This is a genomic window from Paracoccus shanxieyensis, from assembly GCF_009711265.1.
In the GTDB taxonomy this organism is placed as follows: domain Bacteria; phylum Pseudomonadota; class Alphaproteobacteria; order Rhodobacterales; family Rhodobacteraceae; genus Paracoccus; species Paracoccus shanxieyensis.
On record NZ_WMII01000001.1, the window covers coordinates 113,293 to 224,754 of the forward strand.

Consider the following 111,462-nt stretch of genomic DNA (forward strand, 5'->3'; position numbering starts at 1 on the left):
TGCCCCCCGGCAAAGCCCACCTCGGTCATCCAGACGCCGTCAAGCTGCCAGAACAGGCGTTCGACGCCCCAATAGCAGCCCATGCCAAAGATCACGGTTTCAAACCCCTTCGGCGCGGCCTCATCCATGGGCCGGTCGAAGATGCGATGCATGACAGTGCTCATGTTTCTGTCCTTTCAAAGCTGTTCCCCCAGATTTAGGGGCCGCATTCCGCTTGCGCAACGCCGCAGGGCGGGCGACGGTTCGCGCAGCCTGCAAAAGGAGCCGCGATGCGCCCCGGTCCGATGAACCTGATTACCGACATTCACGGGCTGCGCGTGGGCAATGCGCGCGATGACCTGCTGCGCTCGGGCGTCACGGTGCTGACGGGCGACGCGCCGCTGATCTGCGGGGTGAATGTCATGGGCGGCGCGCCGGGGACGCGGGAAACCGACCTGCTGGCGCCGGACAAGATGGTGCAGGGCGTCGATGCGCTGGTGCTGTCGGGCGGATCCGCGTTCGGGCTGGCGGCCTGCGACGGCGTGGCGGCCGGGCTGCGGGCGGCGGGGCGCGGCTTTCCGGTCGGGCTGGTGCAGGTGCCCATCGTGCCGGGCGCGATCGTCTTTGATCTGCTGAACGGCGGCGACAAGGACTGGGACGACAATCCCTATCCGGCGCTTGGCCGCAGCGCCTTTGACACGGCAGCACGCCGCTTCGCCATCGGCAGCGAGGGCGCGGGCACAGGCGCGATGACGCATCGCCTGAAAGGCGGGCTGGGCTCGGCCTCGGCGGTGCTGGATTGCGGCATCACCGTCGGCGCGCTGGTCGTCGTCAACGCGCTGGGATCGGCGACCGTGGGCGACAGCCGCCATTTCTGGGCCGCCCCGTGGGAAATGCAGGGCGAGTTTGGCAATCTTGGCCCCGCCCCCCGTCACGATCCGGGGCGCGAGCCGCTGCTGGCGAAACGTCTGGGCGAGGCCACGACCATCGCCATCGTCGCGACCGATGCCGCGCTGGACAAGGCGCAGGCGCACCGGATGGCCACAGCGGCGCAGGACGGCATGGCCCGCGCCATCGTTCCCAGCCACACGCCCTATGACGGCGATCTGGTCTTTGCGGCCTCGACCGGGGCAAAGCCCCTGCCCGATCCTGCGGTGACGCCATTTCTGCTGGGACATGCTGCAGCGGTGACGCTGGCCCGCGCCATCGCCCGCGGCGTTTATGCGGCGGCCCCGCGTCCGGGCGATCTGCAACCCTGCTGGCGCGCATAAAGAAAGGGGCAGCGGGAGAGAGATCCGCCACCCCTTAAGTCTGTCTACGCCAAGAGGGAAAAGCCTGACGTTTCTTCTCAACGCCGCGACCCGGCTTTGGGTTCATCACAATTTCCGTGATCGTCCTCTGCCTTGCGTTGGGCAAACAAAACGCGCAAGCCTGCTGGCATCCGGCAAAGAACAAGGACTCAGGCGATGAACACGCACGCGACCGACCTTAAGATGCTGCTGAAAGATCCCTCGCTTCTGGAAACCCGCGGCTATGTGGCAGGTGTCTGGATTCAGGCGGATGATGGCGCGACCTTCGATGTGGTGAACCCGGCGCGGGGCGACGTGATCGCCAAGGTGGCCGATCTGGGCGTTGCCGAAACCCGCCGCGCCATCGCCGCTGCGGATGACGCGATGAAGGGCTGGGCCGCGCGCACCGCCAAGGAACGCGCGCAGATCATGCGCAAATGGTTCGATCTGATGATGGAAAATCAGGACGATCTGGCCCGCATCCTGACCGCCGAGATGGGCAAGCCGCTGGCCGAAGCCAAGGGCGAAATCGCCTATGGCGCCAGCTTCATCGAATGGTTCGGCGAAGAGGCCAAGCGCATCTATGGCGAAACCATCCCCGGCCATCAGCCCGACAAGCGCCTGACGGTGCTGAAACAGCCCATTGGCGTCGTAGGCTCTATCACGCCGTGGAACTTCCCCAATGCGATGATCACCCGCAAATGCGCGCCGGCGCTGGCGGCGGGCTGCGGCTTCGTGGGGCGTCCCGCCTCGGAAACGCCGCTGTCGGCGCTGGCCATGGCGGTTCTGGCCGACCGCGCGGGAGTGCCCAAGGGGCTGTTCAGCATCGTGCCCTCCTCGAAAGCGTCCGAGATCGGCAAGGAGTTCTGCGAAAACCCGGTGGTGCGCAAGCTGACCTTTACCGGATCCACCAATGTCGGGCGCATCCTGCTGCGTCAGGCCGCCGATCAGGTGATGAAATGCAGCATGGAACTGGGCGGCAACGCGCCCTTCATCGTCTTTGACGATGCCGATCTGGATGCCGCCGTGGATGGGGCGATGGCGTCGAAATTCCGCAACAATGGCCAGACCTGCGTCTGCGCCAACCGCATCTATGTGCAGGCGGGCGTCTATGATGCCTTTGCCAAGAAGCTGGCGGCGGCAGTGGACAAATTGAAGGTCGGCGACGGCATGACCGAAGGCACGACCACCGGCCCGCTGATCAGCGAAAAAGCCGTGGAAAAGGTGCAGGACCACATTCAGGACGTGCTGGATGGCGGCGGCTCGGTCCTGACCGGCGGCAAGCCGATGGAGGGGCTGTTCTTTGAACCCACCATCGTCACCGGCGTCACCCAGGACATGAAGGTCGCAACCGAGGAAACCTTCGGCCCGCTGGCCCCGCTGTTCAAGTTCGACACCGAGGACGAGGTGGTCACCTGGGCCAATGACACGATCTTCGGGCTGGCCGCCTATTTCTATGCCCGCGATGTCGGCCGCATCACCCGCGTGCAAGAGGCGCTGGAATACGGCATCGTCGGCGTGAATACCGGCATCATCTCGACCGAGGTCGCGCCCTTCGGCGGCATCAAGCAATCCGGCCTTGGCCGCGAAGGTTCGCGCCACGGGATCGAGGATTACCTTGAAATGAAATATGTCTGCCTGTCGATCTAAGGCAGCGGGCAAAAAAAAACCCCGAAGCGGCGCTTCGGGGTTTTCGCATTCTCAGCGGCGGTTGTCGTCGTCTTCGTCGTCGTCATCCGCTTCGGGCAGGTTGAAGAAGCTGTCGGCGTCGTATTCCTTTTTCGGCGCCTCATCTTCTTCGTCCTTGGTCAGGCTGAAATTCTCAAGCCCGGCAATCGAGGACGGCATCCGCGGCTCATCCGACATCGAGAGCGAGGTCTCGGTGGACAGCAGCTTGCGGCGTTCGTCATCGGTCATCGACCCGCCTTCGGCGGCCTTGCGCTTGGCGGCCTTCTGCACGGCGGCGTCCAGTTCGGACTGACGGCACAGCCCCAGCGCAACCGGGTCGATCGGCAGGATGTTCTGGATGTTCCAATGCGTGCGCTCGCGGATCGAGGCGATGGTCGGCTTGGTCGTGCCGACCAGTTTCGCGATCTGCGCATCGGCCAGTTCCGGGTGGAACTTCACCAGCCACAGGATGGCGGCGGGGCGGTCCTGACGCTTGGACAGCGGCGTGTAACGCGGGCCACGGCGCTTTTCCTCGCCTTCGGCGGCGGGGTTGTGCTTCAGACGCAGCTTGTAGCGCGGATCCTTCTGACCCTTCTCGATCTCGGTCTGGTCCAGCTGGTTCGAGCCGACCGGGTCAAAGCCCTTGACGCCGGCTGCCACGTCGCCATCGGCAATGCCCTGCACTTCCAGTTCGTGCATACCGCAGAAATCACCGATCTGCTTGAAGCTCAGCGTCGTGTTATCGACCAGCCAGACGGCGGTGGCGCGGGCCATCAGCGGCTTGTTCATGACCTTCTCCTTAACAATATCTTCTTCGGCCGGGAAAACGGCTTTTGGCGGGCGCCATTCCATTTTCAGGGGGGATTGACCGCCTGTATAGGCGCTTGCGCGATGCAGATAAAGCCTGAATCTCGTGGCGCGGGGCGGACGGCCCGGCTAGGGTCCGGGCCATGCGATTCCTGTCTGCCCTTCTGGCGCTTGCCCTGCCCGCCTTTGCCCAGCCCGTCTTTGTCCAGCCCGTCTTGGCGCAGGATGTCGCCGGGCGCTTTGACTATTACCTGCTGTCGCTCAGCTGGTCGCCCAGTTGGTGCGATGCGCAGGGCCGCGCGCAGCGGTCCGAGCAATGCGAGCCCGCCCGCAAGCTGGGCTTCACCGTCCACGGGCTGTGGCCACAATACGAAAACGGCTGGCCCGAGGATTGCACCACCCGCGCGCGCGACCCCTCGCGCCGCGAAAGCCGCGACATGGCCGATATCATGGGCACATCCGGGCTGGCATGGTATCAGTGGAAAAAGCACGGGCGCTGTTCGGGCCTGTCAGCGCAGGATTATTTCGCCCTGACGCGGCAGGCGACGCAGGCTGTGGCTATTCCGGAAATCCTGACCCGCGTGGGCCGCGACGTGACGCTGCCCGCCAAGGTCATCGAGGATGCCTTTCTTGAGGCCAATCCCGACATGACACGCGATGGCATCACCGTCACCTGCCGCGACCGCGCCCTGCAAGAGGTCCGCATCTGCCTGACCCGCGATCTGCAGCCGCGTGCCTGCGCGCCCGATGCCGCCCGCGATTGCCGTGGCACGATGCTGCTGCCCGCGCCGGAATAACCCGCCCGGAGCGACATCCGGCGAAACCCTGCCACACACAGCGCCACACACGGCCATGTCATGTTGATCCGTCACGCGGCCCGGCTATCCTGCCCGCGAACCGCGACCCAACAGCACCCGAGGCAGCATGTCACAGACCCAAAGCGCCCTTCCGACCTATGCCATGGCCTTCCTTGCCTCGATCAGCCTGTTTGGCATGGTCGATGCGAACCACGGCGCCAGTGGCATCGCAGCCGCCGTGACGCAGGCCTATCTGCTGCCGGTGCTTGGCATTGCCGCCGCGATGTTTCTGGCGCTGACCGTCATGCTGCTGGCCCGCGCGCATCTGCGCCCGCAAAGCTGGACCTCGGAGGCAGCCGAGCGCCGGCTGCGCGACATCGGCCTTGCCGCCATCTGTTACTTCGGGCTGCTGGCGCTGCTGGGCTATGTCTGCGGCCTGATCGCGCCGGACTGGTTCGGCGGTGTCGCCAGCACGCTGACGCGATTCTGGCCGTGGCTGCTGGCCCTGCCCTGTCTGGCGCTTGGCGCGCAAGCCAGCCGCAACAAGCCCGGCTGGCTGACCGCCGGGGCGGTTTTCGTGACCATGGGGTTTTTCGCCGCCTGACCCACCAAGCGGCGGCATCTGCGCATCAAGCGTCTGAATTGTAAAAACAAAAACAGCCGAGCCGCACCACATCCCACCTACCCATTTGGACAGCTTCATATCGGCGGGTATTTGGCGCTAAAACACACCTGTAGCGAGTAACCGGGCAGGCAATGTGTCGCAGGCCCATGTTTTTCAAGATATGTTTTCAACGAGTACGCTGTTTTTTGATTACGTGGTAGGATGGTTATGAAAGACGATCTGGTGAAGCGTCTGGCCCGTGCAATGGCCGGACTTGACGGCAAGAATGCCGAATTCGAAGCAAGCGCCGCAAATCCTCAGCAAGACCTGCGCGACCAGACATTCTCGCGCTATATGTTCCGCGCGGAAGAAGTCATGCGCCGGTCGGGTCTTGTGCATGACCTGCATGAATTGCGGTTGCGTTCGGACGCGGCGGTTGCGGCCTGAACACCAGTGACATCGCATGCCCGCGCGTCATCGACGCGCGGGCATTCGCATTGCGGATCAGGGGTCAGTAACGCAGGTCCGATCCCAGACGGCGGCGGATGTCGTCCTTGTCCTCTTGGACCATACCGGGGATCAGGAACAGGTCGATGATGTTCCAGATGCCGACCAGCGCGACCAGCGGCCAGCCGATCAGGATGGGCGCGGTCAGCCAGCCCACACCCCACATCGCCAGCATCACGAAGCCGCTGATCCAGCGGCCCAGATACATCCGGTGCAGGCCGAACCCCCAAAGAAAGATCGCCAGCAGATAGGCGACCAGCGGCGATTTCGCGTCGTTGGCGACCCGTTGCTCGATCAGAAGTTCTCTTTGGTTGTCCATGGCCCCTTGCCCTTGTTTCACGTCCTTGAAGATAGGAACTTCCCGCGCCCGCACAAGATCGGCAGGCCGCCCGCTATTTGGTGCGGTGTGGTGTGGGACCCTACCAATTCACGCCGCCATGCGCTAAGTCAGCGCCAAAGCTTTCGGGAATGCGCGCATGAAATTCACCCTCTCCTGGCTCAAGGAGCATCTGGACACCCAAGCCTCGCTGGATCAGATCACCGAGGCGCTGACCGATCTTGGCCTTGAGGTCGAGGGCGTGACCGACCCGGCGGGCAAGCTGAAAGCCTTTCGCCTTGCCAAGGTGCTGGAGGCGACGCAGCATCCCGATGCCGACCGGCTGCGCGTCTGCCGCGTGCTGACCGATCAGGGCGAAACCCAGATCGTCTGCGGCGCGCCCAATGCCCGCGCGGGCATCACCGTGGTGCTGGCCAAGCCCGGCGATTACGTTCCCGGCCTTGATGTGACGCTGGGCGTCGGCAAGATCCGCGGCGTCGAAAGCTTTGGCATGATGGCCTCGGAACGGGAACTGGAGCTGTCGGACGAACATAACGGCATCATCGAACTACCCTCGGGCGAGGTCGGCGATCTGTTCGTGGACTGGCTGGCCGCGAACCGCCCCGAGGCGGTCGATCCGGTCATCGAGATCAAGATCACCCCCAACCGCCCCGACGCCCTTGGCGTGCGCGGCGTGGCGCGCGATCTGGCCGCGCGCGGCCTTGGCACGCTGAAAGCGGAAAAGACCGCGACCGTGCCCGGCAGCTTCTCCAGCCCCATCAAGGTGGTGATCGCCCCAGAGGTTGCGCAGGACGTGCCGTTCTTCTCGGGCCGGGTCATTCGCGGCGTGACGAACGGCCCTTCGCCCGCATGGCTGCAACAGCGGCTAACGGCGATCGGTCTGCGGCCGATCAACACGCTGGTCGACATCACCAATTTCTTCACCTTCGACCTGAACCGCCCGCTGCACGTCTTTGACGCGGCCAAGGTCAAGGGCGATCTGGTGGTGCGGCCTGCCGCTGCGGGCGAAAGCCTGCTGGCGCTGGACGGCAAGACCTATGCCTTCGCCCCCGGCATGATGGTGATTTCGGACGATAACGGCCCCGAAAGCATCGCCGGGATCATGGGCGGCGAGGCTTCGGGCTGCGACGAGGCGACGGTGGACGTGTTTCTGGAAAGCGCGTTCTGGAACCCCATCGCCATCGCCACGACCGGCCGCGCGCTGAAGATCAATTCCGATGCGCGTTACCGCTTTGAACGCGGTGTCGATCCGACCTTCACCCAAGCAGGGCTGGAACTGGCCACGCAGATGATCCTTGATCTGTGCGGCGGCGAGGCCTCCGAGGTGGTGACCGCCGGGGCCGTGCCCGACACCACCCGCAGCTATGCGCTGCAGCCCGCGCGGATCTCCAGCCTTGTCGGCATGGACATTCCCGAAGCGGACCAACGCGCGACGCTGGAGGCCCTTGGCTTCCGGTTGCAGGGCGATCAGGCCTTCGTGCCGCCGTGGCGGCCCGATGTGCAGGGCAGCGCCGATCTGGTCGAGGAAGTGGCGCGCATCGCCTCGCTCAGCCAGTTGCAGGGCCAGCCGCTGCCGCGTCCGCAGCCGGGCATCCCCGCCCCGGTCCTGACGCCGCTGCAACGCCGCGAAAGCGCGGCACGGCGGCTGGCGGCCTCGCTGGGATATAATGAATGCGTCACCTACAGCTTCATCGACGCGGCCTCGGCCACGCTGTTCGGCGGCGGACAAGAGGCGCTGCGCATCGAAAATCCGATCAGCAGCGAAATGACGCATATGCGCCCCGACCTGCTGCCCGGCCTGCTGGCGGCGGCGGCGCGCAATCAGGCGCGCGGCTTTGCCGATATGCAACTGTTTGAATGTGGCCCCGTTTTCAGCGGCGGTGAGCCGGGCGAACAGGATCTGCATCTGACCGGCATCCTTGTCGGCCAGACCGCGCCGCGCGACCCCTTCGCGTCGCGCCGCAAGGTGGACATTTACGACGCCAAGGCCGATGCCGAGGCGATCCTTGCCCAGATCGGCGCGCCCGCCAAGGCGCAGATCAACCGCAAGCTGGACGCATGGTGGCATCCGGGCCGCGCAGGCAATATCGCGCTGGGTCCGAACGCGCTGGCCAGTTTCGGCGAGGTGCATCCCAAGGTGCTGCGCCATTACGGCATCAAGGGCACGGTCGTGGCCTTTACCGTGCGCATCGCCGCCGTGCCGCTGCCGAAAACCCGCACGCCCTCGCGTCCCGCGCTGGCGCTGTCCGACTTGCAGGCAGTGGAACGCGACTTCGCCTTCGTGGTGGATGCCGGGACCGAGGCGCTGACGCTGGTCAATGCCGCCGCCGGGGCCGACAAGGCGCTGATCGAGCGTGTGACCGTCTTCGACCAGTTCACCGGGCTTGAAGGCGGCAGGAAATCCATCGCCATCACCGCCCGGCTGCAACCCAAGGACAAGACCCTGACCGATGCCGATATCGAGGCGGTCAGCGCCAAGATCGTCGAAAAGGTCGCCAAGGCCACGGGCGGCACGCTGCGCAGCTAAGCAAAAGGCCGGGCCGAAACGCCCGGCCTTTTTCATCGCCAGCCGCGACGCGGGCGCGTGGCGATCCCCAGCGGCATCACCACCGGACGCGGCCCGCAGGCAATCGCCAGACCGCGCGGCACCAGCGCCACAAGCGCCGGATCATCGCAGATCAGCCCGCCGGTATAGGCCCCGAAGGCCGGCAGGATCAGATGCTCCGCCCCCAGCAGAAATGCCCGCCGCCGCTCTCCGGCCAGCCGCACGGCGGGGTGATAATGCCCCGAGATGTCCGGCCCCTGCCCCGCCTCGTGCCGCAGGGCGACCGGGCCCAGATGCAGGCTGTCCAGCGCCCGCCCCGGCATCCCCAAGGGCGCGCCGGGATCATGGTTGCCGCCGATCCAGACCCAATCGCAGTGCCGCGCCAGCGCCACCAGACGCGCCGCCACCATGCCGTCCAGCGCCTGCACGGCGGCCAGATCGTCAAAGCCGTCGCCCAGACTGATGATGGTCGTCGGATGCAGCTCCGCGATCTCGGCCTCCAGCCGGTCCAGCGTCGCCTGCCCCTCATAGGGCGGCAGCAGCGACCCGCCCCGCCGGGCCATCCGCTCGGACTTGCCGAAATGCAGATCGGCCACGATCAGCCAGCGGCCTTCCGGCCACCACAACGCCCCCGAGCCGCGCGCCTCAAGCCGCAATCCATGGAAATCGAAGCCATAGCTCATGCCTCAAGCCCCGCCTCGCGCATCAGCGCATCGGCTTCGATCTGGGCCAGCCGCTCACGGCCCTCGCCACGGATCGGCACCCGGCCCACCTCCAGCAGCAGCGGCGCGGCCAAGGGCGACACACGCTCCAGCACCCGATGTTCGCGCTGGGGCGAGCGTGCCAGCATCTCCTCGATCCGGCCGAAATCGACCAGCCCGCGCGCGGCCTCATCGGCGGTGACGCGCATCATCAAATGGTCGGGGTCGTATTTGCGCAGGGTGTCATACAGGATGTCGCTGGAAAACGTCGCCTGCCTGCCCGATTTGCGCGCGCCGGGCATATTGCGCTGGATCAGCCCCGCCACCACGGCGACATTGCGAAAGGTGCGCTTCATCACGGCGTTTTCCCCCAGCCAGTCACCCAGACCCGCCCGCAGCCGCGCCGCGTCCAGCAGAGGCGCGGGATCCAGCACCGGATCCAGCGACCAGATCAGCAAGGCATAATCGGTGGACAGAAAGCCCAGAGGGCCCAGCCCCTCCTCTTCCATCTCGCGCGTCAGCAAAAGGCCAAGCGTCTGCAAGGCGTTCCGGCCGGCAAAGCCATACAGCGCGAAATGCCATTGCCCGGCATGGGGAAAGGTTTCCGATAGCAGCAACCCCGGTTCCGGCAGACGGCTGACGCGGGCCTGCAGCTCCAGCCAATCGCGGGTGTCCTTGGGCAGCGCCGCATGCTGCGCCGGATCGCCGATCATTGCCTGCACGCGATGGGCAAGCTGCGTCGTCATGGCCAGCTTGATCCCGGAAAACACCGCAATCTTGGGCGTCTGCGCGGGATCGGGCGTGACCTCGATCACCATGTCGCGCAAGCCGTCCATCCGCACGACGCGCCCGCCAATCAGGAAGCTGTCGCCCGGCGTCAGACTGGCAGCAAACGCCTCCTCGACCTCGCCCAGGGGCGCGCCGCCCCGGCCGCGCAGCCGCACCTTCAGCATCTCGGCCTCGACGATGGTGCCGACATTCATGCGCAACAGCCTCGCCGCGCGCGGGTCGCGCAGCAGCCACAGCCCGTCCCGCCGCATCAGCCGCTGCCAGCGGTCATAGGCCCGCAGCGCATAGCCGCCGGTCGCCGCGAAATCCAGACAGGCATCGAAATCCGCACGGCTCAGCCCGCGATAGGGGCCTGCCGTCACCACCTCGGCATAAAGCGCATCGGCATCAAAGGGCGCGGCGCAGGCCGTCAGCAGGATATGCTGGCACAGCACGTCCAACGGCCCCGGCCCGCGCGGATCGCCGTCCAGATCGCGGGCACGGACCGCCTGCAAGGCCGCCACGCATTCGATCTGCTCAAAGCGGTTCGCGGGCACGATCCGCGCGACCGAGGGCGCGTTATAGCGATGGTTCGCCCGCCCGATGCGCTGGACCAGCCGCTTGACGTTCTTCGGCGCACCGACCTGAATGACCAGATCGACCGCGCCCCAGTCGATGCCCAGATCCAGACTGCCGGTGGCGACCACGGCGCGCAATTCGCCCGCCGCCATCGCCGCCTCGACCCGCATGCGGCTCTCGCGCGCCAAGCTCCCATGATGCAGGCCGATGGGCAGGTTCTCGTCATTCGCCGCCCACAGCGCCTGAAAGAACAGCTCGGCCTGCGCGCGTGTGTTGATGAAGATGATCGTGGTGCGGGCGGCCTTCACGGCAGCCAGCACCTCGGGAATGGCATAATGCCCGCCCGCTCCGGCCCAAGGCGCGGGCTTTGCGGTCTGCAACATGGCGATGTCGGGATCGGGGCCGGGATCGGCCTCGACGATCTCGACCGCGGCGGCCCCCGCCATGAAGCCGGCCAGCGCCTGCGGATCCTCGACCGTGGCCGACAGACCCGTCACCTGCAGCCCCGCAGACAGCGCACGCAACCGCGCCAGCCCCAGCATCAGCTGATCGCCGCGCTTGCTTTCGGCCAGCGCATGCAACTCATCCAGCACCACGCGGCGCAGACCGCCGAAAATCGCGGGCGCCTCGGGATAGCTCAGCATCAAGGCCAGACTTTCCGGCGTCGTCAGCAAGATATCGGGCGGATCGACCCGCTGCCGCCGCCGCTGCGCGGATCCCGTATCGCCCGTCCTGTCCTCGATGCGCAGATTCAGCCCCAGCCCCGCCACGGGCCGCGCCAGATTGCGGGCAATATCCGCCGTCAGCGCCTTCAGCGGCGAGACATACAGCGTATGCAGACCGCGCTTGCCGGTTTCCTTGTTTTCCAAATACCCATCGGCACCGGCAAATTGCGAAAGCTCGACCAGCGAAGGCAAAAAACCCGCCAGTGTCTTGCCGCCCCCGGTCGGCGCGATCAGCAGGCTGTCGCCCGGTGCGTCCAGCAGCGCCAGCTGATGCGGATGCGGCTGCCAGCCCTGCTCTGCGAACCAGTCCTGAAACGCCTTGGGCAATCTCACAGCATCGCCTCAAGCGTTTCCAGCCGGTCGGCCTCGGCCGCGGGCTTGTCCCAACGGATGCGGCTGATCCGGGGAAACCTCATCGCCACCCCCGATTTGTGGCGCGAGGATCGGTTCAGCCCCTCGAACGCCACCTCGACCACCAGCTTCGGAGCCAAGGCCCGCACCGGGCCATAGCGGTCCACCGTATTGGCGCGCACGAACTTGTCCAGCTCGCGCAGCTCGGCATCGGTAAAGCCGAAATAGGCCTTGCCGACCGGCACCAGCTCATCCCCCGCCCACAGGCCGAAGGTGAAATCCGAATGAAACCCCGAACGTTTGCCATGGCCGCGCTGCGCATAGATCAGCACGGCATCCACCACCATCGGATCGCGCTTCCACTTGAACCACGGCCCGCGCGGTCGGCCCGCGACATAGGCGCTGTCGCGGCGCTTGATCATCACCCCCTCGATCACCGCAGCCGGAGGATCCGCACGCAGCGCCGCCAGATCGTCCCAGACCGCGAAATCCAGCACCGGCGACACGTCGATGCGCGCGCCGAATACCACCGCCTCAAGGACCGCCCGACGTTCGGCCAAGGGCAGCGCGCGCAGGTCGCGCCCCTCCCAGACCAGCAGATCGTAAAGCCGCAGCCCCGCCGGATGGCTGTCCAGCAGGCCCTTGCCGACGGTCTTGCGGTTCAGCCGCTTTTGCAGATCGCCAAAGGGCGCGACCTGCCCGCCGCGCCGCACGATCAATTCGCCATCCGCCGCGCCCTCGAAGGCCATGGCCTCGGTCACGTCGGGAAAGGCATGGGAAATATCCTCGCCCGTGCGGGAATACAGCCGCTTCACGCCGCCTTCGCTGACGGCCTGCACGCGGATGCCGTCCCATTTCCACTCGGCAAGGTAATCGGCGGGATTCAGCGCCTGCAATTCATCCAGATCGGTCGGCGTCGACAGCATCACCGGGCGGAACGGCGCCAAAGCCGCGCTTTCGGGACGCGCGCCGCCGCCGATCCAGTCGAACAAGGGCGCATAGGGCGGGACCAGCCCGTGCCAGATCTCTTCCAGATCGGCGACGGCGGGCTGGCCCATCCCGGCCAGCGCCATGCGGGCCATCCGCGCCGACAGACCCACGCGCAGATTGCCCGTCGCCAGCTTCAGGAAGGCCAGCCGCTCGGACGGGCCCAGCCGGTCCAGCATCGCGGCAATCGCGGCGGGCAGCGCGGCCTTGCCGGTGCCCTGCAGCAATTCCACCGCCTGCGACAGGGGCGGATCGTCCTGCGCCCCGTCCGGCCAGATCAGCGCGATGGTTTCGGCCAGATCGCCGACGAAATCATAGCTCAGCGCCAGCAACTGATCATCGATCCGCTCGGCCGCCAGCCCGCGCAGCAACGAGGGCGTGACGCGGCGCAGTTCCAGATCGCCGGTCAGGGCGGCCAGTGCCCAGCCCCGGTCCGGGTCGGGCGTGCGCTCCAGGTAATGCTGCAGGATCTGCAACTTGGCATTGCGCGCCGCGGTAAAGGCCAGACGCTCCAGCAGAAAGGCAAAGGCTTTCATTCCTCGGCCTCGTCTTCATAGCCGACCAGCCGCAGCGGCCGCGCGGCCATGCCCTGCAACTCGCACCAGCGGATCACGCCGTCTTCGGTGCCATGCGTGACCCAGACCTCGGACGGGGACAGTTCGGCCAGCGTGCCGGTCAGCATCGGCCAGTCCACATGGTCGCTGACGATCAGCGGCAGTTCGACGCCCCGCTGCCGCGCCCGCGCCCGGACGGCCATCCACCCCGAGGCAAAGCCCACCACCGGATCGCGGAACCGCTGCACCCACAGGCTGGCGAATGCCGAGGGCGGCGCGATGACAAGCTGCGCGGGAACCTCATCCGCCGTTGCCGGGATCAGCGGGCCAAGATCCACCCCCTGCGCGACATAGTAATCGCACAGCGTCTTCAGCGCGCCGTGAATGGCAATCGGCGCGTCATAGCCCGCCTGCCGCATCAGGCTGATGACATGCTGGGCCTTGCCAAGCGCATAGGCGCCGATCAGATGCGGACGGTCGGGAAATTCGGCCATGCTGGCCATCAGCTTTGCCGCCTGCGTCGCCGGATCGGGAAAGCGAAAGACCGGCAGACCGAAGGTGGCCTCGGTCACGAAGACATCGCAGGGGATCGGCTGGAACGGCAGGCAGGTCGGGTTGGCCGCGCGGGTATAATCCCCCGACACCACGATCCGGCAATCGCCCGATGTCACCGCGATCTGGGCCGAGCCCAGCACATGCCCCGCCGGGTGAAAGCTGACCGTAACGCCGCCGATGCGCATTGTGCCCTGCGCCGCCTGTTCGGCCCCGGCATGATCCGCGCCCATGCGCAGGCGCATGATGTCCAGCGTCTGCTGCGTGGCCATGACCGCGCCATGGCCGAACCGGGCATGGTCGGAATGGCCATGCGTGATCAGCGCACGATCGACCGGGCGCACCGGATCGATGTGGAAACCACCTTCGGGGCAATACAGGCCCGCATCGGTCGGGAACAGGATCTGATCGGCGCGCATGGACCCAAGATGTAGAACATTTCGTGAAAATCAACCGGGCGACAGCGGCCGGCCCTGAAATATCGTCTCCATCGAGAAAACGCCGGTCACGCGTTCCAGATCCATCCCGTCGATCAGCCGCTTGTACAGCGCGTCATAGCCCGACATGCCGGTGGTCACGGCCTTGGCCATGTAATCCCATTCGCCGCCGATGCGGTGGAACTCGGTGATCTGCGGCAGGGATTCCACGCGGGCGCGGAACCGGCGCGCCCATGCGTCGTCATGGTGGCGGGTGCGGATCATGATGATGACCGTCAGCCCCAGCCCCAGCGCCTCAGGGTCGATGACGGCGCGGCTGCCGCGCAGCACGCCCGCCTCGGACAGCCTGTTCAGCCGCCGCCAGCAGGCGTTCTGCGACAGACCCACACGCTCGGCCAGATCGCGCTGCGACAGGCTGCCATCGCGTTGCAGATGGGACAGGATCTGGTGGTCGATCTGGTCCAGCTCCAAGGGTTTGTCGTTCATATGACCACAATATCCGCGACATTCGCCAAATTTAGGTAAGATTTACCCGGATATTGCGGGTCAGAATGTGTCGAAACAAGGAATATCGCATGTTCGACAGCTATCTTTCCCGCCTTTCGCCGGAAATCCACGATCAAATGATCGGCAAAGACGCCGTGATCGACGGTCAGTTCGGGCCGCGCCGGATGATCTATGCGGATTACATCGCCTCGGGCCGGGCGCTGCGCCCGCTGGAGGAATGGGTGATGGAAAACGTGCTGCCGTGGTATGCCAACAGCCATACCGAGGCCAGCCATTGCGGCGCCACCATGACGCGGATGCGCCGCGCCGCGCGGGCGGCCATCGCGCAATGCACCGGCGCGGGGGCGGATCATGCGGTGGTCTTTACCGGCAGCGGGGCGACGGCGGGGATCAACCGGCTGGTGCATCTTTTCGGCGCGGCTCCGGGGACGACGGTGCTGATCGGGCCATATGAACACCATTCGAACATCCTGCCATGGCGCGAAAGCGGTGCGGATGTGATCGCGATCCCCGAGGCTGCGACCGGCGGGCCGGACCTTGCCGCGCTGAGCGACGCCCTGGCTGCGGCACCGGGGCCGGTCATCGCCAGCTTGTCTGCGGCATCCAATGTCACGGGCATCCTTGCCGACGTGGCGGGGCTGACCGCGCGGCTTAAGGCGGCGGGGGCCAAGGTCGTCTGGGATTACGCGGGCGGCGCGCCCTATCTGCCCATCGACATGGGGCTGGGCATGGATGCGGTCGTCCTGTCGCCGCACAAGTTCATCGGCGGGCCGGGGGCCTCGGGGGTGATGATCCTGCGCCGCGATGCGGTGATGGCACAGCGTCCCAGCCAGCCGGGCGGTGGCACGGTGCGCTTTGTTTCCCCGCACGGGCAGGATTATGCGGCCACGGTCGAAGCGCGCGAGGAAAGCGGCACCCCCAATGTCGTGGGCGACATCCGCGCCGCGCTGGTGATGCTGACGAAGCGTGCCTTTGCGGACCAGATCGCCGTCCGCAATGCCGATTGGCTGCGGCTGGGGATGGCGCACCTGCGCGCGCAACCGGGCCTGCAATTGCTGGGCAATCTGGATGCCCCGCGCCTGCCGTTCTTCAGCTTTCGCATCCGCGACGGGCGCGGAGGTTTCATCCATCAGCAACTGGCCACGCGGATGCTGTCGGATCTGCATGGCGTGCAGGCGCGTGGCGGCTGCGCCTGTGCCGGGCCCTATGTGCATCATCTGCTTGGGCTGAGTGACGCGGAATCGGACCGGCTGCGCGCCGCGATCCTTGCCGGTGAAGAAATCGAAAAGCCCGGCTTCGTGCGGCTGAACCTGTGCTGGGCCGCGCCGCAGGCCGAGATCCGGACGATCCTTGAGGCCGTCTGCGATCTGGCACGGCGCGCACCGGATTATCTGCCGCATTACCGCTGCGATCCGGCGACGGCGATTTTCAGCCCCCGGGCCGCGTGATGCAGCGGGCGGCGTAATCGCGCACCAGCGCCACGCGGCGGGGGCGAAAGCTTTCCGCGCCCGGCCGCAGGCTCTGGATGCGGGTGACGTGAAAGATGCGGTAATCCTGCCGCAACCGGCAATGCGCCAGCAGCATCACGTGGTCGTCGCCATAGGACAGGCCCAAGGGCCAGATCTCGCGCGTGGTGGCGCGGTCGTTCAGGTCCAGATAGTCGATGATAACGCTGCGTTCGTCCCACAGCGCCTCGCGCAGGATGGCCATGTCGATCTGCAAGCTGCGCTGGGGCACCTGCGGGCGGAACAGCCGCATCGTCGCGTGCAGCGCGTGCCGGCCCTGACTTTCGGGCAAGGTGGCGACGATCCGGGCCAAGGCATCCTCGCCCGCGCGGGTCAGTGCCCCATCGCCCAACGAACGCAGCGCCGAAACCGCCAGCAGCAGCGCCTCGATTTCCAGCCGCGAGAAACTTTGCGGCGGCAGGGCCGGGTCTTCGGTCAGGGTATATCCCAGCCCCGCTTCGCCATCGATCAGCGCCCCTCCCGCGCGCAGGGTGGCGATGTCGCGGTAAAGCTGGCGGGGCGAGACGCCGGTTTCCTCGGCCAGCCGCGCCGCCGTCACCGGGCCGGGCAGGCGGCGCAGCGTGTCCATCAGCCGCATCAGCCGGTCAGATCGCGCCATGCTGTCACCTTCTGTCAGCAGCTTCGGTGCAAGGTCCGGGTCACAAGCAAGGAGACCCGAACATGCTGACCCTTTATCATTCCCCGAAAAGCCGCTCGTCCAGCCTGATCGCGCTGCTTGACGAACTGGGCGCCACCGATCAGGTGCGGATCGAGCGGGTGGACATCATCCGTCAGGACGGCTCGGGCCGGATCGACCCGCGCAATCCCCATCCCGAGGGCAAGGTGCCCTATCTGGTCGATGGCGATGACTGGGTGCGCGAACGCGGCGCGATCATCCTGTATCTGACCGACCGTTTCCCCGAGGCCGGGCTTGGCCCCCTGCCTGGCGATCCCCGGCGCGGGCAATATCTCAGCTGGCTGTCATGGTATCAGGGCGTGCTCGAGCCGGTGGCGCTGCTGAATTATTGCAAGATCGAACATCCGGCGCTGCTGGACACGTTCCGCGATTACGACACCGCGATCCAGCGGCTGGACGAGGTGCTGACCAAGCAGGACTATCTGCTGGGCGACGCCTATTCGGCGGCGGATCTGCTGGTCGCCTCGCCCTTCATGTTCTTTCAGGACGGCATGCCGCGCACGCCCGCCGTGGACGCATGGGTCAGCCGGGTTCAGGACCGCCCGTCGATGCGCGCCGCTGCCGCGTCCGACGACTGAGGCACAGCGGCGGGGATCCGGGCCAGTTGCACCATCAGGATCCCTGCCGCCACGATCACCGCGCCGATCACATCCGACGCCCCGAAGCGTTCGCCCAACAGCGCGGCCGCGATGGCCACGCCAAAGATCGGCGACAGGAAGTGAAAGGTGGCGGCCCGCACGGCGCCGACGCGGTTCACCAGCAGGAACCACAGCCATGTCGCGCCGATGCCGGGGGCCAGCACGGTATACAGGAATGACCAGACCAGCGCCCAGCTCCACTGGACGCTGCGCCCGGCTTCCATGATCGCCGCAAAGGGCAAAAGCGCCGCCGCTCCGACCGCCATTTGCAGACCCACGATCATCATCATGTTGCGGCTGCCGCCCGCACCACGCGCGGCCAGCGTGGCAAAGGTCAGCGCGACGACGCCGATCAGGCACAGGATCAGACCCGGAACGTCCAGACCGTGCTGCAACCGCACGCCCATGATGATCGAGACGCCGATGACGCCCGCGATCAGCCCGGCCACGGCAATCGGCCGCAGCTTTTCGGAATACAGCGCCCAGCCCATGAACGCGACGATCAGCGGCATCAGCGAGGCGATGATCGAGGCGGCCGAGGCCTCGACATGCTGCATGGCGATCCAGTTCAGCCCCAGATACAGCGCGTTCTGGCACAGGCCGAAGATGATGACGGTGCGCCATTCCGCGCGGCTGAGCCGAAAGCTTTGCCCCAAGGCGCGGGCCAGCAGCACGGCAATGACCGCCGACAGCGCAAAGCGGATCACCAGCGCCGTCAGGGGCGGGGCCGCCAGCACGATGATGCGCGTGGTCGTGAAGGCCGAAGACCACATCAGCGCAAAACCGAAGCCCATCAGAATGGCCCTGAAATCCATGCGCTGCCCCTTTTCACGTTTCTGTTGCCTTTGGGCTAACAGATGACCCGGCGCGCGCAAGTCCAAAGCCCTGCTCTCCGCGCCGCGCGTATCGCCAGTGTTGGACTTTGCAATAAAAAAGGGGCCGCGCAATCGCTGCGCGGCCCCGGATTCGGACGCGATCGAAAGATCAGGCGTTCACGCTGTCTTTCAGCGCTTTCGCGATGGTGACCTTGACCACCTTGTCGGCGGGTTTCGTCATCATTTCCTGCGTCTGCGGATTGCGGACCTGACGCTCGGGGCGTGCACGGCAAGCAACTTTGCCGATCCCCGGCAGCGTGACCGCGCCGCCATCGGCCACGGTTTTCGAGACAACTGCCGAAAGCGCGTCCAGCGCCGCAGCTGCGGTTTTCTTGTCGCTGCCCATTTCTTCGGCCAGCGTGGTCACCAGCTGGGTCTTGGTCATCGGTTTCGAAGCGGCCTGAGCCATGTTCTGTCTCCTCTTGTTTTCCCGTTCGGGAAATTTTCGGACGCCACCTTGGCGGCACATATGCCGCTACACATGCTTTTTGCGCGCAATTCAAGATGTTTCGATGGTTTTCCCCAGCAAATGCTGATTATTCGACCTTGATGGCGCGATCTAAAGGAACGCCGTCTCGTTGAATGAGCGCAACTTGCGCGAGTGGATGCGTTCCAGCGGTGTCGCACGCAGCTTCTCCATCGCCCGGATGCCGATCAGCAGATGGTTCGCGACCTGCGTGCGATAGAAATCCGTGGCCATGCCGGGCAGCTTCAGCTCTCCGTGCAGGGGTTTGTCCGACACGCACAGCAACGTGCCATAGGGCACACGGAAGCGGAAACCGTTGGCGGCGATGGTGGCGCTTTCCATATCCAGCGCCACGGCGCGGCTTTGCGACAGCCGCTGCACCGGGCCGGATTGGTCGCGCAACTCCCAGTTGCGGTTGTCGATGGTGGCCACCGTTCCGGTGCGCATGATGCGCTTCAGCTCATAGCCCTCAAGCTGGGTGACCTCGGCCACGGCATCCTGCAGCGCCACCTGCACCTCGGCCAAAGGCGGGATCGGCACCCAGACCGGCAGATCGTCGTCCAGCACATGATCTTCGCGCAGATAGGCATGGGCCAGAACGAAATCGCCCAGACTTTGCGAATTGCGCAGGCCCGCGCAATGGCCGACCATCAGCCACGCATGCGGACGCAGCACGGCGATATGGTCGGTCGCGGTCTTGGCGTTCGACGGGCCGACGCCGATATTGACCAGCGTGATGCCGTCGCCATCGGCACGTTTCAGGTGATAGGCGGGCATCTGCGGGGTTTTCGCGCCGGTCGCCAGCACCTCCTCGGGGCGCTCCAGCATCTGATTGCCGGGGGCGACAAAGGCGGTATAGCCCGAGGCCGGATCGGCCAGCGCGCGGCGGGCAAAGGCCTCGAATTCGTCGACATAGAACTGATAGTTCGTGAACAGCACGAAGTTCTGGAAATGCTCGGGCAGGGTCGCGGTGTAATGCGACAGCCGCGCCAGCGAATAGTCCACGCGCTGCGCGGTAAAGGGCGCCATCGGCTGGCTGCCATCGGGGTTCGGCCCGGCGGTGCCGTTCACGATGTCGTCGTTCGTGGTGTTCAGATCCGGCACATCGAACACATCGCGCAATGAAAAATTCAGGACGCCTTCCTGCGGCACGTTCAGGTCGCTTTGCGTGGCGACCGCGAAATGCACCGGCATCGGCGTGTCGCTGTCGCCGACCGCCACCGGGATATTGTGATTCTTCATCACCAGCCCGATCTGTTCAGTCAGATAGCCGCGAAACAGGTCGGGCCGGGTGATGGAACTGGCATAGGTGCCGGGGATCGCCACATGCCCGAAGGACAGGCGCGAATCGGTCTTGGAATGGCTGGGCACGATCATCCGCACTTCCGGATAGAACGCCCGATATCTTGCGCGGGGCGTCACGCCCTCCAGCGTTTCGACAAAGCGGTCCAGCAGAAAGGACGAGGCCCGCTGGTAAAGCTGGATCAGCCGTTCGACCGCGGCGGCGGGATCGTCGAAATAGGCGCGCTCGGCCGGAATGGGGGTTTCGATGGGCAGCAGCCGGTTGTCGGGGATCATGCGCGTCTCCACTTTTTGGGGACTGTGCCAGCGGGCTTGCGGACTGGCAAGGCGGCGTCGGGCTTCCTATGTCACGCACAAAGGAGTCCGCAGATGCAGTTTTCCATTCTTGATCTGGCCGTTGTCGCCGAAGGCTCGGACGCCCGGCAGGCCATCGCCAATTCCGTCGCATTGGCCAAAGCCGCCGAGGGCTGGGGCTATCACCGGTTCTGGCTGGCCGAACATCACAATATGCCGGGCATCGCCAGCGCCGCGACCTCGGTGCTGATCGAACATATCGCCAGCCAGACCAGCACGATCCGCGTCGGCGCGGGCGGCGTCATGCTGCCCAATCACGCCCCCCTGGCGATTGCCGAACAGTTCGGGACGCTTGCCACCATCCATGGCGACCGCATCGACCTTGGGCTGGGCCGCGCGCCGGGCGGGGATGGCGCGGTCATGCAGGCGCTGCGGCGCGGGATGCGCAATGACGATTTCCCGAATGACGTGGTCGAGCTTCTGCGGTTCTTCGGCCCGCATCAGCCCGGCACGCCGGTCGCGGCGCATCCGGGGCAGGACACCAATGTCCCGGTCTGGATCCTTGGATCGTCGCTTTACGGCGCCAGCCTGGCGGCGGCCCTTGGCCTGCCCTATGCCTTTGCCAGCCATTTCGCGCCCGATGCGCTGGATCAGGCGGTGCAAACCTATCGCGAGCGGTTCCAGCCCACGGAATTCGGCGAACGCCCGCGCTTCATGCTGGCCGTCAACGTCATCGCCGCCGAGACCGACGAACAGGCCCAGCGCCTGCGCACCAGCCAGCAGATCAGCTTTGCCCGGCTGCGGCTGGGCTCGCCCGGGCTGCTGCCGCCGCCGGTCGATGACATTCTGCAAGCGGTGCCGGTGCGCATCCTGCCCACGGTGGAACATGCGCTGTCGGTCAGCGCCGTCGGCGCGCCGGACACCGTCGCCAGCCAGCTGGACCGGCTGATCGCGCGCTACAAGCCCGATGAGCTGATCCTTGTCGGCAATATCTATGACCAGCAGGCGCGGCACCGCTCGTTTGAACTGGCTGCCCGCATCCTGAAGGACCGCGCATGAAGGCGCTGGTGCTTGGGCATGGCTACAGCGCCGGTTTCCTGACACCGCGCCTTGTCGCGCAGGGCTGGCAAGTCACGGGCACCACCCGCGACGCGCCAGACCGCGTGGCGGCCAGCGGGGCCACGCCGCTGCTGTGGCCGGGCCAAGGCGATCAGGTCCGCGCCCAGATCGCCAAGGCAGATGCCATTCTGGTCTGCGCCGCGCCCGCCGCGCAGGGCGACCCGGTGCTGGCCGATTTTGCTGCCGATCTGGCCCGCGCCACGCCGCGCTGGCTGGGCTATCTGTCGACCACCGGCGTCTATGGCGATCATGCCGGGGCGTGGGTGGATGAAACGACGCCGCTGACGCCCTCGACCCGGCGCGGGCGCGAACGGGTGGCGGCGGAAACCGCGTGGCAGCGGCTGGCAGCGGATCACGATCTGCCGCTGCACATCTTTCGCCTTGCCGGGATCTATGGCCCCGGGCGCGGTCCTTTTGCCAAGGTGCGCGAGGGCACGGCGCGGCGGATCGTAAAACCCGGTCAGGTGTTTTCGCGCATCCATGCCGAGGATATCGCGCAGGTGCTGCTGGCCTCGATCAACGCGCCCGATCCCGGCGCGGTCTATAACGTCTGCGACGACGACCCGGCCCCGCCCGAGGATGTGATCGCGCTGGCCGCCGAATTGCTGGGCGCCCCCCTGCCCCCGGCCGAGGATTTCGCCACCGCGCAGATGACGCCGATGGCGCGGTCGTTTTATGCCGAAAGCAAGCGGGTGCGGAACGGGCGCATCAAGGAACGGCTGGGCGTGCGGCTGATCCATCCCGATTACCGCAGCGGCCTGCGGGCGATGATGGCCGAACAACCGCTGTAAGAAAATCGTCACCTCGGGCTGTTAGCACACACGCATCGAAGCCAGCATGGTGACCCCATGCAGCGTCTGTTCGCAACCCGAGGACTGCCCGTCACCATCATGGCCGTGCTTGTCGGCCTGCTGGTCCTGACCGGTCCCAAGGCCGAAAAGCTGGGCGACCGCTTTCAGGTGGCGCTGCCGCTGCTGGCATGGGGATGTCAGGCTGTGAACGGCCACGGCGCGGAATATGCGCTGCGTTATGCCGTCATGTTCATCGGCCTGCACGCGACGAAACAGGGCCTTGGCGATGCGCCGATCAACCAGCGCCCCAATGGCGGCGATGCCGGGATGCCCTCGGGTCATACGGCGACGGCGGCCTTTGGCGCGTCTGCGCTTTTGCAGGAATGCGCCATGACCAGCACCCCGGTCCGCATCGCGGTGATCATCGCCGCAGGCTTTACCGGTGCCAGCCGCATGGATGCCGGGGCCCATACCATCTGGCAGGTGCTGTTCGGCGTGTTCTGGGGGCTGGCCTGCGACAGGGCTTTGCGCCATCATGCGCCGACCCGCCAGCGCATCCGCATCGGGTTCAAACGCCTGCGTCGCCAAAGATCGCAACTTATCAGGAAAATCGCATGTCACATCGTCTTGCCACGGCGCTTGCGCTGGTCCTGACCGCCAGCGCCAGCCCCGGTTTCGCCGAGGACGTGATCCAGGGCTATACCGGCTGGCAGACGGCGCCCAACTCGGATGTCAAGATCCCCGGCCAAAGCTTCAGCGCAGAATGGGACGGAGAATCCTTCAAGATGCCGCCCTATTGGGGCCTGCGCTGGACACGCTGGCAGGGTGACTGGGGATGGGGCGCGGAATTCACCCATGCCAAGGTCAAGGCCAGCGATGCGACATTGGCCAAGGCGGGGCTGGACCGGCTGGAATTCACCGACGGGCTGAACATCCTGACCGTGAACCTGCAACGCCGCTGGCAGCCGCAACGGGGCGTCACGCCCTATCTTGGCGCGGGCATCGGCGCGGCCATCCCGCATGTCGAGCTTGAGCGCCCCGAGGGCCGCACCTTTGAATATCAACTGACCGGACCGGCGATCCGCTGGTTTGCCGGTGTCAGCCGCGATTTCAGCGACGCATGGCTGGGCTTTGTCGAATATCAGGGCACGTTTTCCAGCAATACCGCCGACCTGACGGGCGGCGGCAAGCTTGACACCGACATCACCACCCATGCGGTGAATATCGGTCTGGGGTATCGCTTCTGATCAGCGGGCGATCGAACAGCAGCCCATCAACATTCTGGACGGCATGTCCTGCCCGTCCAGAATGACCGAGACCGCCAGCCCATAGGCCCGATCCGACATGCCGTCCGAACATTGCTGCGGCCGCATGAATGCCGTGACGCGGCCCTTGTCGTCGCCGGCGATAAAGCCGCGCGTCGGCTCGGACGGGATGCCCCGGTCCATGACCTTGCGCAGGCCCATGTCGCGGTTGGGCTGGTCGGGTTCGGAAAACACCATGCCGGATTTGCTGACCGCAAGGCTCCAGAACGGCTCGGTCCCGCTGCATTTCAGGCTTTGCGGCAATGCGGCGGGTTGCCATGCGTCGCCCTGCTTTTTCAAAAAGCGCAGTGCGACCCAGCCGGTCTGTTCGCCCAGATTGATCTTGCCCCATTTGCCGGTGGCATCGCGCACCACCAGTTCGATCCCCTTGGCGTTCGAGGGCAGCGTGGCAATGACCTTGGCCTTGCCATCCGGCGATTGGCGGACGTTCAGCGTGTCCCATGTCTCGACGATGGTGACATCGTAAAGATTGGGCAGGTATTCGCGCGGCGGCTCGGGTGCGGGTGCTGCGGGCACGGGGGCAGGTGCGGATGCGGCTTCGGCGGGTGCGGCCTCAGCGGCGGGCGCGGTGTCTGCCGCAGGCGCGGCTGCGTCCTGCGACGGTGCAGCGGGCGCGTCGGGTGCGGGGCTTTGCGTTGCGGGTGTGTCCGTTGTGCCGTCCTGCGCCATGGCAGCAAGCGGCAGGGACAGCGCAAGTCCGGTCAGAAGGGTTCGCAGCATCTGGACCTCTCAGGCACGTTTGGCGATGGCCACGCCCAGGACCTCAAGCACCTTGGCCTTGATGTCCGGGGCGGACATGCGGGCTTCGCGATACATGGCATCGGGGCTGGCATGATCAATGAAGGTATCGGGAAGCACCATCTGACGGAAGCGCAAGCCGGTGTCAAAAACCCCTTCATCGGCAAGAAGTTGCGCGACAAGCGAGCCGAAGCCCCCCACCGAGCCCTCTTCGATGGTGATCAGCGCGTCATGCGTGCGGGCAAGCCGCAGGATCAGATCGCGGTCCAGAGGCTTTGCGAAACGCGCGTCCACCACGGTCGGGCTGATGCCTGCGGCCAGCAATTCCTCGCGCGCGCGCATGACCTCGGCCAGGCGGGTGCCAAAGGACAGGATGGCCACGCCCTTGCCCTCGCAGATGGTGCGGCCCTTGCCGATCTGCAGCGGCTGGCCGCGTTCGGGCATTTCCACGCCCATCCCCTCGCCACGCGGATAGCGGAAGGCGATGGGGCCGTCGTCATAGGCGGCGGCGGTGGCGACCATGTGGCACAGCTCGGCCTCATCCGCGGCGGCCATGACCACCATGCCCGGCAGGTTCGCCATGAAGGCCACGTCGAAGGCGCCTGCATGGGTCGCGCCATCCGCCCCGACCAGCCCGGCCCGGTCGATGGCGAAGCGCACGGGCAGGCGCTGGATCGCCACGTCATGCACCACCTGATCGTAGCCGCGCTGCAAAAACGTCGAATACAGCGCGCAGAAGGGTTTCATCCCCCCCGCCGCCAGACCGGCGCTGAAGGTCACCGCATGTTGTTCGGCAATGCCCACATCGAAACAGCGGCGGGGGAAACGCTCGGCGAACAGGTTCAGGCCGGTGCCATCGGGCATGGCCGCCGTCACCGCGACGATCTTGTCATCGCGCGACGCCTGATCGGTCAGGGCGCGGGCAAAGACGCTGGTATAGCTGGGCGCATTGGATTTCGCCTTGGCCTGCGTGCCGGTCGCCACGTCGAATTTCGCGGTGGCATGGCCCTTGTCGGCGGCGCGTTCGGCGGGGGCGTAGCCCTTGCCCTTTTTCGTCACCGCATGGATCAGCACCGGGCCTGTGGCGCGGGCTTTCAGCGTGCGCAGCAGCGGCAGCAACTGTTCCAGATCATGACCATCGACCGGCCCGATATAGGAAAAGCCCAGCTCCTCGAACAGGGTGCCGCCGACGGTCATACCCTTCAGCATTTCCTTGGCGCGGCGCGCGCCTTCCTGCATGGGCGGCGGCAGGAAGCCCACCGCGCCCTTGGCCACGGATTTCAGTTCCTGAAACGGACCTTCGGCATAAAGCCGGGTCAGATAGCGCGACAGCGCCCCGGTCGGCGGCGCGATGGACATTTCATTGTCGTTCAGCACGACAAAGACGCGCTTGCCCAGATCGCCCGCATTGTTCATCGCCTCGAACGCCATGCCGGCGGTCATGGCCCCGTCGCCGATCACCGCGATCGCATCGCCCGGATCGCCGCCCAGTTCGCGCGCCATGGCAAAGCCCACCGCCGCCGAGATCGAGGTCGAGCTGTGCCCCGCCCCGAACGGATCATAGGCGCTTTCCGAGCGCTTGGTGAACCCCGACAGCCCGCCTTCGGTCCGCAGCGTGCGGATGCGGTCGCGCCGGCCGGTCAGGATCTTGTGCGGATAGCACTGATGGCCCACGTCCCAGATGATCTTGTCGCGCGGCGTGTCAAAGACCGCGTGCAGCGCCACGGTCAGTTCCACGACCCCCAGACCCGCGCCCAGATGGCCGCCGGTGACGGACACCGCGCTGATGGTTTCGGCGCGCAGTTCATCGGCAAGCTGGCACAACTCGCGGTCCGTCAGGGCCTTCATGTCCGAAGGCAGGTTCACCCGATCCAGAACGGGCGTAGCGGGGCGGTCGGTCTGGCTCATGGCTGACCCTTTCTTCAGGGAATTACGAGGCGCGCTCGACGACATAACGCGCCAACTGGCGCAGGTTTCCGGCGGCCTCGCCATAGGGATCAAGGGCGGCTTCGGCGGAACGGACCAGTTTGCGGGCCTTGTCCTCGGCACCGTCAAGGCCCAGCAGCGACACGAAGGTCGCCTTGTTGGCGTCGCTGTCCTTGTGGATGCGCTTGCCGGTGTCTTCCTCGTTGCCGGTCACGTCCAGAATGTCGTCCTGAATCTGGAAGGCCAGCCCGACCGCGCGGGCATAATCGGTCATGGCGTCGGTATCCTCGCCCGACATGATCGCCCCCGACACCGCCGAGAACACGATCAGCGCGCCGGTCTTGGCGCTTTGCAGCCGCTTGACGGCCACGATGTCCAAAGGCTCGACGGCCTCTTCGGCGGCGATATCCAGGGCCTGCCCCCAGACCATGCCGCGCGCGCCGACAGAGTCCGCGAATGCCTGTATCAGCGCCAGACGGCGGTCGGGCGCGATGGCCGCAGCCCCGGCCAGCAGGCCGAATGCCAGCGTCTGCAGCGCGTCGCCCGCCAGAATCGCCGTGGCCTCGGACCATTGCACATGCACGGTGGGCAGGCCGCGGCGCAGATCGTCGTCATCCATTGCAGGCAGATCGTCATGGACCAGCGAATAGGCGTGCAGCGCCTCGACCGCGGCCGCCACGGGCAGCGCATCGGCATCGGCGATGCCATGCAGCCGGGCCGATTCCAGCACCAGAAACGCCCGCAGCCGCTTGCCGCCGATGCAGGCGTAACGCATCGCGTCGGTCAGCTCGCCTTCGGGCAGGTGCGCCATCGCCTCATCCAGCGCGGCCTGCACCTGCGCTTTCACATCCGCCAGACGGTCCTGCATCACAGCCCCTCGACCGGGACGGTTCCGTTGGGCTGGCCATTGGCCGCAAGGGTGATCTTTTCCACGCGCTCCTCGGCGGCGCGCAGCACCTTGTCGCAATGCGCCCGCAGCTTGGCGCCGCGTTCGTAAAGCGCGATGGATTCCTCAAGCGTGGCCTCGCCATGTTCCAGCTTGCCGACCGTCGCTTCAAGTTCGCGCATCGCCTCCTCAAAGGACATGTTCTCGATCTCGCTCATGCGGCCGTCTCCTTTAGCACCTCGACATGGGCACGCGCCGAGCGTCCCAAAGCGCCAAGATCATAGCCGCCTTCAAGCACCGATACCACCGGGGCCGAACACAAGGCCGCCGCATCGCAGATCATCCGGGAAATCGCCGTAAAATCAGCCTCGTCCCAGTCAAGCGCCGCCAGCGGGTCATGGGCATGGGCATCGAATCCCGCCGAGACCAGCACCAGTTGCGGCTGCCATTCGGTCACGCGGTCGCAGATCTGGCGCCACGCCGCGCGGGCCGGTTCGCCGTCCGAGCCGGCATGCAGCGGCATGTTCATCACATTGCCATCCACGCCGCGTTCATTGGCCGCGCCGGTGCTGGGATAAAGCGGATATTGATGCGTCGAGGCAAACAGCGACCGGGTTTCGTTCCACAGGATGTCTTGCGTGCCATTGCCGTGATGCACGTCGAAATCCAGCACCGCCACGCGGTCCAGCCCGTGATGCTGCAGCGCCCGCAGCGCGCCGATGGCAATCGAGTTCAAGATGCAGAACCCCATCGCCTTGGCGCGTTCGGCGTGATGGCCGGGCGGGCGCATGGCGACAAAGGCATTGCGGTCCTGCCCCGCCAGAACGGCATCGACCGCATCGCAGACGCCGCCGACCGCATGACGCGCCGCGACCAGACTGCCGGGCGACAGATAGGTATCGGCATCCAGCATCGCCCAGCCTTCATCGGGCAGCTTGCGGCGGATCATCGACAGATAGGTTTGCGGATGGGCACGCAGGATATCGTCATCGCGGGCATCCGATGCCTCGCGCCGGTCCAGATCCAGCCCCTCCAGCGCGGACATGACCGCTTCCAGCCGGGCCGCCTGTTCAGGGTGGCTGGGCGGCGTCACATGCTGAAAACCCGAGGGATGCGTGTAAAGCAATGTCATCGGCAAAGGATTATGCGGCAGTTTCATGACGGGCAAGCGATCAGTCAGTAACTTGCCTGAAATGTCAGGATCGGCTTGGGCATTTGCCCGCAAGCTGGGCAAAACAACTTATGCGGTCAGGCGTTGGCCATCATGCCCCTTGATCGCAACCTGAATCAATGAGCCCTCGGGCATGTCGCGATCAAACGAGACCTCGGTGAAATGTTCTGTCCGGGCAAGACGCGGACCTTCGGTCAGCACCAGCCGGGTTTCGCCCAGTTGCGCGCCCAGATGCAGGGCCAGCGCGGCATCGCCCTTGGCCCGCAGACGCGCGGCGCGGTCCTTGATCTGGGGGCCCTGCACCTTGGGCATCCGCGCGGCGGGCGTGCCCTTGCGCGCGGAATACGGAAAGACATGCAGGAAGGTCAGGCCGCAATCATCGACCAGCTTCAGGCTGTTTTCAAACATCGCCTCGGTCTCGGTCGGGAAACCGGCGATGATGTCGGCACCGAAGACGATGCCCGGACGCAGACGGCGGGCATCCTCGCAAAAGCGGATGGCATCGTCGCGCAGGTGGCGGCGCTTCATCCGCTTCAGGATCATGTCATCGCCCGCCTGCAGGGACAGGTGCAGATGCGGCATCAGGCGCGGTTCGGTGGCGATGGCCAGCATCAGGTTCTCATCCGCCTCGATGCTGTCGATGCTGCTGATGCGCAGGCGCGGCAGATCCGGCACCAGCCGCAGGATGCGCATGACCAGATCGCCCAGCTTCGGCTGGCCCGGCAGATCCGCGCCCCAACTGGTCAGATCGACGCCGGTCAGCACCACCTCGTTGAAGCCACGGTCGCGCAGGCGCTTGATCTGGTCGATCACCACCCCCGCCGGGACCGAGCGCGAATTGCCCCGGCCATAGGGGATGATGCAGAAGGTGCAGCGATGGTCGCAGCCGTTCTGGACCTGCACATAGGCGCGATGGCGGCCAAAGCCGTCGATCAGATGGCCCGCGGTTTCCTTGACCGACATGATGTCATCGACCTGCACCTTTTCGGTGTCGCCGATCAGATCGGGGGCCTGCATCCGCTGCCATGTTTCGGGCAGCATCTTTTCGTGGTTGCCGACAACGCGCGTGACCTCGGCCATGGCGGCGAATGTCTCGGGCTCAGTCTGTGCGGCGCAGCCGGTGACGATGACCGGCGCGCCGGGATTTTCCCGCGCCAGCCTGCGGATTTCCTGCCGCGCCTTGCGCACGGCCTCGGCCGTCACGGCGCAGGTGTTCACGATCACCGCGCCCTGCAGCCCGGCGGATTGCGCCATTTCGCGCATCGCCTCGGTCTCATAGGCATTCAGGCGGCAGCCCAGGGTGGCGAAAACCGGCGCGTTCGTCATCCCCGCCACACTCCGTCAAAGACATGCGCCGTGGGGCCGGTCATCCAGACCCCGTCGTCGCGCCAGTCGATCTGCAAAACGCCCCCCGGCACATTGACCTTGACCCGCCGCCCGGTCAGGCCACGGCGCGCGGCGGCGACCACGGCCGCGCAACTGCACGACCCCGAGGCCAGCGTGATCCCCGTCCCGCGTTCCCAGATGCGCAGGATGATTTCGCTGTCCGAGACGATCTGCACCAGTTCGACATTGGCGCGCTGCGGGTACAGCGGGTGATGTTCGTGCAGCGATCCGAAAGCGGGCAGGTCGATGGCCGCCACATCGGGCATGAAGAAGGTCATATGCGGATTGCCCATGCCCGTCGCGACCGGATCGCCCGCGATGGGCAGGTGCAGCGTGTCGATGTCCTGCGCCAGCGGGATCTTGTCCCAGTCCAGCACCGGCGCGCCCATGTTGACGCGGGTCAGCCCCTGCCCCGCATCCTCGGCCAGAAGCACGGCGTGATCGGTGGCCAGACGCAGACTGGCCGCGCCCGACTGATCCATCAGATAGCGCGCGACGCAGCGCGTGGCATTGCCGCACGCCCCGGACACCGAGCCATCCGCGTTAAAGAACACCAGCCGCGCATCGGCGTTTTCCCCCGGCAGCACCACGGCCAGCTGATCGAAGCCGACCCCGAAATGCCGGTCCGCCATGGCCGAGACCGTCGCAGCATCAGGCAGCCCGCCGGACTGGCGGGCATCGAGGACGACGAAATCATTGCCCAGCCCATGCATCTTCATGAAGGGCAAATGCGGGCGCTTACCCGGGTTTTGCTGCTGTTCCATGACGCCCACATAATCCCGTCGCAAAGATTCTGCCAGAGGCGGCGTTTTTTGCGCTTGACCCCATCCGCCACCGCCACTAGGAAGCCCCCCGTGATGTGGGCCCATAGCTCAGTTGGTAGAGCAACTGACTTTTAATCAGTGGGTCACAGGTTCGAATCCTGTTGGGCTCACCACTTTATCCAAGCGAAAGCAAAGCGCTGCGGAAAAGCCGGAAATGCGGTTTTCCCCTGCAGGCCGTAAGATCCTGCCATGATTTGACCTGCGCAGACACGCTGGCTGGCGCTGTTCTGGTCAGCGCCGCAGCAAGGACGGCAGCGACAGGGCGAACAAGATGCCCGCCAGCAGCAGAAACACCGCAAATCCCATGGCGTGAAAGCCCGCCGCCCCGGCAAGTCCGCCAATCAGAAACGCGCCGATCAGTGACGAGAGGATCCGCAGCTTCTGGTGATGCATCGAAATGCCGGATTGCGGGAACAGCATGCCGCACAGCGCGCGGCCGAACTCTATGCCGATATCCGTCACCATGCCCGTCGCGTGGGTCGTGCGCACCCGAGCATAGGATATCTTGGTGATGGTGGCATTCTGCATCCCCATGATGAAGCACAGACAGCCCAGCGAAAGCAGCCGCCCCGCAGGCCCGCCCAGCACCCCTGCAACGGCAAAGCAGACAAGAAACGCGCCCTGCACCGCAAGGGGGATCGCATAGCGCTGTCTGCTGTGCCGCAAGCGCGCCCAGTTGATCAGAAGGCTGCTGAGCGCAGCCCCGCCCGTGAACGACGACACCGCCCATGCCGCCACGCCCGCCACGGCAAACCCGCCCGAGGCCAAGCTGTCGGCAAATTGCGACAGATACCCCGTCATATGCGAGGTATATTGCCCCAAGGCAAAGAAGCCGCCCGCATTCGCGGCCCCGGCGATGAAGGCCAGCACCTTCGCCAAGGCGAAATCCGACCCCATCGAGCGGCGGTGCCCGACCAATGCCCGCGCCGAGGCGCCGGGACGCCTGACGAATCTATGCTGAAGCATTCCAACGGGCCATCAATCATCTTTTTCCGGGCTGCGGGCAGGCAAACTGATTCGCCCGCTTCTGAACTTAAAGCATCCGCAACCGGAAACGTACGCGTGCTCTGCGTCCGGGCGACGTGCCCTTCCGGCAAGGCCATGTGGCAGATCACGACAGCTTCATGACGGTGCCGCAACGCGGCATGATCTGACGCTTGCGTCCCGCTGCGCGCTATGGGCTGATTGGCGCAGCAAGCCGGGACCGCCCATGGTCGCGGCAGACGCGTTAACCAGAGGTCCAGCATGTCGAAAATCACCCGAGTTTCCGCCGCCCTGATCGCCACGATGGCGGTGACCCCCGCCTTGGCGAATGACCCCGAAAGCTGCGCGACCGTGCGGCTGTCCGATCCCGGCTGGACCGACATCACCGCCACGAACGGCGTGGCCAATGCGGTTCTGACCGGGCTTGGCTACAAGCCCGACATCAAGACCCTGTCCGTGCCGATCGGGTATGAGGCGCTGAAGAACGGCGAAACCGACGTATTCCTTGGCAACTGGATGCCGGCGCAGCAGAAATTCCGCGATGATCTGGAAGCCTCGGGCAAGACCGAGGAGCTGGTGCAGAACCTTGAGGGTGCGAAGTTCACGCTGGCCGTGACCGATGCCGCCAAGGATCTGAACATCAAGGATTTCGCCGATCTGGACGCCCATAAGGACGCCTTCGACGGCAAGATCTACGGGATCGAGCCGGGCGCGCCTGCCAACCAGTCCATCGCCACGATGATCGCCGATGACAAGTTCGGCCTTGGCGACTGGGAGCTGGTGGAATCGGGCGAACAGGCCATGCTGGCGCAGGTCGCGCGCAATGACGCGGCGGGCAAGCCCTCGGTGTTTCTGGCATGGGCGCCGCATCCGATGAACGTGAACCTTGCCATCACCTATCTGTCGGGCGGCGATGCGGAATTCGGCCCGGATTTCGGCGGCGCGACCGTGCATACCGTGGCGCGCAAGGCTTGGGCCGAAGAATGCCCGAACGCGGCCAAGCTGTTCAAGCAGATGGTGTTCAGCGTCGATCAGGAAAACACGCTGATGGGCAATATCCTGAACGAATCGACCGATCCCGCCGATGCCGCAAAGGCATGGATCGAAGCCAACCCCGAACCCGTCGCCAAATGGCTGGACGGTGTGACGACGCTTGACGGTCAACCCGGCGCCGAAGCAGTCATGGCCTCGGTGAAATAATTGACCCGTCCGAATATCCTTATCGTCATGGCCGATCAGCTGTCGGGGGTGCTTTTCCCCGACGGCCCGGCCGAATTCCTGCACGTTCCGAACCTGCGCAAGCTGGCCGCACGCTCGACCCGCTATGCGAATGCCTATACCGGCAGCCCGCTTTGCGCGCCGGGCCGCGCCAGCTTCATGTCGGGCCAGTTGCCGCGCCGCACGCGGGTCTATGACAATGCCGCCGAATTCGTCAGCGACATTCCGACCTATGCCCATCACCTGCGCCGCGCGGGCTATCAGACCTGCCTGTCGGGCAAGATGCATTTCGTCGGCCCCGACCAGCTGCACGGCTATGAAGAGCGCCTGACCACCGATATCTATCCCGCCGATTTCGGCTGGACGCCGGATTACCGCAAACCGGGCGAACGGATCGACTGGTGGTATCACAACCTGGGCAGCGTCACCGGCGCGGGTGTGGCCGAGATCAGCAACCAGTATGAATATGATGACGAGGTCGCCTATAACGCGACGCGCAAGCTTTACGATCTGGCGCGCGGCGGGGATGACCGGCCGTGGTGCCTGACCGTCAGCTTTACCCATCCGCATGACCCCTATGTCGCGCGGCGCAAATACTGGGATCTGTATGACGGCATCCCGGAAATCGAGCCGCCCGAAACCATGTCCTATGATGACATGGATCCGCATTCCCAGCGCCTGATGGATGCCTGCGACTGGCGCGGGCTGACGGTGACACCCGATCACATCCGCCGCGCGCGTCAGGGCTATTTCGCCAATATCAGCTATATCGACGACAAGCTGGGCGAGTTGATGGACGTGCTGGAACGGACGCGGCAAGAGGCCATCGTGGTGTTTCTGTCCGATCACGGCGACATGCTGGGCGAACGTGGCCTGTGGTTCAAGATGAACTTCTTCGAGGGCTCGGCGCGGGTGCCGCTGATGATCTCGGCGCCCGGCATGGCTGCGGGGCTGGTGGAGACGCCGGTCTCGACCATCGACGTGCTGCCGACGATCTGCGATCTGGCGGGCATCTCGATGGATGAGATCATGCCATGGACCGATGGCCGCTCGCTGGCGCAGGGCGCGGCGGAACGCGGGCCGGTGGCGATGGAATATGCCGCCGAAGGCTCGATCACGCCGCTGGTCTGCCTGCGCGATGGGGACTGGAAATACATCGCCTGCCCCGCCGATCCCGAGATGCTGTTCAACCTTGCAGACGACCCGGCCGAGCGGGTGAACCGCGCCACCGACCCGGCCGCCGCCGAACCGCTGGAGCGTCTGCGCGCCATGGCGGGCGCGCGCTGGGATCTGCAGGCCTATGACGCCGAGGTGCGCGAAAGTCAGGCGCGGCGCTGGATCGTCTATGAGGCGCTGCGCAATGGTGCCTATTTCCCGTGGGACCACCAGCCTCTGATGAAGGCGTCCGAGCGCTATATGCGCAACCACATGGACCTGAACATCCTTGAGGAATCCAAGCGCTTTCCGCGCGGCGAATAGCTCAGTCGAACAGGTCCAGCGTCCGGGCCAGATCGTCCCAGCCGAGGGTGAAGACCGTGTCATTGCCCTCGGCCACCACCAGTCCGAATCGCTGATCCAGCCGGTCGGACAATTGCTTCAGCGTCGCCGCCACCCGGTCCGGCGGCTGGATCGGCACGATGGCCGCCCCTGCGGGGGCCACGTTGATGCCGTGGACCAGATGGCTGCCCTCGACCCCGACGATGGCGCGGGCCGCGCCGCAAGCCTCGATCAGTTCGGCGGCTGTGGCTTTCAACGGGTCGATGACCAGAAAGCCGCGCTGGGTCGCCAGTTTCTCGGCCAGTTCGGTTTCGTTCTGCAAGAAGCGCATATCGCCCCCCATGCCGCGCAGCAGGAACACGCCCGGCACCGGCGTCGGGTCGCGCCCGGCCAGCAGCGACTGGCGCAAATCGCGCTGCCGCCGCCATTTGTCGGCATTGTTCGACAGATCGCCGAACAGGATCAGCTCATCGAAATGCAGATCACCCAAGGCACGCTTTGGCGCGATCCCCAGCATCGCCTCGTATTCGGCGGCATGGCTGCCGGGTTTCGGCACGGGGGCGGTGGTCATCGCCATCCCGGTTTTCTGCGCCAGCGGCCACGCGACCAGCGCATCCATCAGCCAGCTTCCGAACCAGCGATTGGTGGTCCATGTCTCATACAAGGCGCCGCTGACGGATTGCCGGGGGCGGAAGGCCAGCCCGAAGCGGCGGCGGCGGTTGCGCAGGTGCTGTTCGGCCCCGTTGCGATACAAGACCCCGTCCACAAGGTCGATGTCGCGAAAGCGCCAGCCCATGGTCGGGCCTTCCGCAGCCTCGCCATGGCGGGTCAGCGCCTCGACGGTTTCGGGCAGGTTCGCGAACACGCTGGCGCGGATGCGGTCGGGCTGACCGGGCAGATACAGCGCGGGACGGAATTCCAGCAGACCGCCCGGCGCCTCTTGCCAGGTCTCGACCGCGCCATCGGTGAATTCGGGCTGCGGTTGGCCAAGCAGCCGTCGCATCCGGGCGCTGTAGGGGCGAAGCGGGTTCAGCATCGTCAGGGTCGCTTGGGCTTAGGCGCGGTCTTCGACCAGCACGGGGGTGTAAAAGGTCTTGCTGCGGCGCGTTTCCATCATCGGATCGATCAGCGCGATGCAGCGGCGGAAATGGTCGGTCTGGCGGTGGGTATCCAGCGCAGCATCGTCGCGAAACACCTCATAGACGTGAAAGCTGTTCTCATCCTCGGGGTCGCACAGCAGATCAAAGCGGATATTGCCCGGCTCGCGCCGCGTGCCGTCGCAATTCAGGCGGAACGCCTTGATAAAGGCGTCGCGCTGTCCCGGCAGCACCTTGATGTGAACAAGCTGAACCAGCATGAGAAAAACACACTCCTGACGGGAAAACACCGAACCGTGATCGCTATTTGGCGCAGGAGTCCGGGGGCATGGCAAGACCGGAACCGCTTTGGCATGTGCGATTTTCTGCAACCCGATGCATAGGGATCGGCGTTCAGGTGCAGCATCTTTGGAACCAGCCCATGACGACGATTTTCTGGCTTTGCCGCGATTTCCGCCTTTCCGACAATCCCGCGCTGGCCGCTGCGGCCAAGGACGGGCCAATCGCCCCGGTCTTTGTGATCGACAGCGCGCTGATGGATCAAGGCGCGGCCAGCCGCTGGCGGCTGCAACGCGGGCTGGCCGCCTTTGACACGGCGCTGCGGGAAAAGACCGGGCACGGCGTCACCATCCTGCGCGGAGAGGCCAGTGACGTTCTGCCCAAGCTGGCCCGCCAGATCGGGGCCGGGGCCATCCATGCCAGCGACTGGCCCTGCGCGCCCATGCGCAAGGCGCAGGACGCGTTGCGCAAGGCGCTGGGGGATGTGACGCTGTGTCTGCATGCGGGTCATCTGCTGATCCATCCGCGCATGATCCGGACCAAGACCGGCGGCAGCTACAAGGTCTATACCCCCTTTGCGCGCGCCGTGCGCGAGGCGGGTCCGGACAAACCCGTCAACCGCCCCCGCGACATCGCGATTGCCGCCGATCTGCCCAAGGGCGAGGATCTGGCGAAGCTGAACCTTGCCCCCGACATGCGCTCGGGCGCGGCTGTGCTGGACCGCCACGCCCTGCCCGCCGGTGAGGATGCCGCAGCCACCCGGCTCGAGCGGTTTCTGGATCACGCCAAGGGCTATGGCGAAGGGCGCGACCGGCTGGATATGGACGTGACCTCGGGGCTGGCCGAGGCGCTGGCGCTGGGGGAAATCAGCCCGCGCACGGTCTGGGCCCGCAGCATGGCCCGCATCCAGGACGACCGCACCAGCGCCGATGACGCGCGCAAATTCCTGTCCGAAGTGCTGTGGCGGGAATTCGCATGGCATCTGCTGGTCGAATTCCCGCAGATGGACAGCCGCAACTGGCGCGAGGACTGGATGGAATTCCCCTGGAGGCCGCGCGGCGCCGGGCTGGAGGCATGGCAGCAGGCCCGCACCGGCATCCCCGCCGTCGATGCCGGCCTGCGCGAGATGCGGGTGACGGGAAGGATGCACAACCGCGTGCGCATGATCGTCGCAAGCTACCTGACCAAGCATCTGATGATCGACTGGCGTGCCGGGCTGCGGCACTTTGCCGACAGCCTGACCGACTGGGATCCGGCCAGCAATGCGATGAACTGGCAATGGGTGGCGGGGTCGGGGCCGGATGCCTCGCCCTTCTTCCGCATCTTCAACCCGGTGACGCAGGCCGAGAAATTCGACCCCAAAGGCGCATATCGTCGCCGCTGGCTGCTGGGATATGACGGCAGCACTGCCGACACGGCGCGCGATTATTTCGACGCCATTCCCAAAGGATGGGAGGTGCCGGATGCCTACAAGTCAGGCGATGCCCAGCGGAAGCTGGCCGAACGTCGCGTCGCGGCCCTTGATGCCTATGGCCAGATGCGCGAAAAGTTACAGTCCTTGTAATATTTCGTTACCTCAAGGGTGCTATCACACGACTTCAGTGCCCGCGTTTCCTGTTTCATGAAAGGAACCCGAGATGTCCGATCTTCTTGTCATCGCCTTTGACGATGAAACCACCGGCTTCGATCTGCGCAGCGAACTTGTGAAGATGCAGAAGGAATATCTGATCCAGCTTGAGGATGCGGTCGTCGTCACCCGCCCCACCGCCGAGGATATCCAGTTGCATCAGGCCGTGAACCTGACTGCGGCCGGCGCGATGGGCGGCGGCTTCTGGGGCACGCTGGTCGGCCTGATCTTTCTGAACCCGCTGGTCGGTGCGGCTGTCGGCGCGGCCTCGGGCGCGCTGGCCGGTCGTTTCACCGATATCGGCATCAATGACGATTTCATGCGCGATCTGGGCCATTCGATCCAGCCGGGCGGCTCGGCGGTGTTCATCCTTGTGCGCAAGATGACCGCCGACAAGGTGCTGGAACGGATCGAGGGCTTCCATGTCCGCGGCCGCGTGCTGCAGACCTCGTTGCCCAATGAACAGGAAGACAAGCTGCGCGAAGCCTTTGCCGGCGGCAAGCTGCGCAGCGCCGTCGGGATGCCGGAAGCCGAGGTCGAGGAAAAAGTGCCGGTCGCCGCGGCCTTCTCGTCGTCGTCGTAAAGCCTTGACCATAAGGGCATGGCCGTGACAGGACGCGGCCATGCCCCGACGCAGCCGGACCTCAGACCCCGCGGCGCTGGCCCATGACGCCAAGCCCGCCCCCGCCGCCCGCCGCTGGCGGCCCGTCCGGCGTGGGCTGATCTGGCTGTGGGGCTGGACGCGCTGGCTGGGTCTGCGCCTGCTGGCGCTGATGTTCGTGCTGGTCTTTCTGTTTTCCTTTATCAACCCGCCGACAAGCTGGACCATCATCACCGGCCAACGCGAATATCCCGGCACGCCCCGCGAATGGCTGGATATGGATGAGATGTCGCCCAATATCGTCCGCGCGGTGATTGCCGCCGAAGATGCGAATTTCTGCAACCACTGGGGTTTCGACATGTCCGAAATCCGCAAGGTCATCGCCTCGGGATCCAGCCGGGGGGCCTCGACCATCTCGCAGCAGACCGCGAAGAATGTCTTTTTGTGGCAGGGCCGAAGCTGGCCGCGCAAGGTGATGGAAACCACCTATACGCCGATGATCGAGCTGCTGTGGTCCAAGCGCCGCATCGCCGAGGTCTATCTGAACCTTGCGGAATTCGGGCGCGGCGTGTTCGGCGTGCAGGCGGCAGCGCAATATTACTTCAAGACCGATGCCGACAAGCTGACGCTGCGGCAGGCAGCGGCGCTGGCCTCGATCCTGCCCGCACCACGGTCGCGCAATCCGCAGACCGGATCGGCAAGGACGCGCCAGATCGTGTCCGGGGCGCAGACGATTCAGGCAGATGGCCGCGATTCCTGTCTGCGGCTGGTGCGTTAACCCTATCGCGGTTGAAACGAACCCGCGTGAGGCGTATCAAACGGGGCAGCCCTCGTCCGATCGCGGTTTTCCTTTATGAACAATTCTTCCTCGAATTCCACCATCCGCCTCTATCACGTCGCCCTGTCGCCGTTCTGCCGAAAGGTGCGGCTGGTGCTGGCCGAAAAGCGGATCGAGGTCGAACTGGTCGAGGACCGCTATTGGGAGCCGGGGACCGAGATCCTGCGCCGCAATCCGGCGGGTAAGCTGCCGGTCCTGCGCATGGACGGGCGGCTGATGGCCGAAAGTCAGGCGATCTGCGAATATCTGGACGAAACCTGGCCCAATCCGGCGCTGATGCCGAAATCCGCCATCGACCGCTTCGAGGTCCGCCGGCTGTGTTCGTGGTTCGATGACAAGTTCAATGCCGAATGCACCCGCCCCGTCATGATGGAACGGGTCTGGAAAAAGGTCATGCGGCAGGGCTATCCGGACAGCCGCACCGTCAAGGCGGGTCTGTCGGCGATCCGCTATCACATGGATTACATGAAATCGCTGCTGGAACATCGCCGCTGGCTGGCGGGCGATGTGATGACGCTGGCCGATTTCACCGCTGCGGCGCATATCTCGTGCCTGGATTACATCTCGGACGTGGACTGGACCCATTCGACCGAGGTGCAGGACTGGTATGCCAAGATCAAGTCGCGCCCGGCCTTCCGCAGCCTGCTGGCCGACCACCTGCCGGGCGTTCACCCGGCGCCGCATTATGCCCTGCTGGATTTCTGATCCGGTCCAGATCCGCGCCCGGCTGGAAGAACAGGCCCGCGCCGAAGGCTTTAACGCCCTTGGCATCTGCGCCCCCGATGCCAATCCGCATCTGCCCGAACGTCTGGCCGAGTTTCTGGCCAAGGAACGGCACGGCCAGATGGAATGGATGGCCCAGCGGACCGCATGGCGGGCCGCGCCCGACGCGCTGTGGCCCGAGGCGCGGTCGGTCATCATGCTGGCCGAGCTTTACACCCCCGATCACGACCCGCTGGCGGTGCTGGACCATCCCGACCGGGGCGGCGTCAGCGTCTATGCGCAGGGCAAGGATTACCACGATCTGGTCAAGAAGCGGCTGAAACGGTTGGGCGGCTGGCTGGTCGGTCAGACCGGAGCCGAGATCAAGGTCTTTGTCGACACCGCGCCGGTCATGGAAAAGCCGCTGGCCATGGCGGCGGGGCTGGGCTGGCAGGGCAAGCACACCAACCTGCTGTCGCGCGAGCTGGGAAGCTGGTTCTTTCTGGGCTCGATCTTCACCACGCTGGATCTGCCCAAGGACCGCCCCGAGCGTGAGCATTGCGGATCCTGCCGCGCCTGTCTGGATGCCTGCCCGACGAATGCGTTTCCCGCGCCCTTTCAACTGGATGCGCGGCGCTGCATTTCCTACCTGACGATCGAGCATAAGGGGCCGGTCGATCCCGAATTGCGACCGCTGATGGGCAACCGGATCTATGGCTGCGACGACTGCCTTGCCGCCTGCCCGTGGAACAAATTCGCCCAAGACGCGACCGAGATGCGCTATCACGGCCCGCATGGCGCGCCCGCGCTGGCCGAGCTTGCGGAACTGGACGACGCGGCGTTTCGCGCCCGTTTTTCGGGCAGTCCCATCAAGCGGATCGGGCGGGATCGCATGGTGCGCAATGTGCTTTACGCCATCGGCAATTCTGGCCTTGCGCATCTGCGACCGGTCGCGGCAAGGTTGTTGAACGACCCCGATCCGACTGTCGCCGACGCGGCCATGTGGGCGTATGAGCGATTGCCATGACACCGACCCCTCCCAGCCCGCTGCGCGGCATCTTGCTGAAATGCTCCAGCGTTTTCGTGTTCACGATGATGGCGGCGCTGGTCAAGGCCACCTCGCAGGGGGATGCGGGCATCCCGCCGGGCCAGCAGGCATTCTTCCGGTCGCTGTTCGCCATTCCTGTCATCCTGATCTGGCTGCTGATGCGGGGCGAACTGGCCGTCGGGCTGAAAACCCACCGGCCCATGGGGCATTTCTATCGCGGCATCGTCGGAACGGCGGCCATGGCCTTTGGCTTCTGGGCGCTGGCGTTGCTGCCTTTGCCCGAGGTGACGGCCATCGGCTATGCCGCGCCGCTGCTGACCGTGATCTTTGCCGCGATGTTTCTGGGCGAACAGGTGCGGCTGTTCCGGCTGAGCATGGTGGGCCTTGGGCTGGTGGGCGTGCTGATCGTGCTGTCGCCCCGCATCGGCCACGGGCGCGAAGCCCCGGATGTCACCCAGCAACTGGGCGCCATGGTCATGCTGACCGCAGCATCCTGCACTGCCTTGGCGCAGATCTTCGTGCGCAAGCTGGTGCAGCAGGAACGCACCTCGGCCATCGTGTTCTGGTTTTCGGTGACCTCGACGATTCTCAGCCTGCTGACGCTGCCTTTTGGCTGGATCATGCCGGACGGTAGGACGCTGGCGCTGCTGATCTGCATCGGCGTGCTGGGCGGGGTCGGGCAGATCCTGCTGACTTCGGCCTATCGCTATGCCGATGCCTCGCTGGTTGCGCCGTTCGAATATTCCTCGATGCTGCTGGCGCTGGCGCTTGGCTGGCTGGTCTTTGATGAAATACCCAGCATCGTCATGCTGATGGGCGCGGCGCTGGTCATCACCGCGGGCATCCTGATCATCTGGCGCGAACACAAGCTGGGGCTGGAACGCTCGCGCCAGCGCAAGGCGATGACGCCGCAGGGCTAGGGCTCAATCGGATCAGGGCTGGCCAGCAAACCCAAAGGCCACGTAATCCCGCAGATAGGCCTTTTTCGCTGCGCCGCGCAGGCTTTGTTCGGACAGGAACGCCGGAAAGTCGCGCAGCCCGGTCAGCGGCGCGGGCGCGCGGATCCCCGCCCCGTCGGCCAGCCAGCCCAGATCGCGGGCCAGATCCCCCTCACGCAGGACCAGATCCGGCGCCCCCATGCGCGAGAAACCGGCCAGAACCTCGGACTGGCTGGCCCAATGCGGATAGGTCGGCAGCGTCGTCTGGCCGTTCAGGTTGCGGCGCAGGAAATCCAGAAACGCGGCGAACAGCCCGGCCTGCTGCGCGTCGTCCATCGCGCCCAGTTCTTCGTCGCGCGGCAGGGCCACGCGATGCACGCTGCGCATGAGCTGGCGCAATTCGGCGTTATTGCCCCGCACCAGCGATTCAAACCCCGCCCATGCCCGCAGCAGCGGATGGCGCAGCACGGTAAAGCTGCGATGGCCGACATGATCGCGCTTCCATTGCCGCAGGGCGTTCTGGGTCAGATCCTCGGACAGATCCCCCATGGCACGCATCCAGCCCGCGACGGTTTCGGTCGGGCCGCCCTTGATGGGCATGAAGATCAGCCCCTTGCCCGCCGCCCCCACCATATAGGACGGCACGGCGGGACCCTTGCGCGGCTCGAAATTCGGGATGCGGCGCAGCATGAAGGGGTCCAGCCGCGACAGCGCGTCCTGCATCTCGTCGAAATTGGTGACCTTCTCGGCCAGTTCGCGCGGGTTCTGCGGCACCTGATCGCTGGCGGGCAGCACGCGGTCGACATCGCGGCGGCCCATCCAGTGCAACAGCCCGGTCATCACATCGGCATCGCGCAGATCCTCATAGCCCAGCCAGAAAGCGGTCTGGCCGGTGGCTTGCAGGCGGTGCTGGATGCGAAGCTGGAATTCCTCGATCCGGGCGGTGACCAGACGAAACTCGGCGGCATCGAAATGCGCGGCGGCGGGGATCGGGGTCTCGGTCTCGTTCAGCTTCCACTGGTTCGTCTGACGCGCCAGAGCGGTCGATACGAAACTGTCCACGGGATTGCGCGTCAGCACGATCTTGGCGCAGGCGCGGTCATCCATGATCGCATCGAAGACGCGCGGGTCGTGATCGTGGAAATAGCGAAACCCCGGCAGATGGTTCGGCTTGTCCCACAAAGCGGCCAGCAGCTTGTGGGGGTCTTCCTCGCGTTCGGCCTTGCTGATGCCCTTCAATTCGTCCTTGTCGGGCCAGCCCATCATATAGGGGTTGAACGCCTCGCCAAAGCAGGTGACGCGCTTGACGCCGTTCAGCGTCGCCTCAAGCAGGTTCGATCCGGTGCGCATTTCGGCAAAGATCACGAAACGCTGGAAGGTCTGGGTCATGAGGCAAGGCTTTCCTTCGGCGGGATGGGCACGGGTTCGGAAATGGGGAAATCCCCCATCAGTTGCGGGCGCAGGCCGGCATTGCGCAGCCGCTGCAGAAAGCGCCCCATCCCCGCCAGTTCGCGCATGTCGGGCAGGGCCGTGGCGGTTTCCGGATCGCCCCCCAATTGCCGCAGCACCGAGCGCAGCACATCCGCAGGGCGGGCGCTGAAATCGGCCAGATCCCAGATGCGGGTGCGCGCCTTCAGCCAGACCGAGTTCAGCACGTCGATCTGTTCAAGTTCGGTCCGTTGCAGGATGGCGGCCACCCGGCGGATATCGTCAAAGGGCATGCCGGAATGCAACAGCGGCACGGCCCATGCGCCTGTGATGACAAAGATCTGCGCATTGGGATCGGTGCCCATGAACCAGTTCAGCGACTGCTGATCGCGCGGCGAATACTGCATGATCTGCGGCCGGTGCGAGATGCGGATCATATTGGCCAGAAAGCCGCGCGGGTCCAGATCGCGCAGCGCCGCGCTGTCGGACAGACCGCCCGGCCCGATCTGGCTGCGGTCGGCATATTCGACGCCATATTGCGCCATCACATGACCATGCACCTCGGCATCGACACGCTGGGCCAGCCAGCTTTCAAAGCCGGGAAAGATGTCCGAAAACCCCTGCATGACCGCATAGCCCGCCGAGGTCTTGCCGTTTTCCTGATCCTTGCGGGGAAAGCGGCTTTGCATGTAAAGGCCGGGCCGCCCCAGCTTTCGCCGCGCCACCGCCTGCGAGATGATGCGGTCCAGACGCTCGGGCTGGGGTTCGGCCGAAGACGGCTCACCCTGCACCGGGCGCGGGAAATAGGTGTAAAGCCCGGTCGCATCCGGCCAGATCTTGCGCGCGACGAAGCTGCGCGATTCCTCAAGGATCTGGCGGTGGTCGTTGTAGAAGATATAGGGCTTGCCCTGCCCGTCGAACTTGGCCAGCGTCAGCGACCGGCTTTCGATCCGGGTCGAATGCTTGCGCGCCAGGGTCTGAAAGTAGCTTTCATCCGGGATCCAGACGCGGTTGAAATAGCGGTCCAGCGCGGGCCGGTCCGGGTCGGACAGGATCGCGCGCAGCGTCACGCGCGTCAGGCACCACCATTGCGATCCCAGATGCGGCACGATGCCGTCCGGAATGGCGCGCCGCAGCTTCCAGCGGCGCTGGAAATCGACATAGCGGTCGAACAGCTTGCGATGCCTGCGATAGGCAAAGGGAAAGCGCAGGGTAAAGCGTTCCTCGTTCAGCCCGCCCACGGTCCAGCCGACATCCTCGGCGGTGACGCTTTCGATGAAATCGCGATGCGGGTGCAGCGACAGGAACGCCACCAGATCCGCCACCGGGCGCAGCGGCAGGCATGATCCGGACACCACCATGACATGCGTGACATCCTCGAACCGGTCCAGCAGCAGGGCGGCGGCATCCTGCGTCGCCCGCACCAGACTGAACGTGCCCCATTCGCAGGGGTGACGGCGCGAAAAGACGATCTGCTCATGGCTGGCCAGATCGGTCTGCAAGGTCCTGACCGCATCCGAAGGTGCCTTGGCGTCGATATGGATCGCCACCATGGCGCCACCGTCGGCCCAGACCCGCGCCATGCGCGCCGCCGTGGGCAGCTGGTTGTGGCACAGCATGACGATGCCCAGCTTGACCTTGAACGGGCGCGGCGGCAGCGGGGTCACCGTCTGGTCGGTCATGCCCAGTTCCCCTTTGAAATCAGCCCAAGATCCTCAAGCTGGCGCCAATCCTCGAAGCGCCGCGATTCGCTGCACCACAGATCGGGATCGTCCAGCAACCCCGAGTGATAGGCCATGTATTCCTGACTGTCGGCGTAATGCTGACGCCGCGTCAGTTCCTCGGCGGATTTCTCGACGAAGGTGGACAGGAACTTGGCGTGCAGCAGACAACCCGAGGCACGCTCGCCGCCGTCCTCGTCATAGACGACATTCAGCGACCGCGGCAAAAGCATATGGGTCGAGCTGACATAGGCATAAGACCGTTCCCAGCGCACCAGCGGGATCTTGTTCAGCGCCGGCCCCGCCTCGGGGTTGTCGCGGAAAAACACGCGCCCGCGCGGCCCGCCCTGAATCCACAGATTGCCGTATTCGCCATTCTTGCGGATCGCGTAATTCGCCGGATCGAACCACCCGGCGATGCCAAAGGGGTCTGTCCCTTCGGCATAGGGCTGACTGTTCAGCGGCCCCTTGGGATACATGTCCAGCAGCATCGCCGAAAAGCTTTTCATCGCCGAGGCGTCCAGCCAGTCGGTCAGCGCCTTCAGCGGCCGCGAATCGTGATGCGGATAGATCAGGAATTCGTCGGGATCGACCGTCAGGCACCAATGCCCGCTGCCATAGCGGCGCAGCAGCCAGTTCATCCAATCCATGCCGAACCGCGAATCCTTATAGCTGGATTGCGTCAGCCAGATCGAGACATCGGGCTGGCTGGACAGATATTCGCGCCCGCCATCGCCCGAGCCATTGTCGACGACCAGAAAATGCTGCACGCCCATGCGGCGGTAATAGTCCAGAAAATACGGCAGCCGGATCTTTTCGTTCCGCATCGACATGAACAGCAGGATATCGCCCGCCTGAATGCGCCGCGTCCGGTTCTGGACCGGCTTAAGCCTGCGCCGACGCCGGATCGCACGCCCCAGCAGCCATTGACGGCGGGCGCGAAGTCGCAACTTGCGGCGAAAGATCCTGAGCAGTCGAGGCACTGTTCTTCATCGCTTTTTCTTCGGCATAACCTTCACATCTCAGACGTGCAATCGTTCCTGCAACATCAATTGCACATGCGCGAAATGAGCGTCCCATTGCGGCACGAAACGCACAGATTTGCGCTGCGGCGCGGCTTTTGCCAGATCAACGACCGCCTTGGCCCAAGCCGCGGGATCGTCGGGTGACAGATATTGCGCATAATCGCCCAACAGCTCGGTCGCGGCGGGTAAAGGCGCGCACAGAACCGGAATGCCGCGCCCCGCCGCCTCGGTCAGCGGCAGGCCGAAGCCCTCGGCCCGGCTGGGCAGCAAAAGACCATGGCTGCGGGTCAGCAATTCGGCCACGGCGCCATCGTCCAGCGTGCTGAGCACGCGGATCGGTCCATCCTGCGGCAGGCTGTCCAGCCGCGCGAAGGTCTGGTGGTTTTCCCAGCCCCGCCGCCCGATGATGAACAGCTGCGGTGCGTCCGGACCAAGCCTGTCCCACGCATCCAGCAGCAGCGCATGGTTCTTGCGCGGCTCGATCGTGCCCAGCGTCACGAAGAACGGCCGCGCCAGATCCAGCGCGGGCAGACCCGAGGCATCGGGCGCGGCCAGCCGGGTTCCGATGGGCGCCGCGACCACCGGCACATCCGGCAAGGCCAGCGCATCCCGCCAGCGCAGCGCGTCCTGCCGGGTCGCCTCGGACACGGTCAGGACCAGATCGGCATGGCTCAGCGCGGCGGCGAAGCGGGTCTTGAACTTCTGGGTCTGGCCCGCGCGGGTGAATTGCGGAAAGTCCAGCGGGATGGTGTCATGGATCAGCACCGCCCGCCGCAGATCGGCAAGCCCCGCCCAAAGATCGTCGGTCAGATTGCTGTGGCCGATGTTCAGATAGACCGGCGACGGCCCAAGACGCCTGACCGCTGCCTTGGCCACCCCCCGCCCGGCACGGTCCGCGCGATAAAGCGCCATGCGGCGCAGCGCAGCCTCGGCCCGGGCGCGGATGTCGCGGCGGCCCCGCAGCCGGTCGATCAGATCGGGACACGGCAGATCGGCATGCCGCCCCGCCCCCCAGCGCAGGATCGCGCGGCCAGCTTCGGGCGGCAGCACAAGCTGCGCCCGTCGCACCCGCGCCAACAGCAGATGCGGCGTGCCGCTGTCATTCAAATGTGCCAGCCACTCGGCCTCGACGCGGTCGATGCCCGTGGCTGGCCCCTGGTCCAATCTGGAAATCAGACGCGAGACATCCAGCAGGATGGCCTCAGGCGGCATACCCGCCGTTCTGATGCCATCTCCAGGCATCTGCGACCATCTGCTGCATGTTCGACCGGGCCGGATTCCAGCCCAGCACGGCGACGGCCTTTTCCGAACCCGAAACCAGCTTGACCGCATCGCCACCACGGCGCGGGCCTTCGGTCATCGGCACCGGGCGGTTCGTCACATGTTTCGACTGCTCGATCACCTCGCGCACGGAAAAACCGTTGCCGGTGCCAAGGCAGAAGATCTCATGCCCGCCATCGGCCACGCGGTCGGCCAGAAGATGCCGCAGGCCCAGCACATGCGCGTCGACCAGATCCATTACATGCACATAGTCGCGGATGCAGGTCCCGTCCGGCGTCGGATAATCCGTGCCGTGGATGGTCAGCGCCGCGCGCCGCCCGTCGATGGCATCAAGGATCAGCGGGATCAGATGGGTCTCGGGCTGGTGGAATTCGCCCACCTCGCCTTCGGGATCGGCGCCTGCCACGTTGAAATAGCGAAAGATCACCGAGCGCAGACCGTCCGAGACACCGAAATCCTTCAGCATATCCTCGATCGCGCGCTTGCTGGCCCCATAGGCGTTCAAGGGCGTCTGGGCGGTGTTTTCGTCCAGCACCACGCCGTCATGATCGCCATAGGTCGCGCAGGTCGAGGAAAAGACGAAGTTCTTGACGCCCGCCGCCAGCGCCGCCTCGATCAGGGACAGCGAGGCGCCGACATTGCCGCGCCAGTATTTGCCCGGCTCGCGCATTGCCTCGCCGACTTGGCTCAGCGCCGCGAAATGCATCACCGCAACCGGCTTGTGCGTGGCAAAGACCTGATCCAGACGGGCGCGGTCCATCAGATCGCCCTGCTCGAACGGGCCGAACTTCACCGCATCGCGCCAGCCTGTGCACAGATTGTCATAGGTGACGGGGGTAAACCCCGCCTCGCGCAATGCCTTGCAGGCGTGCGAGCCGATATAGCCCGCGCCGCCTGTCACCAGAACCGTTGTCATTTACTCGGCAGCCTTGCGCATCGACATCACATCGGCCAGGTAATCGCCGAATTCGTCCTTCAGCTCATCGCGGGCCAGACCGAAGGCCACGGTCGCCTGCAGGAAGCCCGCCTTGGACCCGCAATCGAAGCGCTGGCCGCGGAAGCGCAGGCCGAACACGTCGCGCCCGGCCTCGATCTCATCGGCGATGGCGTCGGTCAGCTGGATTTCCCCGCCCGCGCCCTGCTTGAGCTTGTTCAGGTTCTCCATCACCGTCGGCGCCAGAATGTAGCGGCCGATCACGGCAAGGTTCGAGGGCGGGTTTTCCTTGGGTTTTTCCACCATGCCACGGGCACGGACGATGGCGCCCATATCCTCGGCCACGTCCAGAACGCCATAAGATTTCGTCTTTTCCGTCGGCACTTCCATGGTCGCGACCATGGTGCCGCCGGTTTCCTGATAGGCCTCGATCATCTGCTGAAGGCAGGGCGGCTCACCCATGATCACGTCGTCGGTCAGCACCACGGCCACCGGCTCGTCCTGCAGCAGACGACGCGCGCACCAGACCGCGTGACCCAGACCCAGCGCCTTGTGCTGGCGCACATAGGCGATGGCGCCGCTGTCCATATTCGTCTCGCGCAGAATATCCAGCAGCTCGGTCTTGCCGGATTTCTTCAGGCTGGATTCCAGTTCATGCGCGTGATCGAAATAATCCTCGAGCGCGCCTTTGCCCCGAGAGGTCACGAAGATGAATTCCTCGATCCCCGCTGCCCGCGCCTCATCGATGGCGTATTGGATCAACGGCCGGTCCACCAGCGTCATGATCTCTTTCGGGATGCTTTTCGTGGCGGGCAGAAAGCGCGTGCCAAGACCTGCGACAGGGAAAATGGCCTTCGTGACGGTGCGACTCATAAATAAGGTCTCCTGATATCTGCGCCAGTGTGTCTAAGCTTGTTCTGCTTTTCCAGCGGTTAGGCAACAATAGCTTAACAAACCTGTCGGATCCGAAAATTTAGCGAACGGTTTGTAAATGCAAGGTGAATTGGGCAAAAACTTGCCCAAGCTTACCATTGAACAGCAAAATATCGGCGTTCTCGGTTCACTCTATCACGAATGCGGCACCGAAGCACAGGCGAATCTCCGGGCTGCGACTTGCCCCACAGACCGCCATGCTGTTCCCACCAGCCATGACGCGTCAGCACCAGCCGATGCGGCAGCACGGTCGGCGTCAGCAGCAGGACCATCACCTGATGCCCCTGCGCCTGCGCCTGCGCCGCCTGCCTGCGCAAGGCGCGGCGCTGCCAGTGCCAACCCGACAGGAACATCGGATCGCGGTGATCGGTGTGCAGCGGCAGGAACGCAGGCGGCGGCGGCATGTCCCAGACCGGCAATGGCGCGGACACCCCCGCGGCCTGCGCCATGCCGGCCCGCAAGGTCGCAAAGACCCGGCGCACCGCCGCAGGCTCGATCCGGCCAGAAACCATCAGCCGCAGCAGGCGCTGGCGCTGCGCCTGCAAAATCCACGCCGCATCCCCGCCATGACGCGCGGCAAACAGCACGGTTGACCTTCCGATGGCCGACAGATCATGCGGCACGCCCTTCGCGGCGCGTGTGGTGCCGGGGGCAAGGCCGTGAATGACTTCGGCGGCGGGCACCACGGCGGTCAGCCCGGCAGGAAAGCGCGCCGCCAGCCGCATGTTCACATCGCTTTCGTCCAGATGAAAGGCAAAGGCGGGATCGAAACCGCCGACCTCGATCAGCGAATCGCGCCGGAACGCGCAATTCGTGCCCACGGTGCTGATCGGGCAGCCCTGTTCCGGGCCAAGCAGCGCGGGCTGGTCCAGCGGCAGGGGCATGGCGCGGCCCGAAGGTGTCATGCGTTCCGCGCGCACCTGCCACGCCAGCCCATCCGGCCCGCGCGTGAACCCCGTCGCCGCAATGACCCGAGGGTCGGCGAACGGGGCCGACAGCCGCGCGACCCAGCCCGGCGCGGCCAGCGCATCGTCGTCGATAAAGGCCACGACCTGCCCCGCCGCCTGCGCCAGCCCCAGATTGCGCGCCTGCGAGATATTGGGCTGGTCAAACGTGACACGCTTCAGCGCCAGATCGGGACGGATCCCGGCCGAGGCGGGATCGGCGACCAGAACCACCTCGACATCGGGATGGGTCTGCCGGGTCAGCGCGGTCAGGCACAGCGCCAGTTCGCGGGGCCGGTGGCGCGAGACGACGACCACCGAGACCCGCGCCGCTTCGGCCATCAGGCGATGCCCATCCGCTGCATCATCGCTTCAAGCTTGGACACGTCCGAGGGGTTGTTCAGTTCCCAGAACTCGCGCCCCCGCGCCTCGACCTCGACGCACAGGATGCGGCGGCCGCGTTCCAGAAACCGCAACTGCTCCAGCCCCTCAAGCTGCTCAAGCCGCCCTTCGTCCCATGTCGGGTATTCGGCCAGCGCCGCCGGGCGATAGGCATAGACGCCGACATGGTGATAGACCGGCGTCGGATCGCTTTGGCCGTAATCCTGCGCCGAAAACGGCACGACTTCCTTCGAGAAATACAGCGCCCGCCGGTCATGGCCAAAGACCGCCGTGGTGCCGCCCACCCGGCCCGCCACGCGATCGGCGATCAGTTCGGATCGCATCGCCCCAGAACAGCGCAGCACCGGCGTTGCGACATCCGCGCCGGGATCGGTGCGCAGACCCGTCACCAGATCCTCGATGAACCAGGCCGGGGTCAGCGGCGCATCCCCTTGCAGGTTCACCACGATTTCGGGCGACAGGCCAAGCGCCGACACCGCCTCGGCGCAGCGTTCCGTGCCATTGCGCGCCGCGGTCGAGGTCATGGCGACCTCGGCGCCGAAGCCCTGCGCATGGTCGCGGATACGGTCGTCATCGGTCGCGACGATCACGCGCGCGATGCCCGAAACCTCTTGCGCGGCTTCCCAGCTGCGACGGATCAGCGACAAAGCCTCGCCGGTTGCGCCACGCAGTTCGACCAGCGGCTTGCCGGGATAGCGGGTCGAGGCATGACGCGCCGGAATGACGATGACGACCGACATGGGATCAGTCCTTGACCAGCAGAACGCCGGGCGCAAAGGCGATGAAGAACGGGTTTTCAAACCCCGGCTTGCCATAGGCCAGCGGGCTGTGATCGTCGAAACGCACCACCTCGCCGCCCGCGCCGCGCAGCACCGCGTCGCCCGCGGCCGTGTCCCATTCCATCGTCCGGCCCAGACGCGGGTAAAGATCGGCCTCTCCGGTCGCGACCAGACAGAATTTCAGCGACGAGCCCGCCGAGGTCATGTCGCGCACGCCGTAGCGCCCGATATAGTCATCCGTCGCCGCGTCGCGATGCGATTTCGAGGCCACCACCATCAGGCCGCGATTGTCTGGCGTGGTGTTGACGCCGATCGGGCTGACCTCGCCCGGCGTGGCGTTGAAGGGGGCCTTTTCCTCGACCGAGCCGCCTTCGGCATTGGTATAGAACAGCCGCCCCTTGGCGGGTGCATAGACCACGCCCAAACGCGGCACGCCGTTTTCGACATACGCGATATTGACGGTGAAATCGCCCCGGCGCTGGACGAATTCCTTGGTGCCGTCCAGCGGGTCGACGATCAGGAAGGTCGAAAGCGTCTGCCCATGGGTCGCGGCCTGTTCCTCGGTCACCAGCGCCACATCGGGAAACGCCGCCCGCAACCCGGCCGAAATCAGCGCATCGGCCTTTTCATCGGCCTCGGTCACCGGCGAGGCATCGGATTTCGAGCGCACGTCGAAATCCTCGGCACCATAGATCTTCATGATCTCGTCCCCTGCCTCAAGGGCGAGGCGGCGCATTTCGGCGATCAGTTTAACAAAATCCATGGAATTTCCTTTTTCGTCGCGGCCTGCCGGGCGTGTGGCGGCGATTGAATACGGCACTCAGCTTCCTTATGCTGCCGCAGAATGCGCAGGGCAAGCACCTGTCGTCACATAGGGATCGCGCCGCAAATGTTCACTCAGCATCGCAGCCGCAACATGGCCGAGGCCGCGTTCACGACGGGTGCGCTGATCTATCATGTGACGGTCAACAACCTGCGCAAGGGTCAGCGCAATGCGGTCGTCGGCCTGCTGATGACCGTGGCGCAGGCGATCAGCATGATCGCGGGCTTCTGGCTGATGTATGCGATCATGGGGCTGCGCAGCTCGCCCATCCGGGGCGATTTCATCGTCTATATCATGACCGGCATCTTCATGTTCATGACGCATACGCAAGCCATCGGCGCGGTGGCCAGCGCGGGCGGGCCCACGAACCAGATGATGAAGCACGGGCCGATGAACACCGCGATCATGATCGCGGCAGGGGCGCTGGCGACGCTGTACAAGCAGACCTTCTCGGCCATCGTGGTGCTGTCGGCCTATCACTACATCATCGAACCCGTGCATATCGACGAGCCGCTGAAATGCTATGGCATGTTGCTGATCGCGTGGTTTTCCGGCTGCTGCATCGGTCTGATCTTTCTGGCGTTCCGGCCCTGGTGGCCGCAGGGCGCGCAGGTGCTGACGCAGTTTTATCAGCGCATCAACATGATCTTTTCCGGCAAGATGTTCGTGGCCAACACCATGCCCGCCTTCCTGCTGCACGCCTTTTCGTGGAACCCGCTGTTTCACGTCATCGACCAGACGCGCGGCTTTGCCTTCATCAACTATGTGCCGCGCAATTCCTCGCTGAGCTATCCGGTCTATTGCATCGTCGCGCTGCTGATGATTGGCCTGATGGCCGAGTTCGTCACCCGCAAATCCATCTCGATCAGCACCATGGCCGGGCGCTAGGCCCGGGGGCCACGCCGCGCGAAAAAATCGCTGCAACTGCGTGACAATTCGGCTGCACGGCCAGCTTGCAGGCGGTTTCGGGCCTTCCTATATAGCCCCATGAGCTTCGGAGGGCCTGCCCTTCGTCAAACAATGGGATCGGGCTTCGGGGGCCTTCTTTTGGACCCGCAGCCCATGAAATCGCCGCAAGAAAGGGATTGCATGTCTAAAGTCATCGGCATCGACCTCGGGACCACCAACAGCTGCGTCGCCATCATGGACGGCAGCCAGCCCAAGGTCATCGAGAACTCGGAAGGCGCGCGCACGACGCCCTCGATCGTCGGCTTCACCGACAGCGAGCGGCTGGTCGGCCAGCCAGCAAAGCGTCAGGCCGTCACCAACCCCACCAACACCGTCTTCGCCGTCAAGCGCCTGATCGGCCGCCGCATCGGTGACGAGGCCGTGGAAAAAGACCGCAAGCTGGTGCCCTATGCCATCGTCGATGGCGGCAATGGCGATGCCTGGGTCGAAGTCCACGACGAAAAATATTCCCCCGCGCAAGTCAGCGCGATGATCCTTCAGAAGATGAAGGAAACCGCCGAATCCTATCTGGGCGAAACCGTCACGCAGGCCGTCATCACGGTTCCGGCCTATTTCAACGACGCCCAGCGTCAAGCCACCAAGGACGCAGGCAAGATCGCCGGTCTTGAGGTGCTGCGCATCATCAACGAACCGACCGCAGCCGCGCTGGCCTATGGTCTGGACAAGAAAGATTCGAAAACCATCGCGGTCTATGACCTTGGCGGCGGCACGTTCGACATCACCATTCTGGAAATCGACGACGGCCTGTTCGAGGTGAAATCGACCAACGGGGACACGTTCCTTGGCGGCGAAGACTTCGACATGCGCATCGTGCAGTATCTGGCCGATGAGTTCAAAAAGGAACACGGCGTCGATCTGACCAAGGACAAGATGGCCCTTCAGCGCCTGAAGGAAGCCGCTGAAAAGGCCAAGATCGAGCTGTCGTCCTCGTCCCAGACCGAGATCAACCAGCCGTTCATCTCGATGGACAAGAACACCGGCACGCCGCTGCACATGGTCATGAAGCTGACCCGCGCCAAGCTGGAAAGCCTTGTGGCCGACCTGATCAAGCGCACGATGAAGCCGGTTCAGGACGCGCTGAAGGATGCTGGCCTGTCGAAAGGCGACATCGACGAGATCGTTCTGGTCGGCGGCATGACCCGCATGCCCAAGGTCATCGAGGCTGTCAGCGAATTCTTCGGCAAAGAGCCGCATAAAGGCGTGAACCCCGACGAAGTCGTGGCTTTGGGCGCGGCCATTCAGGCGGGCGTGCTGCAGGGCGACGTGAAGGACGTGGTTCTGCTGGACGTGACGCCGCTTTCGTTGGGGATCGAGACGCTGGGTGGCGTGTTCACCCGTCTGATCGACCGCAACACCACGATCCCGACCAAGAAGTCGCAGATCTTCTCGACCGCCGAGGACAACCAGAACGCCGTGACGATCCGGGTGTTCCAGGGCGAGCGTGAGATGGCGGCGGACAACAAGCTGCTGGGCCAGTTCAATCTGGAAGACATTCCGCCCGCACCGCGCGGCATGCCGCAGATCGAAGTGACCTTCGACATCGACGCCAACGGCATCGTTTCGGTCAGTGCCAAGGACAAGGGCACCGGCAAGGAACAGAACATCACCATTCAGGCCTCGGGTGGTCTGTCGGATGATGAGATCAGCCAGATGGTCAAGGACGCCGAGGCCAATGCCGAAGCCGACAAGAAGCGCAAGGAACTGGTGGAGGCCCGCAATCAGGGCGAAAGCCTGATCCACTCGACCAAGAAATCGCTGGAAGAGCATGGCGACAAGGTCGATGGCTCGACCGTCGAAGTGATCGAACTGGCCGTCGGCGCGCTGGAAGATGCGCTGAAAACCGACGACGCCGGCAAGATCAAGGGCGGCATCCAGAACCTGATGGATGCGTCGATGAAGCTGGGTGAGGCGATCTACAAGGCCAACCAGTCGGGCGATGACGGCGATGATGCGCCCCGGTCGCGCGATGAGAACGACGAAGGCATCGTCGATGCCGATTTCGAAGATCTCGGCGAAGACAAGCGCAAGTAAGCGCAGGCAGACCAGACGACCGGCCCGCTGCGCAAAATGCACGGGCCGGTTATTTCTTGAAGGACCCCGGACGCGATCGACATGGCAAAACGTGACTATTACGAGGTGCTGGGCGTAACCCGGGGCGCCTCGGCAGAAGAAATCAAGAAGGCCTATCGCACCAAGGCGAAAGAGCTGCATCCAGACCGCAACAAGGATTGCAAGGTCTCGGAAGCGGCGTTCAAGGATGTGAACGAGGCTTATGACTGCCTGAAGGACGACCAGAAAAAGGCCGCATATGACCGCTTTGGTCACGGCGCCTTTGACGGCTCGGGCGGTTTCGGCGGCGGCTTCGGTCGTGGCGGGCAGGCCAATGGCGACTTCGGCTCCGCCTTTGCCGATGTGTTCGAGGATCTTTTCGGCGACATGATGGGCCGCCGTCAGGGCGGCGGTGGCGGGCGGTCGCGCGCCAGCCGTGGTCAGGATCTGCGCTATAACCTGCGCGTGTCGCTGGAGGATGCCTTTGGCGGCGTGCAGAAGGCGATCACCGTTCCCGGCTCGGTCACCTGCGGGGCCTGCGACGGTACCGGCGCCGAAGGCTCGGTCGAGCCTGCGACATGTCCGACCTGTTCGGGCATGGGCAAGGTGCGGGCAAGTCAGGGCTTTTTCACCGTCGAACGCACCTGCCCGACCTGTAACGGTCAGGGCCAGATCATCAAGAATCCCTGCAAGGAATGCCACGGCGCGGGTCGGATCGAAAAGGAACGCACCCTGTCGGTCAATATCCCGGCAGGCGTCGAGACCGGCACCCGCATCCGCCTTGCCGGCGAGGGCGAGGCCGGGATGCGCGGCGGTCCTGCGGGCGATCTGTATATCTTCATCGAGGTGCAGGATCACGCGATCTTCCTGCGCGACGGCAAGATGCTGGCCTGTCAGGTGCCGGTCAGCATGGCAACCGCGGCCCTTGGCGGCGAAATCGAGGTGCCGACCATCGACGGCGGCCGCTCGCGCGTGAAGATCCCGCCGGGCACGCAATCTGGCAAGCAGCTGCGCCTGCGCGGCAAGGGGATGCCGCCCTTGCGCCACGGGCCGGGCATGAATGGCGAATCGGGGGACATGCTGATCGAGCTTTCGGTCGAAACTCCGGTGAACCTGACCGCCCGCCAGAAGGAAATCCTGCGCGAATTCGACAATATCAACGCCGATAACAGCCCGCAGACCCAAGGCTTCTTCCAGAAGATCAAGGGATTCTGGGACGAGATGAAGGGCTGATTAATCCGGCGTTAAGGGGTTTTGTGCCAGCCTGAGGGCATGGCACAGAATCGCTCTTTTCAAGAAGCTCCGCTTCCGCTTTTCACCCCTGCCCCTGCGGCGGGGGATGAAGCCCTGCCCGTGGCCATGGCCAGCGGCGGGCGTCTGCCAAGCTATATCTCGGATCACCGGGCAAGGCTGCGCGACCGCTTCATGCAGGGCGGGGCGGATGCGATGCCGGATTACGAATTGCTGGAATTGGTGCTGTTTCGCGCCATCCCGCGACAGGATGTGAAACCGCTGGCCCGCCGCCTGATCGACACATTCGGCGATTTCAACCGCGTGCTGTCCGCGCCCGTGCCGCGCCTGTCGGACATCCCCGGCGTCGGCCCCGCCGTCGTGCAGGAACTGAAGATCGTCGAAGCTGCCGCCCGCAGGCTGGCCCGGTCCCGCGTCCTGCACCGGCCTGTGCTGACCAGCTGGGACGTGCTGCTGGATTACTGTCATACCGCCATGGCGCATGATCAGATCGAACAGTTCCGCGTGCTGTATCTGGACCGCAAGAACGTGCTGATCGCCGATGAGGAACAGGCGCGCGGCACGGTGGATCACGTCCCGGTCTATCCCCGAGAGATCATGCGCCGCGCGCTGGAACTGACGGCCAGCGCGCTGATCCTTGTCCACAACCATCCCTCGGGCGACCCGACCCCCTCGCAGGCCGACATCACCATGACGAACCGCATTCAGGCCGCGGCCGAGGTCATGGGGATCACCGTGCATGACCATCTGATCATCGGCAAATCCCGCGAACTCAGCTTCCGCTCGGAAGGGCTGCTCTAGCGCCGCGCCTTTGCTAAAATCCGCAAGCTGCCGCAGGGGCGCGATTTTCCGGATGCGATTGCGGCGCCGGTCGCGACGCCAAAATCCCACACCTTGGGTGGAATGCGCGCAGATCACATTCCCCCCATGCTGGACTGACAAGAATTTGACCGCTACAAATCTTGCGAGGGAGGGGGAAGTGCAGGCTGTTACGGCCCGCTCCGTCATACGCCCGCAAGGGTGACAAATGGAGAGGAGAACCCGTGTCCCACGCAGATAATGACGCAGGCGACCACGGCGCTACCCGGAGAGACTTCCTCTATTTCGCGACTGCCGGTGCCGGCACGATCGCGGCGGGCGCTGCTGGCTGGACCCTTGTGAACCAGATGAACCCTTCGGCGGATGTGCAGGCGCTTGCCTCGATTCAGGTCGATGTCAGCGGCGTGCAGACCGGCACGCAACTGACGGTGAAATGGCTGGGCAAGCCCGTGTTCATCCGCCGCCGGACCGAGGACGAGATCACGCAGGGCCGCGAGGTCGAGCTGAACCAGCTGATCGACCAAAGCGCCGAGAACGAAAACAAGCCGGGCGAGCCTGCGCTGGACCAGAACCGCACGCTGGACGAGGCGGGCGAATGGCTGGTCATGCTGGGCGTCTGCACCCATCTGGGCTGCGTGCCCATCGGGGACGGCGCGGGCGATTTCGGTGGCTGGTTCTGCCCCTGCCACGGGTCGCATTACGACACGGCCGGACGCATCCGCCGTGGCCCGGCCCCGCAAAACCTGCATATTCCCGTTGCCGCCTTCGTCAACGACACCACCATCCAGCTGGGCTGAGGAGGCGCAAGATGGCCGGAATACCCCATGATTCTTACGAGCCGAAGCCCGGATTCCAGACCTGGCTGCACCGTCGCCTGCCGGTGGCCGGGCTGCTTTACGACACGCTGTTCATCCCCACGCCGAAGAACCTGAACTGGTGGTGGATCTGGGGCATCGTGCTGGCCTTCTGCCTTGTCCTGCAGATCGCGACTGGCGTGGTGCTGGTGATGCATTACACGCCGCATGTCGACATGGCATTCGCCAGCGTCGAACACATCATGCGCGACGTGAATGGCGGCTATATGCTGCGCTATCTGCACGCGAATGGCGCGTCGCTGTTCTTCTTTGCCGTCTATATCCACATCTTCCGCGGGCTTTACTACGGCTCATACAAGGCCCCGCGCGAGGTGACGTGGATCGTCGGCATGCTGATCTATCTGCTGATGATGGGCACGGCCTTCATGGGCTATGTGCTGCCCTGGGGGCAGATGTCCTTCTGGGGCGCGACCGTCATCACCGGCCTGTTCGGCGCCATTCCCGGCATCGGCGAATCGATCCAGACCTGGCTTCTGGGCGGGCCTGCGGTGGACAATGCGACGCTGAACCGCTTCTTCTCATTGCATTATCTGCTGCCCTTCGTGATCGCCGGGCTGGTCATCGTCCATATCTGGGCCTTCCACACCACCGGCAACAACAACCCCACCGGGGTCGAGGTGCGCCGCACCTCGAAGGCCGAGGCGCAAAAGGACACCCTGCCCTTCTGGCCCTATTTCGTCATCAAGGATCTGGTCGGGCTTGCGATCGTGCTGGTGGTGTTCTTCGCGGTGGTGGGCTTCATGCCCAACTATCTGGGCCACCCCGACAACTATATCGAGGCGAACCCGCTGGCCACGCCCGCCCATATCGTGCCGGAATGGTATTTCCTGCCCTTCTACGCGATCCTGCGGGCCTTCACCGCCGATGTCTGGCTGGTGCAACTGGTCAACTTCCTGTCCTTCCGCATCATCGACGCCAAGTTCTTCGGGGTGATTGCCATGTTCGGTGCCATTCTGGTGCTGGCGCTGGTGCCGTGGCTGGACACCTCGCGCGTGCGGTCGGGCCGGTTCCGCCCGCTGTTCAAGTGGTGGTTCTGGCTGCTGGCGGTGGATTTCGTCGTGCTGATGTGGGTGGGCGCAATGCCTGCCGAAGGGATCTATCCCTATATCGCACTGTTTGGCGCGGCCTATTGGTTCGCCTATTTCCTGATCATCCTGCCGATCCTTGGCATCATCGAGAAGCCTGATCCGATGCCCGCCACCATCGAGGAAGACTTCAAGGCCCATTACGGCCAGCCCACCCATCCTGCCGAGTAAGGAGAGGCATCAATGACCCTGAGATACGCACCGCTCACGGCCGTTGCGGCACTGTCCCTTGCTGTTGCAGGGGGCGCTGGCGCGCAGGAAAACGGTCTGGCCCCCGGCGTCACGGCGCCAGCGGGCTCCAGCTATCAGAACACGCAGGCCGGGGAGACGACCCCGGCCCCGGCCCCCGCAACCCCCGAGGCACCCGCTGCCGAGGCACCCGCCCCCGAGGCGCCTGCTGCGGAACCGCAGACCCCGCCCGAGGCTTCGGGTGGCGGATCCGGTGGCGGGCTTGCGCCGGGCGTGACCGCGCCTGCGGGCTCTAGCTATGGCACAGCCCCCGCGCCAGCCCCGGCCCCCGCGCCAGCCCCGGCTACCGAGGAACCCGCAGCAGAGCCCGCCGCGCCCGAGGCCCAGCCCGCGCCTGCAGCAGATGCGCCCGCAGCAGAAGCCCCTGCCGAACCTGCGGCCCCCGAGGCACCTACCGAAGCTGCACCGGCAGCGGAACCTGCGCCGCCCGCACCGCCTGCACCGCCCGAGCCCCCCACGCCTCCGGCGGAACCCGCAGCGGACGCACCCGCCCCGCCTGCCCCCTCTGAACCGGCAGCCGCAGAACCCGCAGAACCCGAACCCGCAGAACCCGCACCCGCAGCCGACGCGCCCGCCGAACCCGCAGCAGCCCCCGCCACTGAAGACGGCGCGCATGAAGCTGCCGCAGCCTCGCATGCCGCGCCGCATATCGAGGATGTCTCGTTCAGCTTCGAGGGGCCCTTCGGCAGCTATGACCAGTTCCAGCTGCAGCGCGGGCTTCAGGTCTATACCGAGGTCTGTTCGGCCTGCCACGGGCTTCGCTATGTGCCCCTGCGCACACTGGGCGATCCCGGCGGTCCGGGCCTGCCGGAAGATCAGGTGCGGGCTTACGCGGCCAACCTGACCATTCTGGATGCGGAAACCGGCGAGGACCGCCCCCGCGCGCCCACCGACCACTTCCCCACCATTCTGGACGAGGGCATGGGGCCGGACCTGTCGCTGATGGCCAAGGCCCGCGCGGCCTTCCATGGTCCGCTGGGCACGGGCATCGCGCAGCTGTTCCGGGGGACCGGCGGGCCGGAATACATCCACGCCCTGCTGGTCGGCTATAACGGCGAAACAAAGGACGAGGCGGGAAGCACCTTCTATCACAACGCCGCCTTCTCGACCGGCTGGGTCAAGATGCCGCCGCCGCTGTCGGACGGTCAGGTCACCTATGAGGACGGGACCGAGGCGACGGTGGATCAGATGTCGCGCGATGTCTCGGCCTTCCTGATGTGGACGGCCGAGCCGAAGATGATGGACCGCAAGCAGGTGGGCTTCGTCTCGGTGCTGTTTCTTGGGGTGCTGGCGGCGCTGCTGTTCATGACCAACAAGAAACTGTGGGCGCCGCATAAAGGCCCGCGCAAACCGGACTGACGCAAGCCCGTCCGGATCAGTGAAAGGCGCGTCGGACCGGCGCGCCTTTTGAGTCCGGCCGCTCTGGACAATGGCGGTGCGGCACGCTCAGGATGCGCGCGACCAAGGGGGGCGGCATGACCATCTATAATCTCGGCTCGATCAATATCGACCATGTGTATCGTTTGGCGGCGCTGCCCAAGGCGGGCGAGACGCTGCATTCGCGCGGGCTTTCGCTGGGCATGGGCGGCAAGGGGTCGAACCAGTCGATTGCGGCGGCGCGGGCCGGGGCGCAGGTCGTGCATCTGGGCGCTGTCGGCCAAGCCGATGACTGGGTGATCGACCGGCTGCGGCAGGCGGGGGTGCAGACCGACCGGATCGCCCGGCGGACCGATCAGCCGACCGGACATGCGATCATCCTTGTCGATCAGGACGCCGAAAACTGCATCGTCATTCATGGCGGCGCGAATACCGCGCTGCCCGACGAACTGGTGACGCGCGACATGGCCCGGATCGGGCCGGGCGACATCCTGCTGATCCAGAATGAGACGAACCTTCAGGCCGAGGCCGCCGCACAGGCGCGCGCGGCGGGGGCCACCGTGATCTATTCCGCCGCCCCCTTCCAGATCGAGGCGCTGCGGGCCGTGCTGCCCCATGTCTCGATCCTGGCGGTGAATGAGGGCGAGGCGCGCGAGACCTTTGCCACATTTGGCGAGGATCTGCCCGTTCAGGGCCTGCTGATCACGCGCGGCGCGCAGGGCGCGGAATATCGCGACCTGACCACCGGCACGCGGCACCATCAGCCCGCCTTCCCGGTACAGGCGCAGGACACGACCGGCGCGGGCGATTGCTTTGCGGGCTGGTTCGCCGCCGGATTGTCGCGGGGCGAGGACGCGCCGACCGCGCTGCGCCATGCCGCCGCCGCCGCCGCCTTGCAGGTGACGCGCCCGGGTGCGGGCGATGCCATGCCCGACCGGGCCGAGGTCATGGCATTTCTGTCCGATCACGGCTGACGCTTGCCGCGCGCCCTGTCAGACCCTATCTGAACAAGCATGAAAATCCCGTTTCTGAACCGCCCCGCCACCGTCTCGGTCCTGCGCCTGCAGGGTGCCATCGGCATGTCCTCACGCGGGGGGGGCGGCCTGTCCGATGCCGCCATCGCGCCCGTGATGGAACGCGCGTTCAAGCGCAGAAAGCCGGTCGCGGTGGCGCTGGTGGTGAATTCGCCCGGCGGCTCTCCGGTGCAGTCCAGCCTGATCGGCGCGCGCATCCGCCGCCTGTCGCAGGAACATGACGTGCCCGTCCATGCCTTTGTCGAGGATGTGGCGGCCTCGGGCGGCTATTGGCTGGCCTCCAGCGCCGATTACATCTGGGCGGATGAAAGCTCGGTCCTTGGCTCGATCGGTGTGATCGCGGCGGGCTTTGGCTTTTCCGACCTGATCGGGCGGTACGGGATCGAACGGCGCGTGCATACGGCCGGGCAGTCGAAATCCATGCTGGACCCGTTCCGCCCGGAAAAGCCCGAGGATGTCGAACGGCTGCAGCGCCTGCTTGAACCCATCCATGAGGCGTTCAAGGCCCAGATCCGCGCCCGTCGCGGCAACCGGCTGCCGCAGGACCGCGATCTGTTCACCGGCGAGATCTGGACCGGCAGGCAGGCGGTCGAACTTGGGCTGGCCGATGGCATCGCCCATCTGGTCCCCAAGATGCGCGAGCTTTACGGCAAGGACATCCGTTTTCAGAGCTATGGCCAGAAAACCTCGTTGCTGCGCCGTTTCGGGCTGTCGGCGGATGAGGTGGTGGACAGCCTGCAGGAACGCGCGGCCTTTTCGCGCTTCGGGGCGGGCGGCTGATGATCAAGACCGTCATCCTTTGCCTGCTGATCCTGATCGCTTTGGCGCTGGTCGCCGGTCCCGGTTTCCGCAAGCTGATCGCCAAAATTCTGGGCATTCGCTGGCCATGACGGCGCTGGTCACGGGCGGCGCGCGGCGTTTGGGCCGCGCCATGGTGCTGGAGCTGGCGCGGCGCGGTCACGACGTGGCGATTCATTGCAACGACTCGCGCGCCGAGGCCGAGGCGGTCGCGACCGAGGCCCGCGCCCTTGGCGTCAAGGCGCAGGTCTTTGCCGCCGATCTGCTGGACGCGGACGCGACCGAGGCGCTGCTGCCGCAGGTCACCGCCGCCATGGGGCCGCTGTCGGTGCTGATCAACAATGCCTCGGTCTTTGAACATGACGACATCCGCAGCGCGACCCGTGACAGCTGGAACCGGCATGTCGACAGCAATCTGCGCTCGCCTTTCGTGCTGACACAAGCCTTTGCCGCGCAGGCCGCGCCCGCCGACCGCCGCACCGCAGAGCCTGTGGCGCAGGCGCAGGTCATCAACATGATCGACCAGCGCGTGCTGAAGCCCACGCCCGAATTCATGACCTATGCCATGGCCAAGGCCGCGCTGTGGTGGCTGACCCAGACCACGGCGCAGGCGCTGGCCCCCGATATCCGCGTCAATGCCATCGGCCCCGGTCCCACCTTGCAGGGTGGCCGCCAAAGCCAGATGCATTTTGCCCAGCAGCGCAGCGCCACATTGCTGCAACGCGGGGCCGATCCCGACGATATCTGCGCGGCCTTGGCCTATCTTTTACAGGCCAAATCCGTGACCGGGCAGTTGATCTGCGTCGATGGCGGCCAGCATCTGGGATGGCAGACACCGGATGCGGTGGGCGTTGAATAGGCAAAGCACCGCGAAGTTGTCCACCTTGCCAAAGGCCGTCGCAATTCATTCACGATTCTGCCAGCAAATTCATGGCATTGTTACGAAGATAAAAAATATCCAGCAAAAACAACACCCTGAAATATTGCGCAAAATTTAAGCAGGTTAACAGAACCCCAATAAACGCTCGCATTCGCGTATCGTCCCAACAGGAGACTCACAGAGTTATCCACAGATTCCGTGGAAAGGATTCATCTTGATCTCGACCCCGGAAACTTGCAGCCGCCGACCAGAATCAGAACCCGACAGACCATGACCGATTCGCCCCGACCGACCCCGCCAAAGACCGGGCACGCCCTGATCCAGGATTACCTGAAAACCCTCGACGGCTCGCCGGGGGTGTATCGGATGCTGGATGCGCAGGGGGCGGTTTTGTATGTCGGCAAGGCGCGGAACCTGAAGGCGCGGGTGTCGAATTACGCGCGCGGCAGCGGCCATTCGGGGCGGATCGCGCGGATGATCCGCGAAACCTGCTCGATGATGTTTCTGACCACGCGCACGGAAACCGAGGCGCTGCTTTTGGAGCAGAACCTGATCAAGCAGCTGAAGCCGCGTTACAACGTGCTGCTGCGGGACGACAAAAGCTTTCCGAACATTCTGGTGGCCAAGTCGCATCCCTTTGCGCAGATCAAGAAGCATCGCGGCGCGAAATCGGAAAAGGGCGATTATTACGGCCCCTTTGCCAGCGCGGGCGCCGTAAACCGGACGCTGAACCAGTTGCAGCGGGTGTTTCTGCTGCGCTCATGCACGGATTCCACCTTCTCCAGCCGGACGCGGCCCTGTCTGCTGTTCCAGATCAAGCGGTGCAGCGCGCCCTGTGTCGGGCGGATCGAACAGGCGGATTACAACGCGCTGGTCGGCGATGCCGAGCGGTTCCTGCAAGGGAAATCCACCGCCGTGCAGGCCAATCTGGCCACCGAAATGGCCGAAGCCGCGCAGGCGATGGAATATGAACGCGCCGCCGCTTTGCGCGACCGCATCAAGGCGCTGACCGCCGTGCAGTCGGTGCAGGCCATCAACCCGCGCGGCGTTCCCGAGGCCGATGTGATCGCCCTGCACATGGAGGGCGGGCAGGCCTGCGTGCAGGTCTTCTTCATCCGCGGCAATCAAAGCTGGGGCAACCGCGACTTTTACCCCAAGCTGAACGGCGTCGAATCCGCCGATGAGGTGATGCAGGCCTTTCTGGTGCAATTCTATGACGGCAAGGTGCCGCCGCGCATGATCCTGCTGTCGCATGGCATCGAAGACCCCGACCTGATGACCGACGCACTGTCAGCCAAGGCCGGGCGCAAGGTGGTGCTGGGCGTGCCTCAGCGCGGCGAAAAGGCCGAGTTGGTGGACAATGCCCTGCGCAATGCCCGCGAAAGTCTGGCCCGTCGCATGTCGGAAAGTGCGGCGCAGATCCGGCTGCTGGAAGGTCTGGCCGAGGCCTTCGATCTGCCCGGCCCGCCGCAGCGCATCGAGGTCTATGACAACAGCCACATTCAGGGCGCGGCGGCGGTCGGCGGCATGGTCGTCGCCGGTCCCGAGGGCTGGATCAAAAGCCAGTATCGCAAGTTCAACATCAAGGGCACCGAGATCACGCCGGGCGACGATTTCGGCATGATGAAAGAGGTGCTGACCCGCCGCTTCCAGCGTCTGCTGAAGGAAGATCCCGACCGCCAGACCGACACATGGCCCGACCTGCTGCTGATCGACGGCGGCGCGGGTCAGGTCAGCGCGGTGCATGAGATCATGGCCGAGCTGGGCGTCGAGGACATCCCGATGATCGGCGTCGCCAAGGGTCAGGACCGCGACCACGGCAAAGAGGAATTCCACCGCCCCGGCAGCCGCCCCTTTGCCCTGCGCATGAACGACCCGGTGCTGTATTTCATCCAGCGCCTGCGCGATGAGGCGCATCGCTGGGCCATCGGCACGCATCGCGCGCGGCGCACCAAGCAGACCATGGCCAACCCCCTGGACGAAATCACCGGCATCGGCGCTGCCCGCAAACGCGCGCTGCTGGCACATTTCGGCAGCGCCAAGGCCGTCTCGCGCGCCGGGCTGGCCGATCTGACCGCCGTGGACGGCATCAGCGAATCCATCGCACAGAAGATCGTGGATCATTTTCACAAAAGCTAAGCCGCACACGCGCGCGTTGTGACGGCCGTTCGTTCTTGTTATGTTCTAATCATGCGGTGGAAGAATCGAAACATCCGGGCGGTTGCGGACATGATCTGCGGCAATGTCGATCACTTCCCCTACCGGACGGGGCGGCTGATCTCTGAGTTTTTCGAGGATTGCGGGCTGAGCCTGCGGCATGACGGCTCGACCCGGCGGGATTGGGTGGCGCGCAGGCTGCACGAGATCCTGTCCGTGCAACATCAGCCCGACATCTTGCCCGTGGTGTTTCAAAGCGTGCTTTCCAATCTGCTGGACCGGTCCGAGGCGCAGCCCGGTGATCCCACCCGGCAAAAGGCGCTTGCCGTGCTGAATGCGGTGCTGAATGCCGAAGGCTGGCTGGCCTTTGCCGATCCTCAGGGCGGGCTGCATTTGCACCGCCTGCCCGCTGCCCGAAACGGCGCCGATGCCGCGCAACTGGCGCTGTATCTGGATCGGTGTTCCGAAGACGAATTCCTTCAGAATCTGCTGCTGCCGGTGTTTCGCTGCCTTGGCTTTCAGCGCGTGACCGTCGCCGGGCATCGCGACAAGGCGCTGGAATATGGCAAGGATGTCTGGATGAAATTCGTGCTGCCGACGCAGCATGTGCTGTATTTCGGCATTCAGGCCAAAAAGGGCCGGATCGACGCGGCTGGCCGCAGCGCGCGCGGTGCCTCGAATATCGCCGAGATCCTGAATCAGGCGCTGATGATGCTGGGACACGAGATCTTTGATCCGGAACTGAACCGCCGCGTGCTGGTCGATCATGCCTTTGTCGTCGCCGGGGGCGAGATCACCAAGCAGGCCCGCAACTGGCTGGGCGAGCGGCTGGACGCCTCGCGCCGCTCGCAGCTGATGTTCATCGCACGCGAGGATATCCTTGCGCTCTGCGCCGCGACCCGGATGCCCACGCCCCAAAGGGACGCGGGCTAAGGCGCATCAATGCGCGATCATCTCATCGACGATCTGCGCGCCGGTCAGTTGCGCGGGGTAATAGGTCGGCCAGTTGGTCAGCTCATTCAGCAGCGCATCGCTGTCATCGCCCCAATAGATGTGAAAATGCCATGCCTTGCCCGGCGCGATGCCGTGATCGCTGAACTGGATGAAGGCCGGGGCCTCGGCATCTCCGGCGGTTTTGCGAAAGATGAAGCGCACGCCGCGATTGCCCTTGGCATAGGTCAGGATCTTGTAGCCATCGGCGCGATAGGTGCCGGTGGCCGTGTCGTCGCCCTTGTGGAAGGTCACCTGATCGCCGTGGATGGCAATGCTGTGGACATCGGTTTTATAGCCCGTGTCGTAATAGGCGCGGTAATCCTGCGCGGTCTTGTCGCCGGTTTCCGCCTTGTGGGCCATCACCGGATCCAACGTGCCGTCCTGCAGCAGCGGATAGACCGATTGCCAGTCGCCCTGATAATCCGACAGCGGGCGGTCCTTGACCTGATCATCCTTGAAATAACCGGCATAGATCTGCGGATCGACCTGCGCGTGGTCGTGATCGTGGTCATGTGCGTGATCGTGGCCATGGTCATGATTATGGTCATGCGTCTGGGAATTCTGCGCCAGCGCCGGTCCCGTGATCAGCATGGATGTGCCCAGCAGCAGCGCCGCAAGATGTCGTCCCATCGTCATCCTCATGTAATGTTATAATATTGCATTTTCTGATAACCTTGCCGCCGGATGATGGCAATAGGATGCGCGCCCTCTTTCTTCTGCGGCGGCAAAGTCCTAGATTGCGCGTCATGCGCTGGACCTTGCCCAATCTTCTGACCGTTCTGCGACTTGCGGCTGCGCCGCTGGTGCCGCTGATGTTTTTCTTTCTCAGCCGACCGCTGGCCGATTTCGCGGCTTTGGGGCTGTTCCTGATTGCCGCCGTGACCGACTGGTTCGACGGCTATCTGGCGCGGGCCTGGGGGCAGGAAAGCCGCTTCGGCGCGGCGATGGACCCGATTGCCGACAAGGCCATGGTCATCATCGCGCTGGTGGTCATCACCGGATATTCCGGCATGAACCCCTGGCTGATCTTGCCCGCCACCGTGATCCTGTTCCGAGAGGTCTTCGTGTCGGGCCTGCGCGAATTTCTGGGCGATCAGTCGCGGCTTTTGAAGGTGACGAAGCTTGCCAAGTGGAAGACCACGGCGCAGATGGTCGCCATTGCCGTCCTGTTCCTTGGGACCGGCCTGAAATACTATGAGGTCGGCCATCCGCCTCTGGTCGGCGAAACCAGCCTGCCATGGTCCAGCAGCTGGTCCGATCTGGCCACGCAGGTCGGGCTGTTGCTGATCTGGATTGCCGCCGTGCTGACCGCGATCACCGGCTGGGATTATTTCGACAAGGCCCGGCCTTTCCTGAGGGATCCCGATGCCCGTTGAGGTGCTGTATTTCGCATGGCTGCGCGAACGGATCGGCCAGCCGCGCGAAACGGTGCAGACGACCGCCGCCACCGTGCGCGAACTGGTGGCGGAACTGGCGGCGATGGATGAATGGCACGCCGCGGCCCTTGCCGATCTGACCGCCGTGCGCGTGGCGGTCGATCAGGAACTGGCCGATCTGGACGCCCCCATTGCCGGCGCGCGCGAGATCGCGTTCTTTCCGCCCATGACCGGAGGCTGATGATGCCTGCCCGCGTGCAGCCCGAGCCTTTCGACCTTGCCGCCGAGCTCGCCGGTTTCGGCGCGGGCTCGGGCGCGGTCGTGACCTTTTCCGGGCTGGTGCGCAGCGAAGACGGCCGGCTGGTCGCACTGGAGCTTGAGCATTACCCGGCGATGACCCAGAAGGCGCTGCAAGCCTTTGGCGAACGCGCGGCGGAACGCTTTGGTCTTGACGATTGGCGCATCGTGCATCGCCACGGCCTGCTGGCCGTGGGTCAGCCGATCATGATGGTCGCCACCGCCGCCCGCCATCGCAAGCAGGCTTTCGAGGCTGCCGAGTTCCTGATGGACTGGCTGAAGTCCCGCGCGCCGTTCTGGAAACGCGAGATCGGCCCCGACGGCCCCGGCGACTGGGTGGCCGCCACCGCCGATGACGAAGATGCGCTTGCCCGTTGGTAAGCCCGAAGTTGCATTCCCGCCCTGAGACGATCATATAGTCCCGCAAACCCGACCAGCGCGGAGCCGTGAATGACCTATCTCGAGTTCGAAAAGCCCCTTGCCGATCTGGAGGGCAAGGCCGAGGAACTGCGCGTTCTGGCCCGCAAGGGCGAAGGCGTCGATCTTGAGAAAGAGGCGGCGGGCCTTGACCGCAAGGCCGAGGAAATGCTGCGCGATCTGTACAAGCAGCTTGATCCCTGGCGCAAGACGCAGGTGGCGCGCCATCCCGAACGCCCGCATTGCCGCGATTATATCGCCGGGCTTTTCAGCGAATATACCCCCTTGGCGGGCGACCGCGCCTTTGGCGAGGACCACGCCGTCATGGGCGGCCTTGCCCGGTTCCGCGATGCGCCCTGCGTCATCATCGGCCATGAAAAGGGCAATGATACCAAGTCCCGCATCACGCATAATTTCGGCATGGCCCGGCCCGAGGGATATCGCAAGGCGATCCGGCTGATGGATATCGCCGACCGTTTCCGCCTGCCGGTCATCACGCTGGTGGACACCCCCGGCGCCTATCCCGGCAAGGGCGCCGAGGAACGCGGCCAGTCCGAGGCCATCGCGCGCTCGACCGAGAAATGCCTGCAGATCGGCGTGCCGCTGATTTCGGTGGTGATCGGCGAAGGCGGTTCGGGCGGGGCTGTGGCCTTTGCAACCGCGAACCGCATCGCCATGCTGGAACATTCGATCTATTCGGTGATCTCGCCCGAGGGCTGCGCCTCGATCCTGTGGAAGGATGCCGAAAAGATGCGCGAGGCCGCCAATGCGCTGCGCCTGACCGCGCAGGATCTGAAGAAGCTGGACGTGATCGACCGCATCATCCCCGAGCCGATGGGCGGCGCGCAACGCGCCCCCGCCGAAGCGATTGCCGCCGTGGGCGATGTCATCGCCGAGATGCTGGCCGAGTTCGACGGCAAGAAGCGCACCGAGATCATCAAGGACCGGCGGCAGAAATTCCTGAACATGGGATCCAAGGCGCTGGCCTGATCGCCCGGCCGCAAGGTCGCATGAGTATTTGTTGAACAGAGAAACGGAAAGGTCCGGCCTTGGGGTCGGACCTTTTTTCGTGTCAGCCGCGCGCGGCGAGGATCGAGGCTTCCAGAATGTCCAGCGCCTCGTCGAAGACCGCATCCTGAATGGTCAGCGGCGCAAGGAAGCGGATGACATTGCCATAGACGCCGCAGGTCAGCAGGATCAGGTTGCGGGCCAAGGCTTCCTCGCGCACGCGGTTGGCCATTTCGGCGTTTGGCCGGTCGCTGCCCGCCACGTTGAATTCGACCGCGTTCATGAAGCCGGGGCCGCGGATATCGACGATTTCCGGGACGGTTTCGGTCAGGCTGGCAAGGCGCTGCTTCAGCCGTTGTCCCAGCCGGGTCGCCCGCGCGCACAGGTCTTCGTCGGCGATCACGTCAAGCACGGCATGGGCCGCCGCCACTGCCAGCGGGTTGCCGGCATAGGTGCCGCCAAGTCCGCCCGGTCCGGGGCTGTCCATCACCTCGGCCCGGCCGGTGACGGCGCTGATCGGCAGGCCGCCGCCCAGCCCCTTGGCCATGGTCGTCAGATCCGCCGCGACGCCGTGATGTTCCATGGCGAACAGGCGCCCGGTGCGGGCAAAGCCCGTCTGCACCTCATCCGCGATCAGCAGCATCGCATATTGGTCGCAGATCTCGCGCAGGCGCTGCAGGAAGCCGGGCGGGGCTTCGTAAAAGCCGCCCTCGCCCTGCACGGGTTCGACGATGATGGCGGCGACCCGCGCCGGGTCGATGTCGGATTTGAACAGCCGGTCCAGCGCGGCCAGCGCCTGATCCTGACTGACGCCGTGCAATTCGTTCGGGAAGGGCAGATGCCAGATGTCGTTCATCATCGGCCCGAATCCCGCCTTGTAGGGCTGGACCTTGCCGGTCAGCGACATGCCCATGAAGGTGCGGCCATGAAAGCCGCCCGAGAACGCGATGATGCCGGGGCGGTTCTTGTAATGCCGCGCGATCTTGACGGCGTTTTCCACGGCCTCGGCGCCGGTGGTGTAGAAGGCGGTCTTTTTTGGGCCGTCGCCCGGCACCAGATCGTTCAGCCGTTCCGCCAGCGCGACATAGTTTTCATAAGGCACGACCTGATGGCAGGTATGGGTGAAGCGGTCCAGCTGGTCCTTGACCGCCTGAATGACCCGAGGATGACGGTGGCCGGTATTGACCACGGCGATCCCCGCCGCAAAGTCGATATAGCGCTGGCCGTCCTTGTCCCAGATCTCGGCGTTTTCGGCGCGGTCGGCATAGATCTGTGTCGTCATGCCCACCCCGCGCGAAATGGCGGCGTTCTTGCGGTCCGTCAGGCTGGTCATCGGCTGCTCTCCTTGCGAGTCTGCGGCGATGCTATACCTGCGTCGGTGATCCGAACAGGCCTGCTTGCGCCATGCCATCCGATGCGTCACGCTGCACCGTCACCAGTACAGGGCCCGCGATGTTTCCGATCCGAGATCACAACCCCTCCGAGCGCACGCCCTATGTCAGAAACGGGCTGATCTTTCTGAACGTGCTGATGTTTCTGCTGACCGATCCGTGGCTGGGCAATATGGATGCGCTGTGGGGGCGGCTGGCGCTGTATCCGCTGGCCATCACGCAGGGCGAATGGCTGTGGGGGCTGGTGACGCATATGTTCCTGCATGCGGGCTTCATGCATATCATCGGCAACATGCTGTTTTTGTGGGTCTTTGGCGATAACCTTGAGGATCAGATGGGCCATGTCGGCTTTCTGGTGTTTTATCTGGCCTGTGGCTTGCTGGCGGCGGGCGGGCAGATCATGGCCGATCCGCAAAGCACGATCCCGATGATCGGCGCATCCGGCGCCATCGCGGGGGTTCTGGGCGGCTATCTGCTGCTGTTTCCGCGCGCGCGCGTCGATGTCATCGCGATCATCATCATCATCTTCAAGCGCTTCACCATCCCCGCATGGGTGCTGCTGATGGCATGGTTCGCGCTGCAGGTCGTGGGCACGGCGGTGATCCGGGATGACGGCGTGGCTTATGTCGCCCATGCGGCGGGTTTCGTTGCGGGGCTGGTGCTGGCGCTGCCGGTCTTTCTGCGGCTGGGCGGGCGCGATTTCTGGGCCCGCACCCATGGGCGGCCACCGCACCGGCCCGTCGATTACACCCCCTCACGCATCCCCGAGGTGCGGCGCTAGGCGGCCCACGCTCATGTGGCGCTTGCCGGCAAAGCCCTGCACGCGGCTGACCGCAAAGCCCGCCCCCGCCAGCGCGCGCCGCACATGCCCGGCCGCGGTATAGGTGGCAAAGCTGCCGCCTGGCACGGTGTGGCGGGCGACCTGAGCCAGCAGATCCTCGCCCCATAATTCCGGGTTCTTCGCGGGGGAGAAGCCGTCCAGAAACCACGCATCGGCGCGGTCCTGCCATGCGGGCAGCGTCAGGCGGGCATCGCCGCGAATGACGCGCGCCTGCACCTGCCCCACGCAAAAGCTGTCCTGTGCCCAGCCCGCGCGCAGCTGGGCCGACAGACCCGCAAGCTCGGGGAAGGCGGCATGGGCGCGGGTCAGTTCGTCAAGGCCCATCGGGAAGGCCTCGAAGCTGGTAAAGCGGATCGGCTGCCGCGCGATCTGCGCCAGCGCCAGCAGGTTCAGCCCGGTGCCGAAGCCCAGTTCGGCGATATGAAAGCCGGGGACCAGACGCGCGGGCAGGTCATTGCCCGCCAGAAACACATGCCGCGTTTCGGCCAGCCCGCCATTCAGGCTGAAATACGGATCGTCGAACCGGCGCGACACGGGAATGCCGCCCTCGCGCCAGTCCAGATCGGCGCTGCTCTGGTCGCGCTTGCTCATCCGCGCTAACTCCTTTTCGCAAGGCAATGCGGCAAGGGGCGGCGGAATGGCAAGCGAAATCACGGTGGCGGGGGCGGGCATCTTCGGGCTGTCCTGCGCATGGGCGCTGATCCGGCGCGGCCAACCCGTGCGCGTCATCGAGCGCGCGCGGATCGGCGCGGGGGCCTCGGGCGGGCATGTCGGCGCACTGGCCCCGCATGCGCCCGAGACATGGAACGCCAAGAAACAGGTGCAACTGGACGCACTGATCGCCGCCGCAGACTGGTGGGCCGAGGTGGCCGATATCGGCGGCACCGATCCCGGCTATGCCCGCACCGGCCGGATCCAGCCGGTGCCAAAGGGCGCCGAGGCGCGCATGGCCGAACGCATCGCGGGGGCCAGGGCGCATTGGCCCGCATGGGCGGGCATGGCGATGACGGATGCGCCCGAGGGGCCGCTGATTCCGGCCTCGGCTTCGGGGCTGTGGCTGGTGGACCGGCTGACGGCGCGCATCAACCCGCGCCGCGCCTGCGCCGCGCTGGCCGCCGCGATCCGCGCCAAGGGCGGCCAGATCATCGAGGGGACGCCCGCGCAAAGCCCCGCCATCTGGGCCACGGGCGCGGCTGGTCTTGCGGATTGGGGCGGCACTGGCGTCAAGGGCCAGTCGGCGCTGCTGGCCTTTCCGGCGGCGGACGCCCCGCAGGTCTTTGCCGACGGGCTGCATATCGTGCCGCATGGCGACGGGACCGTGGCCATCGGCTCGACCTCGGAACGCGACGTGACGGACCTTGGCACGGATGGGCAGCTTGACGCGCTGATCGCGCAGGCGCGCATGATCTGCCCGGCACTGGCGGATGCGCCGGTGATCGACCGCTGGGCCGGACTGCGCCCGCGCGCCAGATCCCGCGCCCCCATCCTCGGCGCATGGCCCGGCAGGCCCGGCGATTATGTGGCCAATGGCGGCTTCAAGATCGGGCTCGCCATGGCTCCGGCCTGCGCCGACATGCTGGCCACGCTGCTTCTGGACGGGCGCGACACCATCCCCCAGCCATTCCGCCTTCCGCATTGACCCCCAGCCCGACTGCGCCATGATGGCCAAAGCCAACCCCGAGGATCCCATGACCCGCCTGCAGACAGCCTTCGACGCCATCGACACCGCCAACGCCGCCGATCCGCATCTCGAAGCCGGCCAGCCCAAGGAACTGCTCTATGGCCAGCGCATGACAGCGGAACAGCAGGCGCTTTACCCCGATGCGTCCGAGCCGCTGCAGATCGCCTGCCGCGGCCAGCATATCGAACGCTGGCAACTGCCGCGCGATGCCTATGCCATGGACCGCCCCGGCTATCTGGCATGGCGCACCGAACAGGGCCGCCGCCATGCCACGCGGGTGGCAGGCATCATGCAGGATGCGGGCTATCCCGCCGAAGACGTGGCGCATTGCGAAAAGATGCTGATGAAGCAGGGCATCAAGCGCGACGATGACGTGCAGGCGCTGGAGGACGTGGCCTGTTTCACCTTCATCCGCTGGTATCTGGGCCCCTTCGCCGAAGGCCGCGACCCCGACGAACTGCAACGCATCGTCGAAAAGACCGCCCGCAAGATGTCGGCACAGGCCCGGATGATCGCACTGAAGGAATTCGACATCCCCGAACCCTTCGCCGAGGCCTTCCGTGCCTGACGCCCTGATCGTCGCGCATGGCCAGCCGGGTGATCCCGGCCCGCAACAGGCCGCGACACAGGATCTGGCCCGGCGCGTCGCCGCATACCTGCCGGGGATCTCCGTGCAGGGCGCGACGCTGGCGATGCCCGGCGCGCTGGACGTGGCGCGTGACGCGCGGCTGATCTATCCGATGTTCATGGCGACGGGCTGGTTCACGCGCAGCGAACTGCCCCGCCGCCTGCAACTTGCGGGCGCGGCCACCGCCCGCATCCTGCCGCCCTTCGGCAGCGATCCCGGCCTGCCTGTGCTGTGCCGCAGCCTGCTGGAACAGGCCGCCGCGGCGCAGGGCTGGCCGCTTCACGACACCCATATCCTGATCGCGGCGCATGGCTCGGGCCGCTCGCGCGCCCCGGCCGAGGCCGCGCGCAAGATGGCCGCCGACCTCGCGCCCCTGACCACCTCCTGCGGCTTCATCGAAGAAGCCCCCTTCATCGCCGATGCCGCCCGCGACCTGCCCTACCGCACGATCTGCCTGCCGCTGTTCGCCACCCGGGCCGAACATGTGACCGACGATTTGCCTCAGGCGCTAACCAAAGCCGGCTTCAAGGGCATCACCCTGCCCCCGATCGGCATGGCCGATGACGCCCCGGCGATGATCGCGGCAAGCATCAGGGCCGCGCTCTGAAGCGCGACCCTCTGGCCGTCCTTGTTTTTCAAATACCCAATCCGACCGCACCACCGGCGCGGCCAGCGGCTACATCGCGGCCAGCTGCGCCAAAGCACCCTTGATCCGGGCGATGTCATCTTCCAGCGCGGCCAGCTTCTCGCGGGTCTCCTCGATCACCTCCGGCCCGGCATTCTCGACGAATTTCGGGTTCGCCAGCCGTCCACGCAGCCCCGAGGCATCCTTCTCGGTCTTGCCGACCGATTTCTCCAGCCGCGCGGTTTCGGCCTTCACATCGATCATCTCGCCCACCGGCAGCGCGAAGCTCGCTCCCAGCGCCGCGACCGAGATCATGCCTGCCCCCATCGCCCCGGCCTGCGGCGGGTTCACCCGCGCCAGCCGCTCGATCAGCGGGGCATTCGCCGCAAGCGCCGCCTGCGCCGCCGCATCCGCCTCGGTCACGATCAGATCGGGACGCGCGCCTGCGGGCACGCCGATCTGCGCGCGGGCCGAGCGGATATTGTCGATGACCTGAATGACCCAGTTCATCTGCCGGTCGGCATCGGCGTCGATCAGTTCCGCGCCATATTCCGGCCAGTCGCCATGTACCAGCATCTTCGGCCGGTCCGCGGTCAGCGCCCACAGTTCCTCGGTGACGAAGGGCATGATCGGATGCAGCATGATAAAGCACTGATCCAGCACCCAGCCCATGGTCGCCTGCGTTTCGGCCGCGAATTCGCCATCGAACAGCGGTTTCGAGAATTCGACATACCAGTCGCAGACCTTGCCCCAGACAAAGGCGTAAAGCCCGGTCGCCGCATCGTTGAAGCGATAGCTGGCCAGCGCCTCATCCGTGGCCATGCGGATCCGCGCCACCTCGCCGATGATCCAGCGGTTCACCACGTTCTTCGCATCAGGCCGGGCGACACCGCCGCGCACGCCGTTCATCTCGGCAAAGCGGGTGGCGTTCCAGATCTTGGTGACGAAATTGCGGTTCGCCTCGACATGTTTCGGCCCCAGCTTGGGATCGCGGCCCATCGCGGCCATGCTGGTCAGCGTGAAGCGCAGCGCGTCCGCGCCGTATTCGTCGATCAGCGTCAGCGGGTCGATGACGTTGCCTTTCGACTTCGACATCTTCGCGCCCTTTTCGTCGCGCACCAGCCCGTGAACATAGACCGTGCGGAACGGCACATCGCCCACCACGGCAAGCTGCATCATCATCATCCGGGCGACCCAGAAAAAGATGATGTCGAACCCGGTGACCAACGTGCTGGTCGGGAAATAGCGCGCCAGTTCCGGCGTCTGTTCCGGCCAGCCCAGCGTGCCGATGGGCCACAGGCCCGAGCTGAACCATGTATCCAGCACATCGGGATCGCGGGTCAGCGCCTTGCCCGGCGCCAGCGCTTGCGCCGCGGCTTCATTCGCGGCGCAATACTGGTTGCCCTCGTCATCATACCACACCGGGATCTGATGCCCCCACCACAGCTGGCGCGAGATGGTCCAGGGCTCGATATTCTCCAGCCAGTGGAAATAGACCTTTTCGTGCTGTTCCGGCAGGATGCGGGTCTTGCCCGAGCGGACGGCCTCCAGCGCCGGGCCGACGATCTTTGCCGTATCGACGAACCACTGATCGGTCAGCATCGGCTCGATCACCACGCCGGAACGGTCGCCGAAGGGCTGCATGATCGGCTTGGCATCGACCACAGGCCGGCGCTCCATATGTTCGGCGCCGGTTTCCTTGTCGATTTCCTTGTGCAGATAGGTGACGGCCAGACCTTCGGCCGTGATCGCCTCGATCACAGTCTTGCGGGCGTCGTAACGGTCAAGGCCGCGCAGATCCTCGGGGACAAGGTTGACGTTCGAGACATCGCCCACATCCTCGCCCGCCGCGGCACGGCTGGCGATGGCGGCGCTTTCGGCATAGGACAGCCCGTCTGCACGCAGCGCGCCCTTGGTGTCCAGCAGCGCATAAAGCGGGATGCCATTGCGCATCGCCACGCCGTAATCGTTGAAATCATGCGCGCCGGTGATCTTGACCGCGCCCGAGCCGAAATGCGGATCGGGATATTCATCTGTGATGATCGGGATCAGGCGGCGGTGCTCCTTGGGCCCGACCGGGATTTCCACCAGCTTGCCGACGATGGGGGCATAGCGGGCATCGTCGGGATGCACCGCGACCGCGCCATCGCCCAGCATGGTTTCGGGCCGGGTCGTCGCGATGCTGATATAGTCGCGGGTTTCGCGCAGGGTGACGTTGCCGTCCTCGTCGCGTTCGACATATTCATAGCTTTCGCCACCCGCCAGCGGGTATTTGAAATGCCACATATGGCCGGGGGTTTCGCGGCTTTCGACCTCAAGATCGGAAATCGCGGTCTCGAAATGCGGGTCCCAGTTGACCAGACGCTTGCCGCGATAGATCAGGCCTTTGTCATACATGTCGACAAAGACCTTGATGACGGCATCGTGGAAATTGCCCTCTTCGCCAGCGGGCGCACCCGGCGCGCCGGACATGGTGAAGGCATTGCGCGACCAGTCGCAGCTTGCCCCCAGACGCTTCAGCTGGCCGATGATCGTGTCGCCGGATTCCTGTTTCCACGCCCAGACCTTCTGCAGGAACGCCTCGCGCCCGATCTGGCGGCGGCCCGGTTCCTGACGTTCGGCCATGCGGCGTTCGACCACCATCTGGGTGGCGATCCCGGCATGGTCCTGTCCGGGCTGCCACAGCGTGTCGAAGCCACGCATCCGGTGCCAGCGCACAAGGATGTCCTGCAAGGTATTGTTCAGCGCGTGACCGATATGCAGGCTGCCGGTGACGTTCGGCGGCGGGATCACGACCGAAAAGCTGTCCGCCCCCGGCTTTGCATTGGCTCCGGCAGCAAAGGCGTCCGTTGCCGCCCATTCCGCTGCGATGCGCGTCTCGGCGCTTTCGGCGTCGAAGTTCTTTTCCATGGCCATGTCGTCACCCCATCAATCGCGACCGGGGATAGCGAAAGGCGCACGAAATGCCAACAGGCGCTAGGTCATGAAGCGCGCGGGAATGCGGTCCTGAAACGGGAAATACCGAAACCACGGCTTCGCCTCGTCCAGCACCCGCGCACATGAGGGGCGCTGCACCAGCCGGTCGAAATACGCCCGCATCGCGGGATGGTCGTCAAACGGATGGATCGCCCCGGCATAGAACAGCGCCGGCAGCGCCGCACAATCGGCCAGCGAAAACGCCCCTGCCGCCCAATCGCCCTGCCCCGACAGGTGGCGCTCGGCCACGCGATAGGCGCGGTCCAGCTTGTCGCGGGCCTGTTCCACGATGACCGGATCGCGGCGTTCGGGCGGGCGCAGCGCGTCATCGACGATCTTTTGCATGACCAGCTGGATGTTCATGTCGAAAAAGCGGTCCCACAGCCGGATGGGCAGCGCGGCCTGAGGATCGGCGGGCAGCATGCGCGACTGCGCCGGATGGTTCAGGTCCAGATGTTCGATCATGATCGAGCTTTCGGCGATCCGCGTGGCGCCGTCCTGCAGCACCGGAAACTGCCGCATGGGCCACAGGCTTTCCAGAAGCGCCGCATCCTCGGGCTTTGTCAGGTCGATCGGATGCGGCGTGAATTCGCGCTGCGTGTCATAAAGCGCGACCAGAGGCTTCCAGCAAAAGGACGACAGCGGGTGATAAAACAGTGTCAGCATCACGCGGCCTGCGCGAAATGCGCCAGTTGTTCCGCCAGCGCCTGCTGAAAGGCCGGGCGCGCGGTAATCCGGTCCTGATAAGCCTTCAGCCCCGGATAGGGCGCGATTTCCCCAAGGCCATCGACGATGCGCAGAATGTCGGCCATCAGGATATCGGCCACGGTGAACCGGTCTGCGGCGATGAATTCGCGCCCCTGCAGCACCGTTTCAAGCTGGCCAAGCCGGTCGTGCAGCCATGGCAGGACAATGCCCTCGGCGGCCGGGTCCTGCTTGATCCAGCGCGCCATGGCCAGCATCATCGCGGGCGGTTCCAGCGTGTTCAGCGCGGCGATCAGCCATTGCTGGGCCTTGACCCGGTCCGCCGCGCCCTCGGGCATCAGCGCGGGGTGGCGTTCGCCCAGATACAGCAGGATCGCGCCGCTTTCAAAGATCGACAGATCGCCGTCGCGCAGCATCGGCACCTGACCAAAGGGCTGGCGGGCGAAGTGCTGGGGTGTCTTGCCGCTGAGGCTGGTCGATTCGATGCGATAGGGCAGCCCCGCCTCATGGCAGGCCCAGCGGATGCGCAGGTCGCGGACATAGCCCTTGGCCATATCGGGAACCCAGTCATAGGTGGTGATGGTCAGCATGGCTTACTCCTGCCGGACGAATTCGGCATCTATCTGGATGGGGATGGGCGCGGTGAAGAACGCATTCAGCCCATAGGCCTGCGGGTCGATTTCGGTAGTGGCCTGAATGCCGATCAGATCGCGGATGATGGGGTTTCCCTGCGCGTCGCCGGTATAGCCCTTGCCCGCGCCGATCAGCGTCACATCGAAAGTGGCGGGATGGGTGCGGCCCATCAGCGTCAACTGCCCTGCGACCGTGCCGCGGGTATTGCCGTCCGCGGTGAAGCTGTCCGACACGAAGCTTGCCTGCGGATTGGCCACCGCGTTCAGGTAATCCGCACCCAGCAAGACCTCTTTGAAGCCCGCAACCGGGGTCGACAGGCTGTCGATCGCGACATGCGCCTCAAGCCGGTTCTGCGTCGGATCGTCGGGGTTCCATTCCAGCACGCCGTCGGGCGCGTCAAAGCGGAACAGGCTGTAGGAAAATCCCAGATGCAGCACGCGGGCGATGACGGCGGTGTGCATCGGGTCCAGCCGATAGCTGCCCGCCGCCGCCGCATGGAAATCCCTTTGCCCATGCGGCACATCGGCGGGGCTGTAGTCCTGCGCCGCCACCGGGGCGGCGCAGAGGATCGCAAGGCAAAGCGCGCGGATCATGCCGTCTGCGCCTTGGGGCCGACGATGGCGAAATGCGCGCCATTCGGATCCTGCGCCACGGCGATGAAGGCGGGGCCCGGAACCTCGACCGGGCCGTGCATGACCGTGCCGCCCGCCGCTTCGATGCGCTGGATCGCGGCATCGACGCCGTTCACGCCGAAATAGGGCAGCCAGCACGGACGGGGCGCATTGCCCAGCCCCATCATGCCGCCGATCTGCGTGCCCTGCCATGTGAACAGCTGGTAATTGCCCATCTCTCCCATCGGCATGGTGTCGGACTTGGCCCAGCCGAACATTTCGGCATAGAAGTCGAAGCCCGCCTCGGGGTCGGTGGACATCAGTTCGATCCAGTTGCCGTGGCTTTCCTTCTGCTGATTCCATGCCCCGGTATCGACGCCGGGCTGCGGATCCATCGCGGCGGGTTGCAGGATGCTGAAGACAGCCCCCTGCGGGTCCGAGACCACCGCGAACCTCCCGGTTCCGGGAATATCGGCAGGCCCGTGCAGCAGCTTGCCGCCCAGGGTCGCGATCTTGTCGGCTGCCGCATCGACATCGTCCACGTCGAAATAGACCGCCCAGAACGCAGGCGTGTCGTCCATCGCCTCATAGAGGCCCGCGATCATGTCGCCGCCATGGCTGGCAAGGTGATAGGTAAAGCCGTCCATCCCGGCATCGGCGATGCGCCAGCCAAACAGCTTGGCATAGAAATCGCCGGTCCGCGCCAGCGCGCCTTTGGGGGTGGTCAGTTCAAACCAGCAGGGTTTTCCGTGAAACATGACCGCCCCCTCAGCTTTCGTCCACCACGGGCTCGAACCCGCCCCACATCATGCGCATGCCGTCAAAGGGCATCTCGGGCATCTTCTGCATCTCGGGGTCGTCCATCATCTTGGCATAGGCGGCGTCCGCCGTGACCCGGTCCGGCCATTCGATCCACGAAAACACCACGGTTTCGTCATCCTTGGCCTGCGTCGCCATGTAGAAATCCGTGACCTTGCCGCGCGGCACATCGACGCCCCAATTCTCGATCAGGCGGATGGCGCCCAGGCGCTTGAACATCGGCGCGGCCATCTTGGCATGGTCGATATAAGCCTGCTTGTTCGCGGTCGGCACCGCCAGCAGAAACCCCGAGTAGTAAGTCATCGCTTCCTCCTCTGTGGCGCGATATGCGCCGGTGATTCCAAGGCTGGCACTTGCAGTATTAAAAAGCAACTGATAATATCTTTACATGACTGATCCCGCAAAATCCCGCCTGCGCTATGATGAGGGCTGCCTTGGCGCCCATGCGCTGAACACCATCGGCGACCGCTGGGGGCTGCTGGTGGTGCGGGAACTGATGTTTGCGCCCAAAAGGTTTCAGATGATCCGCGCCGGGTTGCCGGGGATCACCGCCAGCGTGCTGACGCAGCGGCTGGGGCAACTGGCCGATGCGGGGGTGGTCGATCACGACCCGGCGCTGGGGATCTATGCGCTGACGGATCGGGGCCGCGCGCTGCATCCCGTCCTGCGCGAGCTGTGCCGCTGGGCGCTGCTGCTGCCGGGGCATGACCCGATGCGGCATATCAGCGTCTCGGCGCTGATGATCTCGATGTCCGCGACGGTCGATCTGGCGGCTGCGGCGGGGTCCGGGCTGGTCGCGGGCGTGATCTCGGGGCCCGAGCAGTTTCGCGTGACATTCGATCCGGCAGGCGCGCCGCAGGTGCGGGCCGTGCGTCAGGCGGGGGGCGATTTCACCTTGCAGGGCAGCGGCAACGATCTGGCCTTTGCCATCTACGGGCCCGGCCCGGTCGCCATGTCCATGGCGGGGCGGGTGGCGCTGGCCGGCGATCGCGATGCCGCCCAGCGTTTTTGCGGGGTGTTCAGCCTGTCGCCTCAGACCAGATCCAGCAGCGACTCGCCCGAGGAAATGGTGCAGGCGCCGGGGCTTTCCTCGACCTGAAATTCGGTCACGACACCGCCATCGACCAGCATCGCATAGCGCTTCGAGCGGCCGTTGACCCAGCCCGCGCCTTCGATGTTCATGCCAAGCGCCTTGGTCCAGCTGCCATCGGCATCGGCCAGAACCTCGATCCCCGCATCGCCCGCGCCGGTCGATTTCGACCATGCGCCCGCGACAAAGGGGTCGTTGACGGTGACACAGATCACGCGCGACACGCCCTTTTCGCGGAACTTGTCGGCATTCTTCACGAAGCTGGGCATGTGGCTGTTGCTGCAGGTCGGCGTATAGGCCCCCGGCACGGCAAAGATCGCGACCTTGCCGGTCAGATCCTGAACCTTGACGGTTTCCGGGCCGTTCTCGCCCAGCTTGACCAGCTCACCCGCGGGCAGCTTGTCCCCTTTTGCGATTGCCATGCGCTTCCTCCATGAATTGCATCGGTTCGGGCCGGACTATAGGGTGCGCTCCGCGAAACACCAGCGGGGGCGTGGCATGAATATCGTGATCCTAGGCGCGGGTCAGGCGGCGGCATCGCTGGCGGCGCGGCTGCGGGCGCTTGGCCATACAGGCGGGGTCACGGTCATCGGCGATGAGCCCGCGCCGCCCTATCAGCGCCCCCCCTTGTCCAAGGCCTATCTGCTGGGAGAGATGGGGCTGGACCGGCTGACGCTGCGCGCGCCGGACTGGTGGCAGGAACAGGGCATCACGCTGCGCCTTGGCTGCCGCGCCACGGCCATCGACCGGGCCCGGCGCGAGGTGCAGACCGACGCAGGCCCGCTGCCCTATGACGCCTTGGCGCTGACGCTGGGCGCCGCGCCGCGCCGGTTGCCTGCGGCCATGGGCGGCGATCTGGCGCATGTGCATGTGGTGCGCGATCTGGCCGACATCGCCGGGCTGCGGCCTGCGATGGGGACCGGGCGGCGGCTGGTGGTGATCGGCGGCGGCTATGTCGGGCTTGAGGCGGCGGCGGTCGCCCGCAAGCTGGGGCTAGAGGTCACGCTGGTCGAGGCCGCGCCGCGCATCCTTGGCCGCGTCGCCGCCCCCCAGACCGCCGACATGATCCGCGCGCTGCAGGAACGCCATGGCGTGCGGATCATCGAAGGCACGGCCATCACGGGCATTTCCGATGGCGTGGCTCTGGCAGACGGGCGCGTGCTGCCTGCCGATCTGGTGATCTGCGGCATCGGCGTGTCGCCCCGCACCGCATTGGCCGAGGCGGCGGGGCTGCAGATCGACAACGGCATCGCCGTCGATGCGCAGGGCCGCAGCAGCGATCCGGCGATCTGGGCGGCGGGCGATTGCGCCAGCTTTCCCGGCCCCGATGGGCGGATGCGGCTGGAAAGTGTCGGCAATGCCATCGACATGGCGGAAACCGTCGCCGCGAACATGCTGGGTGCGGCCACGCCCTATGTGCCGAAACCGTGGTTCTGGTCGGATCAGTTCGACGCCAAGCTGCAGATCGCCGGGCTGAACGCCGGATATGACCGGGTGGTGACGCGGCCCGGCTCGGTCTGGTATTACCGCGCGGGGCGGCTGATCGCGGTGGACGCGCTGAACGACGCCCGCGCCTATATGATCGGCAAGCGCCTGATCGAGGCCGGCACATCGCCCCTGCCCGAAACCGTGGCCAGCGCCACCGACCTGAAGGCCCTGCTATGAGGATCATCGGCGGCAATCTGCGCGGTCTGAAACTGGCCGATGTGGGTGCGGGGGACGCACAGGCGCATCTGCGCCCCACGACCGACCGGGTGCGGGAATCGATGTTCAACCTGCTGGTGAACGGCACGCATGGAAACCCCATTCCGGGCGCGCGCGTCCTGGACCTGTTCGCAGGCACCGGCGCATTGGGGCTTGAGGCGCTGTCGCGCGGCGCGGCCCGCGTGGCCTTTGTCGATGACGGCGTGGCGGCGCGGGCCCTGCTGCGCGCCAATATCGAAAAGGCCCGCGCCATGGGCGTCACAGATGTCTGGCGGCGCGATGCCACCAATCTGGGAGAGAACCGCGCCAAGGGCTATGATCTGGTGTTTCTGGACCCGCCCTATGGCAAGGGCATGGGCGAGGTGGCGCTGGCCAACGCCCTGAAAGGCGGCTGGATCGCCCCGCAGGGCATGGTGGTCTGGGAGGAATCCACCGCGCCCCCGGTGGTCGCCGGCCTGACCCAGATCGACCAGCGCAAATATGGCGACACGGTGGTGACGCTGCTGCGCCCCGCCTAGGTCGCGCGGTCCAGCTTGGTGGACAGGTGGATCAGGCTTTCGCTGCTGCGCACGCCGGTCAATCCGCCGATCTGGTCCAGCACATCGTCCAGCTGGCTGGTCGATCCGGCCGCCAGTTGCAGCAGAATGTCGACACGCCCGCTGGTGGTGTGGATGCGTTCGACCTCGGGCAGGTTGCGCAGGCGCGTCAGGATCCCGGCCTGAGATCGCGGCTCGATGGTCAAAAGGCATGTGGCGCGGATGCGGCTTTCGCGGGCGCTATCGCCCAGCCGCAGGGTATATCCGGCAATCGCTCCGCTGGTTTCCAGCCGCTCGAGTCGGGCCTGCACGGTCGAGCGTGCCACCTTCAGCCGCCGCGCCAGCACCGCAACCGACAGCCGCGCATCCTGCGCCAGATAGGCCAGAATCCCCCGATCAAGCTCGTCCACGACCCCCCCTGTCATAATGACGAAAACCCTGTCGTTTTACCGGATCTGCCGGGCAGTTCCACCACTTTCGCTGCTGCGTCCGCCCCACATCGCGCGCAACCTGTAAGAAATCAGGGGATGGCAGATGGGACTGACAGAAAGCCGCGCACCCGCAGTCTGGACGAACCCGGCGCAGATCGTGCGCGACATGCAGCCCGATCATCCGGTCATGGCCTTTGCCCCCAGCGTGCTGCGCGCGCAGGCGCGGCGGTTTCTGCAGGGCTTTCCGGGGCTTGTCACCTATGCGGTCAAGGCCAATCCCGACAGGCGGGTGATCCGCACGCTGGCCTTGGCGGGGATCACGGGCTTCGATGTGGCGTCCCCGGCCGAGATCGACCTGATCGGGCGGCTGGTGCCCGGCGCGGCGCGGCATTACCACAACCCGGTGCGGTCGCGGGCGGAAATCGACCATGCCGTTGCTGCGGGCGTAGGGGTCTGGTCGGTCGATTGCCCGTCCGAGCTGGAAAAGCTGTGCGCCGCCCTGCCGCAGGCTGCGGAAATCGCGGTGCGCTTCAAGCTGCCGATCAAAGGGGCGGCCTATGATTTCGGCTCGAAATTCGGGGCGACGCCCGATCTTGCCGCTGAACTGCTGCGGGTGGTGGCGGCGCGGGGCCATTCGCCCTCGTTGACATTCCATCCCGGCACGCAATGCACCGATCCGCGCGCATGGGATGGCTATATCCGCATGGCGGCGCAGATTTCCCGCCTGGCCGGGATCCGCATTCACCGCCTGAATGTCGGCGGCGGCTTTCCGTCGCATCGCGTGAACGGCGTCGCGCCGGATCTGGCGGCGATCTTTGCGCAGATCCGCCGCAGCGTCGCGGTGTTTGCCGACGCGCCGCTACTGGTCTGCGAACCGGGCCGGGCGCTTTGCGGCGATGCCTTTTCGCTGATCACCCGCATCAAGGCTGTGCGCGATTCCGACATCTTCCTGAATGACGGCGTCTATGGCGGCCTGACCGAATTGCCCCAGATCGGCAATCTGGACAGGATCGAGGTGCTGACGCCCGACGGCCAGCCGCGTGAAGGCACGGTGCGGCCCCGCACGGTCTTTGGCCCGACCTGCGATTCACTTGACCGATTGCCGGGGGAACTCGCCCTGCCCGGCAATGTGTCCGAGGGCGATTTTGTGGTGTTCCATGGTGCGGGTGCTTATTCCACGGTTACGAATACGCAATTCAACGGCTTCGGGCAGATGGCGCAGGTTTCTGTCAAGGCATTTTCATAAAGCCGCCACCTTAGCGTCGCGAAGGACTGCTAGCGTCCCGGTCATGCAGCCCGACGCGCCCCCTGTTTGCCAAGTGGTCCTGCTGGACGGGACCTTCGCCTCATTGACCGAGGGGCAATGCTCGTCAATCGCGCGCATCCATGCGCTGATCGTGAACCAGCCGGGGGTGCAGCTGCATTACGCGCCGGGCCAGCAATGGGCGGCATGGCGCACCGTGCCACAGCTGATCTCGGGGCAGTCGCTGGATGACAGCATCCTGTCGGCCTATGCGTGGCTGGCGCGTCACTGGCGGCCGGGCAACCCTCTGTTTCTGTTCGGATATTCGCGCGGCGGCATCGGCGTCTGCGCGCTGGCCGACATGATCCATCGCATCGGCCTGCCGCGGCCGGAACATGCGACCGCCGACACCATCGCCGCAGCATGGCAGCATTACCGGCACGAAACCGGCGCCCGGCTGGACCCCGCGCTGTGCCACCCTGAAGTGCCCGTGCAGATGCTGGGCCTGCTGGACATGGTGATGTCGCTGGGTCTGCGCCTGCCCTTCAGCCGCACCATATCCGAGCCCCGGTTCCGATATTCCAAGGGCCATATCGCCCCGAATGTCCGGCGGGGCGCGCATGCGCTGGCGCTGGACGAAACCCGGCAGGCCTTTGCCCCGGTGCTGTGGGCCGGGGATCAGGCGGATGAGCGGGTGGAACAGATGTGGTTTCGCGGTTGCCATTCCGACATTGGCGGCCAGCTTGGCCGCTTCGAAGCGGCGCGCCCCTTGGCGAATGTGCCGCTGGTCTGGCTGCTGTCGCAGGCCGAAAAGGCGGGACTGCCGCTGGCCGCTGGCTGGCGCGCGGCGCTGCCTTGCGACACGCAGGCGCGCTCGGTCGGGTCATGGCGCAGTTGGGGCAAGATCTTCCTGATGCGGGCGGCACGCCAGCCGGGGCTGGATCTCAGCGAATTGCTGCACGCCTCGGTCACGCGGCCCTATGCCGGTCCCGCGCATCTGGTCGGGCATCTGGAAACCGCGCGCGCCCAGTCCCGGCGCCGGTTGCCCAAGCTGCGCCTGCCCGGCAGGCCGGGCAGCGGCAGGGATTCGGCCCCGGCTTAGGCGGCAAGTTCGGGCTTGGCGGCGACGCCCATCGCGTCGCAGACCTTCAGCACCAGTTCGGGCTTGTTCAGCGTATAGAAATGCAGGATGTCCACGCCGCCATCCACCAGATCCTGACACAGCCGCACGCAGGTCTCCAGCGCCAGCTGCGCCTCGCCGGCCTTGCCTGCGGCGGCAAAGGCGTCCTCGGCCCATTGCGGCACGCTGGTGCCGCAGCGTTCGGCAAAGCGCCGGGTGCCCGCCCAGCTTTGGATCGGCAGGATGCCGGGAATGATGCGGGCCGTGACGCCCGCGCGTTCCGCCTGATCGCGGAAGCGGAAGAACGTGTCGGCATCAAAGAAGAACTGCGTGATGGCGCTGGTCGCGCCCCCATCGGACTTGCGCTTGAGCCATGCCACATCGGCGGAGGTGTCGGGGCTTTCGGGGTGCGGCTCGGGATAGGCGCCGCAGCGGATGGTCATGTCGCCCCGCGCGGCGATCGCCTCGATCAGCTGGATCGAATTGGCAAAGCCATCGGGATGCGGCGCGAACCGGTCCTGCCCCTGCGGCGCATCGCCCCGCAGCGCCACGATCTCATGCACGCCCGCCGCCGCGTAATCCGCGACGATCTGCATGGTTTCTTCGCGCGTGGCATCGACGCAGGTCAGGTGCGCCGCGACATTCAGCCCGTAATGCGTGGAAAGTGCCGTCACCGCCTCATGCGTCAGTTGACGCGTCGTGCCGCCCGCGCCATAGGTCACCGAGACGAATTCCGGCCCCAGCGGCGCCAGCGCCCGCGCGGTTTCCCACAGCCGGAACGACTGATCCAGATTTTTGGGCGGGAAGAACTCGAAACTGATCGCGGGTGTCGTCATTGCACTATCCTTTTGTCGCAAGGCTTTTGACATGGCCGGTGACGTGAGACAAATTCATAATCCTCAACATCGTCATGAATCGCAGTCATCATGCATCTGGAACTTCGTCACCTGCGCAGCCTGCGCGCCATCCATGAACAAGGCGGCCTTGCCCGCGCCGCCGAGGTGCTGAACCTGACGCAATCGGCGCTGTCGCATCAGATCAAGGCGCTTGAGGAACAGGCCGGGGTCGAGTTGTTCTTGCGCAAGACCAAGCCCCTGCGGCTCTCGGGTGCGGGGATGCGCCTGCTGCGCACCGCCGAACAGGTGCTGCCGATGATCGCCGCCGCCGAGGCCGAGTTCCGCGCCGTCGAGTTGGGCCGCGCCGGTCGCCTGCATGTGGCGATGGAATGTCACCATTGTTTCGACTGGCTTTTGCCGGTGCTGGACCAGTTCCGCCGCGCCTGGCCCGAGGTCGATCTGGACATCCGCACCAGCCTTGCCCTGAAGGCCCTGCCCGCGCTGGTGCGCGGACAGGTGGATATGGTGATCTCGTCCGATCCCGAAGAGATGGAGGGCGTGGCCTATCAGCCGCTGTTCGACTATGCGCCGACCATGGTGCTGGCCGCCAACCATCCGCTGATCGCCAAGGGCTATGCCGAGCCGCAGGATTTCGCCGACCAGACGCTGATCACCTATCCGATGGACCGGGCGCGGCTGGATGTGTTTTCGCAGTTTCTGGACCCGGCCGGGGTCGAGCCCGCGCATCACCGCGTCATCGAACAGACGGCGGTGGCGCTGATGCTGATCGCCTCGGGGCGCGGGGTGGCGGTGATGCCCGACTGGGTGCTGCGCGCCCATGCCGCCAATCCGGAACTGGCCATGCTGCCGCTGGGTCCGCAGGGCATGTTGCGCAGGCTTTATGCCGCGGTGCGCAGCGACGATCTGAACCAGCCCTTCATGGTCCATGTCCTGCGGCTGGCCCGGACCGAGCCGATGCGCATGATGCGGGCGCTGTCGCAGCCATGACGCAAGGCAACACTTCCCAAAGACATCCGGGACGGTAATATGACACACGACAAAGTTGCATGATGAAAGATCCCCGTTGTTTGCCGCCACGCTTCTTGCCCAACGACTGACCACGCGCATCTCATGCAAGCTGGGCCGCAATCCGGGCGATGAGACCATCGCCGCCGAGGTGGTGATCGTCTCGCCCGATGAAATGGCCGAACGTCCTGCCGCCTTCGCGCTGCCGGGCCAGATGGACCGGGTAAAGGCCACGCCGCCCGACACCAACCTGCCCAACGAAATGTCGCGCATCGGCGGCGGGCCGATCCTGCATGACGCGACCAAGGCGATGCTGTTGCGCAATGTGCAGTATTTCGACGGCTTCATCTATTGCCACGGCGCGCGCCGTCAGCAGGTGGTGCGCCCCGAACCAATCATCTCAGGCGGCCCGGTCGAACACATCGCCGAATGCAGCCTGCCCGCCACGACCGTGGGGGACCAGTTCTTCGGGCATTTCCTGATCGACGATTCCTCGGCCGCGCTGCTGGCGCCGCGATTTGCCACGCCTCGCCTGCCGCGCCCGACCCTGCAACAGACGTGGTCGCACGCCCGGCCCTATCGCGACCGGCTGGGGCTGTCGGCTGCGCAGATCGGCACGGCCCGCATCGACCGCGCATGGGTGTTTCGCGACCACGGCATGACCGCCGACCGCCGCGCCCGCATGGCCGAACTGCGCCGCAGGATGCGGGCGCCGGGCGGCGAACGGCAGGGGCATGGCGTCTTCATCCTGCGCAGCGGCGGGCAGGCGCGCAATCTGCTGAACGAGGCCGCGATTGCCGATCAGCTGTCGCGCGAGGGCTTTGAGATCGTCGACCCCGCCCGCCAGTCCGTCGCGGACATCGCCGCGAAGCTGCACGATGCCGCGCTGGTCTGCTCGGTCGAAGGCAGCGCCTTTGCGCATGGCCTTTTGTCGATGGCCGAAGGTGCGGCCATGGTCGCGATCCAGCCGCCCTTCCGCTTCAACAATCCTTGGAAGGATTACACCGACGCGCTGGGGATGGGCTATGGCTATGTCGTGGCCGAAGGCGGACCCACGGAATTCAGTCTGGATGTCGACAGCCTGATGCGCACGCTGGAGCTTGCATCGGTTTGACATTTCCGGACAATCGTTCGAATAATCCGCAAGTTGAACGGCAGGGCGGGCCATGAACGATCCGGCAGGTGAACACAAGCTGACGGCAAGGCCCGATGGCGACAGCCTGCGCCTGTCGGGCGAGCTGACGGTCTGGACCCTGCCGCAGCTTGCCCAGACGGCGCCGCAGGCGATCCGGCTGGATAACGTCACCCGCTTTGACACCGCCGCCGCATGGTATCTGGCCGACCGCGCCGCGCAGGGCACCCGGATCGAGGGGCTGACCCCGCAGCAGCAGGCGCTGCTGGACACGGTGACCAAAGCTTTGCCGAAACCCGATCCTGCCGCAGCCCCCTGCCCCGGCTGGCGCGCGCTTCTGGAACGCACCGGGCAGCGCGTCGTCGAGATGCTGGCCTTTCAGCGCGAGCTTGCCGAATATCTGGGCCGCTTTCTGGCGGCAGCCGGCCGCGCCATCCGCCATCCACGCGAATTCCGCCTGACATCGCTGGTGCATCACTGTCAGGAAACCGGGCTGCGCGCCGTGCCCATCGTCGCGCTGATGTCCTTTCTGATCGGTGTGGTGCTGGCCTTTCAGGGCGCGGCCCAGCTTCAGCAATTCGGGGCCGAGGTCTTTGTCGTCGATCTGATCGCCATTTCCATCCTGCGCGAACTGGGCATCCTTCTGACCGCGATCATCGTGGCGGGGCGCACGGCTTCGGCGCTGACGGCCTCGATCGGGTCGATGAAGATGCGCGAGGAAATCGACGCCATGCGCACGCTGGGCATGGATCCCGACATGGTGCTGATCCTGCCGCGCGTGCTGGCGCTGCTCATCACGCTGCCGATCCTCGGGCTGATCGCCAATGTCTCGGGGCTGATCGGCGGCGCGATCATGTCCTGGATCGAACTTGGCATCTCGCCCAGCATGTTCCGCTATCGTCTGGTCGCCGAAACCGGGGTGGAACATGTCATCGCGGGCATCAGCAAGGCCCCGGTCTTTGCCATCGTCATCGGCATCATCGGCTGTCACGCGGGCATGAAGGTCGGCAAGGACGCCGAATCGCTGGGCGCGCAGACCTCGCGCGCGGTGGTCAATGCGATCTTTGCCGTCATCGTCATCGACGCGCTGTTTTCGATCTTCTTTGCGGAGATCGGGATATGACCGACAATATCATCGAGGTGCGCGGCCTGCGCACCCAGTTCGGCAGCCATGTCATCCATGACGGGCTGGATCTGGATCTGAAACGCGGCGAGATTCTGGGCGTCGTGGGCGGTTCCGGGACCGGCAAATCGGTGCTGCTGCGCACCATCGTCGGGCTGATTACCCCGGCTGCGGGCAAGGTGCGGGTTCTGGGACAGGATGTCGGCCAGCTCTCTGGCCCCGCGCGCGAGGCGCTGGAACGGCGCTGGGGCGTCATGTTTCAGGACGGCGCGCTGTTTTCCGCGCTGACCGTGCAGGAAAACGTCGAGGTGCCCTTGCGGGCCGTGCCGGGCCTGACGGATGCGCAGCGCGAAGGGCTGGCGCAGTTGAAGGTGTCGATGGCCGGGCTGCCATGGAATGCCAATGACAAATACCCCTCGGATCTGTCGGGGGGCATGAAGAAGCGCGCCGGGCTGGCGCGGGCGCTGGCGCTGGATCCGGAAATCGTCTTTCTGGATGAGCCCACCGCCGGGCTGGACCCGATCGGCGCGGATGCGTTCGACAAGCTGATCGTCGGCCTGCGCGACGCGCTGGGGCTGTCGGTCTTTCTGGTCACGCATGATCTGGACACGCTGCACGCCTGTTGCGACCGCATCGCGGTTCTGGCTGAAAAGAAGGTGCTGACGACCGGCACCATGGCCGACATGCTGAAGGTCGATCACCCTTGGGTGCATGAATATTTCCACGGGCCGCGCGCCCGCGCCGCCACCGTCGGGAAGGATTAGGATATGGAAACCAAGGCCAATTACGTCCTGATCGGCGCCTTCACCATCGCGGGCTTTCTTGGCCTTCTGGCCTTCATGATCTGGTTCGCCAAACTGGAGCTGAACAAGCAGTTCGCCTATTACGACATCTATTTCCCGGAAGTGTCCGGGCTTGGCATCTCGTCCGAGGTGGGCTTTGCCGGTCTGATGGTGGGCAAGGTCATCGACATGCAGATTGCCGATGGCACCAATGGCGCGGTGCGCGTGCGCATCGAGGTGCAGGAGGATACCCCCGTGCGCACCAATTCCCGCGCCTCGCTGGAACTCTCGGCCGTCACCGGCTCGGCCACCATGGCGATCAGCGCGGGCACGCCCGACGCGCCCCTGCTGCGCGAGGCGCATCCCGACGACATCCCGGTGATCGAGGCGAACAGGTCCGTGCTGCAGACGCTTTACGATCAGGGCCCAGAGATGATCTCGCGGCTGAATACCGTGGCCGAACAGATGACCCAGCTGCTTGGACCCGACAACCAGACCCGCGTGCACAACATCCTGTCCAATGCCGAACGCTCGACCGCCAATCTGGACAAGGCGATGGCCGATGTCAGCAAGGCGACGGATGCCATCGCCTCGGCTGCGGACGATATTTCGGCCTTTGGCGGCAAGCTGGACAGTCTGGGGGCGGCGGCGGAAACCACGCTGGCCAATGCCGATACCGCGATGGCGCAGTTCAACGAAACCGCCAAGCGCGCCGATCTGGCGCTGGAGGCCGGGACCGCGACGCTGGATCAGGCGCGCAGCTATATCGCGGGCGATCTGCAGGGGCTGACGCAGCAACTGCAGACGACCGCGGCATCGGTGCAGGCCGATCTGACGCGGCTGACCGATCAGGCCGTGCCGATGATGGGCAGCGCGGGCCGCGCGTTCGAGGGCGCCGACCGCATCATCAACACCGAGGTCGGCCCGGTCGCCGCCGATCTGCGGGTCACGCTGGGCCGGCTGAACGACACGCTGGCCAGCGTCACCGCCGATCTGCCCGACATCACCGCCCGGCTGCGCAGCGCCGCCGAAAGCGCCGATGGCGCCTTTGCCAGCCTGCGCGTGATGCTGGACGGCGCGCGCGCGCCGGTGCAGGCTTTCGCACGTGACGGCCTGCCGCAATTCACCCGCATGGCCAGCGACCTGCGCGCGCTGGTGACGAATGTGGACAAGCTGGTCACGACCCTAAGCCGCAATCCCGCGCAGATCATCACCGGGCCGAAAACCCCCGAATTCCGCCGCTGAGGAGGCCGATATGACCCGCATGACCTTGGCCGTTCTGGCGCTGACCCTGACCCTGCCCGGCTGCGCCGCCGTCTCGGCCCTGTCGGGCGGACCCAGCCTTGACGTGTTCGAGCTGCGCCCGCTGTCGGATGCACCCAGGACCTGCGGCCGCGGGCGTCTGGCCGAACTGGTGATCGAGGAACCCAAGACCCGTGGCACGCTGAACACCGAACGCATCATGATCCGGCCCTCGGCGCTTCAGACGCAATACCTGCCCGACGCGCAATGGGGCGATACCGTTCCGATCACGCTGCAAAACCTGCTGGTGCGCGGTTTCGGCAGCTATGACGCCTTTACCCATGTCGGGCGCGCGCCCTTGGGCACATCGGGCGATTATGCGCTGATCTCCGAGATCAACGATTTCAACGCCGAAGCCGTGGAGGGCGGCGCGGTCATCAAGCTGTCGGTCAGCGCGCAACTGGTCAATGAGATGGATGCCCGCGTCGTGTCGCGGGGCAATTTCGTGGCGCAGACGCAGGCGGCATCGACCCGCACCGCCGATCTGATCCCGGCCTTTGACGCGGCGGGCCAGCAATTGCTGGCGCAGATGACCGATTGGGGCCTGCGCGGCGTGGGCGTGAACCCGGCCAATTGCCGCTGACATCCGTCTGCTGACATCCGTCCGCCGTCACCCGAAACCCGACACCCGCACAAAGAAAAACCCCGGCAGGTCGCGCCTGCCGGGGTTTTTGCGTTCTTCGTCCCCGGATCAGGGGATCAGGCGGGCGATGATCAGGTCCGCCGCTTCCTCGACCGTCATCTGCGTCGTGTCGATGCGCAGTTCCGGCGAGGCAGGCTCTTCATAGGGCGAGTCGATGCCGGTGAAGTTCTTCAACTGACCCGAGCGCGCCTTGGCATAAAGCCCCTTCACGTCGCGGCCCTCGGCCACTTCCAGCGGCGTGTCGATAAAGACCTCGACGAATTCGCCCGGCTGCATCATGCCGCGCACCATGTCGCGTTCCGACCGGAAGGGCGAGATGAAAGCGGTGATGACGATCAGACCGGCATCGGTCATCAGCTTGGCGACCTCGCCCACGCGGCGGATGTTTTCCACGCGGTCGGCCTCGGTAAAGCCCAGATCCTTGTTCAGGCCGTGGCGCACGTTGTCGCCGTCCAGCAGGAAGGTGTGGCGGTTCATCCGCGCCAGCTTGCGCTCGACGATATTGCCGATGGTGGACTTGCCCGAACCGGACAGACCCGTCAGCCACAGCACGGCGGGCTTCTGGTTCTTCATGCCGGCATGGTGGTCACGCCCGATATCGGTGGCCTGCCAGTGGATGTTCTGGGCCCGGCGCAGCGCGAAATGGATCATCCCGGCGGCAACGGTGTGGTTGGTGATCTTGTCGATCAGGATGAACCCGCCCAGATCGCGGTTTTCCGCATAGGGCGCGAAGGGGATTTCGCGGTCCGTCGTGATGTTCGCCACACCGATTGCGTTCAGATCCAGCGTCTTCGTCGCCAGATGTTCGCGGGTGTTGACGTTCACCTCGTATTTCGGGGCGTGCACCGTGGCCGAAACGGTCTGCGTGCCGACCTTCAGCCAATAGGCCCGGCCCGGCACCATTTCCGCCTCGTCCATCCAGACCAGCGTGCTTTCAAACTGGTCGGCGACCTCCAGCGGCGACTGGGCCGCCACGATCACCTGCCCGCGCGAACAGTCGATTTCATCGGTCAGCGTCAGGGTGATCGCCTCGCCCGACACGGCCAGATCGCGGTCGCCATCCATGGTCACGACGCGCGACACGGTCGAGGTCTTGCCCGAGGGCAGCACCCGCACCTGATCGCCCGGCTTCACCGTGCCGCTGGCCACCAGACCGGAAAAGCCGCGGAAGTCCAGATTGGGACGGTTCACCCATTGCACCGGCATCCGGAACGGCTTGGCCTGATCGGTGGTGGCGTCCACCTCGACCGCTTCCAGATGCGGCAGCAGCGCCGTGCCGGTATACCACGGCATGTTTTCGCTATGCGCGGTGATGTTGTCGCCCTTGAAGCCGGAAATCGGGATCGCGGTGAAATCCTGAATGCCGATGCTGGTGGCAAATTCGCGGTATTCGGCGACGATCTGATCGAACTTGGCCTGATCGTAATCGACCAGATCCATCTTGTTCACGGCCAGCACGATATGGCGGATGCCGATCAGCTGCACCAGATAGCTGTGGCGGCGCGTCTGGGTCAGCACGCCCTTGCGCGCGTCGATCAGGATCACCGCCAGATCGGCGGTCGAGGCACCCGTCACCATGTTGCGCGTATACTGTTCGTGGCCGGGGGTGTCGGCGACGATGAACTTGCGCTTTTCGGTGGCAAAGAAGCGATAGGCCACGTCGATGGTGATGCCCTGTTCGCGTTCGGCGGCCAGACCATCGACCAGCAGGGCGAAGTCGATTTCCTGCCCCTGCGTGCCGACGCGCTTGCTGTCGCTTTCCAGCGCGGCAAGCTGATCTTCAAAGATCATCTTGCTGTCATACAGCAGACGCCCGATCAGCGTCGATTTGCCATCATCGACCGAGCCGCAGGTGATGAAGCGCAGCATGGTCTTGTGCTGGTGGGTTTCCAGATAGGCGTCGATATCCTCGGCGATCAGCGCGTCGGTCTTGTAGATGGGATCTTGGGTCGTCATGGGTCACCTGCATTTCGGTGGAATGTTTCGGAAGCGGCGCGCGAAAGGCTTAGAAATAGCCTTCCTGCTTCTTCTTCTCCATCGAGGCGGCCTGATCGTGGTCGATCGCGCGGCCCTGCCGTTCCGAAGTGGTGGTCAAAAGCATTTCCTGAATGACCTGCGGCAGCGTCGTCGCCTCGCTTTCGACGCCCCCGGTCAGCGGATAGCAGCCCAGCGTGCGGAAGCGGATGGACCGCATCTGCGGCACTTCGCCGGGGTTCAGCTTGAAGCGTTCGTCATCGACCATCAGGATCAGCCCGTCGCGTTCCACGGTCGGGCGCGGGGCCGAGAAATACAGCGGCACGATTTCGATGTTTTCCAGATGGATGTATTGCCAGATGTCCAGCTCGGTCCAGTTCGAGATCGGGAACACCCGCACGCTTTCGCCCTTGGACTTGCGGGCATTATACAGCCGCCACAGTTCCGGGCGCTGGTTCTTGGGATCCCAGCGGTGATTGGCCGAGCGGAACGAGAACACGCGTTCCTTGGCCCGCGACTTTTCTTCGTCCCGGCGCGCACCGCCGAAAGCCACGTCGAAGCCGTATTTGTCCAGCGCCTGTTTCAGACCCTCGGTCTTCCACATGTCGGTATGCAGCGCGCCGTGATCAAAGGGGTTGATGCCGCGTTCCGCTGCTTCGGGGTTCTGATAGACCAGCAACTCCATCCCGGCATCGCGGGCGGCCTTGTCGCGCAGCGCATACATGTCGCGGAATTTCCACGTCGTGTCGACATGCAGCAGCGGGAAGGGCGGCGGCGCGGGATAGAACGCCTTTTTCGCCAGATGCAGCATGACGGCGCTGTCCTTGCCGACGCTGTACAGCATGACCGGATTTTCGGCCTCGGCCACGACTTCGCGCAGGATGTGGATGCTTTCCGCTTCAAGCCGCTGCAAATGGGTCAGTGATTTCTGGGTCATGTGAAAGTCTCTGTCAGGTCGCGGTTGCAGCCTGTCTAAAGATGTGACCAGATGCAGTTACCCCCCATATGGGAGGCATATGGAAAAATCCGGAGCATTTTCCCATTTCCGCCGAAACGGATATCCTGAATGCCCTGATCGCGGCAGCAACCGGCTTTCCCGACCGTCCCATCATGGGCGGCGATCCGCACCCTGACGACACCGACCGCTGGCCGGGTTTTCTGCGCGAATTGTCGCGCGTGACCGGGGCCGCATCGGCACGGTTGGATCTGGTCGTGGCGGGTCGGGTCCTCCGGGCGTGGCAGGTCGGCGCGGACCTGCCCGCCCCGGCCCCGGATCTGGCGCAGATGCGCTATCACCGGGTCTATTCGCAGACCGATCTGCCCGGACGCCCGACACCCGACCGCCCGATTCGCGCGCTGAAATGGGGCGTCGAGACCGACATGCAGGCGCTGCTGGTCATTCAGCGCGAGGACCGGGATTTCCGCGCCGTGGACGGGCTGCAACTGGCCAATCTGACGCCCTATCTGGGACAGGTCACGGCCAGTTGGCGCGCGCTGGACCGCGAACGCGCCCGCGCGGCGCTGGACCGCCGCATTGCCGCCGATCTGGGCTGCGGCTGGATGATCCTTGGCCCGGCGGGCGTTGTGGCCGAGATTTCGCAGACGGCGCGGCAGGTGCTGGACACGGTTCCCGGCCTGCGGCTGCGCAGCGGCGGCTGGATCGAATGCCCCGACCCGCAGGCGACGCAAGACCTCCGCCGCGCCATCGGCAAGGCGCAAGCCGGCGCGACGCAACCGCAACTGGTGACGCTGGCCCCGGACCTGCAAATCGCGCTGACCCCCGCCCGGATCGGCACGGATGAGCGGCTGCTGGGCCTGCTGCGCCGGATCCGCCCGGCGCGCAGCCTGCCGGTGGGTGACATGGCCGCCATGCTGGGCCTCAGCCGCAGCGAGGCACGGCTGGCGGCGCTGATCTGCGACGGCTCAAGCCTGCGCGACGCCGCCGAAACACTTGGCTGGACGCTGGAAACCACCCGCAGCACCTCGAAACAGATCTTTGCGCGGCTGGGCGCGGGCGGTCAGGGCGATGTCATCCGGCAGATGCTGGGCAGCGCGCTGTGGCTGGCCCTGCCGACGGATTAACGGTGCGATGACCGGGCCTTGGGGAGATGCAACGCGCTTTGCTTCAGAAGCTGATCCAGCCAGTCGGCAAAGACCTGCAACCGCCGCGACAGATGCCGGCGATGCGGATATAGCAGCGTCATCGGCAGGGGCTGGGCGCAATGGTCTGGCATCACCTGAACCAGTTCGCCTGCGGCCAGATGCAGGCCGACATCATAGGCCGGGATCTGGATCAGCCCAAGACCGGCCAGACAGCAGGCAATATAGGCCTCGGCGCTGTTGACCGTCACGCGACCCCGGACCGGCATGGATCGCGGATGGCCGTCCTCGACCCATTCCCATTCCTCGACCCGCCCGTCGGACGGCGAGGCATAGTTGACCGCCAGATGATCCGCCAGATCATCCGGCCCGCGCGGCGTGCCGTGCCGTTGCAGATAGGCCGGGCTAGCCACGTTGATCAGCGCCAGCTTGCCGACCGGCCGCGCAATCAGTCCGGAATCCGACAGCGGCCCGACGCGCAGAACGCAGTCCACCCCGTCCTCGACCAGATCGACAGCACGGTCGGTCACGCCCAGTTCGATCTGAATCTGCGGATAGGCATCCAGAAAATCCGGCAAGGCGGGCGCGATGATCAGTCGCCCGATCCGGCCCGGCACGTTCACCCGTAGACTGCCCGCTGGCCCTGCCCCGGTCTGGCGAAACAGGTTTTCGGTTTCTTCGACATCGGCGATGAGCCGCAGGCAGCGTTCGTAAAACGCCGTGCCGTCCTGCGTCGGCGCAACTTTCCGCGTCGTGCGATGCAGCAGTCTGGCGCCGACCCGCGCCTCAAGTTCCTGAACCGCCGCCGAGACAGAGGATCGCGGCACGCCCAGCGTGGCTGCGGCACGGGTGAAGCTGGCGCAGTCGACGACACGCGCGAAGATACGGAACAGGTCGATCCGGTCCATCTGGCACGCGATCCTATTGTGCGGGATTTCTGACAGGTGATGTCAATATAGCCAGCTTTATTTGTAATACCAGACGATTAACTTCCTGACCGAGGCGGCCAGATCAGGTCGCACGACCCAAAACAGGAGACGTTCATGACCGATCACAGCATCAAGGGCAAAACCGTCATCATCGCCGGCGGCGCAAAGAACCTTGGCGGATTGATCGCCCGCGATCTTGCTGCACAAGGCGCAAAGGCCATCGCGATCCATTACAACAGCGCCGCCACCAAGGCGGATGCCGAGGAAACCGTCGTCGCCGTGAAAGCCGCCGGGGCCGAAGCTGTGGCCTTTCAGGCCGACCTGACCACGGCGGGCGCGGTCGAAAAGCTGTTCGCCGATGCGGTCGCCGCCATCGGCCGCCCTGACATCGCCATCAACACCGTTGGCAAGGTGCTGAAAAAGCCCATCGCCGAGATCAGCGAAGCCGAATATGATGAAATGAGCGCGGTGAACGCGAAATCCGCTTTCTTCTTCATCAAGGAAGCGGGCAAGCATCTGAACGACAACGGCAAACTGGTGACGCTGGTCACATCGCTGCTGGGGGCCTATACACCGTTTTATGCCAGCTATGCCGGGACCAAGGCGCCGGTCGAACATTTCACCCGCGCGGCCTCGAAGGAATTCGGCGAACGCGGCATCTCGGTCACGGCGATCGGACCCGGCCCGATGGACACGCCGTTCTTCTATCCCGCCGAGGGTGAGGATGCGGTCGCCTATCACAAGACAGCGGCGGCGCTGTCGGGTTTCTCGAAAACCGGGCTGACCGATATCGAGGATATCGTGCCCTATATCCGCTTCATGGTGTCGGATGGCTGGTGGATGACCGGCCAGACCATTCTGGTCAATGGCGGCTATACGACCAAGTGATCTTGCGGGCGGCCATTCCCGGCGGATGGCCGCCCCCGATATTCAGCGCGCGACGCGGTGCCCGCACATGGCGCGGGCGCGATGCGAAACAGGCGCATCCGCCGCCCCGACTTCGCGAAATCCGCGATCATCCATGAATAAAATACACATACATCATGCCGATAAAGCGTTTTTCAAAGATATTGAGGGACCATATCATCCGGACAGGCCATTGAAACGCATGGCCGTGGCTGCCGGAACGACCGCAGACCGGGATCTTGCCGTCCGTCGCAGGTGGCAAGGATACCGGCATACGAACGCCCGGCATCCATGACATAAAAGACGGTCATCTGGCCGACGCCCCTGCCGGGAAGGGCAAGACAGGCTGGCTTTTCCCGCCTGTCAGATGGGGCCGCGTCCGGATGAAACGGGAATGCCGACGAAAAACGGCAGCCGCCAACCAACATGGGATGATATTGATGATTGCCTCTAAACCGAACCTTGCCGTCATGGTCGGCGCTCTTGTTCTGGGTGCCTCGGCCGGAATGGCCAATGCGTCCTATTGCGGCGACGGCAAGACCGTCACCTTTGCCGGGATCAACTGGCAAAGCGGCGCATTCGTCACCGAGGTGATGAAAACCATTCTCAGCGACGGCTATGACTGCAAGGTCGATGCCATTCCGGGAAACTCGGTGACGCTGGAGCAGGCCACCGCCAATAACGACGTGCAGATCTTTGCCGAGGAATGGGTCGGCCGCAGCGAGGTCTGGAACAAGGCCACCGAAGAAGGCAAGGTCACCACGGCAGGCAAGACCTTCGTCGGCTCGAAAGAGGGCTGGTTCGTGCCCAGATACCTGATCGAAGGCGACGCCGCGCGCGGTATCAAGCCTGTCGCGCCCGATTTGAAAAGCGTCTCGCAGCTCAGCGAGCCGCAATATGTCAAGCTGTTCGCCGACCCCGAAGAACCCAGCAAGGGCCGCTTTCTGAACTGCCCGTCGGGCTGGACCTGCGAAGGCATCAGCACCGCGAAGCTGGAAGCCTACAAGCTGGACGGCAGCTATGTGAACTTCCGTCCCGGCACGGGCACAGCGCTGGATGCGGCGCTGTCCTCGGCCTATCTGCAGGGGCTGCCGGTGCTGCTGTATTACTGGTCGCCGAATGCGCTGATGGCGAAATTCGATCTGGTCCTGCTGGATGAGCCCGCCTATTCCGACGCCTGCTGGGCCGAACTGAGCAATCCCGAAGGCAAGCGCGACGAAGGCTGCGCCTTCCCCCCGGCCGAGATTGTCTATGGCCTGAACAGCGAATTCGCCAAGGAGGCCCCGGAAATCGTCGACATTCTGAACAAGGCCACCTTCCCTCTGGACGATATCAACTCGAGTCTGGCCTATATGATGGATCAGAATGTCGACGCCACGGCGGCGGCGGCAGAGTTTCTGAAGACCAAGGGCGATGTCTGGGGCGGCTGGGTGTCGCCGGAAGCGCGCCAGAAGATCGAAGCCAGCCTGAAGTAACCGGCGAACCGCGACCGGGCGATGCGCAACCACATCGCCCGGCTGCACGCAGATCGGCCAGACAGGCCGACGATCTGCCGCCTGCGATGCGGCTTTGCCGTTTATGCCTCGATCCCAAGATCGCCCAAGGGCCGCGCGCAGCAGGCCAGAATATAGCCCTCGTCGATCTCATCCTGACTGATGCCGCCTTTGTGGCGCATCTCGACATTGCCGGCGGTTTTCAGCGTCAGACAGGTGCCGCACAGGCCCGCCGCACAAGATGTCTCGATATCGATCCCGGCCGCGCGGGCGATCTCCAGAACGGTCTGGTCCCGCGATGCGCTGACCGTCACACCCGAGGCGGTAAAGACCACGCTGACCGGACCGGCGTCACTGGCCGGCGGCGGCACGGGGTCTGCATCGGGCTGAAAGCTTTCCTGATGGTAATGCGCCATGTCAAAGCCTGCCGTGGCCAGCATGTCCTGCACATGCCGCATGAAACCGCCGGGACCGCAGCAAAAGATCTCGCGCGTCAGAAAATCGGGCGACAGCGCGGAAAGCCGCGCCAGATCCAGCCGCCCCTGTTCGGCTTCGACAAGGAAGGCCACGCGAAGATCCGGCATCTGCCGCGACAGCACCGCCAGTTCGTCCACGAACAGACGGTCGCCGCGTGTCCGGGTGCAGGTGATGACATCGACCTGCGCACCGGGGGCGCAATCGCTTAGAAACCGGATGGCCGAGATCGACGGGGTCACGCCCGACCCCGCCGACACGAACAGCGCGCGGCGGCGGTGATGCGGCGCATATGTGAAATCGCCGCGCGGTCCCGATGCCGACAGCAGATCCCCCGGACGCAGGCAGTCGAACATCCAGCGCGTGCCGATGCTGCCCGGCTGCGCCTTGACCGTCACCGAAACGCTGTAGGGCCGCGACGGCGACGAGGACAGCGTATAGGTCCGCAGCACCGTCCGTCCCGCGATGGGCAATTCCAGCGTCAGGAACTGGCCCGGCAGATAATGGAAACAGGCGGGCGTTTCCGGTGCAAAGACGAATGTCCGCACGTCGTCCGTCTCAACCCGGACGGCGATACAGCGCAGCCGGTTGTCCTTGTCGTTCCAAAGCGGCAGGCGCGCTGCGGGCAGGATGGCGATCATCGGCCGCGCCCCGTCAGACGCGCGCGTCGGCGCGGGCGTGCAGCAGGTCCCACAGATCGCGATCCACGGTGATGTGCTGCGCATTCCCGGACCGGGCCGTCAGGCGCTTTGCCCCCGGAACGCGTGTCCCCGGCTCTTGCGTCATGGCGCATAGCAGGTCGTCATTGCGCTGCGCGAAATCGCCTGCGCCCAGACGCTTGGGGCTGATGGCGATGATGCATTGTCCCGTCCGGGGCGGCCCACCGTCGCAATCGCCAAACGATGACGCCTCATGCGAGAAATGCGACCCGCTAAGGCCCGCCGACAACAGATCCACCATCAGCGCAAGCCCGGTGCCCTTATAGCCGCCGATGGCCGCAAGGCTGCCCTGCATCGCCTCGACCGAGGAGGTCGTGGGCTTGCCGTCGCGGTCCAGCGCCCAGCCCGGCGGCAAGGCATCGCCACGCTGATGCGCCTTGATGACCGAGACCATCGCCACCACGCTTGAGGACTGGTCGATGACCAAGGGCGCAGTCCCGGCGCGGGGCGCGGCAAAGGATATCGGGTTCGTCCCGAAAAAGGGTGTCCTGCCGCCAAAAGGCGCGATGGTGGGCGAGGCATTGGCCGTCATGAACGCCACAAGCCCGTGATCGGCCAGTTCTTCGGTGAAATAACCCAGAGATCCGCAGGCATAGGAATTGGCGACAGACAGGATGGCGATGCCGGTTTCCTGCGCCACCTGCACCAGCGGGTCCATGCCCAGCTCGATCGCCGGATGGGCAAAGCCGGTCGCGGCATCGACCGTAACGACGCCCGGCGCGGGACGCGTCAGCCGTGGCACCGCCTGCCCGTCCACCTTGCCGCAGGCGGCATGGTCGCAATAATATGGCAGATAGGACAGCCCGACCAGCTTTTGCCCGTCGCGTTCGGCAAAGGCGACCGAGCGCGCGACGGCTGCGGCGTTGGTCTGGCTGACATTCGCGGCCCTCAGGGCCATGACCGCAAGCGTCTCGATTTCGGCCAGCGTGACATCAAGGGTGCGGGTCATGCGGCATGCCCCGTGGCCTTGTGCGCGGTGTCGACAAGCGGATCCAGCGCGCCCAGCAGGTTTTCGGCATACCAGCGCACGAAATCGCGGGTGCCGCCCTCGATCAGGTCGGAATAGGGCCCCGAGCGATAGGCGCGGCCACGGATGCCAAGATGGTTGTTTTCCGCAAGCTGGCGATCCTGATTGTTGGTTTCCGCCCAGACCTCGGTCAGGCGCGCCACGTCGTAATCCACGCCTTCGACGGCATCCTTGTGGACCAGCCATTTCGTCGTGACCAAGGTTTCCTCGGCGCTGACCGGAAAGACGCGGAAGGTGACCGCGTGATCGGCAAGGATGTGGTTCCAGGTATTGGGCAGATGCAGCAGCCGCACCGAGCCCAGATCCGGGCTGGTCAGATTGCCCAGCAGTCGGGAACAGCCGGGGCGGCCGTCCATGGTCATCGACACCATGCCCCCGGTGAAGGGCAGGCGCACCGCGCGATATTGCGGGCTGGTTTCGGTATGGGCGTGCGGCAGGCACAGCGCGTCCCAATCGGCGCCCTTCTTCAGCAGCAGCGCCTTGTAGGCCGGGCTGACATTCGGATCGTTCGGGTCGTCGAATTCCGTGATGATATGCATCAGTTCGGGATGCGAGCCCGCGCAGTGATAGCATTCGCGGTTGTTTTCGATCACCAGCTTCCAGTTGGCCTGTTCCACCAGCGACTGGGTGTGGACGACCTTGGCATTGTCCAGATCATGCGGCAGCAGATAGGGCTCGGTCGCGGCGCGGAACGGCTCGAACGCAGGCGGGTCGTCGGACAGGTTCAGGAAGATATATCCTCCGACCACCCCCACCGCGACCGGAGCCAGCCCAAAGCCTTCGGTCGAAAAATCGTCGCCCATCAGACGGGTGCGCGCAAGCTGGCCGGTCAGTTCATAGGACCATTGATGATAAGGGCAGACCAGCCGCCGCGCGCGGCCCTTTTCGCCAAGACAAATGCGCGAGCCGCGATGCCGGCAGGTGTTGTGATAGGCCGCGATCTGGCCGTCCGCCTTGCGCAGCACGATGACGGATTCGCGGCCGATATCGACCTTGATCCAGTCTCCGGCTGCGGGGATCTCGCAGGTCATCGCGGCGAAAAGCCATTGCCGGGTAAAGAACAGCTCCATCTCCATGTCGAAGAAATCGGGGTCGACATAGAAGGGCTGTTCCAAGCTCCAATCCGGCTTGCGGGCCGTCAGAAGCTGATGCGCACGGTTCAGAACATCCTGTTTCATGGTGTGGATCCCCCGCCTCAGTTCAACGGCAACCGGCGATAGGTGCCGGGCAGTTCGGGGTCGTGATATTTGTTCATCGGGCCATTCTCGACGAAATGCCTGTGGCACCATGCCAGCTTGTCCTGCGACAGGGTGACGCCAAGACCCGGCCCCTCGGGGACGCGCACGACATTGTTGCGCGGCACGAACGGCCCCTCTTCGATCACGTCGAAGGCCTGCATGCGGAACAGCGACTGGTTCGGCTCTCGGATCCAGCCAAGTGCGGCGCACAGATGCAGATAGACGGCGCTGCCGATGCCGGAATCGCCGCTGTAGCACCAGAAATCGATGCCCGCATGTTCGCAGGCGCCGACAAAGCGGATCAGCCGCCCGATGCCGCCGACCACCGTCGGATTGCCGCAGATCGCATCCGGAACCCGCAACGACATGGCGCGCGCGATATCGGCGTTATGCGTCGAAAACGGGATCGAGCAATGCCGCCGCAATTCCGCCATCTCCTCAAGGGTGGTGACGGGATCTTCCCAGTTGCGCACGCCCAGTTCCTCCAGCGGGCGGGCCAGTCTGCGCGCGGTGGCCAGCGAATAGGCCTGATTGGAATCGATGCGCAGCATGACATCATCGCCGAAATGCCCACGGATCAGCTCCAGCATCCGCAGCGAGACGCGCGGATCCTCGGTCGAGAATTTGCCCTCGAAATAGGTGGTGCCGAAGGTCTGGTTCAGGTGGATGCAGTAATCCAGCACCTCTTCGGGGGTGCGTTCGCCGCGCACGCTGCGCCCGTCCGGCAGCAATGGCCCCTGCGCCCGCAGCGAGAAGTAATCCGTGAACGGGATATCCTTGCGCACCGCGCCGCCAAGCACCTGATACAGCGGCATGTTCCACGCCTTGCCCCGGATGTCCCACAGCGCGGTCTCGATCGCGCCAAAGGCCGTGATGCGCAGCGGATCGTTGATGCTTTGCACCCCGCGCCAAAAGGGCACGCAGGCGAATTCCGCCCCCGCAATGTCGAACGGATCGCGCCCGATCAGCTTTGGCGCAAGTTGATCGGTGATGACGGCGGCGGCGAATGGCGTCGGCGCCTCGCCCCAGCCGACAAGGCCATCCTCTGTCTCGACCTCGACGATGGTTGTCGAAAAACCGGGCAATTCACCGAATACCCAGACATAGGGCGCTTCCAGAACAAGATTCACTGGCGTTGCACGGATGGCTTTGATTTTCATGATGAATGGCTCTCTCAGCTTTTCACACGATGCCCCGACGGCATCGATAACCTTGACCGACACAAGATAAGACATTGATTTACAAATGAAACGCGGTATTTTGTCATGAAATCCATGCTTTCTGATCATGTATCCGCGCGGCCGACCTTCAGTCGCAGGCTGCCCCCGATGCATGCGCTGGAGGTCTTCGTGACCGCCGCGCGCTGCGGCACCTTCAGCCGTGCCGCCGGCGAGATGTTCGTGACGCAAAGCGCGATCAGCCGGCAGATCCAGCACCTTGAGGACAATCTTGGCGTCCAGCTTTTCATTCGCCACAAGCGCGGTCTGCGCCTGACACCCGAGGCCGAGGCCCTGCTGCCCATCGTCGAAGCGGCGTTCACCCAGATTGCGCGCGCCTGCGGCAGTCTGCGCAATTCCGAACAGGTGCTGACGCTGCGGATGCCGCCGACGCTGGCGACGCGCTGGTTCCTGCCGGTGCTGCCGTCGCTGCAGGCGCGGTTGCCGGGGCTTGATGTCCGCCTGACCACCTATGACGCATGGGAGCCCAGCTTCGAATCCAGCGATATCGACGCGGCCATCGTGCAGGGGCGCGGCGACTGGCCCGATGTCGAGGCCGTGCCGCTGTTTCCGGAACTGCTGACCCCCGTCACCTCGCCCGATCTGGCCCGCGAACTTGAAACGCCCGAGATGCTGCGCGACAAACCCCTGCTGCATTGCTTTCCGCTCAGCGGATGGCCGATCTGGCTGGAGGCCGCAAAGCTGCAAGGCATCGCCTCACATCGCGGTCAGATCTTCGACACGCTGGAACTGGCGCTGTCCGCGGCGACGCGGGGTCAGGGCGTGGCGCTTGGCGATCTGAACCTGATTCAGGAAAGCCTGCGCGACGGCGTGCTGGTGCGGCCCTTTCCCATCGTCGTCAATCGCGGCATTTCCTATTACCTGATCTTTCCGAAATCGCGGGCGCTGGTGCCAAAGATCGTCGCGCTGAGGCAGTCGCTGGAAGAAGAGGCCGAGCGTCAGAAACAGGCCTATGCCGCGCTGGACCTGATCCGCGTGACGACCCCGGATTGACCGGCGCCAGATCGGCATCGCCGCGCGCGGAATTCACGCCACCGGCGCGGCTATTGCATTGACCTCGGGTCGCTGGGGCAGATGGTCAGGCGGGATCGGCGCCATGCTTTGGTTTTATCAGCGGCGCTGAATGTGTGGATGGCAGGCCGAATGACGCTCGGGCCACCAACACCATCCCGTTCGGCTTTGTGACAAAGTTTTCGGGCTGGGCCAGCTGCGCAGATCCGGGCAAACACCCAAAGAAACGCCATATCGGGAAAATGGTCGGAGCGAGAGGATTCGAACCTCCGACCCCCTGCTCCCGAAGCAGGTGCGCTACCAGGCTGCGCTACGCTCCGACCGTGGAGGGGCAGGTAGCCCGGCGCAAAGCGGATTGCAAGGGGATTCTCGTTGGGAAAACGCCGCGCCAGCCCGCAGGCCGGCGCGGCGAAGCCATCACAGGACGGCCAGCGCCTGAACGATCTTGTCGCCCATCTGGCTGGTCGAAACCGGCGTGCCGCCTTCCGGGCCCATCAGATCGGCGGTGCGCACGCCATCAGCCAGCACCTTTTCGACCGCGCGCTCCAGCAGGTCGGCCTCGGCCAGCAGATCGAAGGAATAGCGCAGCGCCATGGCAAAGCTCAGGATGCAGGCGATCGGGTTGGCCTTGCCCTGCCCCGCGATATCGGGGGCCGATCCATGCACCGGCTCATACAGCGCCTTGGGGCGGCCATTGGCCATCGGCGCGCCCAGACTGGCCGAGGGCAGCATGCCCAGCGATCCGGTCAGCATCGCCGCCGCATCCGACAGCACGTCGCCGAACAGGTTGTCGGTCACGATCACGTCGAACTGGTTCGGGCGGCGGACCAGCTGCATGGCGCCGTTATCGGCATACATGTGCGACAGCTCGACATCGGGATATTCGTTGTCGTGGACCCATTGCACTTCCTCGCGCCACAGAATGCCCGATTCCATGACATTGGCCTTTTCCATCGAACAGACGCGGTTGCCCCGCTTGCGCGCCAGTTCAAAGGCCGACCGCGCCACACGGCGGATTTCGCCCGAGGTATAGCGCTGCGTGTTGATGCCGACGCGACCGCCTTCGTTTTCGGGGTTGTTGTCATCGGAATGAATGCCGCGCGGCTCGCCGAAATAGATGCCCGAGGTCAGCTCGCGCACGATCAGGATATCCAGACCGGCCACGACCTCGCGCTTGAGCGAGGAAAAATCGGCCAGCGCATCGAAGCATTGCGCCGGGCGCAGGTTGGCATACAGATCCATTTCCTTGCGCAGGCGCAGCAGGCCGCGTTCCGGCTTTACGCTGAAATCCAGATTGTCATAGGCCGGGCCGCCGACCGCGCCCAGCAGAACCGCATCGACGGCCTGCGCCTTGGCCATGGTGTCATCGGCCAAGGGCTTGCCGTGCTTGTCATAGGCCGCGCCGCCGACCAGATCCTCGGACACGTCGAAGGCGATGCCACGGGCCGACTGGAACCAGTCGATGACCTTGCGGACCTCGACCATGACTTCGGGGCCGATGCCGTCGCCGGGCAGGATCAGCAGGGAACGGGTGGTCATCGCGGGCATCTCCTCGTGCATCTTTCGCGTCGTCAGATCGCCTAGCCGTGCCTTGGCCTTGCGTCAAGTTCACGGCGATTTGGGTTGCACCCGGACAGGGCTTCGGGCGGGATGGGGACGCGAATGGACGAAGGGGGCAAGGCCATGAAAGCAATGGCGGTTGCGGCGGGCGCATTGATCCTGACCACCGGAATGGCGCTTTCGGATGGCGGCATGACGGTCCAGCTTCCCGACGTGTCGCAGATCGACACGGCCGAGGCCACGCGGCTGATCGCCGAACTGGCAAATGTGAACGTCATCACCTCGAACTGCCCGGGATACGAGATTTCGGGCGGCGAATGGACGCTGATCACCGGGACGGGCGATCTGCTGGCGGGCAAGCTGGGCATGGATGCGTCGCAATATGACCGCAAGTATTATGGCCCGGCCTTCAAGCTGCTGGATGACCCGACCGCCTGCGACCGGATCGGGCCAACGGCAAAGCCGCTGATCCAGCGCCTGATCGGCATGGGCGGCGGGACCACGCCGCTGACCCAGTCGCAATAGCTTGCTTGCCGCGGGACGGCCGGGGCAATAGCTTGCCGCCCATGACGGCTGAACCGACCTACAGGGGATTCGCGCTTGATGCGCAGACCGCGCTGGCGCTGCTGCAATGGCAGGCCGAGCTTGGCGCGGATGAGCCCTGTCTGGACGACCCCATCGACCGCTATGACCTGCCCGACCGGGCCGAGGCCCCCGCAGCCACAGCGTCCGCTGCCCCCACGCAGCCCACGCCCAGAGCCGCAGACCCGGCGGTGGATCACGCGGCGCTGGCCGAAACGCTGGCCGCGGGCGCGTCCACGCTGGCCGAACTGGCTGCCGCGCAAGAGGCGTTCGAGCCGATCGAGATCCGTCGCGGCGCCCGCAATTTCTGCTTTGCCGATGGCCGCGCCGGGGCCCGTGTCATGGTGATCGGCGAAGCCCCCGGCGAGGAAGAGGACCAGCAGGGCCGCCCCTTCGTCGGGCGCGCCGGGCAGTTGCTGGACCGGATGTTTGCCGCCATCGGCCTTGCCCGCGACGCGGTGGATGCCGAACGCGGGCTTTACATCACCAATGTCCTGCCATGGCGCCCGCCGGGCAACCGTCGCCCCGAGCCGGGCGAGATCGCGGTCATGCTGCCGTTCCTGCGCCGCCATGTCGAACTGGCGCAGCCGGAATTGCTGGTCCTGATGGGCAACACCCCCTGCATCGCCGCGCTGAACCAGCAAGGCATCCTGCGGCTGCGCGGGCAGTGGACGCAGGCCTTTGACCTGCCGACGCTGCCGATGACGCATCCCGCCTATCTGCTGCGCACGCCCTTGGCCAAGCGCGAGGCATGGGCGGATCTGTTGTCCATTGCTGCGCGGCTGGACACCAGAGCCGCACCCTGATCCTGCGCGTCCTCAGCCCTGCGGATCGCAGCCGTCATATTCAGTGGCGCTGTCGGGACGGATCAGCGTCAGCACCAGTTTCTGCGGGTCCAGCTGAAAGGGCTTGCCGGTTTCGCTGATGAAATCCGCCGTCGCCTGCAGCACGCCGTCCTGCTGCGCCAGTTCGGGCTGCGACACCCAGATCCCCGGCAGCTCCATCGCGACTTCCGGCGCGCTGGCTTCGGGAAACAGCGCCGTGACGCGCATCCCGTCCGAGATCTCCTCGATCCGGCACAGGGGCTTGTCCAACGCGCGCTGAGGCACATCGGCCAGCGCGGTCTGGATCAGCGGGTCGGGGCTTTCCTGCGGTGCGGGCGCGATCAGCGTGACCTGCGCGGGCACGCAGATATCGTCGCACAGCCCGAAATCCACCACGGCATGCAGATCGACGGGCTGGCCGGGATCGGCAGGCGCAATCTCCAGCGGCAGGATCATCTGGTCATGATAGCCCAAGGTCCGCTCGCCGCCCGACTCGATGGCTTCGGGGCGCGGCCAGTGCAGCACGACCTGCCCGACATTGCCCGATCCCTGCCAGTCGAAACGCGGCGGGATGCCTGCATCGCCCGGACTGCGCCAATAGGTCTTCCAGCCCGGTTCCAGATCCAGCCGCAGGGCCGTCATGCGATGGCCGTCCGGCGTGATCCAGCCCGGCAGCAACGCGGCCCCGGCCAGACCCGGCGGCAGGCTGTCCACGACGGGCGGCAGGGATTGCGCGGTCTGCGCATGGGCAAGCGCCGGCGCGGCAAGGATCATCACAAGGGCAAGGCTTTTCATGGCCGTATTCTTAGGCGGCGGCGGGGGTTGTCGGGAAGTCACAAAAACGGCAGGAGTTTTCCGGCTCTCTTGCGCAATGCCGTGTCAGGTCCGATGTTTGTGGAAACATGGAGCGCTACTTGGACCCTTCGAGCAACCTGACCGGCAAGATGCTGATCGCCATGCCCGGCATGCGCGATCCGCGTTTTGAACATTCCGTCATCCTGATCTGCGCCCATTCCGAGGAAGGCGCGATGGGGCTGGTGGTCAACCGGCCCCTGCCCGAGATCGGATTTTCGGAGCTTCTGGACCAGCTTGGCATCGAAAGCAGCCCTGCGGCCATCGACATCCCCGTGCGCTTCGGCGGCCCGGTCGAGCCGGGGCGCGGCTTCGTGCTGCACCGTCCCGATGCCGACACCGCCGATGACGACAGCCGCATGATGATCGGCGGCGATCTGGCCATGTCCACGACCCGCGACATTCTGGAAGACTATGCCAATGGCCGCGGCCCGCAGCCCGCCGTGCTGGCGCTTGGCTATGCCGGATGGGGTCCGGGTCAGCTGGACGATGAAATTCTGGACAATGGCTGGCTGACCACCGACGCCTTTGACGACATCATCTTTGGCCGCGACGATTCCGGCAAATGGAGCGCGGCGCTGCGCGGCATGGGCGTCGATCCGGTGGCCCTGTCACCCAACGCCGGCCACGCCTGAGGTCGGATCAGCCCGGACGCGGCGCGGCGGCGCGGCGCAGCCGGTCGTTGATCGCCGCCCCCAGACCAGCATCCGGAATGGGTGCCACGGCAATCGGGCGGCCCATGGCATCGGCGTGATGCAGCATCTCGAACAGGCGCGCGGCGGCCTCGGTGGTGTCGCCGCTGGCGCTGAGCGAGATCTCGCCCGCGATGGGACCAAAGCCGATCAGCAATTCGCCCGGCGCCGCGTCACTGGCGTTCAGCCGCAGGCTGGCGCGCGGGGCGTAATGGCTGGTCAACTGCCCTGGCGCATTCGGCGCATCGGGGTTGATCGCCGGCTGCGTCAGCGGCTGGCCCAGCGCGGCCTCGATCTGTTCGGCGGGAATGCCGCCCGGTCTCAGCAGCGCGGACTGGCCACCCTGCCAGCCGATGATGGTCGATTCCAGCCCGACCTGACAGGCCCCGGCATCCAGAACCGCCGGAATGCGCCCGCCCAGCCCGGTATCCGGATCGGCCACATGCGCCGCCGTGGTCGGGCTGATCCGCCCCGAGGGATTCGCCGAGGGCGCGGCCAGCGGCCCGCCGAAGCAGCGCAGCAAGGCCCGCGCCGCAGGATGCGCGGGCAGACGGATCGCCACGGTCGACAGCCCCGCCGTCACCAGCCCGGCGAT

110 protein-coding genes, 2 tRNA genes and 1 pseudogene (2 of these 113 cut by a window edge) are annotated in these 111,462 nt (G+C 65.2%); 59 read left to right on the plus strand and 54 right to left on the minus strand.

Annotated elements, in window-relative coordinates; translation table 11 throughout:
- Positions 1 to 164, minus strand: the 5' end (the start) of a protein-coding gene (gene msrA, locus GL284_RS00545; protein WP_155042700.1) for a peptide-methionine (S)-S-oxide reductase MsrA. Its footprint begins 421 nt before the window's first position; only the first 164 of its 585 coding nucleotides appear in the window; its start codon is at positions 162 to 164; the stop codon falls past the left edge of the window.
- A 105-nt stretch (positions 165 to 269) separates the two neighbouring features.
- On the opposite strand from msrA, the gene GL284_RS00550 reads away from it, so the two are divergent.
- Positions 270 to 1,250, plus strand: coding sequence for a P1 family peptidase (locus GL284_RS00550; RefSeq protein WP_155042701.1), 981 nt, complete (start codon positions 270 to 272; stop codon positions 1,248 to 1,250).
- A 195-nt stretch (positions 1,251 to 1,445) separates the two neighbouring features.
- Entirely contained in the window at positions 1,446 to 2,918 is a 1,473-nt protein-coding gene (locus tag GL284_RS00555; protein ID WP_155042702.1) for an NAD-dependent succinate-semialdehyde dehydrogenase, read from the plus strand.
- Between the two features lie 51 nt (positions 2,919 to 2,969).
- Here GL284_RS00555 and GL284_RS00560 read toward each other — a convergent pair whose 3' ends face one another.
- Positions 2,970 to 3,725, minus strand: a complete 756-nt coding sequence (locus tag GL284_RS00560; RefSeq protein WP_155042703.1) for a DUF1013 domain-containing protein — start codon at positions 3,723 to 3,725, stop codon at positions 2,970 to 2,972.
- A gap of 161 nt (positions 3,726 to 3,886) precedes the next feature.
- Here GL284_RS00560 and GL284_RS00565 point away from each other — a divergent pair, with 161 nt between their 5' ends.
- From GL284_RS00565 to GL284_RS00575, 3 genes are all read left to right on the plus strand, one after another.
- Positions 3,887 to 4,540 carry a ribonuclease T2 family protein gene (locus GL284_RS00565; RefSeq protein WP_155042704.1) on the plus strand — a complete coding sequence of 218 codons (654 nt, stop codon included), beginning with the start codon at positions 3,887 to 3,889 and terminating at the stop codon, positions 4,538 to 4,540.
- Positions 4,541 to 4,667: 127 nt separating this feature from the next.
- Positions 4,668 to 5,144 carry a hypothetical protein gene (locus GL284_RS00570; RefSeq protein ID WP_155042705.1) on the plus strand — a complete coding sequence of 159 codons (477 nt, stop codon included), beginning with the start codon at positions 4,668 to 4,670 and terminating at the stop codon, positions 5,142 to 5,144.
- Between the two features lie 228 nt (positions 5,145 to 5,372).
- Entirely contained in the window at positions 5,373 to 5,591 is a 219-nt protein-coding gene (locus GL284_RS00575; protein WP_155042706.1) for a hypothetical protein, read from the plus strand.
- A 64-nt stretch (positions 5,592 to 5,655) separates the two neighbouring features.
- Here GL284_RS00575 and GL284_RS00580 read toward each other — a convergent pair whose 3' ends face one another.
- Complete coding sequence (locus tag GL284_RS00580) at positions 5,656 to 5,970, minus strand: TM2 domain-containing protein (protein ID WP_155042707.1); 315 nt, start codon at positions 5,968 to 5,970, stop codon at positions 5,656 to 5,658.
- A 157-nt stretch (positions 5,971 to 6,127) separates the two neighbouring features.
- Between GL284_RS00580 and pheT the strand changes: the two genes are divergently transcribed.
- Complete coding sequence (gene pheT / locus GL284_RS00585; protein ID WP_155042708.1) at positions 6,128 to 8,515, plus strand: phenylalanine--tRNA ligase subunit beta; 2,388 nt, start codon at positions 6,128 to 6,130, stop codon at positions 8,513 to 8,515.
- A 32-nt stretch (positions 8,516 to 8,547) separates the two neighbouring features.
- Here pheT and pdeM read toward each other — a convergent pair whose 3' ends face one another.
- Genes pdeM through GL284_RS00610 form a run of 5 tightly spaced genes read right to left on the minus strand, consistent with a single transcriptional unit; the run spans position 8,548 to position 14,673 of the window.
- Positions 8,548 to 9,216 carry a ligase-associated DNA damage response endonuclease PdeM gene (pdeM, locus tag GL284_RS00590; RefSeq protein ID WP_155042709.1) on the minus strand — a complete coding sequence of 223 codons (669 nt, stop codon included), beginning with the start codon at positions 9,214 to 9,216 and terminating at the stop codon, positions 8,548 to 8,550.
- On the minus strand, positions 9,213 to 11,639 hold the full coding sequence (locus GL284_RS00595) for a ligase-associated DNA damage response DEXH box helicase (RefSeq protein WP_341870264.1): 2,427 nt from the start codon (positions 11,637 to 11,639) through the stop codon (positions 9,213 to 9,215). The genes pdeM and GL284_RS00595 overlap by 4 nt, the downstream gene beginning before the upstream one ends.
- Positions 11,636 to 13,180: a cisplatin damage response ATP-dependent DNA ligase gene (locus tag GL284_RS00600; RefSeq protein WP_155042710.1), complete on the minus strand. Its 1,545-nt coding sequence runs from the start codon at positions 13,178 to 13,180 to the stop codon at positions 11,636 to 11,638. The genes GL284_RS00595 and GL284_RS00600 overlap by 4 nt, the downstream gene beginning before the upstream one ends.
- Entirely contained in the window at positions 13,177 to 14,169 is a 993-nt protein-coding gene (locus GL284_RS00605) for a ligase-associated DNA damage response exonuclease (protein WP_155042711.1), read from the minus strand. The genes GL284_RS00600 and GL284_RS00605 overlap by 4 nt, the downstream gene beginning before the upstream one ends.
- 30 nt (positions 14,170 to 14,199) lie before the next feature.
- Positions 14,200 to 14,673, minus strand: a complete 474-nt coding sequence (locus GL284_RS00610; protein WP_155042712.1) for an Lrp/AsnC family transcriptional regulator — start codon at positions 14,671 to 14,673, stop codon at positions 14,200 to 14,202.
- An 89-nt stretch (positions 14,674 to 14,762) separates the two neighbouring features.
- Here GL284_RS00610 and GL284_RS00615 point away from each other — a divergent pair, with 89 nt between their 5' ends.
- Positions 14,763 to 16,142, plus strand: a complete 1,380-nt coding sequence (locus GL284_RS00615) for an aminotransferase class V-fold PLP-dependent enzyme (protein WP_230382890.1) — start codon at positions 14,763 to 14,765, stop codon at positions 16,140 to 16,142.
- Here GL284_RS00615 and GL284_RS00620 read toward each other — a convergent pair.
- On the minus strand, positions 16,123 to 16,818 hold the full coding sequence (locus GL284_RS00620) for a helix-turn-helix transcriptional regulator (protein ID WP_155042714.1): 696 nt from the start codon (positions 16,816 to 16,818) through the stop codon (positions 16,123 to 16,125). The genes GL284_RS00615 and GL284_RS00620 overlap by 20 nt on opposite strands.
- 62 nt (positions 16,819 to 16,880) lie before the next feature.
- Between GL284_RS00620 and GL284_RS00625 the strand changes: the two genes are divergently transcribed.
- On the plus strand, positions 16,881 to 17,474 hold the full coding sequence (locus GL284_RS00625; protein WP_155042715.1) for a glutathione S-transferase family protein: 594 nt from the start codon (positions 16,881 to 16,883) through the stop codon (positions 17,472 to 17,474).
- Here the strand turns inward: GL284_RS00625 and GL284_RS00630 are convergent.
- The 3 genes from GL284_RS00630 to GL284_RS00640 form a co-directional block, all read right to left on the minus strand.
- The gene (locus GL284_RS00630) at positions 17,429 to 18,349 is read right to left on the minus strand and encodes a DMT family transporter (protein ID WP_155042716.1); all 921 of its coding nucleotides are present in this window, start codon (positions 18,347 to 18,349) and stop codon (positions 17,429 to 17,431) included. The two genes, GL284_RS00625 and GL284_RS00630, sit on opposite strands and share 46 nt — an antisense overlap.
- A gap of 169 nt (positions 18,350 to 18,518) precedes the next feature.
- On the minus strand, positions 18,519 to 18,818 hold the full coding sequence (locus GL284_RS00635) for an HU family DNA-binding protein (protein ID WP_155042717.1): 300 nt from the start codon (positions 18,816 to 18,818) through the stop codon (positions 18,519 to 18,521).
- A 150-nt stretch (positions 18,819 to 18,968) separates the two neighbouring features.
- Complete coding sequence (locus tag GL284_RS00640; protein WP_155042718.1) at positions 18,969 to 20,453, minus strand: AMP nucleosidase; 1,485 nt, start codon at positions 20,451 to 20,453, stop codon at positions 18,969 to 18,971.
- A gap of 93 nt (positions 20,454 to 20,546) precedes the next feature.
- On the opposite strand from GL284_RS00640, the gene GL284_RS00645 reads away from it, so the two are divergent.
- Genes GL284_RS00645 through GL284_RS00660 form a run of 4 tightly spaced genes read left to right on the plus strand, consistent with a single transcriptional unit; the run spans position 20,547 to position 23,628 of the window.
- Positions 20,547 to 21,530 carry an LLM class flavin-dependent oxidoreductase gene (locus tag GL284_RS00645; RefSeq protein WP_155042719.1) on the plus strand — a complete coding sequence of 328 codons (984 nt, stop codon included), beginning with the start codon at positions 20,547 to 20,549 and terminating at the stop codon, positions 21,528 to 21,530.
- Positions 21,527 to 22,381 (plus strand): SDR family oxidoreductase, encoded by an 855-nt coding sequence (locus GL284_RS00650; RefSeq protein ID WP_155042720.1) that lies wholly within the window; start codon positions 21,527 to 21,529, stop codon positions 22,379 to 22,381. The genes GL284_RS00645 and GL284_RS00650 overlap by 4 nt, the downstream gene beginning before the upstream one ends.
- A 57-nt stretch (positions 22,382 to 22,438) precedes the next feature.
- Positions 22,439 to 23,035 carry a phosphatase PAP2 family protein gene (locus GL284_RS00655; RefSeq protein WP_155042721.1) on the plus strand — a complete coding sequence of 199 codons (597 nt, stop codon included), beginning with the start codon at positions 22,439 to 22,441 and terminating at the stop codon, positions 23,033 to 23,035.
- Complete coding sequence (locus GL284_RS00660) at positions 22,996 to 23,628, plus strand: outer membrane protein (protein ID WP_155042722.1); 633 nt, start codon at positions 22,996 to 22,998, stop codon at positions 23,626 to 23,628. Before GL284_RS00655 ends, GL284_RS00660 begins: the two co-directional genes overlap by 40 nt.
- Here GL284_RS00660 and GL284_RS00665 read toward each other — a convergent pair whose 3' ends face one another.
- The 7 genes from GL284_RS00665 to dapF all read right to left on the minus strand — a co-directional run bounded on the left by GL284_RS00665 (position 23,629) and on the right by dapF (position 30,577).
- A complete protein-coding gene (locus GL284_RS00665) occupies positions 23,629 to 24,426 on the minus strand; it encodes an SH3 domain-containing protein (RefSeq protein ID WP_230382889.1) in 798 nt (265 codons plus the stop codon).
- A gap of 9 nt (positions 24,427 to 24,435) precedes the next feature.
- Positions 24,436 to 26,352 carry a 1-deoxy-D-xylulose-5-phosphate synthase gene (gene dxs, locus GL284_RS00670; protein ID WP_155042723.1) on the minus strand — a complete coding sequence of 639 codons (1,917 nt, stop codon included), beginning with the start codon at positions 26,350 to 26,352 and terminating at the stop codon, positions 24,436 to 24,438.
- A gap of 22 nt (positions 26,353 to 26,374) precedes the next feature.
- The gene (locus GL284_RS00675) at positions 26,375 to 27,238 is read right to left on the minus strand and encodes a polyprenyl synthetase family protein (protein ID WP_155042724.1); all 864 of its coding nucleotides are present in this window, start codon (positions 27,236 to 27,238) and stop codon (positions 26,375 to 26,377) included.
- Entirely contained in the window at positions 27,238 to 27,474 is a 237-nt protein-coding gene (locus GL284_RS00680) for an exodeoxyribonuclease VII small subunit (protein WP_155042725.1), read from the minus strand. Before GL284_RS00680 ends, GL284_RS00675 begins: the two co-directional genes overlap by 1 nt.
- Entirely contained in the window at positions 27,471 to 28,388 is a 918-nt protein-coding gene (locus tag GL284_RS00685; RefSeq protein WP_155042968.1) for a histone deacetylase family protein, read from the minus strand. The genes GL284_RS00680 and GL284_RS00685 overlap by 4 nt, the downstream gene beginning before the upstream one ends.
- 108 nt (positions 28,389 to 28,496) lie before the next feature.
- Positions 28,497 to 29,753 carry a tRNA (N(6)-L-threonylcarbamoyladenosine(37)-C(2))-methylthiotransferase MtaB gene (gene mtaB, locus GL284_RS00690; protein ID WP_155042726.1) on the minus strand — a complete coding sequence of 419 codons (1,257 nt, stop codon included), beginning with the start codon at positions 29,751 to 29,753 and terminating at the stop codon, positions 28,497 to 28,499.
- A complete protein-coding gene (gene dapF / locus GL284_RS00695; protein WP_155042727.1) occupies positions 29,750 to 30,577 on the minus strand; it encodes a diaminopimelate epimerase in 828 nt (275 codons plus the stop codon). Before dapF ends, mtaB begins: the two co-directional genes overlap by 4 nt.
- Before the next feature lie 97 nt (positions 30,578 to 30,674).
- On the opposite strand from dapF, the gene GL284_RS00700 reads away from it, so the two are divergent.
- Positions 30,675 to 30,750, plus strand: a tRNA-Lys gene (locus GL284_RS00700).
- Between the two features lie 118 nt (positions 30,751 to 30,868).
- Here GL284_RS00700 and GL284_RS00705 read toward each other — a convergent pair.
- Positions 30,869 to 31,603, minus strand: coding sequence for a YoaK family protein (locus tag GL284_RS00705; protein ID WP_155042728.1), 735 nt, complete (start codon positions 31,601 to 31,603; stop codon positions 30,869 to 30,871).
- A gap of 279 nt (positions 31,604 to 31,882) precedes the next feature.
- Between GL284_RS00705 and choX the strand changes: the two genes are divergently transcribed.
- Positions 31,883 to 32,821 (plus strand): choline ABC transporter substrate-binding protein, encoded by a 939-nt coding sequence (choX, locus tag GL284_RS00710; RefSeq protein ID WP_155042729.1) that lies wholly within the window; start codon positions 31,883 to 31,885, stop codon positions 32,819 to 32,821.
- The gene (betC, locus tag GL284_RS00715; protein ID WP_155042730.1) at positions 32,822 to 34,318 is read left to right on the plus strand and encodes a choline-sulfatase; all 1,497 of its coding nucleotides are present in this window, start codon (positions 32,822 to 32,824) and stop codon (positions 34,316 to 34,318) included. It abuts the gene before it with no gap.
- 1 nt (position 34,319) lies between these two features.
- Here betC and GL284_RS00720 read toward each other — a convergent pair whose 3' ends face one another.
- Both GL284_RS00720 and GL284_RS00725 read right to left on the minus strand, forming a co-directional pair.
- The gene (locus GL284_RS00720; RefSeq protein WP_155042731.1) at positions 34,320 to 35,372 is read right to left on the minus strand and encodes a glycosyltransferase 61 family protein; all 1,053 of its coding nucleotides are present in this window, start codon (positions 35,370 to 35,372) and stop codon (positions 34,320 to 34,322) included.
- A gap of 18 nt (positions 35,373 to 35,390) precedes the next feature.
- On the minus strand, positions 35,391 to 35,693 hold the full coding sequence (locus tag GL284_RS00725; protein ID WP_155042732.1) for an antibiotic biosynthesis monooxygenase: 303 nt from the start codon (positions 35,691 to 35,693) through the stop codon (positions 35,391 to 35,393).
- Between the two features lie 161 nt (positions 35,694 to 35,854).
- Between GL284_RS00725 and GL284_RS00730 the strand changes: the two genes are divergently transcribed.
- From GL284_RS00730 to GL284_RS00755, 6 genes are all read left to right on the plus strand, one after another.
- Positions 35,855 to 37,276, plus strand: a complete 1,422-nt coding sequence (locus GL284_RS00730; protein WP_196216689.1) for a cryptochrome/photolyase family protein — start codon at positions 35,855 to 35,857, stop codon at positions 37,274 to 37,276.
- 73 nt (positions 37,277 to 37,349) lie between these two features.
- Complete coding sequence (locus GL284_RS00735) at positions 37,350 to 37,922, plus strand: DUF1269 domain-containing protein (RefSeq protein WP_155042734.1); 573 nt, start codon at positions 37,350 to 37,352, stop codon at positions 37,920 to 37,922.
- Between the two features lie 40 nt (positions 37,923 to 37,962).
- The gene (gene mtgA / locus GL284_RS00740; RefSeq protein WP_155042735.1) at positions 37,963 to 38,718 is read left to right on the plus strand and encodes a monofunctional biosynthetic peptidoglycan transglycosylase; all 756 of its coding nucleotides are present in this window, start codon (positions 37,963 to 37,965) and stop codon (positions 38,716 to 38,718) included.
- Between the two features lie 75 nt (positions 38,719 to 38,793).
- Positions 38,794 to 39,483, plus strand: a complete 690-nt coding sequence (gene fzlA / locus GL284_RS00745) for an FtsZ-binding protein FzlA (protein WP_155042736.1) — start codon at positions 38,794 to 38,796, stop codon at positions 39,481 to 39,483.
- Positions 39,464 to 40,507: a tRNA epoxyqueuosine(34) reductase QueG gene (gene queG / locus GL284_RS00750; protein ID WP_155042737.1), complete on the plus strand. Its 1,044-nt coding sequence runs from the start codon at positions 39,464 to 39,466 to the stop codon at positions 40,505 to 40,507. Before fzlA ends, queG begins: the two co-directional genes overlap by 20 nt.
- On the plus strand, positions 40,504 to 41,448 hold the full coding sequence (locus tag GL284_RS00755) for a DMT family transporter (RefSeq protein WP_155042738.1): 945 nt from the start codon (positions 40,504 to 40,506) through the stop codon (positions 41,446 to 41,448). The genes queG and GL284_RS00755 overlap by 4 nt, the downstream gene beginning before the upstream one ends.
- 12 nt (positions 41,449 to 41,460) lie before the next feature.
- Here GL284_RS00755 and GL284_RS00760 read toward each other — a convergent pair whose 3' ends face one another.
- The 9 genes from GL284_RS00760 to cysQ form a co-directional block, all read right to left on the minus strand.
- Positions 41,461 to 42,855: a hypothetical protein gene (locus GL284_RS00760; RefSeq protein ID WP_155042739.1), complete on the minus strand. Its 1,395-nt coding sequence runs from the start codon at positions 42,853 to 42,855 to the stop codon at positions 41,461 to 41,463.
- Positions 42,852 to 44,576, minus strand: coding sequence for a beta-1,6-N-acetylglucosaminyltransferase (locus GL284_RS00765; RefSeq protein ID WP_230382888.1), 1,725 nt, complete (start codon positions 44,574 to 44,576; stop codon positions 42,852 to 42,854). The genes GL284_RS00760 and GL284_RS00765 overlap by 4 nt, the downstream gene beginning before the upstream one ends.
- Complete coding sequence (locus tag GL284_RS00770; RefSeq protein ID WP_341870263.1) at positions 44,573 to 45,598, minus strand: glycosyltransferase family 2 protein; 1,026 nt, start codon at positions 45,596 to 45,598, stop codon at positions 44,573 to 44,575. Before GL284_RS00770 ends, GL284_RS00765 begins: the two co-directional genes overlap by 4 nt.
- Before the next feature lie 39 nt (positions 45,599 to 45,637).
- Entirely contained in the window at positions 45,638 to 46,852 is a 1,215-nt protein-coding gene (locus GL284_RS00775) for a glycosyltransferase family 4 protein (protein ID WP_155042741.1), read from the minus strand.
- Positions 46,842 to 47,837, minus strand: a complete 996-nt coding sequence (gene galE, locus GL284_RS00780) for a UDP-glucose 4-epimerase GalE (RefSeq protein ID WP_155042742.1) — start codon at positions 47,835 to 47,837, stop codon at positions 46,842 to 46,844. The genes GL284_RS00775 and galE overlap by 11 nt, the downstream gene beginning before the upstream one ends.
- The gene (locus tag GL284_RS00785; protein ID WP_155042743.1) at positions 47,838 to 48,728 is read right to left on the minus strand and encodes a UTP--glucose-1-phosphate uridylyltransferase; all 891 of its coding nucleotides are present in this window, start codon (positions 48,726 to 48,728) and stop codon (positions 47,838 to 47,840) included.
- A 152-nt stretch (positions 48,729 to 48,880) separates the two neighbouring features.
- A complete protein-coding gene (locus GL284_RS00790; RefSeq protein WP_155042744.1) occupies positions 48,881 to 50,074 on the minus strand; it encodes a glycosyltransferase family 2 protein in 1,194 nt (397 codons plus the stop codon).
- Complete coding sequence (locus tag GL284_RS00795; protein WP_155042745.1) at positions 50,074 to 50,874, minus strand: 3-deoxy-manno-octulosonate cytidylyltransferase; 801 nt, start codon at positions 50,872 to 50,874, stop codon at positions 50,074 to 50,076. Before GL284_RS00795 ends, GL284_RS00790 begins: the two co-directional genes overlap by 1 nt.
- Positions 50,875 to 50,878: 4 nt before the next feature.
- Positions 50,879 to 51,676: a 3'(2'),5'-bisphosphate nucleotidase CysQ gene (gene cysQ / locus GL284_RS00800; protein WP_155042746.1), complete on the minus strand. Its 798-nt coding sequence runs from the start codon at positions 51,674 to 51,676 to the stop codon at positions 50,879 to 50,881.
- 126 nt (positions 51,677 to 51,802) lie between these two features.
- On the opposite strand from cysQ, the gene GL284_RS00805 reads away from it, so the two are divergent.
- The 12 genes and pseudogenes from GL284_RS00805 to GL284_RS00860 all read left to right on the plus strand — a co-directional run bounded on the left by GL284_RS00805 (position 51,803) and on the right by GL284_RS00860 (position 66,212).
- Positions 51,803 to 52,624: an ABC transporter permease gene (locus GL284_RS00805; RefSeq protein ID WP_155042747.1), complete on the plus strand. Its 822-nt coding sequence runs from the start codon at positions 51,803 to 51,805 to the stop codon at positions 52,622 to 52,624.
- 201 nt (positions 52,625 to 52,825) lie between these two features.
- Positions 52,826 to 54,736, plus strand: coding sequence for a molecular chaperone DnaK (gene dnaK / locus GL284_RS00810; protein ID WP_155042748.1), 1,911 nt, complete (start codon positions 52,826 to 52,828; stop codon positions 54,734 to 54,736).
- A gap of 81 nt (positions 54,737 to 54,817) precedes the next feature.
- Positions 54,818 to 55,987 (plus strand): molecular chaperone DnaJ, encoded by a 1,170-nt coding sequence (gene dnaJ, locus GL284_RS00815; protein ID WP_155042749.1) that lies wholly within the window; start codon positions 54,818 to 54,820, stop codon positions 55,985 to 55,987.
- Between the two features lie 39 nt (positions 55,988 to 56,026).
- Complete coding sequence (radC, locus tag GL284_RS00820) at positions 56,027 to 56,806, plus strand: RadC family protein (RefSeq protein WP_155042750.1); 780 nt, start codon at positions 56,027 to 56,029, stop codon at positions 56,804 to 56,806.
- A gap of 242 nt (positions 56,807 to 57,048) precedes the next feature.
- The gene (gene petA, locus GL284_RS00825) at positions 57,049 to 57,621 is read left to right on the plus strand and encodes a ubiquinol-cytochrome c reductase iron-sulfur subunit (protein WP_341870262.1); all 573 of its coding nucleotides are present in this window, start codon (positions 57,049 to 57,051) and stop codon (positions 57,619 to 57,621) included.
- A gap of 11 nt (positions 57,622 to 57,632) precedes the next feature.
- Entirely contained in the window at positions 57,633 to 58,955 is a 1,323-nt protein-coding gene (gene petB, locus GL284_RS00830; RefSeq protein WP_155042751.1) for a cytochrome b, read from the plus strand.
- Positions 58,956 to 59,657: 702 nt separating this feature from the next.
- Positions 59,658 to 60,392 (plus strand): annotated as a pseudogene (locus GL284_RS21430) (cytochrome c1); the annotation flags it as partial.
- 116 nt (positions 60,393 to 60,508) lie between these two features.
- A complete protein-coding gene (locus GL284_RS00840; RefSeq protein WP_155042753.1) occupies positions 60,509 to 61,384 on the plus strand; it encodes a ribokinase in 876 nt (291 codons plus the stop codon).
- Between the two features lie 39 nt (positions 61,385 to 61,423).
- Positions 61,424 to 62,224, plus strand: coding sequence for a S49 family peptidase (locus tag GL284_RS00845; RefSeq protein WP_155042754.1), 801 nt, complete (start codon positions 61,424 to 61,426; stop codon positions 62,222 to 62,224).
- Positions 62,225 to 62,330: 106 nt separating this feature from the next.
- Positions 62,331 to 63,101 (plus strand): SDR family oxidoreductase, encoded by a 771-nt coding sequence (locus tag GL284_RS00850; RefSeq protein ID WP_230382887.1) that lies wholly within the window; start codon positions 62,331 to 62,333, stop codon positions 63,099 to 63,101.
- Between the two features lie 291 nt (positions 63,102 to 63,392).
- Entirely contained in the window at positions 63,393 to 65,261 is a 1,869-nt protein-coding gene (gene uvrC, locus GL284_RS00855) for an excinuclease ABC subunit UvrC (protein WP_155042756.1), read from the plus strand.
- Between the two features lie 51 nt (positions 65,262 to 65,312).
- The gene (locus GL284_RS00860; RefSeq protein ID WP_155042757.1) at positions 65,313 to 66,212 is read left to right on the plus strand and encodes a hypothetical protein; all 900 of its coding nucleotides are present in this window, start codon (positions 65,313 to 65,315) and stop codon (positions 66,210 to 66,212) included.
- Between the two features lie 6 nt (positions 66,213 to 66,218).
- On the opposite strand, the gene GL284_RS00865 is transcribed toward GL284_RS00860, so the two are convergent.
- Positions 66,219 to 66,914: a metal-binding protein ZinT gene (locus GL284_RS00865; protein ID WP_155042758.1), complete on the minus strand. Its 696-nt coding sequence runs from the start codon at positions 66,912 to 66,914 to the stop codon at positions 66,219 to 66,221.
- Positions 66,915 to 67,018: 104 nt separating this feature from the next.
- Here GL284_RS00865 and pgsA point away from each other — a divergent pair, with 104 nt between their 5' ends.
- The 4 genes from pgsA to GL284_RS00885 all read left to right on the plus strand — a co-directional run bounded on the left by pgsA (position 67,019) and on the right by GL284_RS00885 (position 69,352).
- Complete coding sequence (pgsA, locus tag GL284_RS00870) at positions 67,019 to 67,648, plus strand: CDP-diacylglycerol--glycerol-3-phosphate 3-phosphatidyltransferase (protein ID WP_155042759.1); 630 nt, start codon at positions 67,019 to 67,021, stop codon at positions 67,646 to 67,648.
- Positions 67,638 to 67,889, plus strand: coding sequence for a molybdopterin converting factor subunit 1 (moaD, locus tag GL284_RS00875; protein ID WP_155042760.1), 252 nt, complete (start codon positions 67,638 to 67,640; stop codon positions 67,887 to 67,889). The genes pgsA and moaD overlap by 11 nt, the downstream gene beginning before the upstream one ends.
- Before the next feature lie 2 nt (positions 67,890 to 67,891).
- A complete protein-coding gene (locus tag GL284_RS00880) occupies positions 67,892 to 68,326 on the plus strand; it encodes a molybdenum cofactor biosynthesis protein MoaE (RefSeq protein ID WP_155042761.1) in 435 nt (144 codons plus the stop codon).
- Positions 68,327 to 68,395: 69 nt separating this feature from the next.
- Positions 68,396 to 69,352, plus strand: a complete 957-nt coding sequence (locus GL284_RS00885) for an acetyl-CoA carboxylase carboxyltransferase subunit alpha (protein WP_155042762.1) — start codon at positions 68,396 to 68,398, stop codon at positions 69,350 to 69,352.
- An 82-nt stretch (positions 69,353 to 69,434) separates the two neighbouring features.
- Here GL284_RS00885 and GL284_RS00890 read toward each other — a convergent pair whose 3' ends face one another.
- Positions 69,435 to 70,703 (minus strand): 4-aminobutyrate--2-oxoglutarate transaminase, encoded by a 1,269-nt coding sequence (locus GL284_RS00890; RefSeq protein ID WP_155042763.1) that lies wholly within the window; start codon positions 70,701 to 70,703, stop codon positions 69,435 to 69,437.
- 119 nt (positions 70,704 to 70,822) lie between these two features.
- On the opposite strand from GL284_RS00890, the gene GL284_RS00895 reads away from it, so the two are divergent.
- Positions 70,823 to 71,542, plus strand: a complete 720-nt coding sequence (locus tag GL284_RS00895; RefSeq protein WP_155042764.1) for a rhomboid family intramembrane serine protease — start codon at positions 70,823 to 70,825, stop codon at positions 71,540 to 71,542.
- Here the strand turns inward: GL284_RS00895 and mnmC2 are convergent.
- Complete coding sequence (gene mnmC2, locus GL284_RS00900; protein WP_155042765.1) at positions 71,516 to 72,193, minus strand: tRNA (5-methylaminomethyl-2-thiouridine)(34)-methyltransferase MnmC2; 678 nt, start codon at positions 72,191 to 72,193, stop codon at positions 71,516 to 71,518. The genes GL284_RS00895 and mnmC2 overlap by 27 nt on opposite strands.
- Before the next feature lie 46 nt (positions 72,194 to 72,239).
- On the opposite strand from mnmC2, the gene GL284_RS00905 reads away from it, so the two are divergent.
- From GL284_RS00905 to GL284_RS00915, 3 genes are read left to right on the plus strand one after another with little or no spacing between them, the layout of a single operon-like run.
- Positions 72,240 to 73,241 (plus strand): NAD(P)/FAD-dependent oxidoreductase, encoded by a 1,002-nt coding sequence (locus GL284_RS00905; protein WP_155042766.1) that lies wholly within the window; start codon positions 72,240 to 72,242, stop codon positions 73,239 to 73,241.
- A gap of 49 nt (positions 73,242 to 73,290) precedes the next feature.
- Positions 73,291 to 73,851 (plus strand): DUF4202 domain-containing protein, encoded by a 561-nt coding sequence (locus GL284_RS00910; protein ID WP_155042767.1) that lies wholly within the window; start codon positions 73,291 to 73,293, stop codon positions 73,849 to 73,851.
- A complete protein-coding gene (locus GL284_RS00915; RefSeq protein ID WP_341870261.1) occupies positions 73,844 to 74,518 on the plus strand; it encodes a sirohydrochlorin chelatase in 675 nt (224 codons plus the stop codon). The genes GL284_RS00910 and GL284_RS00915 overlap by 8 nt, the downstream gene beginning before the upstream one ends.
- A 69-nt stretch (positions 74,519 to 74,587) precedes the next feature.
- On the opposite strand, the gene GL284_RS00920 is transcribed toward GL284_RS00915, so the two are convergent.
- Genes GL284_RS00920 through GL284_RS00945 form a run of 6 tightly spaced genes read right to left on the minus strand, consistent with a single transcriptional unit; the run spans position 74,588 to position 80,583 of the window.
- On the minus strand, positions 74,588 to 77,452 hold the full coding sequence (locus tag GL284_RS00920) for a valine--tRNA ligase (RefSeq protein ID WP_155042768.1): 2,865 nt from the start codon (positions 77,450 to 77,452) through the stop codon (positions 74,588 to 74,590).
- Positions 77,453 to 77,512: 60 nt separating this feature from the next.
- The gene (locus GL284_RS00925; RefSeq protein WP_155042769.1) at positions 77,513 to 78,178 is read right to left on the minus strand and encodes a glutathione S-transferase family protein; all 666 of its coding nucleotides are present in this window, start codon (positions 78,176 to 78,178) and stop codon (positions 77,513 to 77,515) included.
- Entirely contained in the window at positions 78,178 to 78,807 is a 630-nt protein-coding gene (locus tag GL284_RS00930) for a glutathione S-transferase family protein (RefSeq protein ID WP_155042770.1), read from the minus strand. Before GL284_RS00930 ends, GL284_RS00925 begins: the two co-directional genes overlap by 1 nt.
- A gap of 3 nt (positions 78,808 to 78,810) precedes the next feature.
- Positions 78,811 to 79,443, minus strand: a complete 633-nt coding sequence (locus tag GL284_RS00935) for a YceI family protein (protein ID WP_155042771.1) — start codon at positions 79,441 to 79,443, stop codon at positions 78,811 to 78,813.
- Positions 79,440 to 80,219, minus strand: coding sequence for a VOC family protein (locus tag GL284_RS00940; RefSeq protein ID WP_155042772.1), 780 nt, complete (start codon positions 80,217 to 80,219; stop codon positions 79,440 to 79,442). The genes GL284_RS00935 and GL284_RS00940 overlap by 4 nt, the downstream gene beginning before the upstream one ends.
- Before the next feature lie 10 nt (positions 80,220 to 80,229).
- A complete protein-coding gene (locus GL284_RS00945) occupies positions 80,230 to 80,583 on the minus strand; it encodes a DUF1428 domain-containing protein (protein WP_155042773.1) in 354 nt (117 codons plus the stop codon).
- 85 nt (positions 80,584 to 80,668) lie between these two features.
- On the opposite strand from GL284_RS00945, the gene GL284_RS00950 reads away from it, so the two are divergent.
- Entirely contained in the window at positions 80,669 to 81,379 is a 711-nt protein-coding gene (locus tag GL284_RS00950; protein WP_155042774.1) for a winged helix-turn-helix transcriptional regulator, read from the plus strand.
- Here GL284_RS00950 and GL284_RS00955 read toward each other — a convergent pair.
- Complete coding sequence (locus GL284_RS00955) at positions 81,313 to 81,792, minus strand: peroxiredoxin (protein ID WP_155042775.1); 480 nt, start codon at positions 81,790 to 81,792, stop codon at positions 81,313 to 81,315. The genes GL284_RS00950 and GL284_RS00955 overlap by 67 nt on opposite strands.
- Before the next feature lie 76 nt (positions 81,793 to 81,868).
- Here GL284_RS00955 and GL284_RS00960 point away from each other — a divergent pair, with 76 nt between their 5' ends.
- Both GL284_RS00960 and rsmD read left to right on the plus strand, forming a co-directional pair.
- Positions 81,869 to 83,035, plus strand: coding sequence for an NAD(P)/FAD-dependent oxidoreductase (locus GL284_RS00960; RefSeq protein WP_155042776.1), 1,167 nt, complete (start codon positions 81,869 to 81,871; stop codon positions 83,033 to 83,035).
- Complete coding sequence (gene rsmD / locus GL284_RS00965) at positions 83,032 to 83,592, plus strand: 16S rRNA (guanine(966)-N(2))-methyltransferase RsmD (protein ID WP_155042777.1); 561 nt, start codon at positions 83,032 to 83,034, stop codon at positions 83,590 to 83,592. Before GL284_RS00960 ends, rsmD begins: the two co-directional genes overlap by 4 nt.
- Here rsmD and GL284_RS00970 read toward each other — a convergent pair.
- The gene (locus GL284_RS00970) at positions 83,589 to 84,020 is read right to left on the minus strand and encodes an Lrp/AsnC family transcriptional regulator (RefSeq protein ID WP_341870260.1); all 432 of its coding nucleotides are present in this window, start codon (positions 84,018 to 84,020) and stop codon (positions 83,589 to 83,591) included. The two genes, rsmD and GL284_RS00970, sit on opposite strands and share 4 nt — an antisense overlap.
- A 124-nt stretch (positions 84,021 to 84,144) precedes the next feature.
- Here GL284_RS00970 and GL284_RS00975 point away from each other — a divergent pair, with 124 nt between their 5' ends.
- Both GL284_RS00975 and GL284_RS00980 read left to right on the plus strand, forming a co-directional pair.
- Entirely contained in the window at positions 84,145 to 85,287 is a 1,143-nt protein-coding gene (locus GL284_RS00975; protein WP_155042779.1) for a type III PLP-dependent enzyme, read from the plus strand.
- Positions 85,288 to 85,360: 73 nt separating this feature from the next.
- A complete protein-coding gene (locus tag GL284_RS00980; RefSeq protein ID WP_196216688.1) occupies positions 85,361 to 86,386 on the plus strand; it encodes a phospholipase effector Tle1 domain-containing protein in 1,026 nt (341 codons plus the stop codon).
- On the opposite strand, the gene metF is transcribed toward GL284_RS00980, so the two are convergent.
- Positions 86,383 to 87,240 (minus strand): methylenetetrahydrofolate reductase [NAD(P)H], encoded by an 858-nt coding sequence (metF, locus tag GL284_RS00985; RefSeq protein ID WP_155042781.1) that lies wholly within the window; start codon positions 87,238 to 87,240, stop codon positions 86,383 to 86,385. The two genes, GL284_RS00980 and metF, sit on opposite strands and share 4 nt — an antisense overlap.
- 90 nt (positions 87,241 to 87,330) lie before the next feature.
- Here metF and GL284_RS00990 point away from each other — a divergent pair, with 90 nt between their 5' ends.
- From GL284_RS00990 to GL284_RS01015, 6 genes are all read left to right on the plus strand, one after another.
- Positions 87,331 to 88,248 (plus strand): LysR family transcriptional regulator, encoded by a 918-nt coding sequence (locus tag GL284_RS00990; protein WP_155042782.1) that lies wholly within the window; start codon positions 87,331 to 87,333, stop codon positions 88,246 to 88,248.
- Positions 88,249 to 88,324: 76 nt separating this feature from the next.
- Positions 88,325 to 89,380: a glycosyltransferase family 61 protein gene (locus GL284_RS00995; RefSeq protein WP_155042783.1), complete on the plus strand. Its 1,056-nt coding sequence runs from the start codon at positions 88,325 to 88,327 to the stop codon at positions 89,378 to 89,380.
- Between the two features lie 52 nt (positions 89,381 to 89,432).
- On the plus strand, positions 89,433 to 90,521 hold the full coding sequence (locus GL284_RS01000; protein WP_155042784.1) for an ABC transporter permease: 1,089 nt from the start codon (positions 89,433 to 89,435) through the stop codon (positions 90,519 to 90,521).
- Positions 90,518 to 91,285: an ABC transporter ATP-binding protein gene (locus GL284_RS01005; RefSeq protein ID WP_155042785.1), complete on the plus strand. Its 768-nt coding sequence runs from the start codon at positions 90,518 to 90,520 to the stop codon at positions 91,283 to 91,285. Before GL284_RS01000 ends, GL284_RS01005 begins: the two co-directional genes overlap by 4 nt.
- A gap of 3 nt (positions 91,286 to 91,288) precedes the next feature.
- On the plus strand, positions 91,289 to 92,548 hold the full coding sequence (locus tag GL284_RS01010; RefSeq protein ID WP_155042786.1) for an MlaD family protein: 1,260 nt from the start codon (positions 91,289 to 91,291) through the stop codon (positions 92,546 to 92,548).
- A gap of 10 nt (positions 92,549 to 92,558) precedes the next feature.
- Entirely contained in the window at positions 92,559 to 93,188 is a 630-nt protein-coding gene (locus GL284_RS01015) for an ABC-type transport auxiliary lipoprotein family protein (protein WP_155042787.1), read from the plus strand.
- A gap of 108 nt (positions 93,189 to 93,296) precedes the next feature.
- Here GL284_RS01015 and cysN read toward each other — a convergent pair whose 3' ends face one another.
- Together cysN and cysD are read right to left on the minus strand one after the other, a co-directional pair.
- Complete coding sequence (cysN, locus tag GL284_RS01020; protein WP_155042788.1) at positions 93,297 to 95,204, minus strand: sulfate adenylyltransferase subunit CysN; 1,908 nt, start codon at positions 95,202 to 95,204, stop codon at positions 93,297 to 93,299.
- Between the two features lie 49 nt (positions 95,205 to 95,253).
- Entirely contained in the window at positions 95,254 to 96,159 is a 906-nt protein-coding gene (gene cysD / locus GL284_RS01025; protein ID WP_155042789.1) for a sulfate adenylyltransferase subunit CysD, read from the minus strand.
- Between the two features lie 68 nt (positions 96,160 to 96,227).
- Here cysD and GL284_RS01030 point away from each other — a divergent pair, with 68 nt between their 5' ends.
- Positions 96,228 to 97,304 carry a helix-turn-helix transcriptional regulator gene (locus GL284_RS01030; protein ID WP_155042790.1) on the plus strand — a complete coding sequence of 359 codons (1,077 nt, stop codon included), beginning with the start codon at positions 96,228 to 96,230 and terminating at the stop codon, positions 97,302 to 97,304.
- Here GL284_RS01030 and GL284_RS01035 read toward each other — a convergent pair.
- Positions 97,301 to 98,230, minus strand: a complete 930-nt coding sequence (locus GL284_RS01035) for a LysR family transcriptional regulator (RefSeq protein ID WP_155042791.1) — start codon at positions 98,228 to 98,230, stop codon at positions 97,301 to 97,303. The two genes, GL284_RS01030 and GL284_RS01035, sit on opposite strands and share 4 nt — an antisense overlap.
- Positions 98,231 to 98,365: 135 nt before the next feature.
- Here GL284_RS01035 and GL284_RS01040 point away from each other — a divergent pair, with 135 nt between their 5' ends.
- Positions 98,366 to 99,139, plus strand: coding sequence for an SDR family oxidoreductase (locus GL284_RS01040; protein WP_155042792.1), 774 nt, complete (start codon positions 98,366 to 98,368; stop codon positions 99,137 to 99,139).
- A gap of 458 nt (positions 99,140 to 99,597) precedes the next feature.
- Positions 99,598 to 100,632: an ABC transporter substrate-binding protein gene (locus GL284_RS01045; RefSeq protein WP_155042793.1), complete on the plus strand. Its 1,035-nt coding sequence runs from the start codon at positions 99,598 to 99,600 to the stop codon at positions 100,630 to 100,632.
- A gap of 101 nt (positions 100,633 to 100,733) precedes the next feature.
- On the opposite strand, the gene GL284_RS01050 is transcribed toward GL284_RS01045, so the two are convergent.
- Genes GL284_RS01050 through GL284_RS01065 form a run of 4 tightly spaced genes read right to left on the minus strand, consistent with a single transcriptional unit; the run spans position 100,734 to position 105,268 of the window.
- Positions 100,734 to 101,765, minus strand: coding sequence for an FAD-binding oxidoreductase (locus GL284_RS01050; protein ID WP_155042794.1), 1,032 nt, complete (start codon positions 101,763 to 101,765; stop codon positions 100,734 to 100,736).
- A 13-nt stretch (positions 101,766 to 101,778) separates the two neighbouring features.
- Positions 101,779 to 102,792 carry an Ldh family oxidoreductase gene (locus tag GL284_RS01055; protein WP_155042795.1) on the minus strand — a complete coding sequence of 338 codons (1,014 nt, stop codon included), beginning with the start codon at positions 102,790 to 102,792 and terminating at the stop codon, positions 101,779 to 101,781.
- Positions 102,789 to 104,048: an aromatic ring-hydroxylating oxygenase subunit alpha gene (locus GL284_RS01060; protein ID WP_155042796.1), complete on the minus strand. Its 1,260-nt coding sequence runs from the start codon at positions 104,046 to 104,048 to the stop codon at positions 102,789 to 102,791. Before GL284_RS01060 ends, GL284_RS01055 begins: the two co-directional genes overlap by 4 nt.
- Positions 104,049 to 104,065: 17 nt before the next feature.
- Positions 104,066 to 105,268: a mandelate racemase/muconate lactonizing enzyme family protein gene (locus tag GL284_RS01065; RefSeq protein WP_155042797.1), complete on the minus strand. Its 1,203-nt coding sequence runs from the start codon at positions 105,266 to 105,268 to the stop codon at positions 104,066 to 104,068.
- A gap of 168 nt (positions 105,269 to 105,436) precedes the next feature.
- Between GL284_RS01065 and GL284_RS01070 the strand changes: the two genes are divergently transcribed.
- Complete coding sequence (locus GL284_RS01070) at positions 105,437 to 106,339, plus strand: LysR substrate-binding domain-containing protein (RefSeq protein WP_230382886.1); 903 nt, start codon at positions 105,437 to 105,439, stop codon at positions 106,337 to 106,339.
- A 261-nt stretch (positions 106,340 to 106,600) separates the two neighbouring features.
- Here GL284_RS01070 and GL284_RS01075 read toward each other — a convergent pair.
- Positions 106,601 to 106,677, minus strand: a tRNA-Pro gene (locus GL284_RS01075).
- A gap of 97 nt (positions 106,678 to 106,774) precedes the next feature.
- On the minus strand, positions 106,775 to 107,896 hold the full coding sequence (gene leuB, locus GL284_RS01080) for a 3-isopropylmalate dehydrogenase (protein ID WP_155042799.1): 1,122 nt from the start codon (positions 107,894 to 107,896) through the stop codon (positions 106,775 to 106,777).
- A gap of 144 nt (positions 107,897 to 108,040) precedes the next feature.
- Between leuB and GL284_RS01085 the strand changes: the two genes are divergently transcribed.
- Positions 108,041 to 108,442, plus strand: a complete 402-nt coding sequence (locus tag GL284_RS01085) for a hypothetical protein (protein ID WP_155042800.1) — start codon at positions 108,041 to 108,043, stop codon at positions 108,440 to 108,442.
- Positions 108,443 to 108,483: 41 nt separating this feature from the next.
- The gene (locus GL284_RS01090; protein WP_155042801.1) at positions 108,484 to 109,305 is read left to right on the plus strand and encodes a uracil-DNA glycosylase; all 822 of its coding nucleotides are present in this window, start codon (positions 108,484 to 108,486) and stop codon (positions 109,303 to 109,305) included.
- 12 nt (positions 109,306 to 109,317) lie between these two features.
- Here the strand turns inward: GL284_RS01090 and GL284_RS01095 are convergent, their stop codons facing one another.
- The gene (locus GL284_RS01095) at positions 109,318 to 110,118 is read right to left on the minus strand and encodes a protein-disulfide reductase DsbD domain-containing protein (protein WP_155042802.1); all 801 of its coding nucleotides are present in this window, start codon (positions 110,116 to 110,118) and stop codon (positions 109,318 to 109,320) included.
- A gap of 119 nt (positions 110,119 to 110,237) precedes the next feature.
- Here GL284_RS01095 and GL284_RS01100 point away from each other — a divergent pair, with 119 nt between their 5' ends.
- Positions 110,238 to 110,810 (plus strand): YqgE/AlgH family protein, encoded by a 573-nt coding sequence (locus GL284_RS01100; RefSeq protein ID WP_155042803.1) that lies wholly within the window; start codon positions 110,238 to 110,240, stop codon positions 110,808 to 110,810.
- Positions 110,811 to 110,817: 7 nt separating this feature from the next.
- On the opposite strand, the gene GL284_RS01105 is transcribed toward GL284_RS01100, so the two are convergent.
- A protein-coding gene (locus GL284_RS01105) for an L-threonylcarbamoyladenylate synthase (RefSeq protein WP_155042804.1) crosses the window boundary here: on the minus strand, positions 110,818 to 111,462 show its 3' portion. Its footprint extends 312 nt past the window's final position; the window shows 645 of its 957 coding nt (coding positions 313-957); its start codon lies beyond the right edge, outside the window; its stop codon occupies positions 110,818 to 110,820.

Bases quoted from the DNA above. Each gene is read 5' to 3' on its own strand.
- GL284_RS00550 (WP_155042701.1), top strand. From the start codon at position 270: ATGCGCCCCGGTCCGATGAACCTGATTACCGACATTCACGGGCTGCGC.
- GL284_RS00555 (WP_155042702.1), top strand. From the start codon at position 1,446: ATGAACACGCACGCGACCGACCTTAAGATGCTGCTGAAAGATCCCTCG.
- GL284_RS00560 (WP_155042703.1), bottom strand. From the start codon at position 3,725: ATGAACAAGCCGCTGATGGCCCGCGCCACCGCCGTCTGGCTGGTCGAT.
- GL284_RS00565 (WP_155042704.1), top strand. From the start codon at position 3,887: ATGCGATTCCTGTCTGCCCTTCTGGCGCTTGCCCTGCCCGCCTTTGCC.
- GL284_RS00570 (WP_155042705.1), top strand. From the start codon at position 4,668: ATGTCACAGACCCAAAGCGCCCTTCCGACCTATGCCATGGCCTTCCTT.
- GL284_RS00575 (WP_155042706.1), top strand. From the start codon at position 5,373: ATGAAAGACGATCTGGTGAAGCGTCTGGCCCGTGCAATGGCCGGACTT.
- GL284_RS00580 (WP_155042707.1), bottom strand. From the start codon at position 5,970: ATGGACAACCAAAGAGAACTTCTGATCGAGCAACGGGTCGCCAACGAC.
- pheT (WP_155042708.1), top strand. From the start codon at position 6,128: ATGAAATTCACCCTCTCCTGGCTCAAGGAGCATCTGGACACCCAAGCC.
- pdeM (WP_155042709.1), bottom strand. From the start codon at position 9,216: ATGAGCTATGGCTTCGATTTCCATGGATTGCGGCTTGAGGCGCGCGGC.
- GL284_RS00600 (WP_155042710.1), bottom strand. From the start codon at position 13,180: ATGAAAGCCTTTGCCTTTCTGCTGGAGCGTCTGGCCTTTACCGCGGCG.
- GL284_RS00605 (WP_155042711.1), bottom strand. From the start codon at position 14,169: ATGCGCGCCGATCAGATCCTGTTCCCGACCGATGCGGGCCTGTATTGC.
- GL284_RS00610 (WP_155042712.1), bottom strand. From the start codon at position 14,673: ATGAACGACAAACCCTTGGAGCTGGACCAGATCGACCACCAGATCCTG.
- GL284_RS00615 (WP_230382890.1), top strand. From the start codon at position 14,763: ATGTTCGACAGCTATCTTTCCCGCCTTTCGCCGGAAATCCACGATCAA.
- GL284_RS00620 (WP_155042714.1), bottom strand. From the start codon at position 16,818: ATGGCGCGATCTGACCGGCTGATGCGGCTGATGGACACGCTGCGCCGC.
- GL284_RS00625 (WP_155042715.1), top strand. From the start codon at position 16,881: ATGCTGACCCTTTATCATTCCCCGAAAAGCCGCTCGTCCAGCCTGATC.
- GL284_RS00630 (WP_155042716.1), bottom strand. From the start codon at position 18,349: ATGGATTTCAGGGCCATTCTGATGGGCTTCGGTTTTGCGCTGATGTGG.
- GL284_RS00635 (WP_155042717.1), bottom strand. From the start codon at position 18,818: ATGGCTCAGGCCGCTTCGAAACCGATGACCAAGACCCAGCTGGTGACC.
- GL284_RS00640 (WP_155042718.1), bottom strand. From the start codon at position 20,453: ATGATCCCCGACAACCGGCTGCTGCCCATCGAAACCCCCATTCCGGCC.
- GL284_RS00645 (WP_155042719.1), top strand. From the start codon at position 20,547: ATGCAGTTTTCCATTCTTGATCTGGCCGTTGTCGCCGAAGGCTCGGAC.
- GL284_RS00650 (WP_155042720.1), top strand. From the start codon at position 21,527: ATGAAGGCGCTGGTGCTTGGGCATGGCTACAGCGCCGGTTTCCTGACA.
- GL284_RS00655 (WP_155042721.1), top strand. From the start codon at position 22,439: ATGCAGCGTCTGTTCGCAACCCGAGGACTGCCCGTCACCATCATGGCC.
- GL284_RS00660 (WP_155042722.1), top strand. From the start codon at position 22,996: ATGTCACATCGTCTTGCCACGGCGCTTGCGCTGGTCCTGACCGCCAGC.
- GL284_RS00665 (WP_230382889.1), bottom strand. From the start codon at position 24,426: ATGCTGCGAACCCTTCTGACCGGACTTGCGCTGTCCCTGCCGCTTGCT.
- dxs (WP_155042723.1), bottom strand. From the start codon at position 26,352: ATGAGCCAGACCGACCGCCCCGCTACGCCCGTTCTGGATCGGGTGAAC.
- GL284_RS00675 (WP_155042724.1), bottom strand. From the start codon at position 27,238: ATGCAGGACCGTCTGGCGGATGTGAAAGCGCAGGTGCAGGCCGCGCTG.
- GL284_RS00680 (WP_155042725.1), bottom strand. From the start codon at position 27,474: ATGAGCGAGATCGAGAACATGTCCTTTGAGGAGGCGATGCGCGAACTT.
- GL284_RS00685 (WP_155042968.1), bottom strand. From the start codon at position 28,388: ATGACATTGCTTTACACGCATCCCTCGGGTTTTCAGCATGTGACGCCG.
- mtaB (WP_155042726.1), bottom strand. From the start codon at position 29,753: ATGACGAACGCGCCGGTTTTCGCCACCCTGGGCTGCCGCCTGAATGCC.
- dapF (WP_155042727.1), bottom strand. From the start codon at position 30,577: ATGGAACAGCAGCAAAACCCGGGTAAGCGCCCGCATTTGCCCTTCATG.
- GL284_RS00705 (WP_155042728.1), bottom strand. From the start codon at position 31,603: ATGCTTCAGCATAGATTCGTCAGGCGTCCCGGCGCCTCGGCGCGGGCA.
- choX (WP_155042729.1), top strand. From the start codon at position 31,883: ATGTCGAAAATCACCCGAGTTTCCGCCGCCCTGATCGCCACGATGGCG.
- GL284_RS00720 (WP_155042731.1), bottom strand. From the start codon at position 35,372: ATGCTGAACCCGCTTCGCCCCTACAGCGCCCGGATGCGACGGCTGCTT.
- GL284_RS00725 (WP_155042732.1), bottom strand. From the start codon at position 35,693: ATGCTGGTTCAGCTTGTTCACATCAAGGTGCTGCCGGGACAGCGCGAC.
- GL284_RS00730 (WP_196216689.1), top strand. From the start codon at position 35,855: ATGACGACGATTTTCTGGCTTTGCCGCGATTTCCGCCTTTCCGACAAT.
- GL284_RS00735 (WP_155042734.1), top strand. From the start codon at position 37,350: ATGTCCGATCTTCTTGTCATCGCCTTTGACGATGAAACCACCGGCTTC.
- mtgA (WP_155042735.1), top strand. From the start codon at position 37,963: ATGCCCCGACGCAGCCGGACCTCAGACCCCGCGGCGCTGGCCCATGAC.
- fzlA (WP_155042736.1), top strand. From the start codon at position 38,794: ATGAACAATTCTTCCTCGAATTCCACCATCCGCCTCTATCACGTCGCC.
- queG (WP_155042737.1), top strand. From the start codon at position 39,464: ATGCCCTGCTGGATTTCTGATCCGGTCCAGATCCGCGCCCGGCTGGAA.
- GL284_RS00755 (WP_155042738.1), top strand. From the start codon at position 40,504: ATGACACCGACCCCTCCCAGCCCGCTGCGCGGCATCTTGCTGAAATGC.
- GL284_RS00760 (WP_155042739.1), bottom strand. From the start codon at position 42,855: ATGACCCAGACCTTCCAGCGTTTCGTGATCTTTGCCGAAATGCGCACC.
- GL284_RS00765 (WP_230382888.1), bottom strand. From the start codon at position 44,576: ATGACCGACCAGACGGTGACCCCGCTGCCGCCGCGCCCGTTCAAGGTC.
- GL284_RS00775 (WP_155042741.1), bottom strand. From the start codon at position 46,852: ATGCCGCCTGAGGCCATCCTGCTGGATGTCTCGCGTCTGATTTCCAGA.
- galE (WP_155042742.1), bottom strand. From the start codon at position 47,837: ATGACAACGGTTCTGGTGACAGGCGGCGCGGGCTATATCGGCTCGCAC.
- GL284_RS00785 (WP_155042743.1), bottom strand. From the start codon at position 48,728: ATGAGTCGCACCGTCACGAAGGCCATTTTCCCTGTCGCAGGTCTTGGC.
- GL284_RS00790 (WP_155042744.1), bottom strand. From the start codon at position 50,074: ATGGCCGAAGCGGCGCGGGTCTCGGTGGTCGTCGTCTCGCGCCACCGG.
- GL284_RS00795 (WP_155042745.1), bottom strand. From the start codon at position 50,874: ATGTCGGTCGTCATCGTCATTCCGGCGCGTCATGCCTCGACCCGCTAT.
- cysQ (WP_155042746.1), bottom strand. From the start codon at position 51,676: ATGGATTTTGTTAAACTGATCGCCGAAATGCGCCGCCTCGCCCTTGAG.
- GL284_RS00805 (WP_155042747.1), top strand. From the start codon at position 51,803: ATGTTCACTCAGCATCGCAGCCGCAACATGGCCGAGGCCGCGTTCACG.
- dnaK (WP_155042748.1), top strand. From the start codon at position 52,826: ATGTCTAAAGTCATCGGCATCGACCTCGGGACCACCAACAGCTGCGTC.
- dnaJ (WP_155042749.1), top strand. From the start codon at position 54,818: ATGGCAAAACGTGACTATTACGAGGTGCTGGGCGTAACCCGGGGCGCC.
- radC (WP_155042750.1), top strand. From the start codon at position 56,027: ATGGCACAGAATCGCTCTTTTCAAGAAGCTCCGCTTCCGCTTTTCACC.
- petB (WP_155042751.1), top strand. From the start codon at position 57,633: ATGGCCGGAATACCCCATGATTCTTACGAGCCGAAGCCCGGATTCCAG.
- GL284_RS00840 (WP_155042753.1), top strand. From the start codon at position 60,509: ATGACCATCTATAATCTCGGCTCGATCAATATCGACCATGTGTATCGT.
- GL284_RS00845 (WP_155042754.1), top strand. From the start codon at position 61,424: ATGAAAATCCCGTTTCTGAACCGCCCCGCCACCGTCTCGGTCCTGCGC.
- GL284_RS00850 (WP_230382887.1), top strand. From the start codon at position 62,331: ATGACGGCGCTGGTCACGGGCGGCGCGCGGCGTTTGGGCCGCGCCATG.
- uvrC (WP_155042756.1), top strand. From the start codon at position 63,393: ATGACCGATTCGCCCCGACCGACCCCGCCAAAGACCGGGCACGCCCTG.
- GL284_RS00860 (WP_155042757.1), top strand. From the start codon at position 65,313: ATGCGGTGGAAGAATCGAAACATCCGGGCGGTTGCGGACATGATCTGC.
- GL284_RS00865 (WP_155042758.1), bottom strand. From the start codon at position 66,914: ATGAGGATGACGATGGGACGACATCTTGCGGCGCTGCTGCTGGGCACA.
- pgsA (WP_155042759.1), top strand. From the start codon at position 67,019: ATGCGCTGGACCTTGCCCAATCTTCTGACCGTTCTGCGACTTGCGGCT.
- moaD (WP_155042760.1), top strand. From the start codon at position 67,638: ATGCCCGTTGAGGTGCTGTATTTCGCATGGCTGCGCGAACGGATCGGC.
- GL284_RS00880 (WP_155042761.1), top strand. From the start codon at position 67,892: ATGCCTGCCCGCGTGCAGCCCGAGCCTTTCGACCTTGCCGCCGAGCTC.
- GL284_RS00885 (WP_155042762.1), top strand. From the start codon at position 68,396: ATGACCTATCTCGAGTTCGAAAAGCCCCTTGCCGATCTGGAGGGCAAG.
- GL284_RS00890 (WP_155042763.1), bottom strand. From the start codon at position 70,703: ATGACCAGCCTGACGGACCGCAAGAACGCCGCCATTTCGCGCGGGGTG.
- GL284_RS00895 (WP_155042764.1), top strand. From the start codon at position 70,823: ATGTTTCCGATCCGAGATCACAACCCCTCCGAGCGCACGCCCTATGTC.
- mnmC2 (WP_155042765.1), bottom strand. From the start codon at position 72,193: ATGAGCAAGCGCGACCAGAGCAGCGCCGATCTGGACTGGCGCGAGGGC.
- GL284_RS00905 (WP_155042766.1), top strand. From the start codon at position 72,240: ATGGCAAGCGAAATCACGGTGGCGGGGGCGGGCATCTTCGGGCTGTCC.
- GL284_RS00910 (WP_155042767.1), top strand. From the start codon at position 73,291: ATGACCCGCCTGCAGACAGCCTTCGACGCCATCGACACCGCCAACGCC.
- GL284_RS00920 (WP_155042768.1), bottom strand. From the start codon at position 77,452: ATGGCCATGGAAAAGAACTTCGACGCCGAAAGCGCCGAGACGCGCATC.
- GL284_RS00925 (WP_155042769.1), bottom strand. From the start codon at position 78,178: ATGCTGACACTGTTTTATCACCCGCTGTCGTCCTTTTGCTGGAAGCCT.
- GL284_RS00930 (WP_155042770.1), bottom strand. From the start codon at position 78,807: ATGCTGACCATCACCACCTATGACTGGGTTCCCGATATGGCCAAGGGC.
- GL284_RS00935 (WP_155042771.1), bottom strand. From the start codon at position 79,443: ATGATCCGCGCGCTTTGCCTTGCGATCCTCTGCGCCGCCCCGGTGGCG.
- GL284_RS00940 (WP_155042772.1), bottom strand. From the start codon at position 80,219: ATGTTTCACGGAAAACCCTGCTGGTTTGAACTGACCACCCCCAAAGGC.
- GL284_RS00945 (WP_155042773.1), bottom strand. From the start codon at position 80,583: ATGACTTACTACTCGGGGTTTCTGCTGGCGGTGCCGACCGCGAACAAG.
- GL284_RS00950 (WP_155042774.1), top strand. From the start codon at position 80,669: ATGACTGATCCCGCAAAATCCCGCCTGCGCTATGATGAGGGCTGCCTT.
- GL284_RS00955 (WP_155042775.1), bottom strand. From the start codon at position 81,792: ATGGCAATCGCAAAAGGGGACAAGCTGCCCGCGGGTGAGCTGGTCAAG.
- GL284_RS00960 (WP_155042776.1), top strand. From the start codon at position 81,869: ATGAATATCGTGATCCTAGGCGCGGGTCAGGCGGCGGCATCGCTGGCG.
- rsmD (WP_155042777.1), top strand. From the start codon at position 83,032: ATGAGGATCATCGGCGGCAATCTGCGCGGTCTGAAACTGGCCGATGTG.
- GL284_RS00975 (WP_155042779.1), top strand. From the start codon at position 84,145: ATGGGACTGACAGAAAGCCGCGCACCCGCAGTCTGGACGAACCCGGCG.
- metF (WP_155042781.1), bottom strand. From the start codon at position 87,240: ATGACGACACCCGCGATCAGTTTCGAGTTCTTCCCGCCCAAAAATCTG.
- GL284_RS00990 (WP_155042782.1), top strand. From the start codon at position 87,331: ATGCATCTGGAACTTCGTCACCTGCGCAGCCTGCGCGCCATCCATGAA.
- GL284_RS01000 (WP_155042784.1), top strand. From the start codon at position 89,433: ATGAACGATCCGGCAGGTGAACACAAGCTGACGGCAAGGCCCGATGGC.
- GL284_RS01005 (WP_155042785.1), top strand. From the start codon at position 90,518: ATGACCGACAATATCATCGAGGTGCGCGGCCTGCGCACCCAGTTCGGC.
- GL284_RS01010 (WP_155042786.1), top strand. From the start codon at position 91,289: ATGGAAACCAAGGCCAATTACGTCCTGATCGGCGCCTTCACCATCGCG.
- GL284_RS01015 (WP_155042787.1), top strand. From the start codon at position 92,559: ATGACCCGCATGACCTTGGCCGTTCTGGCGCTGACCCTGACCCTGCCC.
- cysN (WP_155042788.1), bottom strand. From the start codon at position 95,204: ATGACGACCCAAGATCCCATCTACAAGACCGACGCGCTGATCGCCGAG.
- cysD (WP_155042789.1), bottom strand. From the start codon at position 96,159: ATGACCCAGAAATCACTGACCCATTTGCAGCGGCTTGAAGCGGAAAGC.
- GL284_RS01030 (WP_155042790.1), top strand. From the start codon at position 96,228: ATGGGAGGCATATGGAAAAATCCGGAGCATTTTCCCATTTCCGCCGAA.
- GL284_RS01035 (WP_155042791.1), bottom strand. From the start codon at position 98,230: ATGGACCGGATCGACCTGTTCCGTATCTTCGCGCGTGTCGTCGACTGC.
- GL284_RS01040 (WP_155042792.1), top strand. From the start codon at position 98,366: ATGACCGATCACAGCATCAAGGGCAAAACCGTCATCATCGCCGGCGGC.
- GL284_RS01045 (WP_155042793.1), top strand. From the start codon at position 99,598: ATGATTGCCTCTAAACCGAACCTTGCCGTCATGGTCGGCGCTCTTGTT.
- GL284_RS01050 (WP_155042794.1), bottom strand. From the start codon at position 101,765: ATGATCGCCATCCTGCCCGCAGCGCGCCTGCCGCTTTGGAACGACAAG.
- GL284_RS01055 (WP_155042795.1), bottom strand. From the start codon at position 102,792: ATGACCCGCACCCTTGATGTCACGCTGGCCGAAATCGAGACGCTTGCG.
- GL284_RS01060 (WP_155042796.1), bottom strand. From the start codon at position 104,048: ATGAAACAGGATGTTCTGAACCGTGCGCATCAGCTTCTGACGGCCCGC.
- GL284_RS01065 (WP_155042797.1), bottom strand. From the start codon at position 105,268: ATGAAAATCAAAGCCATCCGTGCAACGCCAGTGAATCTTGTTCTGGAA.
- GL284_RS01070 (WP_230382886.1), top strand. From the start codon at position 105,437: ATGCATGCGCTGGAGGTCTTCGTGACCGCCGCGCGCTGCGGCACCTTC.
- leuB (WP_155042799.1), bottom strand. From the start codon at position 107,896: ATGACCACCCGTTCCCTGCTGATCCTGCCCGGCGACGGCATCGGCCCC.
- GL284_RS01085 (WP_155042800.1), top strand. From the start codon at position 108,041: ATGAAAGCAATGGCGGTTGCGGCGGGCGCATTGATCCTGACCACCGGA.
- GL284_RS01090 (WP_155042801.1), top strand. From the start codon at position 108,484: ATGACGGCTGAACCGACCTACAGGGGATTCGCGCTTGATGCGCAGACC.
- GL284_RS01095 (WP_155042802.1), bottom strand. From the start codon at position 110,118: ATGAAAAGCCTTGCCCTTGTGATGATCCTTGCCGCGCCGGCGCTTGCC.